This window comes from Ancylobacter dichloromethanicus (assembly GCF_018390645.1).
Classification (GTDB): domain Bacteria; phylum Pseudomonadota; class Alphaproteobacteria; order Rhizobiales; family Xanthobacteraceae; genus Ancylobacter; species Ancylobacter dichloromethanicus.
The window spans coordinates 212,223-323,712 of the sequence record NZ_JAHBGC010000005.1 but is presented as its reverse complement, the minus strand read 5'-3'; the positions used below and the strand labels follow the sequence as shown (position 1 = coordinate 323,712).

Sequence of the window (111,490 nt, the reverse complement as noted above, 5' to 3'; positions counted from 1 at the left end):
TGAACAGCAGGGCTGTGAACCGTCCAACACGCATGGGGTGCCCCTCCCTTACGACTGAATGCAACGCTTCCGAAGTCGCTAGCCCCGTGGATCATCGATGAGAGCCTTTGAAGCCCTGTGCTTTCCGGCAAGAGGTGGCAGCTTCGGCACGTTAAGCTGCCCGTCCGACAGGCCGCAACGATTGACCCTTTCCTCGCCAAGCTACCCGAGCGGCCAAATAGCTAGCGGCGGACACGCTGCGGTGAGCCGAGGGCTTCGAGTCCAATACTGAAAGCGATGCGATGGCTGAACATCCCCTGCGCCGTTCAGCCACCGCATCATGCATCTAGTGCAGCGCCGTTGCGCGACCGTTGCCCGGCAGAGTGCGTACGCCGAACAGGACGATCAGCGCGGCAATCACCAGAAGCAGGCAGGCGGCGGCAAAGGTGCCGGTCACGCCATCGACCGCGAGTATCGCACCGCCACCGGCAGCTCCTACCGAGATCGCCAACTGAACGGACGCGACGAGCAGGCCGCCGGCGGTTTCGGTCTGATCCGGCACAGCGCGGGTGAGCCAGGTTGACCATGCGACCGGAACGCCGCCGAAGGCAAAGCCCCAGAGGGCGAACAGCAGGGTATGTACCGTTGGATCCGCCTGGAGAGTGACGAGGGCGACACCCAGTGCGGCCATCAGCAGCGGCATGCCGAGCAGAGCCGCTTTCAGGCTACGCTCGATCAGCGGGCCGGCCGCCAGCGTGCCGACAAAGTTCGCCAGTCCAAAGCCGAGCAGAATGCCGGAGAGCGCGTTGATGCCGATGCCGGTGACCGTCTCGAGGAACGGCCGGATATAGGTGAAGACCGCAAAATGACCCGCGAAAGCGAGCATTGCCGCCGACATGCCCAACGCGACGCCCGGCCGGCGCAGAACGTCGACCAGCGTGCGGAGCCTCGCCGTGCCGGTCGGTGCCATGCGGGGCAAGGTCACGATCTGGGCGATGATCGTCACGACGCCCATGGCCGCAGCCAGCAGGAATACGGCGCGCCAACCGACGAGATGGCCGAGATAGCTTCCGACCGGAGCGGCGAAGATCGTCGCCGCCGAAACCCCGCTAAACAGGATCGACAGCGCACGCGGTATCATCGCCTCAGGCACGAGCCGCATGGTCAATGCCGCCGACATCGCCCAGAACCCGCCAAGCGCCAACCCCAGCAGCACGCGGCCGAGGATGAGCAGAGGCAGGTTCGGTGCGAACGCCACGATAAGGTTCGAGATCACCAGCATGATTGAGAAGGCGACCATGAGGTTGCGCCGATCGATGCGCTGCGTCACCGCCGAGACCAGCAGGCTGGCAGCCATCGCTACCAGAGCCGTTGCCGTCACGGCCTGACCTGCAGTTCCTTCGGTGATGCCGAGATCAGCTGCCATCGGGGTCAGCAGGCTGGCGGGGAGAAACTCCGCCGTTACCAGACCGAAAACCCCCAGCGTCATCGAGCCGACGGCCGCCCATGCCGGGGAGATGGCGGGCGCTTGTGTCGCGTCCACCGCAAGCGTGTCACTCATTCGTCTGCCTTTCCAGAGAAGGATGTTGCATTGCAACAGGCTAAGCTGGTTTGGCAAGACGAACTATGCCAGAATATCCGTCATGCTTGATCATTCGTCCGAAGATGCGACCTCCGCCGGGCTATCCCCCTTCACTGACGTCGTGAGTGAGTTGCTCGGCGGCATGCGGTTTGTCGGCCTGAAATATCGCCGTATTCAGATATCCCCGCCATTCGGCGTGCATTTCGGCAATGAGGTGGGTCGTGCGCAGTTTCATTTCATTTCGCGTGGCACGGTGTATCTGCGGCGACCCGAGGGCGATGTCGAAAAGCTGGAGGCCGGATCAGCGGTGTTGTTGCCGCATGGCGGGGCGCACGACCTGCTCTCCGCGCCGGACCTGCCATGCCGCACGGTATCAGCCTTTGCAGAGGCTCCGCTCTGCGACACCGTCGCCGCGATCAATGCCTGCGATACCGATCTCTGCCGCAGCACCGATGTCGTGATCTTCAGCGGCTGCATGGAGCTCGAACTCGGTGGCATGACCCCATTGGTCGCCTTGATGCCATCGGTGATGTCGGTCGGCACATTGCTGGATCGCTATCCCGAATTGCTGCCGATGCTGGAGGCTATGGAACGGGAAACCCGCGGCGACCGTGCAGGTTTTGCCGGCATCCTCGCCCGCCTCGCCGAGGTGGTGTCGGTCTTCATCGTCAGGGCATGGGTCGAATGCGGCTGTGGCACCGCCGCCGGATGGGTGGCCGCGCTGCGCGATCCCCGGCTTGCGCGCGTCATTGCGGCCGTGCACCGCGATCCCGGTCGCGAATGGACGGTGGCCGAACTTGCCTCGGTCATGGGCAGTTCCCGCTCCGTGTTCGCCGCACGTTTTCTCGACGTGACGGGGATGACACCGCTGCGCTATCTCACCGAACTGCGGATGCGTCTTGCGGCACAGTGGATCACACGGGACAAGATTCCCATCGAGACAGCCGCCGACCGGCTCGGCTATGGCTCGCACGCTGCGTTCAGCCGCGCCTTCAAGCGGACGATGGGGCATAGGCCGGGGGCTCTGCGGTCGATACAGCTTGCTCCGAGAACGGTCCAGCAGCGCGAGACGCGATAGCACCCAGCTCTTGCGAAAGCACCGCGCTCAAAACGAAAACACAATCCAAATAGGTTATTGGCTACCTCTGCTGAAGCTAACGACCCGCCAGAGCAGAAGTTCGCTAGGATGACGACGATTGGCCGGTTTGGGGGCCGGAGCGGTTGGTCTGCTATCGGATAGCGACAATTTAGCCGCCGTTCCGCTCCAGACTGCGAATCGGCGTGGTGTCCGCGCCCGCGATCCCCAATGTCATCAAAAGTGGGTCCCATCGTCGGGTGGGGATTTGATGGGCGAGCGCATCTCGATATGAATATACTGTGTTGTTAAATATAATAATTCAACATAGTCCCTCTTTAGATTTCCTAAAAACCATTAGGTTTGCTGAATATTTACATGACTGATAATAGCTGTGGCGTATCAGGCGCCGAAGGCACGTCGATTCATGCTTCATTCCTGCTTTGCAATGGTGATTTTTGCGTATGAGTGCAGCGACCTCCGCGGGGGCGCGGCATGATATCCTGGCGGCAACGCCTGGAACGACTGTTCGTGTTCCATGGCCGGCAGCTTGAAGCACTGGTCGCACGGCGGGTGAAGGACCGCGACGTCGCCGCCGAGATCGTGCAGGATGTGTTCTGCCGGGTGCTGCGGGCCGGAAGCCATGGCACGCTCGATGACGACACCAAGGTGCTCTACGCCTCGGCCCGCAACGCCGCGATCGAACATGGCCGGATGGAAACGCGGCGCGGCCGCATATTGGGGGCCCTCCGGCCGGAACAGATGGCGTGCGAACCGGCGATGCCCGATGCCGTGGCCTCCGGGCGGGCCGCGGTCGCGGCGCTGCAGGGGGCATTGAATGAGCTGAGCCCGCGCTGCCGCGAGATATTCCTGCTGCATCGCGTTGAAAACATGCCAAATGCCGAGATCGCGCGCCGCTACGGAATATCCGTCAGCGCCGTGGAGAAGCATCTTGCGCGCGCGCTGCGCCATTGCCAGTCGCGGCTCGCCGCGCATCTTGGCCCGGGTTGAGATTCTTTCTATCCATATGTGAGGAACCGACCATCCCGCCCGTTTCAACGGGCAGGTGCGATTCACGCCGCACGCAGGGGAGCGAGCGACATGCCGGCACTGCCGGATCCCGAGGAGCACATCGAGGCGGACGGCCGGCATGACAGGGCGGCGCTGTGGCTGGCCAAGCGGGCCGGCGGCTCGCTGACGCCCGCCGAGGCGGCCGAGATGGAGGCCTGGTTGAATGCCGAGCCGGCCAACCGTCGCGCCTTCGACGAGATGCGCGTGCTCTGGGCCCGGCTGGACGAGCCGGCGCGCAATCTCGCCGCCCGCCGGCGGCCGGCCCGGCTGATGGGCGCCGCTCTTTTCCGGCCGCGTTCAGCCCTGTCGGCAATGGCCGTGGCCGGCCTCGCCTGCCTTGGCCTGTGGCTCGTCGATCCTCATTTCGTCGAGGACTGGCAGGCCGACGCGGTGTCCGGCGGTGCGCTCGTCTCGACCGTGACCCTGCCCGACGGATCAGTGGCAAGGCTCGCTCCCGACACCGCGCTTTCGTGGACCTTCGACGAGCAGCAACGCCATGTCTGGCTGTTGCGTGGGGAAGCCTTCTTCGACGTGGTGCCGGGCAGCAGCCCCGCCTTCACGGTGACCTCGCGCGGCGACGGCATCCGCGTCGTCGGAACCGCCTTCAATGTCGAGCAGTTCAGCGCGGCCAACGCGGTGACCGTGGCGCATGGCGCGGTGCGCGTGACAGGCGCGCGGGATCTGCCTTCGGTCCTGCTGTCGCCGGGCGAGCAGATACGGATCGAGGATGGCCGGCCGGGCCAGGCCGGCACTGCGGATCTCGATGCCGCCCTGTCCTGGATGTCCGGGCGCCTCGTCGTCCAGCAGCGGCCGGTCGGCGAGGTGACCCAGGAACTGGGCCGCTATCTGCGCGGACGCGTCGTTGTCAGGAGCGGGCTTGGCGGGCGGAGGGTTTCGGGAAGCTTCCCGCTGGACGATCCATCGGGATCGCTGGACACGCTTGCCGCGGCGATCAGCGCGCGCGCGCTTCATTTGCCGCTGATGACGGTCATCTACTGAAAAGCGCGATTTCGTCGAAAGGTGGGGTGAGGACATGAGACCGCCGCCCGTTTGAGAGGCTGAAGGGGCCGGTGAAGGGTCCCGCACTCAGACAGGACCTCGCCTTCTCATGTCGTCCCTCCTGCTTCGCCGCCCGCGCGTCCCCGGCTCCCGCCTCGCCCGCCCCCTCGCCGCGCTGCTTCTCTGCGGAACGGCGCTCGCCATGCTGCCCGTCCCCACCCCGGCAATGGCGCAGGCGGAGAGCCCGGCCAGTTACCGCTTCGACATGCCCTCCCAGCCTCTGGCCAACGCCATCAGCCGGGTCGGCACGATCAGCGGCTGGCGCATCGCCTATTCCGTCGCCCTGCCGGCCGGAGCCGTGAGCGCGCCGCTCGCGGGCACGATGACGCCGGAGGAAGCGCTGGCCCGGCTGACCGCCGGCTCCGGCCTCGTCGTGCGGGCGAGCGGGCCGCGCTCGCTGGTGCTGGAACCACGACCGGCCGACGGCGCCGTCAGGCTGGAGGACGGTTCGGAGCTTCTGGAAACCATCTCCGTGAACAGCACTGCGTCGCCCGTCGATCTTCCGTTCGAGACGGCCGGCTCGTCCAGCCACATTTCGCAGGAGCAGATCGAGCGCCTGCCGCCGCAATCGGCCGGCGATATCTTCATCGGCACCCCCGGCGTCATCTCCTCGATGAACCGCAACGGCGCCGCGATGGACGTCAATATCCGCGGCCTTCAAGGGCAGAACCGGGTGAAGGTGACGGTCGATGGCACCGTGCAGGCGAGTTCGACCTGGCGCGGCTATCAGGGCGTCGACGACCGCGTTTATGTCGACCCTGATCTCATCGGTGGGGTCGACATCTCCAAGGGTCCGGATTCCGGCGCGGAAGGCGCCGGCGTCATCGGCGGCGTCGTCGGCATCCGGACGCTGAACGTCGGCGACATTGTCGAAGAGGGCAAGGAGTATGGGGTGCGTATCCGCGCCAGCGACGCGGATAACGGCATCGCCCCTCCCCCGCGCTTCACGACCGAGCGGCGCGCTGGCGGCCCGGGGCTCGAAGATTTCGAGAACTGGTCCGGCAGCATCGCCGCCGGCGTGCGCCAGGAGAATTTCGATATCGTCGCCGCCTTCGCCAAGCGGAACTCAGGCAATTATTTCTCCGGCACGAACGGGGAGACGCAGTACACGCTGCTCAACAGCCAGGGCCGGCCGGTGACCGGCGACCTCTCGCCCTATCTGCCGGGCACCGAAGTGTTCAACACATCGGAAAACATGGGCTCCGGATTGATAAAGGCGACGCTGCGCCCGGCCGAGGACCACAGTCTTGAACTCGGCTATATGCGCTACGACAATGACTATGGCGAAGTATCTCCCTCGGTTGTGCGCCCGAACAGCACCTCCACGCGCCAGATCGGCCTCAGCAGCACCATCGTCGACACCTACACCGCCCGATATCACTGGGTGCCGGCCGATAACGCGCTGATCGACTTCCGGGCCAATATCTGGGCCACCCATATCGACGAGGTGACCTGGTACGCCTTTCCGGGCGTGATCCTGCCGGAATGGGGCATCTACCCCCATGAGACGCAGCGCCCCAGCACGACGACGACCTATGGTGGCGAGGTCTCGAACGTCTCGCGTTTCGAGACGCGGCTCGGGGCGGCGAAGGTCGACTATGGCGCCTCCTATTCCTGGGAGGATGCGGACGGATCGCTCTATTACGGCGACGCTGGCAGTCTCCTCCAGCAATCCCTCACCGGCACGCGCGGCGTCGGCGGCATCTACGCCAATGCCGAGTTGATCGCGACCGAGTGGCTGACGCTGAATGGCGGCCTGCGCTACGATTTCTACTCGACGCATGACGGCTCCGATCCAGAGTTGATCCCCGACAATTGGGACGTCGAGTTCAAGGACAAGAGCGGCGGACGCCTCAGTCCGACGGCGAGCGTGATCGTCTCGCCCTGGGAGGGCCTGCAGTTCTACGCGCTCTATGCCGAGGGCATGCGCCCGCCGAGCCTGCGCGAGAGTGCCTACAGCGAATCCTTCCTCTTTCCCAATCCGGACCTCGAACCCGAGATCGCGCGCAACTGGGAACTGGGGCTGAACGTGCTCAGGAGCGACCTCCTCGTCGGAGGCGACAAGCTCCGCATGAAAGTGTCCTATTTCAATAACAATTACGAAGACTACATTTCGCGTGTCGACCACACCGAGCAGACAATCGCCTATTACACCACGCGTAACATCGATAAGGCGGTGTTCTCGGGCGTCGAAGTGAGTGGCGGCTACGATGCCGGCTTCATCTTCACGGAATTCTCGCTCAACTACTACACGAACGTCGAATTCTGCGACCTCGGCGAGCCCTGCGTGAATGACGGGCTGAACGGCGACTACGGCATGAACCATATTCCGCCCGAACTGACGGCGACCCTCACCCTGGGCCTGCGCGCCTTCGAGGACCGGCTGGTGCTCGGCGCCCGCCTCAACCATGTGGGCGCGCGCGCCGTGCCGCTCTCGGCCAGCAATCTCAGCTTCACCGCCCCCTGGGTGCCGTACACGGTGTTTGACCTGTTCGGCAGCTACAAGGTCAGCCCGAACCTGATGCTGAATGCGTCCGTCGAGAATGTCGGCGACCTCTATTATATCGACGCGCTTGCCAATACCGCCATGCCTTCCCCCGGCCGCACCGTGCGCCTCGGCCTCACCGGCACGTTCTGAGCGCCCATACCGGTCACGGATGTGAGGTCTTTACTGTGAATCGGCGTGGAATAAGGGCTCTGACTCTGGAGGGTTCTGTGAGGTCGCGCGGCGATGATCGTCGAGGCCGGTCGCCGGCGCCTTACGGCGGACGATCTGCGTGAGCCAGGGCGCGTGCCCGATGCCTACCGGCACGCTGCCATGCTGCGGGATATGCACCAGCAGCACGCTCGGCAGCAGATGCGGGGCCGAGAGACAGGGCCGGTTCTCACACGATAGAGCGGCTATTCGGCCGAGGTCATCCCGGCGTCGTTGTTGAGCGCCAATTTCCCGGTAGCGTCGCCTGGTGCGCAAGACGCCGGCGTTGATGCACGCTTCGCCGCCTCTCTGGAAATCGCGCGATAGCCGCGCTTTCGCTTGCTGCGCAGCAACCCTAGAAACAGCTGGACGGCCTCTTCCTCTCGTTCGAACGACTGGTACTTCTCGCCGTAGGACAGCCCTTGCTGGCGCAAAGCGTGGAGCATGTCGAATATTTCCTGGCGGGATTACCTATGCGCAAGACGGGCGCGCCGGCGATGCGTGGCAGCGTCGACAATTGCGGCTTCCGAAAGAATAGCTCCGCCGGTGGCACGCCCGGAAAGGCTCATCTGTTCTTCGATTGCCGAGCGTAGGTTCTGGACCAGATGAAATCGATCGGCGACCTGCCGGTCCTGCGGGGCGCCTTCACGGGTAGCCTGCGCATAAAGGCCGCAGCGGTCCCTGCTGACGATCTCGACGCAAGGATGGTCACGCAGCCGGGTGGCCGCACTCTCGACGCTTCGAGCGTCCAGGATGTCGATGACCGAGCGGCGCTCGAGGTCGACCATGATGGTTCCGTAGCTCGTCGCCCGCCGCCAACTCCAATCATCGATACCGACTACCGGTATCTCGGAATTGCGTTGAGCAATCCCGGCATCCCGCATCAACTGCCGCAGGATGGTGTCGTCACTGACCGGCATGCCGAGCCGCTGCATTAATCGCTCGCCAGGACGGCCGCCAGCGCTGTGGCCAAGCAGGCCGACAATCTCTCCGACCCTTCTCGTCCGGCGCGCATACGGAGCAGCAACCGTCGGCAGTCGGCCGGTGAATGTTTGTCGCTCGCATTGCGGATGTACACATCGCCAGCGGCTCGGCGGGAGCTTCACTGTCACCGACAGACCCTGGACCGGCAGATCCTGGAGGCTGCGGCGGGACCGGCCATGCCGACTTCGGCTTCGACGTCCACAATCCGGGCAAATGCCGATCGCGGACCCGGCAGCGGAAACAACCCATCCGTCATCAGCAGTGAACGCGACACCCAGTATCTTGACCCCTGGGTCGGGCGACCATTTCGATTTCGTTCGCATGCTCGCCCATAGCGACCCTGTCGCTACCGGCGAATGAACCACACAAAGTGAGGAAGAACCTGGAAGATGCGCGGCCGGTTCAGGGGACGTGGCTCACCACGTGATCTTGAATCCACCCCAGAGCTGGTGGTTGTCGTCGCCGCCGCCGATTTCGGCGTCATAGCTGGCGAAGATCGAACTGCTGTCGTTGAGTTTTGCGGCGGCGGACAGGCCGATCAATGCGCTGTCGCGCGGCAGCGCGGCGCCGTAGACGGTGAAGTCGGCGCCGGGGGCGGAGGCAAAGGCGGCCGTGATCGCCTGCGTGGTGTCGTCGAACTCGTGCACCCAGCCGAGCCGCAGCCCGAGATCGAGCGGCAAGCCGTTGCCGGGATCGAAGCTCGCGGTGAAATCGGCGCCGAAGGTGGTGCGCACCGAGGTGGTCGACTGCGAGGCGACGGCCAAGTTGTAGGGGCTGGAGCCGGTTTCGGTGAAGCCGTCCTGGTCGAGCGAGATCACCTGGAGCCTAGCGAATGGCGTGATGGCGGCTGTGAACGATGTCGCGAGGTCGAATCTGTAGCCGGTCTCGATCTGGCCGATGAACTGCCCGGCATCGGTGTCGCCCCTGGCGATGCCGGACGGCAGGCTGGCGCCTCCGACCAGCCGGTCCATACTGTTGCTGGCATTGGCGTAGCCGGCCAGCCCGTCGGCATAGAACGCGCCGTTCGTGAACGAACCATAGGCGGCGACGCTGATCGTGTCGGCATCGGTGTCGCCGGCAAAGCCGTCGACCGATTGCGAGCCGGTGACATAGCCGCCGGCAATGCCGGCAAGGAAGCCAGGATTGACGCGGTAATCGATGCCGAAGGCGGTGCCGCCCAGGGAATAGTCGAGACCGGAAGCGTTGGCATTTCCCTCGATGCTGCCAGTGCTGCCGATACCGCTCATCCAGGCGGATAAGCCCGCCAGCGTGTCCGAACCGGGTTCAGCAAGAGAAGCCCGCTCGCCCCCCAGGGCACCGCCGCGCGCGACCGACATCTGCCGCCCCACCGTGTTCATGAACAACTGGCTGGCGCGCAGATTGACCGTGGCGAAGTCGGCATAGGGCTGCCCGCTCAGCGTCTGCAGCACGGCGCTGCCTTGGCCGATTTGCGCGCTGGCCACCGTATTGATGAGGTCGGCAGAACCGCCGGCAGCGGCGATGGCATCCAGCGCGCCACCGACCGCCCGCTGGTTGATGGTCGACCCGCCCGCGCGGAAGGCACCGGGCTGCAGCGCCAGCGTGACATAGATGTGCTCGGGATCGATCGAGACCTCAGGCGTGAGGAAGGCCGTGCCACCGGTCACGTCGCCGAAAGTGACCGTGCCGCCGGCTTCGGTGGTGATGATGGTGTAGGTCGTGCCGGGCGTGTAAATGCCCCGCTCCGCGGAAATGTCGAGCGTGCCGGCATTGATCATCACCCTGTGGTCGGGGCCGACGACGCTGATCCGGTCGCTGTCGCCGGCGGCATTGATCTCCATCTCCAGCGTGCCGCTGTTGAGCGTGAAGTTGCCATCCACGGTGAGATGCCCGATCGAATTGCCGGGCTTGATCGTGCCGCCATTATTGGTGATGTCGCCGGTAACGTTGCCGCTGCCGCTCAGCGTGCTGCCCTGGTTGACGATGACATTGCTGGTCAGGTGGCCGTTCACGGCCAAGCCGCCGTCATTGATGGTGGTGCCGCCACCCACGGTGCTGGCGCCCGTGAGAATGAGCTTCCCGCTGCCGTTCTTGGTCAGCGTGCCGGCACCGCTCATGCTGCCGGAATAGGTGCCGTCGAAGGTCTGGTCGAAGATCAGCGCGGCATTGTTGACGATGTCGCCCAGCAGGTTTGCGCTCGTCCCCTGCAGGATACCCTGCTGAACTGTGAATTCGGCCAGGCCCGGAATCTGCGACTGGAACTTGCTGGTGCCTGTGAGAGTCAGTTTTCCGGCGCCGGTTTTGGTGATGGTGCCGAGCCCGAGCGTATTGCCCATGCCGGTAATATCGCCGGCAAAGGTGCCGTCGGTCGCCTGATCGAACACCACCGAACGTGCATTGGTGTTGTCGGCATTATTGTCGAAGCTAAGATTGCCGAGCAGGTTGCTGGTGTTGCCTTGGATGGTACCGCCATAATTGTTGATCCCGCCATAGGTGTCCGCAGCGGCAGCGAGGATAAGCGTGCCCGTGCCGACCAGGCTGAGAGTGCCGGCTCCTGTTCCGCCCGACCCGATTGTGCCGGTCAATGTCAGCGTGGTGCCGGTATCGAGCTGGAAGCCGCCACCAGCATCTATCAATGTAATGGAACGATCCGTGGTGAAGCTCGAACTCGCCCAGAGGTGGCCATTATTGACCATAAGGATATCGGTTCCGGCCGCGCCAAGCTTATCGTCAGACGCGACCTGCAGCGTGCCCTCTTCGATCATGGTACCGCCGGTATAGGTGTTGGTGCCCGTGAGTTGCAGGACGCCGCCACCGTTCTTGCCGAGCCGGCCGCTGCCGCTGATGTCGCCACTCCAAATCAGCGGATTGTTCTGGACGTAGATGGCGCCGAAATCCGTCACCGTGAGATTTCGGTCTATGGCCAGCCCGGCAACCGCATTCGCGGTCGTTCCGACGCCGGCGCTGCTTAACGCGATCCCCGCGCCGGCCGCGCCGAGATTGGCATCGGTCGTGAACCTTACATTGCCGTCCACGATCCGTGTGCCGCCGGTGTAGGTGTTGTTCGCGGCCAGTTCGAGAATGCCCCCGCCCGTGACGATCAGGGCGCCCGTGCCGCCGATCGCGCCGTTCCAGGTGACCTGGGCCTGCGGGGTGCTGCTGTTCGGCCCTACATAGATGCCGCCGGTTCCGGTCAACGTCAGGGCGCGATCCACCGCCTGCCCGTTTGCCGTGCCAATCCCGATCTCGCCGCCAGCGAGGTCGATGGCCATTCCCGTCGGGCCGAGGCTGGCATCGTCGCGGAAGAACAGCACCCCGCTCTCGACCCGCGTGCCGCCTGCCTGCGTGTTGGTTCCTTCGAGCGTGAGGTTGCCGGTGCCGGTCTTGATGAGGGTACCCGTGCCCGTCATGTTGCCGGCATAGATGCCGCTGGCGCTCTGATCGAAAATGACCTGGGCGTTGTTCAGAATGCTGCCCTGGATTCCGAGGCTGTTGCCGCGCAGCACGCCGCTATTGACGGTGGTACCGCCGCTATAGGTGTTCGCCCCGGTCAGAGACAGCGTGCCGGCGCCGTTTTTCACGAGTGACCAACTGCCGGCATCGACTCCTGTACCACCGACACCGGTCTGATCGGCGATGGCGTCGGATATGTTGACGGTCTGGCCATCGGCGGGCGTGATGACGAGCGAACCGTTTCCAGCAAGGAACATACCCGTCCCGCTCGATCCACCAGCCTCGCCCCGGCCGAGACCGCTGCCCCCGGCGCCGCCGGAAACGGCGTTGCCGGAAACGTTGAGAGGGCCATTTACGGCGAGGGTACCGCCGTCCTGAACAAAGATCGCGCCGCCCATACCCCCCCCGCCGCCGCCGCCGCCGCCGGTAGGTCCGCCGGAGCCTCCCTTGCCTGCCAGGAACCCGCCGGAGATCATGGTGCTGCCGTCACCACCGCCACCACCGCCGCCGAAACCACCGCTGCCGCCATAAGCCGAGCCTGACCCGCCGCCGCCGCCGCCGAACCCGCCATTGCCGCCATTGCCGCCGTCAGCGCCGTCGCCACCCCCGCCCGTTCCGCCGCCGCCGCTTGAGAAAGGACCGGCATTGCCGCCATTGGCGCCGGTCGGCCAATAGCCGCCGCCGCCGCCGCTGGTCGCGACAACTCCGCTGCCGGTGCCATCGCCGCCCGCACCACCGCGCGCCGCGCTGCTCTGCAGATTGACATTATCGACTGTCACATGCGCGCCATTGGCGACGAACAGCGCTCCGCCAAGTCCGGCGCCCCCGCCCCCGCCTCCGCCCCGATAGCCGCTACCGCCGCTACCGCCCTGCGCGAGGGCGCCGGTGATGGTGAGATTGCTGATCGCGACTGTCCCGGATTGCACGAACAGACCACGATACTGATTGTCGCCCGAGAGAGTGTGGTCGCCGCCGACGAAGGTGACGTTCGTCGTCACATTCGGCAAATTGCCCGTCAGCGTGATGTTGGCCGTGAAGGTGATGGTGTCGCCATTGCCGGCGCTGCTGATCGCGCTGCGCAAATCAGCATCGCTGCCGACATTGAAGTTTGCGGCGTAGACGGGGCTGGTGAGGATCGTCATCCCCAAGCCAAGGAAGGTCGACAGTGCCGTCGCTCTGAGCAGTCGCACGGCCTGTCGCTGCGTTTTCATCGGGGGAGTCGCAACAGCCGGCATCGTCAGCATCCTCCGGCGTGGCCGAGCGGCCTGGGCCCTTAGCGTCGCACGTAACCTTTAGTTGTTGGAAAAGCATGAGGATCACACGACCCGCAATATCTTTCTCGTCATGCACGGCTCGCTGATACATCACGACCAATGTTGAGACGCCTGAACCATTCGGATCATAAGCCGGCCCGTCACGCCGGCGGCGGCGAGGGCTCAGCTGAACTTGCCGCGCCACGCGCCGGGCGAGACGCCGAACCGGCTGCGAAACAGCTTGCCGAACGACGAAGCGTCCTTGAAGCCGCAATCATAGGCGATAACGGAGATACTTCGCCCCGTGTCAGCCTCGATCAGCCGGCGGGACATGGCGAGCCGGATGTCACGCACCGTGTCCATGATGGTCGTATCATTCTGGGTGAAGGCTCGGTACAGCGTCGCCCGCGAACAGCCGACGGCGAGGGCGATCGCCTCCGGCGACAAGTCGAACACATTGTAATTCGCCCGGATATAACGCTTGGCGGCCAGGAAAAGCGCATTCGGATCCGGCTGTTCCCAGTCGCTCAGTCCGCGCCCGATGCGTTGGAGCAAAAGCAGCGCCAATGTGTGCAGCGCGTCGAGCGCAATGGCCATTTCCTTGAGGTCGAGGTGCTCGGCGTGCCGGTCGAGCGCGGCCATATGGTCACGCACCATCACCCCGAGCGGTATGGTATCGAGCGGCAACACCAGGCCCGGTAGTTCGCCGCCGAAGGCTTCCAGTGCCTTAGCCCGGGGCAGCACGATGTAGATTTCCTTCCCGACGCTCCAGTGATAGCGCATCGCCTTCGTAGCATCGTAAGCGACGAGGCGGCCGGTGGGCGTAATGGGCTGCTCGCCACCGGGGCTCTCAAGCCCAACGCAACCCTCCGCCATGAGCGAGATGATTATGGCGTCGAGCGCACCGCTGAGCCGTGTCGCCCGGGAGACAACGGTACGGTGCAACGACCCCGCATGGCAGGCAAAATTGCCGATCGCCCCGCGTACCGCATATTTGGTGCCGAACAGCTCTGCCTCGTCGTCCGCCGGCACTTCGAGATCGGCGATGCTGTAGGCGGTCTCGCGCCAGGCATCGAACCGGTCGCTAGGGTCAAAATCGGTTGTCGACACCCGCTGCAACCGATAGAGCCCGCTCATCTTGAGGCTAGGCTTGTCTTCGTTTTCCAGAACGGGGCTATCGGTCATGGTATCGGAATTCTGCGACCAGCTGTGAGACGTGCCGACGATTGGATGGTCAAGAGCGGCGCCATAGCCCGCCGCCAAGATATTCATTTACCGATGGTATATCCATTCGCCGGGAGCGACCACAGCTTTGCCGATCCTTATGCAGCCGGTCCGGCCAGGCAATTTCCAGAGACCCGGCCAATGGCGTCCGCTACGCGAGCACTCTTTCGCTGACTAATGGCTGCTATTGCGCTGCTCGTCGGCTCCGTCACAGCCTTGCCGTTGTCGGCGGCGACTCGATGGCGGAGGTCGGACTGCCGCTGTTCTCATAGGTGGCCTGCGCGGCGTGAAGCTCGTCATCTCCGACAGCCATGAAGGCATCAAAGCGGCCGTCTCGAAAGTGCTCACCGCGACATGGCAACGCTGCCGGGTTCACTTCATGCGCAATGCCCTGGCGCATGCCGGCCGCTCGGGACGGCGCGTCGTTTCGGTCTTCATCGCCACCGCCTTCGCCCGGGACGATGCAGCAGCAGCCAGCCAGCAATGGCGCAGGGTTGCCGACCAGCTCAGGCCGACGGCCCCCAAGCTGGCTTCCCTGATGGACACAGCCGAGACCGATGTACTGGCCTACATGACCTGCCCGACCCAGCATCATGCCAAGCCGCACTCAACGAACCCGCTGGAGCGGCTCAACGGCGAGATCAAGCGCAGGACGGAGGTCGTCGGCATCTTCCCCAACGAGGCCGCCATCACCCGCCTCGCCGGCGCCATCCTGCTCGAGCAGAATGACGAATGGGCCGTACAGCGCGCCCGCTACATCACACTGGAAAGCATCGCACCGATCAGCGATGATCCCATCGTTAGCCTGCCAGCTGTGGCGACCTGACCAGCCCGGACAAAGCCGGCATGGTGGTGGCCCTCGGAAGCTACACCACCATCAGGGACATGACCGAGCGCCGCTTCGGCCGTGGATAAGATCCACCGGGGTTGCAGTCCCCCCGTTCTCATAGGTACTTTAGCCGTCCCAACTTCTCCTGTATTGCCAGCGATCTGATTGTTTCGTCGCTACCCAAACCATGCCGAGATTGTTGTCTTGATCCATGAAAACGACCAGCGTTGATGTCCTGATTGTCGGCGCAGGGCCGGTGGGGTTGTTCCTCGCAACAGCACTTTCGCGAGACGGCCTCCAGGTGCTGCTCGTCGATAAAATGCATGAGCGGACCTTCTTCACGAAGGCGTTGGGCATCACAGCGAGGACGCTGGAGCTCTTCGATGATTTTGGCATCGTTCAGGACGCCATCGATGCCGGGACCTGGCTATACGGCGTCACTACCTTCAATGACGGAGCCCCAGGCCCGTCGATGGACATTCCCGACATTTTGCCATTCGGCAGCCTCTCGCTGGCACAGTACGAGGCGGAGCGGATTCTCGAAGCCTGCCTGCACCGCCATGGTGGCACGGTAGACTACGGTTGGACGCTCACCAGCTTCGACGAGACGGCAGACGGCGTGCACGCCGAACTATCCGGGCCGGACGGCGCGACGCGGTCCGTGGAGAGCCGCTTCATCGTTGGCTGCGACGGGGGTCGGAGCGCTGTCCGCTCCGGGCTCGAGCTGAGCCTCGAAGGCGGCCAGTTCCCGCAAACCTTCGTGCTGGCCGATCTCGAAATCGACTGGAACCTGCCGCGCGGGCGCTTCTACCGCTTCAATCTCAGCGCGGGCGGCGAGCGCCCGGCGACCACGCTCGTGGCGGTGCCGGTCGCCGGCTCGGTCAGGCGCTACCGGCTCTCGACTGTCCTACCCGACGCCTTGCTGCATACGGGGGAAGGCGAGCGCCCGACACCGCCGAGCTTCGACGAGATCTGCGCCTTCATGACGCCATTGCTGCCGGAGGGCACGCGGCTGGACACGATGCATTGGTCGTCGGTCTACCGTGTGAACCACCTTATCGTATCGAGCTACGCCAAGGGACGCGGCTTCCTCGCCGGCGATGCCGCGCACATGCATCCTCCGGTCGGCGGGCAAGGGCTGAACACCGGCTTGCAAGACGCCTACAATCTGGCCTGGAAGCTGGCATTGGCGCAGCGGGGCCGCGCTTCCGCCGGCTTGCTCGAGAGCTATTCGAGCGAGCGCCGCGCGGTCGGCCTCGATCTCGTTGAGAACACCAGCCGCGCGCTCAACGAGACGCTGGCGCAGCGTTCTCCTCTGCCTGGCATGCGCGAGACCCAATTGCTGGTCACCTATCGCGGCAGCTCGATCGTCCGAGACGAGCGGGGCGATCCATCTCAAGAGGGGATCGCGGCGGGGGATCGCGTACCCGATGCCGGCGGACTGCGGCGGACCTATGTGGGATTGCCGTTCCGACTTCATGAGCGGCTAGGACGGGGGCGGCACGTACTGTTCTGCTATGCAGCGGACGAGGCGGTGCTTGAGGCACTCGTCGAAATAGGGTGCCTTGCGAAAAAGGCGCTCGGCGAGGCGGTAAGCTGCTTCGCCATCGTCCCGAAGGATTGCGCTTTGGCCGACCGCGAGGACATGCCGCTGCTGCACGATGCGGACGGCGAATTCGCCGCCACCTTCGGAGCGGCGTCAGGAATGACCTGGCTCATACGACCGGACGGCTATATCGGCTGGTTCGGGCCGACCCCTTCGCCTGAGGGGCTTGAAGCCGCACTTGGGCTCATTGCCGAGCCGACCGCGGCGTGAGACCGGTCTCCCGCGTCTGCGCCGCAACTGACAGATTGGCGAAGCGAAAGGAGCGACATGCTCGTCAGCCTGCGGGACAATCCAGCTTAGATCGTTGCCCGTTGCGAGGCGTTCTAGGTGTTTGGTCCCGGAGAGTCGTGACGCCATCCTGAGCCGAGAGGCGAAGGACGCGTTATGGCAGGAGTTCTTCTCGGCAGCGCCCGCACGAGGCCGCGAGTTCGAGCCGAGCTCCAAGCGTCGCAAGAGACGACCGGCGTCCTTACTCGGCGCTATCCCCCTTCGCTCGGTCCGGTGGTCAGCTTCTGTTCCACCTCGTCTGCTGGCTCTACGAGCAGAGCTGGTCATCATCACCACCGACCTCGCCTTCGGCGGATGGCCCTCGGTCTTCGGCGACACCAAGATGACCACGGCGCTGGAGCGGCCCCGCAGGCGGGCCATCTTGGTGGACAGGCCGGTCCCGTCGATGAAGACGAGCCTGGCCGGATCGAGCCCGGGCTGGGCTTCGAACCAGTCCCGGCGCCACTTCAGGACATCCGCACGCTCCTGCTCCCGTGCATGGGCCGACCTTTTTGAACGTCCAGCCGCGGGAGCGCAGCCCGGTGCTCGGCGCGCTGCGTTCGAGGGCGGGAGCCCGTTCGGCCTTCAGCCGGGCGGTGTGACGTGGCTCGCTTCCATTCGCCGGCGGTGGCGCGGTGGCGCGGAAACGCTTGCCAGGTTGACGATCAAGCAATTAACCTGTCATACCAGAACAACTGATCGAGCGGCACACGCAATGTTCGTGGCCGTCGCCGTTCGTGCGGGTGAGTGGGTGGGGCCGTGGCCTCACGCCGAATTGTCAGAGGGTTGAAAGACATGAAGATTGCAATCGTCGGCTGCGGCGTGGTGGGTTCCTCCTGGTCGCTGGTCTTTGCCCGCGCCGGCCACAATCTGGCGATCTACGATCGCACTCCCGCCGCCGCCGAGGCCGCCCTCGCTTTCGTCGCCAACGCCGATGCCGCCCTCGCCACCCGCTGCCGGATCGCATCGAGCCTCGCCGACGCGCTGGAAGGGGCCGACTATGTGCAGGAGAGCGCGCCGGAACGGCTGCCGATCAAGCAGGAGCTTTATCGGGAGATGGACGCACTTCTGTCGGCGACGACCATCGTCGGCAGCTCGACTTCCGGTTTCCCTGCCTCCGTCTTCACCGAAGGGCTGAACAGCGCCGCCCGCTGCCTCGTCGCCCATCCCATCAACCCGCCACACCTCATCCCGCTGGTCGAGCTGATCCCCGCCCCGTGGACCGCGACCGCGACGCTGGACTTCACCCGCGACCTGATGCGCGACCTCGGCCAGAGCCCGATCACCCTGACGCGCGAGATCAACGGCTTCGTGGTCAACCGCCTGCAGAGCGCGCTTCTCGGCGAGGCCTTCCGGCTGGTCGAGGACGGCATCTGCACCCCCGAAGAGGTCGACGCGGCGGTCGCCGACGGGCTGGGCCTGCGCTGGTGCTTCATGGGACCGTTCGCCACCATCGACCTGAACGCCGCCAACGGTGTCGCCGAGTACTGCACCAATCTCGGCCCGATGTATTACGGGCTTGCCAGGGAGCAGGCGGACCCGCGCGAGTGGACGCCCGAACTGGTCGGGTCCATCGAGGCGAAGATGCGCGCGCAGGTCCCCGCGCAGGACCTGCCGGCCCGGCGCCAATGGCGTGACCGTTTTCTGGCCGCCATCGTTGCCGCCAAGCGCGATATCACGGGGAAACTCGGCGCATGAGCGGTTTCGGGACGCCGACCCATCTGCGCCGGGACCGCTTGTCCGACCGGATCGCGAAGGACATCGAGGAGCGGGTGCTGTCGGGCGAGCTGACGGTGGGTGATCGCCTGCCCTCCGAGCGTGACCTGATGGCGCATTATGGCGTCGGCCGTCCCGCCGTGCGCGAGGCACTGCTGTGGCTGAGCAAGACCGGCATGCTGTCGGTGTCGAACGGCGATCGCACGCGCGTCACCGAGCCCGATCCGCGCGACCTGCTGCAGCTTCTGTCGGGGGCGGCCCGGATGCTGGTCGCCCGCCCGGAGGGGATCCGCCAGTTCCAGCACACGCGAATCTTCGTCGAGGTCGCCCTGGTCCGCGAGGCGGTGCGGCTGGCGACCGACAAGGATGTCGCCGATCTTGAAGCGCTGCTGCTGAAGAACGAGAGCTGCACCGACGACATCCTCGGCTTTTCGGCCACCGACGATGCCTTCCATCATCGCATCGGCAGCATCGCGCAGGACCCGCTGCTGGATGCGCTCTACCACGTCGTGCTGGAACTGCTGGAGGAGCAGCGCCGCTTCTCGCTCAGCCATCCCGATGGTCTGCGCAAGGCCATGGCCGCGCACCGCCACATCTTCGAGGCCATCCGCGACCGCGATGCGGACCGCGCCGAGGCGGCGATGCGCGAGCACCTCGCCACCGTGATCCAGACCTACTGGGACATTCGCGAACAGACGCCGGACACGCCCTGACGGGGCGCTCTCCGCGACCGGATATTCTGCAAAGGCTTGAAAAATGCTTCTCGGCTGCATTGGCGACGACTTCACCGGCTCCAGCGATCTGGCCAACACCCTGTCGAAGCAGGGCATGCGCGTCACCCAGTTCTCCGGCGTGCCGACGACCGGCGCCGCCCCATCGGTCGAGGCCGGCGTGGTGGCGCTGAAGTCGCGCAGCATCCCCGCGAAGGAGGCCGTGGCGCAGTCGCTTCAGGCGCTGGAATGGCTGAAGGCGCAGGGCTGCACCCAGTTCCTGTTCAAATACTGCTCCACCTTCGACAGCACGCCCGAGGGCAATATCGGGCCCGTCGCCGAGGCCCTGGCCGAGGCGCTCGATGCCCGCAAGGTGGTGGTGTGTCCGGCCTTTCCCGGCGCCGGCCGCACCATCTACCAGGGCCACCTCTTCGTCCATGACCGGCTTCTGAACGAAAGCGGCATGGAGCACCATCCGCTGAACCCGATGACCGATGCCGATATCGGCCGCTGGCTGGCGCGCCAGACCGCGATGCCGATCGGCCATGTCCGCTTTCCCGAGGTGCGCAGCGGCGCCGCCGCCATCGCCGAGGCGCTGGCGCACGCCGATGCGAAAGGCGCCCGGCTGATCGTGGTGGATGCCCTGTCCGACGCCGACCTGATGGAAATTGGCACGGCGCTGGACGGTGCGACGCTGCTGACCGGGGGATCGGGGATCGCCATGGGGCTGCCCGCCAATTTCCGCCGGCAGGGGCTTCTTTCCGGCGAAGGCAGCACCTGGCAGGGCGTGGAAGGGACCTGCGTCGTGCTCTCGGGCTCCTGCTCCACCGCGACGCGCGGGCAGGTGGGCCGGCATCGCGACGCCGGCCTGCCCGCCCTCGAGATCACGGCCGAGGACGCCGTCTCCGGCCGGCTCGATCCGCAGGCGATCGCCGGCTGGGCCATGGCACAGGCCGGGCGCCCTCTGGTGTTCTCCTCCGCCGATCCCGCTCAGGTCCGGGCCGCGCAGGAAGCCTATGGCCGGGAGAAGGTCGCGGCGGCGATCGAGCACGCCTTCGCCGACATCGCCCGGGCTCTGGTCGCCGCCGGAATCGGGCGTCTGGTCGTCGCCGGCGGCGAGACCTCGGGAGCGGTGGTCGAGGGGCTCGGCCTGACCGCGCTGGAGATCGGGCCGGAAATCGCGCCCGGTGCCCCGGCCCTGCGCAGCACGCCGCCGGGCGGCCGTCCCGTGGCGCTGGCGCTGAAGTCCGGGAATTTCGGCGGGCCGGACTTCTTCGCGGAAGCCGACGCCATCCTGCGCGGCAACTGACGGCGAACGTCGCGGACGGCGAACCGCCGCCCGCGGAATAACAGAACACAAGCTTCAAGGAGGATACAAATGCTGAAATCATTTGCGAAAATTCTTAAGCCGGCGCTTTTTTCTGCCGCCGCAGCGCTGTTGGTCGCCTCCGCGACCTCCCCGGCTTCCGCGCAGGAGGTGCTCAACCTCAAGCTCGGCCATATCCAGTCCGAACAGGATCTGTGGCAGTTCGGGGCCCAGAAGTTCAAGGAGGAGCTGGAGGCCCGCTCGAACGGCACGATCACCCTGACCATCTATCCGAACTCGACGCTCGGCGGCGACCGCGACCTGGTCGAGGGCATGCAGATGGGCACCGTGGACTTCGGCCTGATCGCCGGCGTGCTCGGCAACTTCGCGCCTTCCATCCAGCTTCTGGAACTGCCCTACCTCTTCAAGTCGCAGGAGGAGTTCAACAAGGTCATCCAGGGGCCGATCGGCGAGGAGATCGCCGCCAACGTGCTCAAGAACGCCAATGTCCGCATCCTCGACTGGTGGGAGCGCGGCTCGCGCGAGGTGACCTCGAACAAGCCGATCAACGGCATCGAGGACCTGAAGGGCCTGAAGATCCGCGTTCCCGAGATTCCCGCCATGGTCACCACCTGGCGTGCCATCGGCGCCAACCCGACCCCGATGGCGTGGAGCGAGGTCTATACCGGCCTTGAGCAGCACGTGATCGAGGCGCAGGAGAACCCGATCCCGTTCATCTATGGCGGCCGCATCAACGAGGTGCAGAAGTACCTCGCCATGACCGACCACAAATATGAGTACGTGACCCTGACGATGAGCGAGCTGCGCTGGAACCAGCTTACGCCCGAGCAGCAGAAGATCGTCGTCGAGGCTGCCGCCGCGGCCACCAAGGCGGAGAACGAGGCCGTCCGCACGCAGACCGCCGAGATGCTGAAGAAGATGGTCGACGGAGGGATGCAGGTCACCCATCCCGACACGGCGCCGATCGCGGCCGCTGCCGTCGGCGCGCACGAGGCCTTCGCCACCAAGGTCGACAGCGACCTTTACAACCGCATCCTCAAGGAACTGGGCCGGTAACGCATAAGGGCCTGCCCGCGGCAACGCCGGCGGCGCCACCCGGGAACGGTGCGGGGCGAAAGCTCACGCCGCCCCGGGCGGTGCGCCGCCGGCGATGCCCGCCGCGGCGTGCAGCCTAAGGGAGAGAGCGGCTTGGAAAAGCTTGATCGGCTGTTGCACATAATCCTTCTCTGGGCCATCGCGGCGCTCATCTTCGCCATGATGGGCATCACCTTCACCCAGGTGATTTCCCGCTATGTCCTGGAGAATTCGCTGAGCTGGTCCGAAGAGGTGGGCAGGTACATCTTCGTCTGGATCACCTTCCTCGGCATGGCGGCGGCCTTCCAGTCCAAGGCGCATATCGCCCTCGATCTCCTCGTTTCGCTGCTGCCGGCCAAGCCGTCGCGCGGGCTCACGGTGCTGAACGCCCTGCTTGTCGCCGTGGTCGGCCTGGCGCTGGTCGTGGGCGGCGTGTCGCTGATGACGTTCGGCCTGCATCAGCGCAGCGCCGCGCTCGGCATACCGATGTACTGCGTCTATGTGGTGATCCCCTTTAGCGGGGCCGCCCTGTTTTATTTCGCGCTGCGCGCCGCGTGGCAGAAGATGGCCTCCGGCGGAAAGAGCGCGTCATGATTGCCCTTCTTCTCTTCGGCGGCTTTGCGCTGTTCCTGGTTCTGGGCGTTCCCGTCGCCTTCGGCATCGCCCTCGCCTCCCTCGGCGCGATCGTCTATCAGGGCTACCCGATGGCGCTGTTCGGCCAGCGTCTGTTCACCTCGGTCGATTCCTTCCCGCTGATGGCGATCCCGTTGTTCATGCTGGCGGGGTCGCTGATGGGCCATGGCGGCATCACCCGGCGCATCATCAATTTGGCGCTGGCGCTGGTCGGCAACATTCGCGGCAGTCTCGCCCATGTCGTGGCGACCAGCGGCGTCATCATGGGCGGCGTGTCGGGCTCGGGCGTGGCCGATGTCGCGGCGCTCGGCTCGGTGATGATCCCGGAGATGAAGAAGCGCAATTACGATGCCGGCTTCTCCGCCGCGCTGGTGGCGTCCTCGGGCAGCCTCGCGCTGATCCTGCCACCGAGCATCGCGATCATCATCTACGGCGTTTCCAACCAGGCCTCGATCGGCGATCTGTTCCTGGCCGCCATCGCCCCCGGCATCGTGATCGGCCTCGGTTTCGCGCTCTATTCCTATTTCTTCGCCCTCAGGCATGGCTATCCCACCGAGGGGCGGGTGAGCGGCGCGGAGAAGTGGCGGCGCTTCAAGGAAGCGAGCTGGGCCCTGATGATGCCGGTCATCATCATCGGCGGCATCCGCATGGGCGTGTTCACCCCCACCGAGGGCGGCGCCGTGGTCGCCGTCTATGCCTTCCTGGTGGGGCTGTTCGTCTACAAGGAATTCACCCTCGCCGACATTCCCAAGATCTGCATGGAGGCAGCCATCGCCACCGCGGTGATCGCCGCCATCATCGCCGCCACCTCGCTGTTCGGCTGGCTGCTGACCAATGCAAGGCTGCCCCAGACCATCGCCGGTGCCATTCTCGGCCTGACCGAGAACAAGATCCTGCTGCTGCTGCTCATCAACGTCATGCTGCTGATCGTCGGCATGTTCCTCGACAGCGGCCCGGCGATCCTGCTGATGACGCCGATCCTGGGGCCGGTGGCGGCGCATCTGGGCGTGGACCCGGTGCAGTTCGGCCTCATCATGGTGATCAACCTCACCATCGGCCTGCTGACGCCGCCGGTGGGAACGGCGCTCTATCTCGCCAGCAGTATTTCGGGGGTGCCGGTGATGAAGCTCTCAAGAGCCATGCTGCCCTTCATCGCCATCATGCTGGCCACGCTGGCGCTGGTGACCTACGTGCCCGGCTTCACCAGTTGGGCGATCTCGAAATAGCCGGCAGAACATCCGCAATCGGCATCCGTCCCGGAGCCCTTACATCCAGCGTCGAGGCTTGGAACATGACCGCAACCTCCAAGGCAGAGCAATTGTGCAGCCTGTGCCGCAGCCTGTTCGAGCGCGGCTATTCCGTCGGCGGTGCCGGAAACGTCTCGGTGCGGCTGGACGATGGCGGCTTTCTGGTCACGCCGACCGGGGGCAGCCTGGGGCGGATAACCCCGGCCGATCTGGCGCGGATAGATGCCGCGGGAAAGCCGGTCGCCGGTCCCAAACCCTCGAAGGAATTCACCTTCCATCAGGCGCTGTTCGACTGCCGGCCGGAAGCGGGGGCGATCGTGCATCTGCACTCCACCTATCTCACCGCCCTGTCGTGCCTGGAGGACCTGCCCACCGACAACGCGCTGCGCCCCTTCACGCCCTATTACGTGATGCGGGTCGGCTACCTCCCGGTGATCCCCTATTACCGTCCCGGCGCGCCGGAGATCGGGCGCGACCTCGCGCGCGCGGCAAGCGCGCACCCGGTCAATGCCTTCCTTCTCGCCTCGCATGGCGTGGTGGTGCTGGGCAGGGACCTTGAGGACGCGGTCAACAATGCCGAGGAACTGGAGGAAACCGCCCGCCTCGCCTTCATCCTGCGCGGCGAAAAGATCCGCTATCTGACCGAGGTCGAGATCGCCGAACTCGGCGGGCCCGCCCGCCGCTGAGAGGCGGCCGTGCGCGAAGCCCGCTTGGGAACGCTGCCGGCCCATGCGCGCCCTTCCACGCGGCCGCCGCCACCGCGGGAACGCGGCGGCGGGGACGCTTCCGCCGGATGTGTCCTGGCTTCGTCCTGACTTTTTTCGTTCGCGCCGTCAGGCCGCGCGGCTGATCGCCAGATCGATGTCCCCGCGCACCTCGACCTCGATTTCGAGGATCGACATCGGCGTGCCGCGCTCCAGGCGAACCTTCACGTTGTCCTGCCCGCAGGGAACGTGTTTGGCGACGACGGCCAGAATGTCCTCGCGCAGGCGCGAGAGCAGATCGTCGCCGCCCAGCACCTGGCGTTCGTGGGAAAGCAGAATCTGCAGCCGTTCCCGCGCCTGGGGGGCGCTGCCGCTTGAGAAAAGGCGCTTCCACAGGGTCATGCCGCCCTCCGCAGGAGCTTGCTGAACAGGCCGCCACGCTGGCGCGGCAACTCCATGGCGATGTTCTCGCCCTTGAGGCGCAGCGCCGCGTCCTGATAGGCGCGCGCGGGCGCGCTGTTGGGTTCGTGGATCGAGACCGGCACGCCCATATTGGACGCCTTGAGTACGTCCGCGCTCTCCGGCACGATGCCCAGTAGCGGCAGCGACAGGATTTCCAGAACGTCCTCGGTCTTCAGCATGTCGCCGCGCGCCGCGCGAACCGGGTCGTAGCGCGTCAGCAGCAGGCGTTTGTCCACCGTCTCGCCGCGTTCGGCCTTCAGTGTCTTGGCGTCGAGGATGCCGACGATACGGTCGCTATCGCGCACCGACGAGACTTCCGGGTTCGTCACCACGATGGCGATCTCGGCATGGCGCATGGCCAGCGTCGCCCCGCGCTCGATGCCCGCCGGGCTATCGCAGATCACCCAGTCGAAATGCTGCGCCAGCAGGCCGATCACCCGGTCCACGCCCTCTTCGGTCAGCGCGTCCTTGTCGCGGGTCTGCGAGGCCGGCAGCAGGAACAGCGAATCCAGCCGCTTGTCCTTGATGAGCGCCTGCGGCAGGCGGGCATCGCCCTGGATGACGTTGACGAAGTCGTAGACGACCCGCCGTTCCGCCCCCATGATGAGGTCGAGATTGCGCAGCCCCACGTCGAAATCGACAACGACGACCTTGTCTCCGGTGCGGGCCAGGGCCGCGCCGATGGCGGCGGTGGTCGTCGTCTTGCCGACGCCGCCCTTTCCCGACGTGACTGTGATGATCTTAGCCATGTCTTGCTTCGCTCCTAAAGCGCGGTGAGTCGTAAGGTCTCGTCGTCGGTCGACACGCGGACCGCCTTGCCCCGGAAGGCGTCGTCGATGTCCTCGGCCGTCCGGTAGATGCCGTCCACGGCCAGAAGTTCGGCTTCCAGCTTGCTGCAGAAGATCTGCGCCGAGGCACCGAACGTCGCTCCGGCGATGGCCCGGCCGGCGAGCGTGCCGTAAACATGGATCGATCCGCCGGCGATGATCTCGGCGCCGGCGCCGACCGAGCCGATGATGGTCACGTCGCCCTCGAGGCAGACAATGGACTGGCCGGAGCGCACGCGCCGGTCGACCAGCAGGTTGACCGGCTCGACGGGCTTTCGCGCCTCCGCCGGCGCAACGGCGAATTCGGCGGCGGCCAGCGTGGCGTCGCGCCCTCCGCGCAGGATGGGAGGCATGCCGGCATCGACAAGGCTCGGGCGCACGCCCTCCAGCCCGACCAGCCGGACGCCGCGCGTTGCCAGTTCGCTGATCCAGCGCTCCACCTCCGCCTTGCTCTGCGCCGTGCCGGCGAGATCGAGCACCACGGTCCGGCCGGTGAAGAACCCCGGAGAGCGCTGCAGCCACACATCGAAATCGGCCAGCCATGCCGCCAGCGGCACGTCCGCCACCAGCGTCATCGCCATGAAGGAGCGCCCACGAAAGCGGATGGATGGCCCGGTTTGACTGACAGCGTTCACGGTTCGAATCTCCTCCGATGGAGGATAGATTCGGTTAATCTTGGTTAACGACGCGTTAACCGATCCGGTCTCTCCACGGCTCTATGCTGAACTCCCGCCGGCCGAGGCCAGGCATGGGCGGCATTGCCCGCGTTGCAGGCGGCATTGAACGCGGCGACGCCAGGCGCCGGCGCGATCGGACAGGTCTTCCGGCGCATCGGGGCCTCCTTTCGGTACGCGTCAGACCGATGGAAAATCGGCGGCGTGCGGGGAGCGGCCAAGGCAGCCCATGTCGGCCAGCGTCGCCGCGATGGCGTGGTCGAGCGGGGTATGCGGCTCTGTGCCGAGCAGGTCCACGAGACGGCGATTGTCGAGCCGCATCGGGTGCTTCCAGACCGGCTCAATCTCCAGCGCTTCGCGGGGAAAGCCGCCAAAGGGCGCCGCAAGACGCATCATCCACCAGGGAAAGGCGCGCTCGGGCAGGTCCTCGCCCACGACGCGGCGCACCGCGTCGCGCATCTGCGTGCCGGTCGCATCCCATTGGCCGGCGAACTGGACCCGCTCATGGGGCCGCAACCGCTCGGGAATCGCGAGCAGCCCGGCAAATGCCGCCGCAAGATCGGGCAGATAGGCATAGGCATGCGGAACCCCCGGCGCCATGCTGGTGAACGTCCGCACGGGCTGCCCCGGCTTCACCATCGCCTGGGCGAACCAGCTTGCCCGGGCCGCCGGCCCGAAGAAATCGCCCGCGCGCACGATGAGCGACGGAAGCTGCGGCGCCGCCTCCGCCAGCTTGCGTTCGAGCGCGATGCGGACCCGCCCTTTCCGGGTGCACGCATTTTGCGGCGTGTTTTCGTCGATGACGGCCGTATGCGCGGGGTCATAATTATAGACCGTGCCGGGCAGCACGATCCGCGCCCCACCCGCGGCCCGGGCCGCCGCCAGCGTGTTGTCCATCATCGGCAGCACCAGCGACGACCAGTGGCGATAGCCCCGCGGATTGACCGCGTGCACGATGACCGCAACGCCGTCGCCCAGAGTGGCGGCACGCACGACGGCGGCCTGGTCCATGGCGTCGCCGGCCACGAAGTGTGGAGCCGGGCAAGCGTGCCGCCAGCCCGAAACGGCCGAATCGGCCTCGCGGCAAAGCGCGCGCACCTGCCATCCATCCCGGATGAGCCGGGCGGCGATCGCACCGCCGATCCCGCCCGTTGCACCCAGCACCAATGCCGTCCGTGGGGCGGCGTTCGTCGAAGCGGTCTGAACCATCGGTGATCTCCTTTCGAAACGAAGATCGGCCCGATCGGCTCACATGAAAATTGTCGTTAATCCCCCATCAGCCTATAAGAAATTTATGAACCGGAATGTCGAATGGGACGATCAGCGCGCTTTCCTGGCGGTTGTGGAGACCGGCAGCCTGTCGGCCGCAGCGCGGCGGCTGGGCTTGTCCCAGCCCACGGTGCGCGCGCGCATAGAGGGGCTGGAGGCGGCATTGGGGACGACGCTGTTCACCCGTTCCGTGCATGGCTTGGTCCCGACCCCGACAGCCGAAGCCATGGCCGCGCCGGCGCGCGCCATGGCGCATGCGTCGGAAGCCATGCTGCGGGCGGCATCCGCCGATTCAGGCGCCGTCGCCGGCCGGGTTCGGCTCAGCGTCTCCGACTTCGTGGGTCTGGAGGTCCTGCCGCCGATGCTTCGCAGCCTGCGCGACAGGCATCCCCACCTCACGGTCGAGTTCGAGCTGAGCAATGCCAGTGCCGACCTGCTCGACCAGCAGGTGGATGTGGCGGTGCGGATGCGTCCGCCGGAACAAGCCGCGCTCGTGGCGAAGAAGGTGCCGTCGATCCCGCTCGGCCTGTTCGCGAGTCGCGATTATCTCGAAATCCATGGGCGACCCGCCTCCAGGGCCGAGATCGCCGACCATCTGTTCATCGGGCCGGACCGCAACCGCGGCGATCTGGCCGTCGCCGCGCGGATCGGCGACCCTGCCGGCATCCGCTGGATCGCGCGGACCGACAGCCATCCGGCGCAATTCGCGCTCGCACGCGCCGGCCTCGGCATTGCGGTGGCGCAGGTCCCGGCGGCGCTGCGCTATCCCGATCTCGAGCGCGTCCTGCCCGATATCGCGCTTCCCGAATTGCCGACCTGGATCGTGACGCATGAAAATCTGCGTCGCCTGCCGCGTGTCGGGGCGCTGTTCGATCATCTTGTCGAGGCCTTCGGAGGCAACTCGCTGCCTCAGCCCGGCTGAAGTTATCGTCGCGCTACGGCGTCAACACAGTGCGCATCTTCATCGGGCGCCGCCCCTTGCCACCGGCCGCAACGATTGGACCGATGACTGTGAATTTCTCGTCGTTCCGTCGCCAGCCGTGCGGCCGCACCAACGCGGCCGGCAGACCGCTGTCGGTCATCCAAAGGAAAGTGCTCTGTAATCAATAAGCTGGAGCATTTTCGCGTCGCGAAAGTCTGTCGACTTTCGCGGAAAATGCTCTAGACCCTCATCGTGAATTCCGGACGTTCGATCGGCGCCGGGACAGATCGGTAATGAAAGCCCGCTCGCCGGGCATGGGACCGCCGCCGCGCGGCGCAAACGGTGTCCCCACGCTTCCTTCACCCTCGGTTCCACGTAAATGCGGCGCCAGGGTGGTATCGCGCGGCCGCGGGCCGGAACCGCGCCGCCGACGCCCGTTCAGCGGATGCCGCGCAGCCTCACGCTGCGCCGGCGCAGCAGTTCGGCAGTGAGCAGCAGCCCCGCCGCGAACAGGATCAGCAAGGTCGCGGCGGCGAGGATGGTCGGGCTGATGTTCTCGCGAATGCCGTCGAACATCTGGCGCGGCAGGGTGCGTTGCAGCGGTCCGGTCAGGAACAGCGCCACCACCACCTCGTCGAACGAGGTCACGAAGGCGAACAGCGCGCCGGAGATCACCCCCGGCGCGATGATCGGCAAGGTCACGCGGCGGAACGCGGTCAGCGGCGCCGCGCCGAGGCTCGCCGCGGCACGGGCGAAATTGGGGTCGAAGCCGGTCAGCGTGGCGCTGACGGTGACCAGCACGAAGGGCGCCCCGAGCGCCGCATGGGCAAGGCCGAGGCCCAGCAGCGAGGAGGACAGCCCGAGCGGGGCGTAGAAGAAATAGCTGCCCAGCGCCACGATCACGATCGGCACGATCATCGGCGAGATCAGCACGCCCATCAGCAGCGCCTTGCCGCGGAACGCGTTGCGGTGCAGCCCCAGCGCCGCCAGCGTGCCGAGCGTGACCGCGATGACGGTGGCGATGGCGCCGACGATGAAGCTGTTGAGGATCGCCCGGCCCCACGCCGGGCTGGTCAGCAGCGTCTCGTACCAGCGCAGCGAGACGCCGGGGATCGGCAGACTGAGAAAGCTGGCCGAGGAGAACGAGATCGGCAGGATCACCAGCAGCGGCAGCACCAGGAAGGCGAGCACCAGCGCGCTGAAGCTCCACAGGACGATGGCGCGGATTCGCTCTCCCATGGCGTCAGCCCAGCTTCATGCCGTCGGTGCCGACGACGCGCGTATAGACGAGATAGAGCGCGACGGTGATCACCAGCAGCACCGCGCCCAGCGCCGCCGCCAGCCCCCAGTTGAGCGTCTGCAGCGTCAGGAAGGCGATCAGCGCGCTGACCATCTGGTCGTTCGGCCCGCCGATCAGCAATGGCGTGATGTAGTAGCCGATGGACAGGATGAACACGAGCAGGCAGCCCGCGGTGACCCCCGGCAGCGACAGCGGCAGATACACCCGGCGGAAGGCGGTGAAGAACGGCGCGCCGAGCGAGGTCGCCGCCCGCATGTAGTTGGGCGGAATGCCCTTCATCACCGAATAGATCGGCAGCACCATGAAGGGCAGCAGCACATGGGTCATGGCGATCAGCACGCCGGGGCGGTTGAACACCAGGTCCAGCGGCTGCCCGATCACGCCGAGCCATTGCAGCGCCTCGTTGAGCGGGCCCTCGCGCTGGAGAATCACCAGCCAGCTCGCGGTGCGCACCAATAGCGAGGTCCAGAACGGCAGCAGCACCAGGATCATGAGCAGGTTGGCGGTGGATTCCGGCAGCGTCGCCAGCCGGTAGGCCAGCGGATAGGCCAGCACCAGGCAGAGGAAGGTGACGATGGCGCTGATTTCGAGCGTGCGCGTCAGCGCCGCCACATAGACCGCCCGGCTCGGGTCGATCGGCTGCACATTGTCGTTGTCGTCGCGCCGATGGTCGAGCGCGGCCAGCAGGTAGCCCTCGGTGAGCCGCGGCGAGGCCCGCCCCAGCGCCGCCCAGATCGCCACCTCGCCCCATTGCGGGTTGAGCCCGACCAGCGTGTCCCGCCAGCTGCCCGCCGGCGTCTCGGGAAGCCGGCGCGCGGTCGCCATCAGCAGCGAACGATAGCCGGCATTCTCGAAGTTGAGCCGGCTGGCCAGCTCCGGCAGGGTGCGGTTCCGCGCCGCCGTGCGCAACTCCTCGGCGAAGGCGGCGAACACCGCCTCGTCGGGGAGCGTGCGCGGCTCGGTGGCGCGCCAGGGCTGCAGCAGCGCCGAGGTCTGCGGCAGGATGTCCGGCATCGGCCCGTTCTGCACGCTCTTCACCAGCATGCCGGCGATCGGCAGCAGGAAGAACACGAAGGTGAACAGGATGAGCGGCAGCGCGAGGCCGAGCCCGCGTAGCGTGCGCGCGCGCTCGGCCCGGCGCAGCGATGCGCGCATGTCCCGGGCCTCGCCTGCCATCCTCATCCCCGCCATCGGGCGCCGCCGATCACGCCGCCACCGTCAGTTCACCGCCCAGGCGTTGAAGCGCTCGTTCAGCGCCTCGATATTGTCGACCCAGAAGCTGGTGTCGAAGCTGACGCCGTGCTCGATGACGCCCGGCGCGGTCGGCAGATAGGGCAGGACATTGGGCGCGATCTGGCCGGTGGAGTCCTTCAGCGTCGGGCCATAGGCCAGCACGTTGGCGACGTCCTGCTGGCGGGCCGGCGTCTGGATGAACTTCAGGAACCCCTCCGCCTGGTCCTTGTTCGGTGAATTGGCGAGGATGACCCAGCTGTCGACCTGGTAGATGAAGCCCGCCGGCCAGGCGAGGGCGAAATTAGTCTTCTCGGTATTGTTGGCGGCGAAGACGCGCCCGTTATAGACGCTGGTCATCACCACTTCGCCGGACTGGAGCAGCTGCACCGGCTGCGAGCCGGCTTCCCACCACACGATGTCCTTCTTGATGGTGTCGAGCTTCTTGAAGGCGCGGTCGACACCTTCCTTGGTCGCCAGCAGCTTGTAGATGTCGCCCGGCGCCACGCCGTCAGCCATCAGCGCGAATTCCAGCGACTGGCGCGGGCCGCGGCGCAGCGAGCGCTTGCCGGGGAATTTCTTGGTGTCGAAGAAGTCGGCCCAGCTCTTCGGCCCGTCCTCGCCGAGCTTCGACTTGTCATAGGCGAGCGCGGTCGACCAGACGAAGGTGCCGACGCCGCATTCATCGGCCATGCCCGGCAGGTACTGGTCCTTGTTGCCCAGCTTGGCCCAGTCGAGCCGGGCGTAGAGGCCTTCCTCGCAGCCGAGCACCAGCTCGTCCGCCTCCACCTGCACCACGTCCCAGGTCGAATCGCCCTGCGCCTTGGTGCGCAGCACGCCGATGCCGCCATTCCAGCTGTCCTGCACCAGCGGGTTGCCGGTGTCCTTCACATAGGGCTGGAACATCGCCTTGTTCTGCTCCGCCTGCGCCGCGCCGCCCCATCCCACCACGGTCAGGTCGCGCGCCATCGCGGTGCCGGCCGCGAGCGAGAGGCCGGCGGCGACGCCGGCGGAAAGGATCAGTCGTCCGATAGTGCTGTTCATGCTCGTTCCCTCGTTTGTTGTCTTGCGGCAGTCTCGTCGTCTTGCGGCACGTCTCTTCAGCTCGCACGTCTCGTCGGCTTGCACGCCCCGAAACCGTCAGCCCGGCGCGTCCAGCGCCAGGCAATCGGCGGTGTTGAAGCCGATCCGCAGTTCCTGGCCGGCGGCGAAGCTGTGGCCGCTTTCGGCATTGGGTACCTTGGCGATGAAGTCGTCGACCTTCATGGTCGACAGCCGCAGCCGGAGGTGGTCGCCATGATAGATCACCTCCTCCACCCTGGCCGGCATCACATTCGCATAGGCCGCCCCGTCGGCGACGATGCGCACGCGCTCGGGACGGATCGAGATCAGCTTGCGGGCCCCGGGGCTGCGATCGCCGATCGCCTCGCAGCGCAGCGGCCCGGCCGCCGTCTCCACCTCGCAATCGCCGCCCGCCAGGCGCTTCAGCGTGCCGTCGACCCGGTTGTTCTCGCCGATGAAGCCGGCGACGAAGGCGTTCTGCGGGCGCTCATACAGTTCCTTCGGCGTCGAGAGCTGCTGGATCCGGCCCTCGTTGAACACCGCCACCCGGTCGGACATGGTCAGCGCCTCGCTCTGGTCGTGGGTGACATAGACGATGGTCACGCCCAGCCGCTCATGCAGGTGCTTGATCTCGTACTGCATGGCTTCGCGCAGCTGCTTGTCCAGCGCGCCGAGCGGCTCGTCCATCAGGATCAGCACCGGCTCGAACACCAGCGCGCGGGCCAGCGCCACGCGCTGCTGCTGGCCGCCGGAAAGCTGGCTGGGCCGGCGGTCGGCCAGATGCTGCAGATGCACCATGCCGAGCGCGGCGCGGGCCTTGCGGTCCGCCGCCGCCGCCGACAGCTTCCGCACGCTGAGCGGAAAGGCGACGTTCTCCACCACCGTCATGTGGGGAAACAGGGCGTAGTTCTGGAACACCACGCCGATGTCGCGCTTGTGCGGCGGCACGCCGTCGATCGGCCGGCCGCCGAGCGTGATGCGCCCCGCCGTCGGCCGCTCGAAGCCGGCCAGCATCATCAGGCAGGTGGTCTTGCCCGAGCCCGAGGGGCCGAGCATGGTCAGGAACTCGCCGCGGGCGATGACGAGATCGAGGTCGGAGACGACGAGCGTGCGCCCGTCATAGGTCTTGCGGACTTTCTCGAAGGTCACGAAGGCGTCGTTCATCGGGTCACGCGGTCTGGCAGGTCGGGCGGGCGTCGAGCGATACCGCCCACCCTAGCGGAATCGCATGGCCCCGGGCCAGACCCGATTGACGCCATGGGCATTCTTGCCCTGTCGCGTCGCCTGACCGCCTCAGCCGGCCGCCGCGCCGGACAGGAAGCCCGCGACCCGGGCGGCGAACGGCCCGGCGCGGGTGCGCGGGTAGAAATGCCCGCCCTCGAACGCGGCAAGCGTGGCGCCGGGAATCCCGCGCGCGAGGCGTTCGGACTGCGCGAACAGGATCATCGCGTCGTCGCGCGCCCCCAGCACCAGGGTCGGCGCGCCGATGCGGCCAAGCTCCGCCGCGCGGTCGAAGGCGAGCAGCATGCGGATCCGGGCGGCGGTCACCGCCAGCGGCGCCAGCGCCTGCGCCGCCCGGCCGGTGGCGATCTCCAGCTCGGCCTCATGCGCGGCGAGCCATTCCGCGTCATAGCCCAGCACATGGGTGAAGGCCTGGTAGATGTCCGGCCGACCGGCTTCCAGAAGCGCCAGCCGGGCCTCGAACAGGGCGCGGAAACGCGCATCCGGGCCGGGCCAGCTTCCCGAGACGACGAGGCGATCGACCCGCGCGGCGCTGTCGAGGGCAAGCGTCTGCACCACCGCGCCGCCGGTGGAATGGCCGACCAGATGGGCGCGTTCGCACCCCTCGGCGTCCAGGATCTCCGCGACGTCGCGGGCGATGCGCCCGATCGTGTAGGGCCCCTCCGGCCGGTCGCTGCGCCCGGCGCCGCGATGGTCGACCAGAATCAGCCGGAAGCGCGCCTCCAGCCGCTCGGCCACCGGCTCCCAGAAGCGCCCGTCGCCGCCCAGCCCGGGAACCAGCACCACCGGGGGGCCGCTGCCGCGCGTCTGGTAATGCACGCGGCAGCCGTCGGAGGTGGTCAGCAGCGGCATGGCCCGTCCTCAGATCGGCTGCTCGCCGGTGTAGCCCGGCCAGGTGTCGCCCAGCCGGTAACCGTCCGGGAACGGGTCGGTCGGGTCGAGCACATATTGATGGAAGGCGGTGATCCAGCCCGGCCCGGTGATGGTCGGCAGCACCGCCGGCCGGCCGGCAAGCTCGGTGGTGCCGCGCAGCCTGCCGATGAATTCGGTGCCGATCAGCGAGCGGTGCCGGAAGGTCTCGCCCACCTTCAGCAGCCCGCGCGCGTGCAGCGCCGCCATGCGCGCGCAGGTGCCGGTGCCGCAGGGCGAACGGTCGTGCCGGCCGGGCGAGACGATGACGGTGTTCTTCGAGGTGAGACCGTCGGCGGTGCGCTCCAGCGGCCCGGCGAACAGGGTCTGGTTGATGGTATGGATATCCGGGTTCTCCGGGTGCACGCAGGGCACCTGCTCGGCCGCCGCCTTCTTGATGCGCTCGCCGACCTCGACCAGTTCGCCGGCCTCCTTCAGATCGAGCGCATAGCCCAGGCTCGCCGCGTCGACGATGGCGTAGATCATCCCGCCATAGGCGACATCGACGCGGATGGCGCCGAGGCCCGGCACATCCACCTCGGCGTCGAGCGCGAAGACGAAGCCGGGCACGTTGTCGAAGGTCACGTTCACGCATTTGCCGTCGCGGCACTCGGCCGAGACCTTCACCAGCCCGGCCGGCGCCTCCATCACCAGATGGGTGACCGGCTCCTGCATCGGAATCATGCCGGTCTCCAGCAGCACGGTGACGGTGCAGATGGTGTTGGTGCCGGACATCGGCACGTAATAGTCGGATTCGATGATGACGAAGCCGGCATCGGCCTCCGGCGTGGTCGGCGGCAGCACCAGGTTGACGCATTGCGAGACCCGCCCGCGCGGCTCGTTGAGCAGGAACCGGCGCAGCTCGTCGCGGTGCGCCTGCACATACTGCATCTTCTCGAACATGGTCTTGCCGGGAACGTCGCGCACGCCCCCGGTGATGACCTCGTTGAGTTCGCCGGCGGCATGAGCCCCGACGACATTGATCATCCGGCTGAAGCGCATCGTTCCCCCCCTCAGGCTGCCGACCGCGAGGCGATGGCGAGCGCCCTCGCCGTCGCCTCGAGAACGCCGAGCACCCGCTCGCGCTCGGCGCCGATCAGCGGCAGGCGCGGGGCGCGCACCCATTCCGGCGCGCCATAGGTCACCTTCTCCGCCAGCTTGATGTACTGCACCAGCTTCACATCGGTATCGAGATGGAAGGCCGGGGTGAGGATGCGGTAGAGCGCGCGCGCCTCCTCGAACCGGCCCGCCTTGCATAGATTGAACAGCGCGACGCATTCCGCCGGCCAGGCATTGGTCATGCCCGACACCCAGCCGGTGACGCCGAGCGCGGCGCTTTCCAGCAGCAGGTCGTCGACGCCGCAGAACACCGAGAAGCGGTCGCCGCACTCATTGTAGAGGTCGGTGACGCGGCGGATGTCGCCGGTCTCCTCCTTGATGCAGACGATGGTCTTCACGTCGGCGAGGTCGTTGAGGATGGCCGGGGTGACGTCGACGCCATAGGCGATCGGGTTGTTGTAGACCATGATCGGCAGGCCGCAGCCGGTGCCGAGCGTGCGGTACCAGGCCGCCGTCTCGCGCGGGTCGCTCTTGTAGGCGATGGAGGGGAAGGCCATCAGCCCTTCGGCGCCCAGCTTCTCGTAGTGGCGGGCGGCGGCCAGCGCCTCGGCCATGCCGACATGGGCGAGGCCGGAGAGCAGCGGCACGCGCCCGGCCACGACTTCCTTAGCGGCAAGGATGACGCTCTCGCGCTCGGCGGCGGTGAGCGAGGCGTTCTCGCCCAGCATCGGCAGCACGATGACCCCCGACACGCCGCTGGCGATCAGCCGGTCGAGGCTCGCCTGGGTGGCGGCGAGGTCGAGGCTCTCATCCTCCTTCAGCTTGGTGGTGACGGCGGGGAATACTCCGGTCCAGCGGGTCATGGCGTGTCCTTTGGCGTCTGTTGAGGCGTGCGGGGGGCGGCGGCGCGTTCGGCGAGGAAGCGGGTCAGGTCTTCCGGCGTGTCGCAGGGCAGGATGCCGAGCCGGCTGATGTCGACGCGGACATCGACCGGCAGGCCGGAATTGGACTCGTCCGGCACCTGGTTGAGCCGTCCGCCAATGCACACCGGCAGTTCCGCCCCGGCGCGGGCGAGCGCATCGCGCACCTCGCCGGCATAGCGCAGCGCGACCCCGTTATAGGTGCTGATGGCGATCAGGTCGGCCCGCGCCGCCAGCGCCGTGGCGACCAGGTCGTCGGCATCGACCGAGGTGCCGCCGTCGATGATGGCCACGCCGAGATGGCCGAGCGTGCGGGCGATCAGGTTCTTGCCGTGCTCGTGCACGTCGCTGGAGGCGACGCAGGCGACCAGATCGGCGCCGGCGATGCGCGCCGCCGCCTCGCCCGGCACCCGTGCGGCCCAGTCGCGGGCGGCGTGCTCCAGTTCCTCCACCCATTCCGCCAGCGCCACCGCGCGGCGCCCGCTCCAGGCGGTCGCGTCCGCGGCGCCGGCGCCGAACGCGGCCTCCAGCCGCTTGGGGCCGATGCGGCGCAGGGCGAGCATCATCCGGGCGGGATCGGCGGTGTCGACGCCCGCATCCGCCAGCCCGGCCAGCGTGCGCGCGGCGAACCGCCGGCCGCCCTCGACCAGCTTGTCGGCGAGCGCGTCGACCGCCGCGAAGTCGACCAGCGCCGACGAGCCGGCGGCGTGGTCGGCGAGGCGATGGGCGAAGAGCTGGGCGTCGATGATCTCGTCGATATCGGGGATGCGCTCGTTCTCGGTCACCGGCACCGGGTTGACCGCATGGCCGGTCGGCCGGCGCCCGAGCGCCCAGAGGTCGGCCTGCAGATAGCTGGCGAGGCTGGCGTAATTGCCGGCGGGGGTGGATTTGTAGCTCACCGTGTTGCCGAAGATCATGGTGCCCGGCGTGTCGGTGACCCGCGCCAGCGCGGCATGGAAGGCGAGCCGCACCAGCGGCGCCGTGAAGTGGTGGCCGAAACAGTGCGACAGCCGGGCGCCGATCAGCGTCTCGACGATGTGCTTCTCCACCAGCACCATGCCCAGCGCCGAGCTCATGTCGGCGAACAGGCCGGCAAAGCCGTCATCGAGATTGGAATGCACCAGCACCTCCACCGGCTGCGCGGCGATGAGGCCGAGCGCGGCCACCGTGGCGTGGGTGGTGGCGACATCGTCGTCCCAGTCCGGCAGGCGGAAGGTGAAGTACTGGCCGAGATTGCCGATGGCGGTGGCGCCGGCCGCCAGCGCGCCCTTGGTGTTCTCCAGCGCGCCCGGCAGCCCCAGCATGAAGTCGCCGAAATGCGCGGCGGCGGGCGCGGCATGGGTGATGCGGGCGAAGCTCTCCGCTCCTTCCAGCACGATGCCGGTGCCGCGCCGGCTGCCATGGCGCTGGTCCGGCGGGTAGCCCATCGACATGTCGAGGGTGATGCCGAAGCGGTCCACCCTGGCGCCATGGCGGGCGCAGGCGGCGTGCACCTCAGCGATGGCGGCCACCGTGCGCTCCACGCTGCGGAAGCCGATATGGGCGTGCTGCATCACCCGCCCGGCGAGCGCCTCGCGGCGCTTGTACTCGGCCTCGCTGGCGACGCCATGCGCGTCGAGGAAGGCGTTGCGGCCGACCGTCCACTCCCGCGCCAGCGCCCGCCCCTCGGTGACGAGGTCACCGCCCGGCCGCAGGGTCGGCGGGATCAGCTGGTCGCGGGAGGGCAGCGGCGCGGTCATGGACAGGCTCCGTCAGCGCAGCGGCGAGAGCGCGGTGGGGGCGAGTAGGCGCGTCTGCTGGCTCTGGATCATGCCGCGGATCGCGGCGAGATAATCCTGCCACGGCGCAAAGGCGAGCATCTGCGCCCGGCGCGCCTCGCGGTCGGCCATGCTGTCATAGCGCCAGAGCGCGACGACATGGTTCAATTCGCCGACCTCGGTGACGAAATGGCCGATGAACGTGCCGAGAAAACGCTTCTGGATGTCGAGGCCGAGCGTCTCATAGGCGGTGAGGAAGTCGCCCATGCGGCCGGGCACGATGTGGTAGTCGCGCTCTTCGAGGATCAAGACCGCCTCCGCTGTTCGAGGATCATCGCCGCCTCACGCCAGCTGGAAGCCGAAGGCGAGCGGGTCGCGCTCGTCGACGGTGATGGTGTTGTGGCCGTAGACGTGCGCCCAGCCGCCGACGCTCGGGCGGATCGCCGGGCGGCCGGCGACCTCGGCGGTGCTTTCCACCCGGCCATGGAACAGCGTGCCGATGATGCTTTCATGCACGAAGTCGTCGCCAACCTTGAGCAGCCCCTTCGCCGCGCGCTGCGCCATGCGGGCGGAGGTGCCGGTGCCGCAGGGCGAGCGGTCGATGCCCTTGTCGCCGAAGAACACCGCGTTGCGCCCGTGCGCCTCGGCGTGCTTCGGCCGGTCCGCCCACATCACATGGCTGACGCCATTGATGCGCGGATCCTGCGGATGCACCGGCGCCACCGCCTGCTGCACCGCCGCCCGCACCGCCGGGCTCCATTTCAGGATGTCCTCGGCCTTCATGCCGTCGAGGCCGGCCCAGTTCTTCTGCGGCTCGACGATGGCGTAGTAGTTGCCGCCATAGGACACGTCGACGACGAGTTCGCCGATTCCGGGAACCTCGACCGCCACCGCTTCCGCGTGCAGGTAGCTCGCGATGTTGAACAGCCGCACCTGATCGACGAAGCGGCCATTGCGTGTGTACTCGATGTCCACCTTGCCGGCCGGCACTTCCAGCGCCAGCTTGCCCTCGACCTTCGGCACCACGAAGCCCTGTTCGAGCGCCACCGTGACGGTGCCGATGGTGCCGTGGCCGCACATCGGCAGGCAGCCCGAGACCTCGATGAACAAGACCCCCAGCTCGCAATCCTCGCGCGAGGGCGGGTAGAGGATGGAGCCGGACATCACGTCATGGCCGCGCGGCTCGAACATCAGCGCCTTGCGCACCCAGTCATGGTCGCGCAGGAAGATCTGCCGCCTCTCCGCCATCGACACGTTGGGCAGCAGCGGCGCGCCGCCGGCGACCACCCGCACCGGGTTGCCGCAGGTATGGGCGTCGACGCAGAGAAAGGTGTGCGGGTTCATGATGGGCTCCGCTCTCTAGTTGAAGCGTTGGATGGCGAACGGGGCGACGTCGACGCACGGTGGCCGTCCGCCCACCAGTTCGGCGATCAGGCGGCCGGTGGTCGGGCCGAAGGTGAGGCCGGTATGGCCGTGGCCGAAGGCGTAGAACACGTCGTCGCGCCGGGGCGAGCGGCCGATCACCGGCAGCGAATCCGCCGTGGTCGGGCGATGGCCCATCCAGCGCGTGCCGCCCTCGATGTTCAGCCCCGGCAGGAAGCGGCGACCCAATTGGGCGAGCGCGTCGGAACGGGCGTAGTTCGGCGCGGCCTCCAGCCCGGCGAACTCCGCCGCGCCGCCGATGCGCAGCCCGGCCTCGATCGGGGTGGCGACGAAGGCACGCTCGGCGAAGATCACCTCGCGCGACAGCGCAACCCCGGGTGCGGGCAGCGTGGTGTTGTAGCCGCGCTCGCTCTCGATCAGCGCCCGGTCGCCGATCTGCGCGGCGAGCCGGCCGGACCACGCGCCGGCGGCGACCACCAGCCGCTCGAACGGCACCCGCCGCCCGTCCCGCGTCTCCACCTCGCGTCCGGCGATGCCCGCGACCTCGCCCGCGAGCATCGCGACGCCGCGCGCCTCAAGATGGGTGCGCAGCCGGTCGACGATGCGTTTGGGATCGGAGACATGGGACCATTGCGGGGTCATGATGGCGTGGCGGATGCCCGCCGCCAGCGCCGGCTCCATCCGCCGGGCGTCCTCGCCGCTCATCTCCTCGCAGACGAGGCCGTGCCGCCGGCGCAGATCGTGGAAGCGACGGTCCGCCTCGAAGCCGGCGCGGGTTTCATAGACCCACAGCGCCCCGACGCGATGCAGGTCGGCCATCAGGTCGAGTTCGGTCAGCAGCGGCAGCAGGTCCTCATAGGTGCGGGCCGACAGCGTCGCCAGCGCGGCGGCGATCGCCTCCACCCGGTCCCAGCGCCCTTCTTTCAGGAAGCGCAGCAGCCAGGGCAGCAGCTTGGGAAAATGGCCGAGCCGCAGCGACAGCGGACCCAGCGGATCGGCCAGCCAGCCCGGCACCTTCCAGGCGAGGCCGGGCACCGAGGCGGGGATGATCTCGGTGACGCCGATGCCGGCGGCATTGCCGAAGGAGCACTTGTCGCCCGCCGGGTCGCGGTCCAGCACCATTACCTCGTGCCCGCCGGCGCGCAGCGCATGGGCGCAGGAGAGGCCGACAATGCCGGCGCCGATGACGAGGATGCGCGACATGCCGGACGGCCTTCTCAGATGACCAAAGGAGCGAAATGGCGCCGCACCGCCTGGGCGAGGCTGAGCGCCGTGACGGCGGAGGTCTTGGGGTTGCCGGGCGAGGGCCGATTGGCAAAGCGCAGGCTCGCCGTGCCCGCCGCGCTCTCGACCTCGATCTCATGGGTATTGCCGAGGGCTTCCGGATCGGCGACGACCTCGACGCCCGCCAGCGCCCCGCTGGCGGCCAGCGCCACCGCCAGTCCGGCATTGAGGTTGCGCGGGTAGCGCCGCGCCGCCTCCGCCGCGCTGCCCTCGAAGATCACGACCGGCGCGCCGAGCCTCGACGGATCGTGGCCGAGCGCGCGCAGTTCCTCGCTCCACGCCGCCGGCGGCTTGCGCGAGGTGTAGCGCACCCGGGCGCCCTCGACCCCCGCCACGGCGGCGAGGTAGTCGAGCCCGCCGATGGCGCCGGCCGGCACGATGAGGCGCGCCCCGCCGGCTTCGGCGGCACGCATGAGGCGGGCGAGCAGCGGCGTATCGGCCAGCGCGCCGGTGGAGGCGACGACGAGGCTGATGCCGGCCTCCAGCAGCGCCGGGCCATAGCCCGCGACCGCGCCCTGCCCGGCCGCCTCGACCGCCAGCGCCGGGCGGGCGGCGATCAGCGCGTCGACATCGGGAAGCGCGCGGAGATCCGGCGGCAGGTCGGCCGCATGGCGGGTGAGCACGGCGAGGCGATAGCCGGGATCGCGGCCGAGATCGGCGGCCAGCGCGCGGCCGATGGCGCCGAAGCCGATGAGGGCGATGTCGCGCGCTTCGCCCATCACCTCACCAGGCCGACATGCCGCCATCGACGGTGAACATGGCACCGGTGGCGAAGGAGGCTTCGTCCGAGGCCAGCCAGAGGATGGCGCTGGCGATCTCCACCGGCTGCGCCCAGCGGTTGATCGGCGAGCGCGCCTTGAGCTTGGCCTTGAAGGTTTCCGGGTCGGGATGGCCGGCGACCATCTTGTCGAAATAGCTCGACCAGGTGACGCCCGGCGCGACGCAGTTCACCCGGATATTCTGCTCGGCATGGTCGAGCGCCATCGCCTTGGTCAGCGCCGCCACGCCGCCCTTGGAGGCGACATAGGCGGCGCGGTCGAAGATGCCGACGGTGGCGACATTGGAGGCGGTGTTGACGATGGCGCCGCCGCCCTGCGCGGCCATCACCGGGATCGCGTGCTTGCAGCACAGGAACACGCCCTTGAGATTGACCGCCATCAGCGCATCCCAGTCGGCTTCCTCGGTATTTACAACCGTGCCGGGGATGCCGTAGCCAGCGTTGTTGGCGAGGATGTCGAGGCGGCCGAAGCGCTCCACCGCGCTGTCGACCATGCGCTTGACCTCGTCGCTCCGGCTGACGTCGACCGCCAGGGCGACGGCGTTGGGGCCGAGGCGGTCGGCGACCTGCGCGGCCCCCTCGCCGTTGCGGTCCGCCAGCAGGACGCGGGCACCTTCCCGCACGAACAATTCGGCCGCCGCCTCACCGATGCCGGCGGCGGAACCCGTGATGATGGCGACCTTGTCTTTGAGACGCATGAATTCCTCGATGGTCGGGTTGGGCACGAACGCGCGGGCCGGCGGCGCGCCGGCTCAGGGCTGGCGCGGGTCGGACGGGGGCGCCGCGAACACGGTGTCGCGCTCGATCTGCAGCACGTTCTCCGGCCGCGGGAACGGCTCCGGCGCCGGCTCGCCGGGCTGGCGGGGACGGCCGATCAGGCGGAAGAAGTCCTCCAGCCCGTTCGGCACGATCAGCCAGGTCCACAGGATGTCCTCGGTGCCCTCGTTGATGAACATGTGCCGGCGGTTGCGGCCGATGAAGAAGGCGGAGCCCGGCTGCATGGCGTGGCTCACGCCCTCGACCACGGCACGGCCCTTGCCACGGATCACGAAGATGACTTCCTCGTTGCGGTCATGGGCATGCTCGCGCACATAGCCGCCCGGCGGCACGGTCTGGGTTCCAAAGCCGATGGGAAACTCCATCGGCACCATATCGGGGGAAAAGATCACGTCGATATGGCCGTTGGCCGGCACCGGCTGCCAATAGCTGATGGCCTCGCCCGGCTGCTTCACCAGAACCTCGCCGAGATGGGCGGTGGCGCCCTCCGGGGCCGTCGCGCCCGCTTGATCCGTCATGGGCCTGCTCCGCTCTGCCGTGAGGAATTGAATACAATATTCAGCGTAGGCGCAGAAAAATGGGAATAAAAGATGAAAAAATAGGCAGAATATCGGCCATTATTGCCTAATAAATGGCCTTGTTGATCCACGTCAATTGAATATCGTATTCAATATGGAGCGAATGGAATGGCAGTGAAAATCGGACGCCAGTCGTTGACGGACCAGATCGTCACCGAGCTGCGGCGCCAGATCATCAACGGCCAGCTGCCCGAGGGCGCGCCGCTGCGCCAGGAGAAGCTGGCCGCCGAGCTGGGGGTTTCCCGCGTCCCGCTGCGCGAGGCGATCCGCCAGCTGGAGGCCGAGGGCCTCGTGGTGTCGGAACTGCACAAGGGCACGGTGGTGTCCTCGCTGTCGCTGGAGGAGATCGAGGAACTGTTCGAGATCCGTGCCCGCATGGAGACCTGGCTGTTCGAGACCGCCATTCCGCGCCTGACGGAACAGGATTTCACCCTGGCCGAGGCGGTCACCGACGAGGCCATGGCGAGCGGCAGCGTGGAGAACTGGGGCGAGCTGAACTGGCGCTTCCACGAGGCGCTGTACCGCCCCAGCGGCCACCTGATCGCGCTCAAGCTGCTGCGCACCGTGCACGACAACGCCAACCGCTACGTCAATTTGCAGATCGCGGTGGCCGAAGACGTCGAGCGCGAGCTTTCCGACCACCGCGCGCTGATCGCCTTCGCCCGGCTCGGCGACATCCGCCGGGGCGTCGACACGCTGCGGGCGCACATCCAGCGCGTCTCGCGCAACCTCATCGCGTCGCTGGCCGAAGGCCGGCTCGGGAAGGCGCGTGACATCGCTTGAAGACCAGGCTGCCGGCGCGTGTTGGCACCCTGAAGCAACGGTCCGCAAAGGACCCCAGAGAGAAGGGAACTGACATGCGTATCAAGAGCATACTCTACGCTGCCGTTGCCATGGCCGCGCTGACGGGAGCGGCCCGCGCCGACATCCTGATCGGCACGGCGGGGCCGACCACCAATGCCGAGGCACTGTTCGGCACCACCTGGCAGAACGGCATGGAACTCGCCGTGCGCCAGGCCAATGAGGCGGGCGGCGTTCAGGGCCAGAAGCTGGTGCTGGTGCGCGACGACGATGGCGGCGACCCCAAGCAGGGCACGCTGATCGCCCAGAAGCACTGCGACGACACCGGCATGCTGGCCGTGGTCGCCAATTTCAACAGCGGCGTGACCATCCCGTCCTCGGACGTCTACAACCGCTGCGGCATGCCGCAGGTGACCAACGCCTCCAACCCGAAGGTGACCCAGGCCGGCTACAAGAACCTGTTCCGGCCGATCGCCAACGACCTGTCGCAGGGCGCGGCCCCGGCGGAATACGCGCTCACCAAGCTCGGCGCCAAGAAGGCCGCCGTGGTCCACGACAAGCAGGCCTTCGGCCAGGGCGTCGCCGAGGTGTTCCGCGAGAACTTCACCAAGGGCGGCGGCACCGTCACCTCCTTCTCCGGCATCGCCCAGACCGATGTCGATTTCAGCGCCCTGCTGTCCTCGATCCGCGCCGAAAACCCGGACGTGGTCTATTTCGGCGGCGTCATGCCGGCGGTCGGCCTGTTCGTGAAGCAGGCCCGCGAGCTCGGCATCAAGGCGACCTTCTTCGCCGCCGACAGCGCCTTCACCCCGGACTTCATCGCCGGCGCCGGCCCCGCCTCCGAAGGCACGGTGGTCTCGTTCCAGGCCCCGCCCTACGATTCCTCGCCCGCCCTGCAGAAGTTCGCGGCCGACTACAAGGCCGCGTTCGGCGAGGCCCCCGGCCCCTACTCGGCCTATGGCTATGTCGAGGCCACCATCATCATCGAGGCGATGAAGAAGGCGCCGACCCCGCTCACCCGCGCCGGCATCGCCGCCGAGATCGCCAAGAGCGACTTTGACGGCCTGGTCGGCCACGTCGCCTTCACGCCCGAAGGCGAGCTGAAGAAGCCCTTCCTGTTCCTCTACGCGGTCAAGGACGGCACGTTCGGCCTCGTCCAGTAGGGCGCGCCGGCCTCCCGCATGGCGTTTGCTTCATTGCACGGTCCCCTCCCGTGGTGAAGCCGCCTGGTCCGGCGCCGCCGCGCCCCCGCGCGCCGCGCCGGACCCCTTTCCACGAACCTCTTCCCGCCCGCCACCGCAGGCATCGGAGCGAAAGGCTGACATGGGCGCGCTCATTCTCCAGCAGGCGATCAATGCGCTTACCGTCGGGTCGATCTACGCGCTCATCGCGCTCGGCTACACGATGGTCTACGGCGTGCTGCGCCTCATCAACTTCGCCCATAGCGAGCTGTTCACCGCCGGCGCCTTCATCGGCCTCGGCCTCGCCGGCGCGCTGGGCATTGCCGGCCACCCCACCGGCGGGCTGCTGGTGGGGCTGATCACCTTCGTGCTGGTCGGCCTCGCCGGCGTCAGCGTCGAGATCGTCGCCTACCGCCCGCTGCGCGGCACCTCCCGCCTCGCGCCGATGCTCTCCGCCCTCGGCATGGCGGTGGTGATCCAGAACGCGGTGATGCTGATCGGCGGCCGCCGGCCGATGATCTACCCCTCCTTCCTGCCCTCGGGAGTGATCGACCTCTACGGCGCCATCGTCAGCTACAAGCAGATCACCATCTTCGTGGTCGCCGTGGTGCTGATGGTCGGGCTCGAACTGTTCGTGAACCGCACCAATCTGGGCGTGCGCATCCGCGCCGTGGCCGAGAACGCCGAGACCGCCTCGCTGGTCGGCATCAACCCGAACATGGCGATCTCGCTGATCTTCTTCATCGGCCCCGGCCTCGGCGCCGTCGCCGGCATCCTCTATTCCTCCTTCTACGGCGTGGCGACCTTCACCATGGGCTTCGTCATCGGCATGAAGGCGTTCACCGCCGCCATTCTCGGCGGCATCGGCTCGATCCCCGGGGCGGTGCTCGGCGGCTTCCTGCTCGGTGCCATCGAGACCTTCGGCACCGCCTGGATGCCGGTGCTGACCGGCGGCGTCATCGGCACCGAATATCGCGACATCTTCGCCTTCTCCGTCCTCGTCCTGATCCTGCTGTTCCGTCCCGCCGGCCTGCTCGGCGAGCATGTCAGCGAAGAAACCAGGGTGTACAAGAGTGACTTCTGACCCTCCGCAGACAGGCGGAGCGGCGGCGGGCGCGCAGGCCCTCGCCCCTCCCCGCACGACCAGGGTCTGGCCGGGCGCGCTGGCGATGGCGCTGGTACCGGTGCTGGCGCTGGTTGCCGGCCAGTTCCTGCCAGCCTATCCGCTGCGCATCCTCGACATGATCCTGCTCTACGCCATCCTGGGACTGGGGCTGAATATCATCGTCGGCTATGCCGGGCTGCTCGACCTCGGCTATGTCGCCTTCTACGCCATCGGCGCCTATTCCTGGGCGCTGCTGGCCTCCGGCCAGTTCGACATCCACCTGCCCTTCGCGCTGGTGCTGCTGATCGGCGCCAGCCTCGCGGGCGTCGCCGGCATCCTGCTCGGCATTCCGGTGCTGCGGCTGCGCGGCGACTACCTCGCCATCGTCACGCTCGGCTTCGGCGAGATCATCCGCGTCTTGATGAACAATCTCGACGGGGTGACCAACGGCCCGCAGGGCATCGCCCGCATCGACGAGGCGCATCTGTTCGGCTGGACGCTGAGCACCCCGCAGGACTTCCTCTACCTGCTGGTGGCGATGCTGGTGGTGGTGTTCCTGTTCGTCTGGCGCATCCAGGAGAGCGCGCTCGGCACCGCGCTGTCCGCCGTGCGCGAGGACCAGGACGCGGCGCGCGGCTGCGGCATCGACACCACGCGGGTCAAGCTGGTCGCCTTCGCGCTCAGCGCCTTCGTGGGCGGGGGCTGCGGCGTGGTGTTCGCCGCCATGCAGCGTTTCGTCAGCCCGGAGAGCTTCACCTTCTGGGAATCGCTCATCATCGTGCTGGTGATCGTGATCGGCGGCCTCGGCAACCCGTTCGGGGCGCTGCTCGGCGCGACGCTGCTGATCCTGATCCCGGAACTCTTGCGCGCCTATGCCGACTACCGGCTGCTGCTCTACGGGATGGCGCTGGTCATCATCATCCTCGCCCGCCCGCGCGGCATCATCAGCCGTCCGTTCGGCCCGAGCTGGCTGATGCGCCGGCTGGGAGGCGGCAAATGCTGACCTTCGAGCACGTCACCAAGCAGTTCGGGGCACTGAAGGCGATCGACGACGTCTCGTTCGAGGTCCGGCCCGGCATCATCACCGCGGTGATCGGGCCGAACGGGGCCGGCAAGTCGACCCTCGTCAACATGGCGGCCGGCTCCTACGGCGTCAGTTCCGGGCGCATCCTGGTCGACGGGGTCGAACTGCAAAGGCTGCCCAAGCACCGCATCGCCCATGCCGGGCTGGCGCGGACCTACCAGAACATCCGCCTGTTCGACGGCATGAGCGTCGTCAAGAACCTCGAAGTGGCGCTGGTGCCGCCCAGGGTCGGCCGGCTGGTCGCCGACACGTTCGGCCTCACCCCCCGCGCGGCGGCGGAAGAGCGGCGCGCGCGCTGCCACGACGTGCTCGCCCGCCTCGGCCTCGCCCCCTATGCCGAGCGGCAGGCGGGCAGCCTCGCCTATGGCCAGCAGAAGCTGGTGGAGCTGGCCCGCGCCATCGTCGGCGGCCCGCGCGTGCTGCTGCTCGACGAGCCGGCCGCCGGGCTCAACCATGGCGAGACCGAACTGCTCAAGCAGCACATCCTCGCCCTGCGCGCGCCCGACCTCGCCATGGTGCTGATCGAGCACGACATGAAGCTAATCATGTCGATCTCCGACACCATCGTGGTGATGAATCGCGGGCAGGTGCTGGCGCAGGGCACCGCCGCCGACATCCGGGCCAACATCGAAGTGCAGGAGGCGTATCTTGGCCAGCCAGGAGCCATCAAGGACATCGAGGCCGCTGCTCGCGGTCGACGCAATCGAGTCCGGATACGGGAGGGTGAAGGTCTTACATGGCATCAGCCTTGAGGTGCTGCCGGGCGAGATCGTCTGCCTCATCGGCCCCAATGGCGCCGGCAAGACCACACTGCTGCGCACCATCAGCGGGCTGAACCGCGCCACGCGCGGCACCATCCGCTTCCGGGGCGAGGACGTCGCCGGGCTCAAGCCGCACCAGATGGTCCGGCGCGGCATCGGCCATTGCCCGGAAGGGCGGCGGGTGTTCCAGCTCTCGGTGGAGGAAAACCTCATCACCGGCTACATCGCCGGCCGCGGCAAGAGTTTCGCCGAGCTACGCGATGAGGTCTACGCGCTGTTCCCGATCCTCGGCGAGCGGCGCCACCAGTCGGCCGGGCGGCTCTCCGGCGGCCAGCAGCAGATGGTCGCCATCGGCCGCGCGCTGATGGGCAGCCCGGAGCTGCTGCTGCTCGACGAACCCTCGCTCGGCCTCGCCCCGATCATCATCCACCAGATCTTCGAGATCGTGCTCAAGCTCGCCGAGAGCGGGGTGTCGATCATCCTGGTCGAGCAGAACATCGACCTGTCCTTCGAGGTCGCCGATTTCGTCTACGCGCTGGAACACGGCGCGCTGCAATGCTCGGGACCGGCGGCGAAGATGGCGGCCGATCCGCGCATCAAGGACATCTATCTGCCGGGCCTCGACAGCCACGGCGCGCAATGAGGCGGGAAGCACCATGTACAATCTCGACGGGCGCATCGCCCTCGTCACCGGCGGAGCGGTCGGCATCGGCCGCGGCATCGCCGCCCGCCTCGCGCAGGAAGGCTGCGACGTCGCCATTCTCGACCTCGACCTCGCCGGCGCGCAGGAGACCGCGGCGATGGTGGAAGCCGCCGGCCGCCGGGCGCTGGCGCTCGCGGTCGACGTCGCCGACGGCGCGGCGGTGGCGGCGGCGGCGGATCGGATAAGGGCCGCGCTCGGGCCAATCGACATCGCCGTCAACAACGCCGCCATCACCGCCGTCGGCAAGGTGCTGGACATCGACGCGGAAGCCTGGCGGCGGGTATTCGCCATCAACACCGACAGCGTGTTCCATGTCGCCAAGGCGGTGCTGCCGGACATGGTGGCGCGCCGCGCCGGGCGCATCGTCAACGTCGCCTCGTGGTTCGGCAAGATCGGCAAGCCGAACTACGCCGCCTATTCCGCCTCCAAGGCGGCGGTGATCGCGTTCACCCAGGCGCTGGCCGCCGAGGTCGCGCCGCTCGGCATCAATGTCAACGCGGTGTGCCCGGGCTCGATCGTCGGCACCCGGATGCGCGACGATGCCGACCGGCTGTCGCGCGAGCAGGGCCTGCCCACCGCCAAGGAGCGCGAGCACCTCATCCCGCTCGGCCGCGTCGGCGGGCCGGACGACATCGCCCGCGTCGTCGCCTTCCTCGCCTCGGAGGAATCCGCCTACATGACCGGGCAGGCGATCAACGTCACCGGCGGGCTGTGGATGAACTGAGCCTCCCGCGTGCAGAGCATTTTCGAGCGAAGCGGGTGCCGGTTCGCGTGAAGAAAATGCGCAGGAACAAACACCCGGAGCCCGTCCGGTAACCCGGCTTCCGCCGGACGGGCTCCAGAAGCGGCCAAACTTCGCCATTCGGCCGATGGCCGGCGGCGGGTATAAGGAAGGCGCCACTGTCCAAGGAAGAGGAAAGCCCCATGCGCGCCACCATCATGGCAATGCCGCTGCTGGCGATACCGCTGCTCATGACCCTCGCCGCCGGTAGCCCGGCCAAGGCCCAGGAAAGCGACCTCGCCAAATACTGCAAGGCGGACGTCGCGCGGCTCTGCCCCGCCGTCCAGCCGGGGGGCGGGCGTATCATCAAATGCCTGAAGGCCCATACCAAGGAAATGTCGGTCGGCTGCGCGCAGGCGCTGCAGAAAATGAAGGGCTGACCGCCCTTCTGCCGGATACCGCGCGGCCGGTCGCGGGCGGGCGGTGCCTCGCCGGCGACCGGCCGGACACAGTTCGGCCGGCGGGCCCGTCTATGCCCATGCGCGTCGCCGGCTCGGGCGGCGCACCGATGGGCGATGACACCGATGGGCGATGGCATGGCGGCACGTTTTCTCCTCGCACTTCCGGCGGTGCTGCTGGCGATATCGCCCGCTCCGGCGGCCGAGCCAGACTGCTGCGATCCCGCCGGGCCGTTCCGGCCGGGCGAGGCCTATGCGGAGACGCTGGCCACCTGCGAGACCCTGCCCCATTGGGCCGACCGGGCGCCGAACACCGGCAACCGGATCACGCTCGGCATCGAGGGAACCCTGACCGGCGTGCACACCGACGGGGTGATGGCCTATCTGCTGATGTGCGAGCCCGCGCAGGTGCAGGTGATGTGCATCACCTACAGCGCCAACGACCTCAAGCCCGGCGATGTCGTGGTGTTCGGCGGCGGCTATGGCCGGCTCGACGCGCATCACGTCGCGCTGGACCCTTGCCTGGCCTCGATCCGGTAGCGCCCCGTCGACGATACCGCCGCCCGCCGCTACAGCCCGGCCGCCTTGCGCAGCGCCGCGTTGATGCGGTCCTGCCAGCCGGGCCCACCCTCCTGGAAATGCTCCAGCAGGTCGCGATCCAGCCGGATCGACACCAGTTCCCTGGCGTTCGGCAGCGCCGGGGCCTTCGCGGCCGGCGTTTCCCGAATGGCGGGGGCTGGCGCGGTGGCGCTCTTGAAGGCGGCTTCGGCCACGTCGCGGGCGGAGCCGAAGGTGCGGCGGGTGGGTGTGGTTGCCATGAGATCCTCGAATCACCCCACCTTAGCGCGCGAGCCGGCCCTTCCGCCACCCGGCCTGGACGTCGGAACCCGGCAATGAAAGGCCCCAGTGAAAGGCCCCGTGCGTGGCGGATTCCGGCGGCGAAAGCGAGGCGCCGTTCGCCCGCGACAAAAGCCGCTTTCCATGCGCGGCAGATATTGGAACAATCGCGCTAGTATGCCGCTTCTGTGGGGCAGCATCGCGACACCGTCAAATCCGGGGAGTTTCCACGATGATCGTCATCAGCCGGCGCCGCTTGCTGGGTTCAATCGCCGTCGCCGCGCTTGTGCCGGGCGCCCTGGCCCGTGCCGCCGAGAGCGTGGTGGTCAGCTCCAAGATCGACACCGAGGGCGCCGTGCTCGGCAACATCGTCGCGCTGGTGCTGGAGCATGCCGGCATCCCGGTGACGCGCCGGCTGCAGCTCGGCCCGACCAAGATCGTGCGCACGGCGCTGCTGGCCGGCGAGATCGACCTCTATCCCGAATATACCGGCAATGCCGGCTTCTTCTTCAACATGGCGGACGACCCGGTGTGGAAGAACGCCGGCGAGGCCTATGCGAAGGCGAAGGAACTCGACGCCGCCAACGGCCTCGTCTGGCTGGCGCCGGCCCCAGCCGACAACACCTGGGGCATCGCCGTGCGCGGCGACGTGGCCGCCGAGGCCGAGCTGGCGACGCTGGAGGATTTCGCCCGCTGGGCCAATGCGGACGACGCGGTGAAGCTCGCCGCCTCGGCTGAGTTCGTGGAAAGCGCGGCGGCGCTGCCGGCGTTCCAGAGCGCCTATGGCTTCACGCTTTCCGGCGACGAGCTGCTGGTGCTCTCCGGCGGCGACACCGCCGCCACCATCAAGGCGGCGGCCGAAGGCACGTCCGGGGTCAATTCCGCCATGGTCTACGGCACGGACGGCGCCATCTCGGCGGTCGGCCTGAAGGTGATGGAAGACACCAAGCACGTGCAGCCGGTCTACCAGCCGGCGCCGGTGATCCGCAAAGCGGTGCTCGACACCTATCCGCAGATCGCCGGCCTGCTGGCCCCCGCCTTCGCCGGCCTCACGCTGGAGACGCTCCAGCGGCTGAACGCGCAGGTCCAGCTCGAAGGCCTCGACGCCCGCTCGGTGGCGGAGGGCTATCTGCGGGCGCAGGGGCTGCTCGGGTGAGGGCTTCCGCCGGCCTCGGGCCGGCAGCGCCCCGGGCCGGCGGGACGGCGCGCATGGCCGCCGCGCGGCCCGGCGGGCGGGTTGATGCACTGCCGCTGCTGCTCGCCGCCATCGCCCTCGCCGCCGTGGCCTTCGGCGGCTTCATCGTTGTGGCGCCCAACCGGCTGCTCTCGGGCGCGCCGCTCACCCTGTGGCAGGCGCAGGGCGCGGGCGCGCCGGCGGCCGTGCTGACGCTTCTCGCGCTCATCGCCACGCTCGCCGGGCTGCGCGATTTCCGCTTTCGCTGGGCGCTGATCGGCCTTGCCGCCGGCGCCCTCGTCATCGCCGCGATGGCGCTGGCCGGGCTCGCCGCCGCCGCCCATGCCGAGGATGCCGGCCGGCTGACCCGGGTCTCGCTCGGGGCCGGCTTCTGGACGCTGCTGGCGGCGGGGCTGCTGATCCTGGCCGACGCGGTCGGGCGGGAGCGCAGCCTCCCCGGCAAGGTGGTTCCGGTGCTCGCGACCGGGCTCGGCATGGCGCTGCTGATGGCCGGCGGGACGCTGTCCCAGCTCTCCCTCGCCCGCGAATATGCGGTGCGCCACCAGGCCTATCTGCACGAATTGCTGCGCCATCTCGAACTCACCGGCGCCGGCCTCGCGCTCGCCCTGCTCATCGGCGGGGCGATCGGGCTGATGGCCTATCGCCGGCCGCGCCGGGCCGGATCGGTGTTCGCCGTGCTCGACATCGTGCAGACCATTCCCTCGCTGGCGCTGTTCGCGCTGCTGATCGGGCCGCTGACCGCGCTGACCGCGTTGCTGCCCGGACTGCGGCAGCTCGGCATTTCCGGCATCGGGCCGTTTCCGGCGATCCTGGCGCTGGGGCTGTACGGCCTGCTGCCGGTCGCGCGCGGCGTGCATGCCGGCCTGTCCTCGGTGCCCAACGCGGTGGTGGAGGCGGCGCGCGGCATGGGCCTGACCGAGGCGCAGATCGTGCGGCACACGCTGGTGCCGCTGGCGCTGCCCACCCTGTTCCAGACGCTGCGGATCACGCTGGTGCAGCTCATCGGCCTCGCCGTGCTGGCGGCGCTGATCGGCGCCGGGGGGCTGGGCACCTTCATCTTCCAGGGGCTCGGCCAGACCGCGGTGGACCTCGTCCTGCTCGGCGCGCTGTCCGCCATCGTGCTGGCGCTGCTCGCCGATATCGGCCTGCGCGGGCTGGCCTTCCTGCTGTTCCGGAGGCCGGCGCGTTGATCGAGTTCGAGAGCGTCACCCGCAGCTTCGGCGGTACCAGGGCGGTCGACGAGGTGACGCTTGCGGTGGAGCGCGGCACCATCTGCGCGCTGGTCGGCACCTCCGGCTCGGGCAAGTCGACCCTGCTGCGGCTGGTCAACCGGCTGCTCGATCCGGATGGCGGCCGCATCCGGCTCGACGGCGTCGACATTGCCGGTATCGCCCCGGTCGAGCTGCGCCGGCGCATGGGCTACGTCATCCAGTCGGTCGGCCTGTTCCCGCACTGGACGGTGGAGCGCAACGTCGCCACCGTGCCGCTGCTGCTCGGCTGGCCGGCGGCGCGGATCGCCGCGCGGGTGGCGGAACTGCTCGACCTGGTCGGGCTGGCGCCGGACGTGCACGCGCGGCGCTACCCGGACGAACTCTCCGGCGGCCAGCAGCAGCGCGTCGGGGTGGCGCGGGCGCTGGCGGCCGATCCGGAACTGCTGCTGATGGACGAGCCGTTCGGCGCGGTGGACCCGCCGACCCGCCGCAGCCTGCAGGACAGCCTGGCCGCGATCCAGAAGCGCACCGGCACCACCATCATCATCGTCACCCATGATGTGGAGGAGGCGATCCGCCTCGGCGGCACGCTCGCCGTGCTCGAACATGGCAGGCTGGTGCAGACCGGCACGCCGGCCGCGGTGCTGGCGCATCCCGCCAACGAGCAGGTGGCGCGCTTCTTCGGCGGGCCTCTGCTCGGCCTGCACCTGCTGCAGGCGCTGAATGTCGGCAACCGGGCGAACTTCACCGACCCCTCGCAGGTCGGCGGCGAGCCGATCGATGCCGACGCCTCGCTGGAGACCGCGCTGGCGCGGATGATCGCGGAAGGCACCTCGCGCCTGCCGGTGGTGAACCCCGCCAATGGCCGGCGCGGCGTGCTGGAACTGGCCGAGCTGGTCGGGCTATGAACGCCGGTCCGGCCGCAGATGGCGCATCCCGGCTGTTGCGCCGCCCGGTTTTCTGGGTCGGCGCGGTGTTCCTGGCGCTGACCTTCGGCATGCACGCGCTGGCGCCGCATCTCGGCTTCCTGTTCCCGGAGGGCGCGCGCCTCGTCTACACCAGGGCGAGCTTTCCCGAGCTGGTCGCCTCGCATGCGCTGCTGACCGGGGCGGCCAGCCTCGTGGCCATCGCGATCGGGCTTTCCGCCGCCGTCTTCGCCACCCGCCCGGCGGGGCGCGACTATGCGGCGACGCTGGAGATGCTGTCCGCCGTCGCCCAGACCTTTCCCCCGGTGGCGGTGCTCGCCCTCGCCGTGCCGAGCCTCGGCTATGGCGCGCTGCCGACCGTGTTCGCCCTGGTGCTCTATGGCGTGCTGCCGGTGATGGGGGGCGCGCTTGCCGGGCTGGGCAGCGTGCCCGGCGCGGTGCTCGACGCGGCGGACGGCGCCGGCTTCACCCCCGGCGGCAGACTGTGGCGGATCGAGCTGCCGCTCGCCGCCCCCATCATCCTCGCCGGCATCCGTACCTCGGTGACCATCGGCATCGGCACCGCCACCATCGGCTCCACCGTCGGCGCGCTCACCCTCGGCTCGCCGATCATCGACGGGCTGTCCGGCGACAACCCGGCCTTCGTGCTGCAGGGCACGGTGCTGGTGGCGCTGTTCGCCGTCACCGTCGATCTCGGCTTCGGCGAGGTGGAGCGGGCGCTGGTGCGGCAGCCGTCCGGGGCCTCTTCCCGGACCCGGTGAGGCTCACTCCGCCGGCTTCATCTCCGCCAGCAGGGTCGGGATCAGCTCGGACACGGTGGGGTGGATCGGCACGGCGCGCTGGAACACGGTGTAGGGCACGTCGGCGTTCATGATGTCGAGCAGGCCATGAATGGCCTCGTCGCCACCGGTCCCCAAAATGGCGGCGCCGAGAATGCGTTTGGTCTGCGCGTCCACCACCGCCTTCATGAAGCCCTGGGTCTCGCCCTTCTCCACCGCGCGCCCCACCCGCGTCATCGGCCGCAGGCCGATCAGCAGCGGGCGGCCGGTAGCGCGGGCCTGCGCCTCGGTCATGCCGACCCGGCCGAGCGGCGGGTCGGTATAGAGGGCGTAGCCGGCAATGCGCTCGCTCACCTTCCAGTCCTGCCCGTCGAGCAGATTGGCGGCGACGATCTCGAAATCATTATAGGCGGTGTGGGTGAAGGCGCCCCGGCCGTTGCAGTCACCCAGCGCATAGACCCCGGGAACGCTGGTCTGCAGGTGATCGTCGACGCCGATATAGCCGCGCGGATCGGTTTCGATGCCGGCCGCCTCCAGCCCGAGATCGTCGGTGTTCGGCCGCCGGCCGATGGCCAGCAACACGTGCGAGCCGACGATTTCCGGCGCCCCCTCGGCGCAGCCGACCCGCACCGCCACGCCCGCGCCCTGCCGGGCGAAGCTCAGGCATTCGGCGCCGGTGCGCACCTCCACGCCCTCGGCTTCGAGGATTTCCCGCACGGCGGCCGAGACGTCCTCATCCTCGCGGGCGATCAGCCGCGGGTTCTTCTCGACAACGGTGACGCGGGCGCCGAAGCGGCGGAACATCTGCCCGAATTCGAGCCCGATATAGGAGCCGCCGATCACCACCAGATGCGCCGGCAGCGTGGCCATCTCCACCATGTCGCTATTGGTGAGGTACGGAACCTCGGCGAGGCCGGGGATGTCGGGCACGGCGGCGCGCCCGCCGACATTGATGAAGATGCGCGGCGCGGTGAGCGTCTCGCCCTCCACCTCCACCGTGTGCGGGCCGGTGAAGCGGGCATGGCCGCGCAGCACGGTGCAGCCCTCCATGCCGCCGAGCCAGCTCTCGATGCCGGCCCGCCCGTCCTGGATGATCTTCTCCGCGCGCGCCTGCACGGTCTTCATGTCGATGCCCGGCGCCCCGTTCAGCACCACACCGTATTCCGCCGCGCGCCGGGCCATGCGGGCGGCATAGGCGCTGGCGACCAGCGTCTTGGTCGGCTTGCAGCCGGTATTGACGCAGGTGCCGCCGAAATGCTGGCGCTCGATCACCGCGACGCTGAGGCCCGCGCCGACCAGCCGGCCGGCCATGGACGGGCCGGCCTGCCCGGCGCCGATGACGATGGCGTCGAAGGAGCGGGCCATCACGGCACCGCCACGATGAGCAGCGCGCCGCCAATGGCGACCACGTCCTCGATCAGCGCTGCGGGCCGGTCGTGGCCGAACGACCCGGCGAGGCGACCCCGCGCCCGGCTTCCGCCGAGCGTGCCGATGACGGCGCCGATGGCGCCCAGCACGGCACCGGCCAGAAGGACGCCCCCGCCCGCACCGAGGCAGGCGCCGCACAGCGCGCCGCTGACAATGCGGGCGCCGAACTGCATCGGCACGGTGCGCGAGGGCGTGGAGGGAAGCTGGTCGGTCACCAGTTCGACGAGGGCGAGCGCGGTGAATATCCACGGCGTCCAGGCATGGCCCATGAAGGCCAGCGGCGAGCCGGAAATGTCGATCCAGCCGAGATGGGCGGCCCAGGCGATGGCGGCCGGCGCCGTCATGGCGCGCAGGCCGGCGATCACGCCGATAAGCACTGCGAGAAGATAGAGCATGACACTCCCCGGTCGGCGGTTCGAGAGGGTGGGCGTGCGGCCCGTGCCGCGCGCGAAGATCGGAAGCTGCTGCCTGAAGTCGCGGGGCGGACGCCCCGTCGTCGTGCCTGACCCCGCGCCCGGCGCGTGCCAGCGCGAACATGGTGCTGAAGCCATCATTCCCCATCCGGGCGGGGCTTTCCAGTGCTCTGTCGCGGGCGTGGCCTGTATCGTCGCGGGCGCGGCTTGCATCGTGCCGGCCGGGCCAGCAGTCTGCGCCCGACGCGGCGGCCTCCCCGGCGGCTCGTCTTCAACCCACCGAGTGCGTGACCGATGGACACCCGCCATCTCGAAGCCTTCCGCGCCGTCTATGAGAACGGCTCGATGAGCGCCGCCGCGGTGCTGCTGGGCAAGTCGCAGCCGGCGATCAGCAACCTCATCGCCCGGCTGGAGGACGAGATCGGGCTGAAGCTGTTCCACCGCGCCCATGGCCGGCTGGAGGCGACGCCGGAGGCGGAGACCTTCTTCGCCGCCATCGTGCGCACGCTGGACGCGATGGAGCGCACCCTGGCGGTCTCGCGCAACCTCAAGGGCCTGTCCTCGGCGACGCTGCTGATCGCCAGCCCGCCGGGGCTCGCCACCTATCTGCTGCCGCCGATCATCGCCGACGTGCTGAAGGAGAATGCCGGCGCCACCGCCCGCTTCATCACCCGCTCCTCCTATGCGGTGCGCGATCTCGGCACCATCGGCGCCTTCGACGTGGGCTTCGCCGAACTGCCGATCGACATCCATGTCGCCTCGCTGGAGCTGTTCGAGGTGGCCTGCATGTGCGTGATGCGGGCCGACCATCCGCTGGCGGGAGAGCGCTGCGTCGGGCCGGAGCAGCTCGATTCCGTTCCCTTCGTCACCCTGTTCCCCGAGCACATCACCCACATCGCCGCCGCCGAGGCGTTCTTCGAGGCGCAGGCGCACTGGAACGTGGTGGCGGAGGTGGAGTTCTTCGGCACCGCCTGCGTGCTGGTGCAGCAGCTCGGCGCGGTGACGCTGGTCGATCCCGCCACCGCCCGCTTCTTCCAGGCGATGGGGCTGGTGGCGATCCCGTTCCGCCCGCTCGTGCCGTATCGCTTCGGCATGTTCCGCCCCAGCACCCGCCCGCCGGCGCGCATCTCCGTCGCCTTCATGGAGCGCTTCCGCCGCACGGTGGCGCCGGACCTTGTGCCCACGCGGTGAGGGCGGCGCGGCAGGGCGGGACGGTGAAGCGGGCGCCATCCGCCCCGCGCGGCGCTCAAAGTTCGGGCAGCGCCTTCCCGTTCGGCAGGTTTTCCCGCCCCGGCGGCAGGGGCGCGGCGCGCAACCCGCCCGGCGGGGAGGGGCGATCGCCAGGACTATAACTTTGCCTTATGGATTCACGCCGTTTTCCTGTTTGACGTCGGCGCGAAACCGAAGGGAAATCAGGCGGTGAGATCGGCCGGCGGGAAGGAGCCCTTGATGACGCATTCGGCGACACGGCGCGCGGCGGAACTCGGCCTCGTCCTCCCCAGCGCGGGGGGCGGCGCGGGCTATTACGGCACGCTCTACGGCAAGATGAAGCCGCATTATCTCAGCGACAAGCTGCTCTTCCTTTCCGGCCAGACCGCCGGCGTCGACGCCGCCGGCAAGGCGCTTTACCCCGGCCGCCTCGGCCGCGACCTCACGGTGGAGCAGGGCTATGAGGCGGCGCGGCTCACCGCGCTCAATTGCCTCGGCTGCATCAGGGACGCGGTCGGCGACCTCGACCGGGTGAAGGGGCTGGTGCGCTCGCTCAACTTCATCGCCTGCGACCCCTCCTTTACCCAGCCGCATCTGGTGGCCAGCGGGCTTTCCGACCTGTTCGAACAGGTGTTCGGCCCCGAGATCGGGGTGGGCGGGCGCGCCTCCATCGGCGTGATGTCGCTGGCCGACGATTACTGCTTCGAGACCTGGGTGACGGTGGAACTTCACTGACCGCCGCCTGCCCGGCATACGACACGACAAGGCCAAAGGCCGCACCACAAGGCAGCGTGCTGAACGCACGATCTTCTTCCAGAGGAGACTTCGCATGACGATCCATCGCCTTGCCGCTGCCGTGCTCGGCATCGGCCTTCTCGCCGCCCCCACGCTGGTGCGGGCGGAGGAGATCACCATCGGCTTCACCGCCGCGCTTTCCGGCGATTTCGCCGCCTTCGGCCTCAACATGCGCAAGGGCCTCGACCTTGCGGTGGAGGAACTGAACAAGAAGGGCGGCACCACCTACACGATCGACGCGGTGGATGACCGCGGCGAGGCCCGCGAGGGCGTGCTGATCGCCCAGCGCTTCTGCTCCGACACGAATGTCGACGTGGTGATGGGCTATTCGTTCTCCTCCATCGCGCTGGCCGCCATTCCGGTGTTCAACGAGTGCAAGCTCCCCGTTCTGGCCTCCGCCGTCACCAGCCCGGCGCTGTCCGATGTCAGCCCCTATTTCCGCCGCAACGTGCTGACCGATGCGGTGCAGGGCGCCATGATGGGCGCCTATGCCGCCAAGACGCTGGGGCTGAAGCAGATCTATGTGCTGAACCAGCAGGACGATTACGGCATCGGCGTCGCCAAGGCGTTCTCCGACGCCGCCGCCAAGGACGGCGCCACCATTCTCGGCACCGAATCCTACCTGCTCGGCACCAAGGATTTCCGCACCCTCCTGACCAAGGTGCGCGCCGCCCGGCCGGACGCCATCTTCATCGGCGGCTTCTACACCGAAGCGGCGAAGATCGCCGAGCAGGCGAGAGCCCTCGGCATCAAGGCGCAGCTCCTGTCGACCGACGGCGCGCTCAATGTCGAACTGATGAAGCTCGGCCGCGGCGCGGTGGAAGGCATGATCGTCTACGGCATGTTCGACCCGGCGGTCGCCACCCCGGCGACGGAGGCGTTCCTGTCGGCCTACAAGGCCGCGCACAAGGAAGACCCGAGCGCCTGGGCAGCGCTGGGCTATGACGCCGGCATGGCGCTCGGCGCGGCGGTCGATCTCGCCGCCAAGGACGGCCCGGTCACCCGCGAGAGCCTCAATGCCGCCTTCGGCAGGCTCAAGGACGTGCCCGGCGTCACCGGCCCCACCACCTTCGACGCCTCGGGCGACCGCGCCGGCGCGCTGTATTTCCTTGAGGTCAAGGACGGCAAGTTCGGCCTCGCCCCCAAGCAGCCCTGAGCGGGCGACCGCGCGGCCCGGCGCAGGACGTCTCCCTCTCCCCGCCGGGGAGAGGGCTGGGGTGAGGGGCAAGCCCGGCTGCCGCCCTGCCCCCTCACCGACCCCGTTCGCGGCGCCCGTCCTCGCACGGGACGACCGGAAGCAAACGCAGGCAGGCGATGGACTATTTCGGACAGCTGCTGGCGAACGGACTGGTGCTCGGGGCGATCTACGCCCTCACCGCGGTGGCGTTCACCCTGGTCTATGGCGTGGTGCGGCTGGTGAATTTCGCCTTCGGCGAACTGTTCATGCTCGGTGCCTTCCTCACCGCCTCGCTGATGCTGCCCGAAGTCCGGCTCATCGGCGTCGCCGTGCCGATGCCCGGCTTCTCGCTCCCGGTCGCGGCGGCGGGGGCGATCGCGCTCACCGCCCTGCTCGGCGTGCTGGTCGACCGCATCGCCTACCGCCCGCTGCGCAACGCTCCGCGCCTCGCCCCGCTCATCACCTCGATCGCCGTCTCGGTGGTGCTGCAAAGCCTCGCCCAGACCATCTGGGGCGCGGAGGAACTGCGCTTTCCCGAATTCCACCTCGCCACCCTGCCGCCGGTGGTGCTGTTCGATTCGATCTATCTCTCGGTGATGGACCTGGTGGTGATGGCGACCGCGCTCGCCGCCATGCTCGGCCTCTCCGCGTTCATCGCCCGCTCCTCGCTCGGCCGGGCGATGCGGGCCAGCGCGGAAGACCAGATGGCGGCGACGCTGGTCGGCATCCCGGTCAACCGCGTGGTGGCCGCCGCCTTCGCCATCGGCTCGGGCTTCGCCGCATTGGCCGGGCTGCTCTATGCCCAGACCTATGGCTTCGCCCATTCCGGCATGGGCTTCCTGCCCGGGCTGAAGGCGCTCACCGCCGCCGTGCTGGGCGGCATCGGCTCGATTCCCGGCGCCGCGCTCGGCGGGCTCATCCTCGGCCTGGTCGAGGCGCTCGGCGCGGGCTACCTGCCCAACGGCACGGCGTGGAAGGACGCGATCAGCTTCGTGCTGCTGGTCGGGCTGCTCTATCTGCGGCCGCAGGGCCTGCTCGGCAAGCCGGAGCTGAATTCCGCCGGGCGCGGCAGCCTGCTCGGCGGCGCCTCCGACTTCGGCGCCGTGTGGCTGCGCGCGGCCTTTGCGACGTTCGACGGGTGGCTGGCGCGGGCGGCCGCCGGGGGCCCGCGCGCGGCGCTCGCCTTGCTGGCGTTCGCGCTTCTCCTCGGCGCGCTGGTGCCGTCCGACTACTGGCTGCGCATCCTCACCATGGTGGTGGTCTACGGCATGCTGGCGAGCGGGCTCAACGTCATCGTCGGCTTTGCCGGCCTGCTCGACCTCGGCTTCGTCGCCTTCTGGGCGGTCGGCTCCTACCTCACCTCGATCCTGTTCGTACTGCTGCTGAAGGACCAGTTCGGCGTCGCCCCGGCCGATATCTGGTGGCTGCTCTATCTCAATTTGCCGCTCGCCGGCCTCGTCGCCGCCGGCTTCGCGGTGATCCTCGGCACCCCCACATTGCGGCTGCGCGGCGACTATCTCGCCATCATGACGCTGGGCTTCGGCGAGATCGTGCGCGTGGTCGCCATCAACTGGATGGACCTGACCAACGGGCCGATGGGCATTCGCGGCATTCCGGCGCCGAACCTGTTCGGCATCGCGCTCGGTTCGCCCCGCGCCCAGTTCTTCTTCGCGCTGGCGCTGGCGGTGCTGGTCGTCTTCGCCATCGCCCGGCTGGTGCGCTCCTATGTCGGGCGCGCCTGGGTGGCGATCCGCGAGGATGAGGAGGCGGCGGAAGCGATGGGCGTGCCCACCGCCCGCTACAAGCTCTACGCCTATGCCGCCAGCGGCTTCGTCGGCGGCTTTGTCGGCGTGTTCTACGCCCATAGCCAGCAATATATCAGCCCGCTGAACTTCTCGCTGTTCGAGAACATCCTCCTGCTGATGCTGGTGGTGCTGGGCGGGCTCGGCACCTTTGTCGGGCCGTTCGTCGGCGCGCTGATCTGGATCGTGTTCCTGCAACTGGCGCTCGATCTGCCCTTCGTGCAGGCCTATCCGGAAACCCGCTTCGCCCTGCTCGGCGTCGTGCTCGTCGTGCTCATGGTGTTCCGCCCGCAGGGCCTCGCCGCCAGCGCCCGCGTCGCCCTCACCATGTCCGGCGCGCGCTCGAAGGAGGCCGCATGAGAGCACCCTCCCCAACGCCATTGTTGGAAGCGCGCGCCATCACGGTGCGCTTCGGCGGGCTGGAGGCGGTCGGCGGGCTCGACATGGCCATCGGCCGCAACGCCATCCACGGGCTGATCGGCCCCAACGGCGCCGGCAAGACCACGGTGCTGAACGTGCTCACCGGTTTCATCCGCCCCAGCGAAGGCGAACTCGTGTTCGACGGCGAGGCGATCGGCGGACTCGGCGTCAACCGCTTCGCCCGGCGCGGCCTCGCCCGCACCTTCCAGAACATCCGCCTGTTTGGCGCCATGACGGTGCTGGAGAGCGTGCTGGTCGGCGCCCATCAGCGCTTTTCCGCCAATGCGCTCTCCCTCGTCTTCGGCCGGCGCGCCGCGCGCGAGGCGGAGCGGGCGATGATCGTGCGCGCCTATGAGCTGCTCGACTTCGTCGGGCTGGGGGCGGAGGTGGCCGACCGGGTCGCCACCACCCTCTCCTATGGCCACCAGCGCCGGGTCGAGATCGCCCGCGCGCTGATTTCCGCGCCCAAGCTGCTGCTGCTCGACGAGCCGCTGGCCGGCATGAACGCGGTGGAGAAAAGCGAGATCGCCGATCTGGTGCGGCAGGTCCGCGCGCAGGGCATCGCCGTGCTGCTGATCGAGCACGACATGCAGATTGTGCGCCGGCTCTGCGACCATCTCACCGTGCTGGATTATGGCCGGCGCCTCGCCGACGGCCCGCCGGACGAGGTGCTGGCCGACCCGGCGGTGCAGGCCGCCTATCTCGGCCGGGCGAGGTGACCCCCATGAGCCCCAAGAGCCCCATCGCACCGATCGTCCACCCAACCGGCCTCATCGGTCACCCGGATAAGGCCGCGCCGCCGCTGCTCAAGGTTGAAAATCTGGCCGTCTCCTATGGCCGCATCCGCGCCGTCGACGGCATCGGCCTCCATGTGGAGCCGGGCCGCATCGTCTCGCTGGTCGGCTCCAACGGGGCCGGGAAAACCACCACGCTGATGGCGCTGTCCGGCCTGCTGCCGCTCACGGCGGGAAAGGTCGCCTTCGCCGGCGAGGACATCACCACGCTGGCGCCGGAGCTGCGGGTGGCGCGCGGCATCGCCCATGTGCCGGAGCGCCGCCGCGTCTTCGCCGGCATGAGCGTGCGCGAGAACCTGGTGCTCGGCGCCTATGCGCGCGGCGACGCCGTCGATGTCGCCAGCGATGTCGAGCGCATGGTGGCGCTGTTCCCCAGGCTCGGCGAGCGCATGGGGCAGATGGCCGGCACGCTGTCGGGCGGCGAGCAGCAGATGCTGGCGATCGCACGGGGGCTGATGTCGCGCCCGTCCCTCCTCATCATGGACGAGCCGACCATGGGCCTCGCCCCGCAGATGATCGACCTCATCCTCGATACGGTGCTTGAAATCCGCAGGCAGGGCATGACGGTGCTGCTGGTCGAGCAGAATGCGGTCGAGGCGATGCGCCTGTCCGACCATGTCTACATCATGCGCCTCGGCCGCATCGTCCACGAGGACAGCGGCGCGAATATCGACCCGGAGCGCGTGAAGTCTTTCTATCTTGGAGCCGATGCATGACGGACTACTTGGAATCTGCCCCGCGAATGCGGCTGGGAACCTTCCTCGGCGTGCCCCAGGCCACTTCGGCCAGCGCCGGGCAGATCGCCGTCATCGGCCTGCCTTTCGATTGCGGCACCCACGCCACCCGCATCGGTTCGCGCCAGGGACCGGCGGCGTTTCGGGCGATGTCGAGCGAGGTGCGCCCGTTCTACCCGCCGCTGGCCGATGTCGACCCGCGCGCCGGCGGAAGGGTGGTCGATCTCGGCGATGTCGACGTGGTCGCCTCCGATCTCGGCCCCTCGCTCGCCGCCATGGAGGCGGCCATCCACGAGGTGGTGAAGGCGGACGCGGTGCCGCTCTGCGTCGGCGGCGACGGCACGGTGACGCTGCCGGTTTTGCGCGCCTTGGCAAAGCGATATCCCGAGCTGGTGCTCATCCATATCGACGCCCACACCGACGCCTATCCCGGCGAGGACGTGAACACCGGCACCACCTTCACCCGCGCGGCGCAGGAAGGGTTGATCGACACCCGGCGCTCCTTCCACATCGGCGCGCGCGGCACCATGCTGGTGGCCGGCGCCTATGACCACACCCGCGCGCTCGGCTACCGGCTGATCCCCGGCGAGGAGGTGCGCAAGCGCGGGCCGGAGGCGATCGCCGCCGAGGTGCGCGAGGTGGTCGGCACGCGGCCGGTGCACCTGTCCTTCGACATGGATTATTTCGACCCCTCCGCCGCGCCGGGCGTCGCCACCCCGACCTGGGGCGGGCCGCCGGTGGCGGAAGTGTTCGACCTGCTGCACGGGCTCAAGGGGCTGGACCTCGTCGGCGTCGACATCAACACGCTCAGCCCGCCGCACGACGTGCAGGGCATGTCGGCCATGCTGGCCGGCCATGTCGCCGTCATCGCCCTTCATCTCATCCAGCTCGGCCAGGCGGAACACCGCCTCAATGCCGGGCATCGCTGAACGGAGGCCGTCATGAGTCTCGAAACGACGCTGGTTCCCGAACCCTATGTCTGGTCCGAGCCGCCGCTCGGCGACGCCAGGAGCGCGCCGACGCGCTTCTACACCGACCCGGAAGTGTTCAAGGCCGAGGTCGAGCACATCCACATGAAGAACTGGTTCTTCGCCGGGCGGCTGGAGGAGGTGCCGAACCCCGGCGACTTCAAGGCGCTGGACAGCGTCGGCGGCCCGGCGCTGCTGGTGCGCGGCGAGGATGGCGTGCTGCGCGCCTTCGCCAATGTCTGCCGGCACCGCGCGTCGATTCTGATGGAAGGCTGCGGCAACGCCAAAAACCTTACCTGCCCCTACCATGCCTGGAACTACCGGCTCGACGGCACGCTGGCCGGCGCGCCCGGCATGCGCGAGGTGCCCAAATTCGAGAAGCCGCCGCACGGCCTCATCCCCATCCGCATGGAGGTGTGGGAAGGCTCGGTGTTCCTCAACTATGACGACGACGCGCCCGGCCTGATGACCCATCTCGGCAACATGCCGGAGCTGATCGGCAGCCACCGGCTCGGCGACATGGTCAAGACCTGGCACATGGAGATCGAGACCCGCTGCAACTGGAAGCTGCTGCTCGAAAACGCCATGGAAACCTACCACACCGGCATCGTCCACGCCGCGACGGTGGGCGCCCAGCGCTCGGTCAGCTTCCCCACCCAGGGCAACTGGCACGTCATCCAGGTGCAGTCGAACCGCTCCATCGCCGTGCTCGGGCAGGAGCCGCCCTTCCCGCCGATCGAGGGCCTTTCCGAGCAGGCGCGCAAGGGCACGTTCTTCACCGTGATCGAGCCGACCGTGCAGTTCGTGTTCGCGCAGGACTGCGCCTGGTGGCTGGCGGTGCGGCCGGTTTCGGTCGACAGATCCGTGCTTTCGGTCGGTGGCTGCTTCCCCGAGGCCTGCACCGGGCTGCCCGATTTCGAGGAGCGCGCGGCGCCCTATTACAAGCGCTGGGAAGCGGTGGCGATGGAGGATGTCGACATCCTCCAGAAGCAGCAGATCGGCCTCTCCTCCAGCCTCGCCCGCCCCGGCCCGCTGTCTTGGCGGGACGACATGGTGCTGGCGATGAACCGCTGGGTGATGGCGCGGCTGCCGGCGGACATCGTCGCCGGCATGGCCGGGGGGAGCGAATGAAACCCATGCGTGTGCTGCTCACCCACAATCGTGACCTGCTCAAGCACTTCTACGGCTACAGGGCGGTCGACGCCCTGAAGGCGCTGCCGATCGAGCTGGTGATGAACGACAGTCATGAGCCCCTGTCGGGAGACACCCTCGTGAAGGCGGCGGAAGGCTGCGAGGTGGTCATTTCCGACCGCCTCGCAGCCGGCCCGCGCGAGGTGATGGAGCGGTTGGCGGATGTGAGGCTGTTCACCCGCTGCGCCGTCGACATGCGCAATATCGACGTCGACGCCGCCTCCGATGCCGGCATCCTGGTGTGCAACTGCTCCTCGGGCTATGCCGACGCGGTGGCCGAACACGCGCTCGCGCTGATGCTCGACCTCGCCCGCAACATCACAAGCGACGCCGAGCGCTACCACGCCGGCGATGACTCCCATGCCATGGTGTTCGGCCGGCAGATGGCCGGCGCCCATGTCGGGGTCATCGGCTATGGCTCGATCGGAAGGCGCATCGTCGAACTGGCGCTGGCCTTCAAGATGAAGGTCTCGGTCTATGATCCCTATGCGCGGATCGACCATGGCGCGGTCAATCCCGTGGGGCTGGACGCGGTGCTCTCCGAGCCGGACTTCGTCGTCTGCGCCGCCTATGCGACGCCGGAGACCGAGCGGATGATGAATGCGGACGCCTTCGCCAAGATGCGGCGCGACGCCTTCTTCATCAACATCTCGCGCGGCATTCTGGTGGATGAGGACGCGCTGGAGGCGGCTCTCACCTCGGGCACCATCGCCGGCGCCGGGCTCGATGTCGGCGACGGGCGCGACCAGCAGCCCTCGCTGCGCCTTGCCCGCCTGCCCAACGTCATCGCCACCCCGCATTCGGCGGCGCTGATGATTGAACCGTCGGAATTTCAGGCGATGGAGACGGTGGAGCAGGTCAAGGCGATGCTGGAGGGGCGGCTGCCGATCCATGCCCGGAATCCGCACCGCCTTCCCAACTGGCTGTCGCGATGAGCGCCCTCATTCCCGCGCGGCCCCCCGCCTTTCGCCCCCCGCCCGGGGCGTGCGACTGCCACATGCACATTTACGGCCCGGCGGAGACCTATCCGCCGGCGCCGGATTCGCCCTTTCCGCCCGTCGCCGGCGGCGACATCGCCGCCTATATGAAGGTGCGCGCGAGGCTCGGCCTCTCCCGCGCCGTGGTGGTGCAACCCTCGGTCTACGGCTTCGACAACCGGGCGACGCTCGACGCCATGTCGGTGCTGGGCGAGGAGGCGCGCGGCGTCGCCGTGGTACCGCCGGATGTCAGCGAGGACGAACTCGACCGCCTCACCGGCCTCGGCATACGCGGCATCCGCTTCTTCATGATCGGCGGCGGCGCGCTCGGCTGGGCCGACCTGGAGACACTGGCGGCGAAGACAGCCGCCTTCGGCTGGCATGTGCAGATGCAGATGGACGGACGCCTTCTGCATGATGAGGCGGAGCGCCTGTCGCGCCTGCCCGGCCGGCTGGTCATCGACCACAATGGCAAGTTCCTGGAGCCGGTCGGCCTCGATCATCCCGGCTTTGCCGCGCTGCGCCGCCTGCTCGATGGCGGGCGCACCTATGTCAAGACCTCCGGGGTCTACGAGACCTCGCGCACCGGCGCGCCCGACTACGCCGATGTCGCGGCGCTGGCCCGTGCGCTGATCGCCCACGCCCCCGAGCGGTGCCTGTTCGCCACCAACTGGCCGCACCCCTCCAGGCCCGGCAACCCGCCGGACGATGCCCGATTGGTCGATCTGTTCCGCGAGTGGTGCGGCAGCGATGCGCTCGCGGCAGGAATCATGACAGACAATGCGGCGGAGCTGTATGGCTTCACGCCCCTTGAGCCCGAGCAGGAACGCCTCCCGTGATCACGACCCAGCGCACCGATTTCTTCGGCCCGGCCCGTCCGACCCTGTTCGCCCGCGACGCCGCCATCGCCACCTCGCACCCGCTGGCCACGGCGGCGGGACTGGAGGTGCTGCAGGCCGGCGGCAACGCCATGGATGCGGCGCTGGCGGCGGTGGCGACGCAATGCGTGGTCGAGCCGGCGATGACCGGCATCGGCGGCGACTGCTTCGTGCTCTACGCCCCGGCGGGCCGGCCGACCGTGGCGCTCAACGGCAGCGGCCGCGCGCCGATGGCCGCCACCATCGAGGCGCTGAAGGCGGCCAGGCTGACCACCGAGATTCCCCGCACCAGCCCCCATGCGGTGACCGTGCCGGGCGCGATTTCCGCCTGGACGCGGCTGCACGCCGACTATGCGAGCCTGCCGCTGGACCGGCTGTTCGCCCGCGCCATCGACTATGCCGAGAACGGCTACCCCATCGCCCAGCGCGTCGCCTTCGACTGGGCCGACGACGCCCCGCTGCTGGCGCAGGACGAAAACGCCACCGCCTTCTTCCTGAAGGACGGCAAACCGCTCGTGGCCGGCGACCGCCACGCCCAGCCTTTGCTCGGCCAGCGCCTGCGCGACATCGCCGCCGGGGGCGCTGGCGCGTTCTATGAGGGCGAGACCGCGCAGTCTCTCGTTCGCTATCTCAACAGCCTGGGCGGGCTGCACACCGAGGACGACTTCGCGGCGATGAAGGACGGCGCCTTCTACACCACGCCGATCGCCTCGGATTATCGCGGCTACACGGTGGAGGAGTGCCCGCCCAACGGGCAGGGCCTCGCCGCGCTGATGATCCTCAACATCCTCCGGGAATTCGACCTCGGCGAGGGCCTGTCGGTCGCCGACCGGGTGCATCTGCACGCCGAGGCCGGCAAGCTCGCTTACTTCAACCGCGACGCGCTGCTCGCCGATCCCTCAGCGATGACGGTGCCGGTCGAAACCCTGCTCTCCGCCGAGACCGCCCGGCGCCTCGCGGCTCGCATCGACATGAGCCGCGCCCTGCCGCCGGCGCTGTGGGACGAGCCCGCGCACGAGGACACGGTCTATATCAGCGTGGTCGACCGCGACGGCAACATGGTGTCGTTCATCAACTCGCTGTTCCACGGCTATGGCTCGACCCGCATCGACCCGGCGACCGGCGTGCTGCTGCATTCGCGCGGCGCCTCGTTCCGGCTGATCGAGGGCCACCCCAACGCCATCGCGCCGGGCAAGCGGCCGATGCACACCATCATCCCCGGCCTGTTGCGCAAGGACGGCGCGGCGGTAGGCGTGTTCGGCGTGATGGGCGGGCAGTACCAGGCCTCCGGCCAGGCGGCGCTGCTGTCGGGCCTGCTGGACCGCGGGCTCGACCTGCAGGCGGCGGTGGACGCGCCGCGCGCCTTCGCCCATGACGGCGTGCTGGAGATCGAGGCCGGCTGGCCGGAAAGCCTGCCCGCCGAGCTGGAAGCGCGCGGCCACAAGGTGACTTTCGCCGTCGAGCCCTTCGGCGGGGCGCAGATCATCCTGCGCGATCCCGTCAGCGGCTTCCTGATGGCCGGCTCCGACCCGCGCAAGGATGGCTGCGCGCTGGGTTTCTGAAGCCGCGCCGGCGGCGCCACGGCGCCCGGCTTCACCACCGGGCGCGGCTCCGCCTTAGCCGCCCGGCTTCACCGGCGATGCGCACGCCGCCAGGCGGCCGGGGTCGAGCCGGTGAGGCGGCGGAAGGTGCGCGTCAGGTGCGCCTGGTCGGTGAAGCCGGCGGCGGAGGCGATCTCGGTCAGCGGCAGGTCGCGCCCGGCGAGCAGGTCCTGCACCTTCCGCAGCCGCGCCTTCATGTGCCACTGATGGGGCGGCACCCCGGTCGCCGCCTTGAAGGCGTGGCTGAAATAGGACTGCGACAGGCCGGCCAGTTCCGCCAGCTCGTGCAGCCGGATGTTGCGCGAGCAGTTGGCCTCGATGAAATCGGTCACCCGCTTCAACTGGCGGGCGGAAAGCATGGCGCCACGCGACGCCGCGCCCGCCGGCGCCTCCCGGCCGAGCTTCAGCAGGTCGATGAACAGGGCGAGGGTCAGGCTGTCGCCATAGAGATCGTGATGGCCGTCCGGCCCGACGCATTCATGGGCGATCATCTGCGCCAGCGTGAAGATCCGTGCGTCGAGAAAATCCAGCCGCGGCCTCGCCAGCCGCTCGCCGGCGAGGTCCTCGCCGAGCCGCTCGCTGAGGGTGGGGGCGTGGAAGTGAAGGTCGAGATGGCGCACCCGCACCGGCTCGTCGATGCGCGACCAGATCGGCATGTCGGCCGGCACGAAGCTCATGCGGTGCGGGGCGCGCTGCACGGCGCGGGTCGTCCCGTCGGCCGAGAGCTGGACGTCCGAGCGGGCGCCCTCGCGCTCCAGCACCACGAACAGCCGGGCGTCCCGCGAGACATAGTGGCCGCGCGCGCCGGCCGCGCAGGCGACATGCCAGACATCGGCGATGACGCCGTTCCAGCGCCGCCAGCGCAGCTCGTCCAGAAGGGTTATGCCCTCCACCGCCGAGGTCATGCGTGGTTGGAAAGTCATCCTGCTTGCCGCTCGCCAAGATCAACGCGGGGCTTCATAGATTTGAATTACTATGAAGTAGCAAACCGCCTTATTCTCGTGCCAAATTCATTCGATCAGACGCCAATAGAAAACACGATCGTCCAAAATACAAGAGGATGCGACAAGATCGGCCTAATGTTCATTGATATGAAGCGACGTTTCCCTCAGATCGAGGGGAACGCATCTTTATAATTCATCTCAACTGTTTACAAGACGGGTACCGCGATGCGCGAACGGCTGGGCCTCACGATGATGTCGCTGCTGATGGGCGGCACGGCGGCGTTTCACCCGGCGGCTGCCCGGGCGCAGGACGCCGCGGCGCCGATCGAGCTTGAGCAGATCGACATCCAGGGCCAGCGCACCGACGGCACGGACGGCTATGTCGCCCGCAGCAGCACCGCCGGCACCAAGACCGACACCCCGCTCATCGAGGTTCCGCAGTCGATTTCCGTCGTCACCCGCGACCAGATGGAGGCGCGCGCGGTGCAGAGCGTCGGGCAGGCGCTCGACTATACGGCGGGTGTGCTCTCGCAGCCCTTCGGCACCGATCCGCGCTTCGATTCGCCGATCATCCGCGGCTTCTCGGCCGACAACAGCATGTATCTCAACGGCCTGAAGCTGATGCGCGAGGCCGGCACCCCCGCCATCGACCCGTATGGCCTGGAACGCATCGACGTGGTGCGCGGCCCCGCCTCGGTGCTCTACGGCCAGGGCAACCCCGGCGGCCTGCTCGACTTCATCTCCAAGCGCCCGACCTTCACCACTTTCGGCGAGGTGCAGGCGGAAGCGGGCAGCTTCGACCGCTACACCGGCCGCTTCGACATTGGTGGCGTGCTGCCGGACAATGCCGACATCGCCTACCGTTTCACCGGCGTCGCCCGCGACGGCGGCACCCAGACCGACCATGTCGACGACAACCGCCTGTTCTTCGCCCCGGCGCTGACCTGGCAGCCCTCGACCGACACCTCGCTCACCGTGCTGGCCAACATCCAGTACGACCAGTCCGGCACCCCGGTGGGGCTGCCGGTGCAGTACACGGTGGACGCCGATGGCGGCCTGCGGCTGCCGCGCAGCCTGTTCCTCGGCGATCCCGACTACGACAATTCCAACCGCACCTTCGGCAGCGTCGGCTACGAATTCAAGCACCGCTTCAACGAGACCTGGGAGTTCCGCCAGAACGCGCGCTACGCGGTGCTCGACTGGGACTATAACAGCCTCTACTATAGCGCGCTGAGCACCACCGACCCGCTGGTCGCCGAGCGCGGCTCCTCGGACAATTCGGAGGACCAGCAGACCTTCAACCTCGACAGCCAGCTGCTCGGCAAATTCGACACCGGGGCGTTCAGCCACGAGGTGCTGATCGGCGTCGACTACCGCCGCTACAGCGAATCCAATTCCACCGCCTTCGGCACGGCGTCGCCGATCAACATCCTGTTCCCGATCTACAACCAGCCGGTCGGCGGCACGCCCTGGTACACGGCGGATGTCGACGGCACCATCGCCCAGACCGGCATCTATGCGCAGGACCAGATCCGGCTGCAGAACTGGCTGCTCACCGTCGGCCTGCGCCATGACTGGGCCAACACCGATTCGACCAGCCTGACCAATTTCGGCGACACCGAGCAGGACCAGGACGACAGCGCCTTCACCGGCCGCGTCGGCCTGACCTATCTGTTCGACAACGGCATCGCGCCCTATTTCAACTACTCCACCTCGTTCGAGCCGGTGATCGGCAACATGCCGACCCAGCTCGGCGGCGGCGCGTTCCAGCCGATGGAGGGCGAGCAGGTCGAGGTCGGCGTGAAGTACCAGCCGGTGGGCTGGAACGGCTTCTTCACCCTCGCCGCCTATGACCTCACCCAGTCCAACGTGCTGTCCTCGCAGCTCATCGACGGCGTCAGCTACGAGACCCAGCTCGGCGAAATCCGCGTCCGGGGCTTCGAGTTCACCGCCGTGGCGGGGCTGGCGGACGGGCTCAACCTGATCGCCAACTACACCTATATGAACGCCGAGATCACCGAAGGCGAATATGCCGGCAACCGCCCGGCCAACGTGCCGGAGAACATGGCCAATCTCTGGCTCGACTACACCATTCCCTCGGGCCAGCTGGCCGGCTTCGGCTTCGGCGGCGGCGTGCGCTTCGTCGGCGACCGCTACGCGCTCGACGACAACAGCATCTTCCTCTCCTCCAACACCCTGTTCGACGCCGCCATCCATTACGAGAAGGGCCCGTTCAAGGCCCAGCTCAACGTGAACAACATCGCCGACGAGACCTATGTCGCCGGTTGCGGCTTCTTCGGCTGCTTCTATGGCGATGGCCGCACCGTGATCGGAACCCTCTCCTACAAATGGTAGACGACGCCCACCCAGAGTGTTTTCGAGCGAAGTGGATACCGGTTCGCGGCAGGAAAACGCATGAACTCAACACGCCGGAGCCTTTCCCCGATTCCGTGAATCAGGGAAAGGCTCCGACGCCTTCCGGCGCGCTCTGGTCCCTGGGCGAGGCCGCCTTTGCGGTCGGCGAGCGGTCGATCCTCGGCCCGCTGACGCTCGACCTTCCGGCCGGCCGTGTCTATGGCCTGATCGGGCCGAACGGCTCCGGCAAGAGCACGCTGCTGAAGATGCTGGCGCGCCAGCTTTCCCCCAGCTCCGGCGAGGTCCGCTTCGAGGGTCGCCCGCTCGGCGCGTGGGCCGGACGCGCCTTCGCCCGCGAAGTCGCCTACATGCCGCAATTCACGCCGCCTTCCGATGGCATGAGCGTCCGCGAGTTGGTCCGCCTCGGCCGCTATCCCTGGCACGGCGCGCTGGGCCGCTTCACGGACGAGGACGAGGCGCGGGTGGAAGCGGCGATCCAGCGCACCGGGCTCGCCGCCTTCCGCGAGCGGGCGGTGGACAGCCTGTCCGGCGGCGAGCGCCAGCGCGCCTGGCTGGCGCTGATGCTCGCCCAGGGCGCGCGCTGCCTGCTGCTCGACGAGCCGACCTCGGCGCTCGACATCGCCCACCAGATGGAAGTGCTCGCCCTGTTGCGCACGCTTGGCGGCGACGCCGGCGGCGAAGACCGGCCGGGGCCGGAGGCCGAAGCCGCCGCCGCAATGACCGTCATCGTGATCCTGCACGACATCAACCTCGCCGCCCGCACCTGCGACACGCTGCTGGCCCTGCGCGCCGGCCGGATGGTCGCCCATGGGCCGTCGCACGAGATCATGCAGCCCGACAGGCTGCGCGAGATCTACGGACTCGCCATGGGCGTCATGGACCACCCGGTCAGCGGCAAGCCGATGAGCTACGTGCTGTGAGCGCCGGCGCCGTGAGCGGAAGGTCCGGCCCCAGTCGCCGCGCCCTGCTGGCGGCCGGGCTGGCGCTCGCGGCGGGGCGCGCACGGGCACAGGGCGCGCAGGCAGGCGCGGCGCTGCGGGTGGCGACCGTCGACTGGGCGCTGCTGGAGACCCTGCTCGGCATGGGCATCACCCCGGTGGCGGCGGCCGAGCTGGTGCTGTTCCGCGAGGTCGCGGTGGAGCCTCCGGTCCCCGCCTCGGTGATCGACATCGGCCTGCGCGGCGCGCCCAATTTCGAGGCGCTGAAGCTCGCCCGGCCGAACCTGATCTTCAGTTCGAACTACTATGCCGAGTTCGAGCCTAGGCTGCGCCTCATCGCGCCGGTCGAGACCATCTCCGTGTACCGGACCGGCGAGCCACCTTACCAGCGCGCCGAGAAGGCGGCGGAGCGGATCGGCGTGCTGACCGGGCGCGAGGACGCGGCCCGGGCGCTGATCGCCGGGGTGAGCGACGAACTCGACGCCTGCCGCGCCCGGCTCGCGCGCCGGGCCGGCCAGCCGCTCATGGTGCTCAACCTCGGCGACGCCCGCCATTTCCGCGTGTTCGGCCGCGACAGCCTGTTCGGCGAGGTGCTGGCGCGCCTCGGCTTCGCCAATGCGTGGCGCGAGGGCACGTCCTACGCCGCCTCCGCCCCGATCGGGCTGGAGGCGCTGGCGCGCTTTCCCGATGCCTTCCTCATCGTCCTGCGGCCGGTGCCGCCGGACGCGGCGCGGGTGCTGTCGACCAGCGCGCTGTGGAACGCCCTGCCCAACATCCGCGCCCGCCGCATCGCCGTGCTCGACAGCGTCGACCCGTTCGGCGGGCTGCCGACCGCCGCCCGCTTCGCCCGGCTGCTGACCGCGGCGCTGCTGAGGGACGGCGGCGCGGGACGACAGGGGGGCGATCTTGGCTGAGCTGGCGCTCGCACGCCCTGCCGGCCTGCGGCCGGTCCATCTCTGGCTCGCCCTCGGCGCGCTGGGCACCGGCCTGTTCGCGCTGGTATTGGCGCGGCAGATGGCGGCGAGCGGCGACGCGATGCCCCAGCCGCTGCGGGAACTGCTGCTCTGGCACAGCCTGCTGCCGCGCGCCGCGACCGCGCTGCTGGCGGGGGCGGCGCTGGGGCTTTCCGGCGCCCTGCTGCAGCGGGTGCTGCGCAACCCGATCGCCGATCCCTCGACGCTGGGCATCGCGGCCGGCGCGCAGCTCGCCCTCACCCTGTCGCTCGCTTTCGCGCCGGCGCTGCTCGCCTTCTCGCGCGAGGGCACCGCCTTCGCCGGCGGCGTTCTCGCGGTGGCGTTCGTCCTCGCGCTGAGCTGGCGGCGGGGCTTCGAGCCGGTCACCGTCGTCATTGCCGGCATGACCCTGTCGCTGATGGCCGGGGCGATGAGCGCGGCGCTGATCCTCGCGCGCGGCGACTATGTGTTCTCGCTGTTCATCTGGGGCGCCGGCTCGCTGCACCAGCAGAACTGGCAGCCGGCGCTGCTGATCGGCACGCGGCTGGCGCTCGGCGCCGGCGCCGCCTTCCTGCTGCTGCGCCCGCTCGAACTGATGACGCTGGACGATGCCGGCGCGCGCAGCCTTGGCGTCGCGGTGCAGGCGATGCGCCTCGCGATCATCGCGCTCGCGGTCTGGCTGGCGGCGAGCGTGGTCTCGCAGGTGGGCGTGATCGGCTTTGTCGGCCTCGCCGCCCCCGCCTTCGCCCGCCTCAGCGGCGCCCGGCGGCCGGCCGCCCTGCTGCTGCTGTCGCCGCTGGTCGGCGCCCTGCTGCTCTGGATCACCGACAGCGTGGTGCAGCTCACGGCCGGCGCCGGCGGCGGCCTCATCCCCACCGGCGCGGCGGTCGGCCTGCTCGGCGGGCCGCTGCTGCTGTGGCTGCTGCCGCGACTTCGAACCTCCGCGCCGGCCCTGCCGGAGGCCGCCGCGCCGCGACGCCGGCTGCGCCGGCCGGGACGCGCCTTCGCCGTGCTGGCGGGCGGGGTGGTGCTGATCGCGGTCTTCTCCCTACTGGCCGGGCGCGACCTCGGCGGCTGGACCATCGCCACCGGGCCGCTGCTGGACGAGCTTCTGGTGTTCCGGGCGCCCAGGGTCGTGGCCGCCGCCGCCGCGGGCGGGCTGCTCGGCGCCGCCGGAGCGATCATGCAGCGGCTCACCGGCAACCCGCTGGCCGGGCCGGAAGTGCTGGGGGTGAGCGCCGGCGCCGGTGTCGGGCTGGCCGCCGCGCTCATGCTGGTTCCCGATCCGGGAACCGGCCTTCTCCTCGCCGCCAGCGCCGGCGGGGCGCTCGGGGCGCTGCTGCTGGTGCTGCTGATGGCGGCGGTGAGCGGGTTCGGGGCGGAGAAGCTGCTGCTGTCCGGCATCGCGCTCGGCTGCATGGGGCTCGCCATCCTCTCCGCCGTGTTCGCTGCCGGCGGTCCCGGCAGCTTCCGGCTGCTGGCCTGGATGTCCGGCTCGACCAACAAGATCGGCGCCACCGAGGCATGGATTCTGGCGGCGTGCGCGCTGGTGCTCCTGCTCCCGATCGGCCTCACGCACCGCTGGCTGAACCTACTGCCGCTCGGCCCGGCGGTGAGCGGGGCGCTCGGCGTGCCGGTGGCCGCGAGCCAGCTGGTGCTCACTTTGCTGGCCGCGCTGATGACCGGCGTCGCCGCCTTCTTCGTCGGGCCGCTGAGCCTGGTCGGCCTGATCGCCCCCCACCTCGCCCGCCTGACCGGACTAACTCACGGGAATATATTCGTTTTCTCTTCGGCGCTGATCGGTGCCCTCGTGCTGCTGCTCGCCGATTGGCTCGCCCGCATGATCGCCTTTCCCTATCAGCTCCCGACCGGTCTGCTCGCGGCGCTGGTCGGCGGTCCCTACCTGATCTGGCTGCTGCAACGCGGAGGACGCCGGCATGGCTGATCACTTCACGGCCCGCGCCGTCATCGCCCATGCCGCCCCGGGGCAACTGCTTGCCCGTCTGTGCGACCGGTGCGACCGGCAGACGATCCGCGAGCGCACGGCGTCGACGGCGCACCTTGTGAACTGGTGCGGCGAGGTCGATCTCGCCGTGGAGCCGGCGGGCCATCTCGCCCTCCACGCACGCAGCGCGAGCGAGAACGGCCTGTCGGTGCTGAAGATGCAGTTGGCCGAGCACATTCACGCGGCAGCATCCCCCCGCGCACCCGCCTTCGCGTGGGAAGGCGATGGCGCCTGCAACCCGGCGCTCCCCTATTTCCGCGAGATGGAGGTGGTCTCGGCCCGCCCGCTCACGCCGCTGATGCGCCGGGTGGTGCTGGCCGGCGATGCCGCGCACTACGCTTCCGGCGGGCTGCATGTGCGGGTGCTCATTCCCCCCGCCGGCCGCGATCCGGTCTGGCCGCACGCCGCGCCGGACGGGCGCACCCTCTGGCCGACCGGCGCCGACGCCCTGACGCCCCGCGTCTATACGGTGCGCGAGGTCGACATCGCCCGCGGCGAGATTGTCATCGACGTGGTGCAGCATGCCGGTGCCGCCACGCCGGGGGCGGACTGGGCACGCCGCGCCCGGCCCGGCGACCGGGTGGGGTTGCTCGGGCCCGGCGGCGCCGGGCTGCCGCCCGCCCGCCGCTACCTGCTCGCCGGCGACGAGACGGCGCTGCCGGCCATCGCCCGCATGGTGGCGGCGCTGCCGGCCGAGGCGCAGGCGGTGGTCCGGCTGGAAGTGGCGGATGCGCGGGAGCAGCAGAAGCTGCCTTCCGCCGCCCGGCTCGATGTGCAATGGCTGCACCGCGACGGTGCCGGGCCCGGCACCGTCGATCTGCTGGAGCGGAGCGTGCGCGCGATCGACATCCCCTCCGGCGCGGACGACCTGCATGTCTGGGCCGGCTGCGAGCAGAAGACCGCGCGGGCGCTTCGCCGGCACCTGACCCGGGAGCGCGGCCTCGCCAAGTGCCGGTGCGCCATCGCCGCCTATTGGCGGCTTGGCCATCCGGGTATCGATCTGGCCGAATGAGGCCGTTATAAGCAGTCCATCATGAAGCTCATCCGGCCGTTCCTGACCTACTATGCCCCCTATAAGGGGCTGTTCATGCTCGATTTTTCCTGCGCGGTGCTGTCCGGCCTGCTGGAGCTGGGCTTCCCCGTCGCGGTGAAGCTGTTCATCGACCACCTGCTGCCGGGTCAGGACTGGCACCTCATCGTCTGGGCGGCCATCGGCCTGCTGGTGATCTACCTGCTGAATGCCGGGCTGATGGCGATCGTCACCTATTGGGGGCACATGCTCGGCATCAATATCGAGACCGAGATGCGCAAGCGCGCCTTCGATCATGTGCAGAAGCTGTCCTTCTCGTTCTTCGACAACCACAAGACCGGGCATCTGGTGGCCCGCCTCACCAAGGATCTCGAAGAGATCGGCGAGGTCGCCCATCACGGCCCGGAGGACGTGTTCATCGCGGTGATGACCTTCATCGGCGCCTTCGCCGTGATGCTCAGCGTGAATATCCACCTCGCCATCCTCACCGCCGTCATCGTTCCCGCCAGCGCCCTGATCACCACCCGCTACGGGCGGCGGATGACGCAGAACTTCCGCGCGCTGTTCGGCCGGGTCGGCGCCTTCAACGCCCGCATCGAGGAAAACATCGGCGGCATCCGCGTCGTGCAGTCCTTCGCCAACGAAGAGCATGAGAGCCGGCTGTTCGCGGTGGAGAACGACAGCTATCGCACCACCAAGCTGGAGGCCTACCGGTTGCTGGCGGCCAATGCCTCGCTCAGCTATCTCGGCATGCGCCTGACCCAGGTCGTGATCATGCTGGCCGGCACCTGGTTCGTGCTGCGCGGCGAACTCAGCAATGGCGGCTTCGTCGGCTTCCTGCTCCTCGTCGGGGTGTTCTTCCGGCCGCTGGAGAAGATCGCCGCGGTGATGGAAGTCTACCCGAAGGGCATTGCCGGCCTGCGCTCCTATCTCGATTTCCTCGCCACGAGGCCCGACGTGGCCGATCGCCCGGGCGCGGTCGAGCTGACGGACGTCAAGGGCGCCATCCGCTATGAGGGCGTGCGCTTCGCCTATGGCAACGCGCCGCCGGTGCTGGGCGGCATCGACCTCGATATCCGCGCCGGCGAGAGCGTCGCCTTTGTCGGGCCGTCCGGTTCGGGCAAGACCACCCTCTGCTCGCTGCTGCCCCGCTTCTACGAGGTCGGCGGGGGCCGCATCACCATCGACGGCCACGACATTCGCGACGTGACCCTCGAGTCGCTGCGCCGGAACATCGGCATCGTGCAGCAGGACGTGTTCCTGTTCAGCGGCACCATCCGCGAGAACATCGCCTATGGGCGGCTGGACGCGGACGAGGCCGCCATCAATGAGGCCGCGCACCGCGCCCAGCTCGACGAGGTGATCGCCGGCCTGCCGCTCGGGCTCGACACCGTGATCGGCGAGCGCGGCGTGAAGCTCTCGGGCGGCCAGAAGCAGCGCCTCGCCATCGCCCGCATGTTCCTGAAGGACCCGCCGATCCTCATCCTCGACGAGGCCACCTCGGCGCTCGACAGCGAGACCGAGTGGGAGATCCAGCGCGCGCTGGCGGCGTTGTCGGAAGGGCGGACCACGCTGGTCATCGCCCACCGCCTGTCGACGGTGCGCAGCACCGACCGCATCGTCGTGGTCACCCGCGAAGGCGTGGCCGAACAGGGCAATCACGCGGAACTGCTGGACACGGGCGGCCTTTATGCCCGGATGGTCCGCACCCAGTTCGCCGAGGCGCACCGCATCCCGGCCTAGCGCGTTTTCGAGCGAAGTGGATACCGGTTCGCGGCAGGAAGACGGGTGAACTCAACAAGCCGGAGCATTTCCCCGATTCATGAATCGGGAAAACGCTCTAGCGGCCCACGCACCGGCCTTACCCGGCGATCCGCCCCGCCTCCATGTGCACGATCCGCTCGGCGAAAAGCCGCGCCGCCGCCGGATCGTGGGTGATCAGCACGGTGGTGCGCCCCTCCCTCTCCCGCGCCAGCGCGGCGAGCAGCCGGCGGCTGGTGGTGGCGTCGAGATTCTCGGTCGGCTCGTCGAGGACCAGGATCAGCGGCGCGCGCAGCAGGGTGCGCGCGATGACCAGCCGGCGCGCCTGCCCGGCGGAGAGCCGCGCCCCGCCCTCGCCGATCCAGGTGTCGAGCCCCTCCGGCAGTTCGCCCAGCACCTCGTCCAGTCCCGCCAGAGCGAGGCAACGACGCAGCGCCTCCTCCTCCGCCTCCGGCGCGGCGACGCGCAGGTTCTCGCGCAGGGTGGCGTTGAACAGATGCGCCTCCTGTGCCGCCAGGCCGACGAGCCGGCGCAGATCCTCCGGCGTGTACTCTCGCAGGTCGTGCCCGCCGAGCGTGACGCTTCCCTCGTAATCCCAGAACCGCAGCAGCAGCCGGGCAATGGAGCTCTTGCCGGCCCCGCTCGGCCCGAGGATCGCCATGTGGCACCCCGGCGCGATCGTGAGATCGAGGCCGTCGAGGGCCGGCGCCCCATCCGGCGCGTAGCGCAGCCGCACGGCGCGAAAGTCGAGACCGTCGTCGCATGGGGCCGGCGAGCGCGCCGGGAAGGGGCCGATCGGCGGCGGGCGGTCGGCCAGGGCGAACAGCCGCCGCGCCGCCGCCATCACCTCGCCCCAGCGCTGCATCGCGCCGGGCAGCGGCGCCACCGCCTCGAAGCTGGCAAGGGCGGCAAGGGCGAGGGCCGGCACCAATGGCGGCGCCAGCGTGCCCGCCGTGACCGCGCCGGCCGCCAGCAGCGCCGCGCCCCACACCGCCAGCCAGGCGCACAGGCCGACCGCCGCCTCGGCGAAGGCGCCGTGAAGCGCCGCCCGGCGCTGGGCGTCGGCGAACCGGTCGCCGAGCGCGTCCAGTGCCGCGAGCCGCCGCCCGACCGCGCCGGCGGCCCGCAGGTCGGTGCCGCCCTGAAGGAAATCGGCCACCGCCACACGCAGCGCCGCACGATGCGCCACCGCCTCCGAACCCGGCCTCTCCGCGGCCCGACGCGCCAGGCCGGGCACCACGCCGCCGGCGGCGATGAGCAGCGCGCCGACGACGAGTCCGGTCGGCGGGTGCAGCGCGGTGAGCAGCGCCACCACCAGCACCCCGCAGGCCAGCGCCACCACGATGGGGGCGCCAAGGCGCAGATAGGCGTGCTGCAGCGTCTCCACATCGGCCTGCAGGCCGGCGGCCAGATCGGCGCCGCGCCGGTCGGCGAGGCCCGCCGGGGCCAGTGGCGCGAGCCGACGGAACAGCCAGAGCCGCAGTTCCGCCAGCAGCCGGAAGGTCGCCTCATGGCTCACCAGCCGCTCGAAATAGCGCCCGCCGGTCCGCAGGATGGCGAAAAGCCGGATCGCCGCCGCCGGCAGGAAATAGTTCATCATGCCGGTGGTGACGCCGGCGATCGCCATGGCGGCGATGAACCAGCCGGCCACCGCCATCAGCGCGACGCTGGCGAGGATGGTGAGGCACGCGATGCCGCCGGCCAGCAGCATCCAGCCGCGATAGGGACGCGCCAGCGAGAGAAGTCGGCTGATCACCGGTCCCGCGTCGCTCATGCGGCAAGGCTCCCCTCGCCCAGCAGCGCGGCGAACCGGCCGCCCTTTTCCAGCAGTTCGGCCCGCGTGCCCTCCTCGACGATGCGGCCTGCCTCCATCAGCAGGATTCGGTCGGCGAGGTGCAGGGTGGCGAGGCGGTGGGTGACGATGAGCGCGGTGCGCCCGCGCGCCAGCTCCCGCACCGCAGCGGTCACCCGCGCCTCGGTGGCGCGGTCGAGCCCGGCCGTGCCCTCGTCCATGATGAGCAGCGGCGCCGTCTGCTTGAGGAAGGCGCGGGCCAGCGCGAGGCGCTGCACCTGCCCGCCCGACAGCGTCTGCCCGAACTCGCCGAGCGGGGTGTCGTAGCCCTGCGGCAACGCCGCGATGAAGCCGTCGGCGGCGGCGAGGCGCGCGGCGGCGCGCACCCGCTCCCTGCGGGGCGCCGGGTTCCCGGTCGCCGGCTCGCCGTCCGCCGGGGCGCCGAGGCTGATATTGTCGGCCACCGTGCCCTCGAACATGTGCGGGCGCTGCGGCACCAGCGCCACCTGCCGCATCCAGTGGTCGGGGGCGAGGGCGGACAGGTCATGGACCGACGTGCCCGCTCCGCCCACCTCGATGGTACCTTGCTGCGGCGAGACGAAGCCGAGCAGCAGGCTGAGCAGCGTGCTCTTGCCGGCGCCGCTCGGCCCAACCAGGACGGTGATCTCGCCCGGCCGCAGATCGAGGTCGACCCCGTCCACCGCCGGCGCCCCCTCGCCCCAGCCGAAGCGCAGCCCGCGGCAGCGCAGGCTGATCGCGCGGCCGAGTTCCGGCGTCGCCGCGCCCGGCGCATCGCCCGGCTCGCCGAGCAGCGCGGCGATGCGCTCGGCGGCGGCCAGAGCCTCCATGCGGGCATGGTAGTCGACGCCGAGCTGGCGCAGCGGCGCATAGAATTCGGGCGCCAGCAGCAGCACGAAGAAGGCCGCCTCGAAGCCGAGCGCGCCGTCGAGCAGGCGAAAGCCGATCAGCACCGCCACCATCGCGATGGCCACCGTGGCGAAGAATTCCAGCGCCAGCGAGGAGAGGAAGGCCACCCGCAGCACCGCCATGGTGCTGGTCCGGTAGGCCTCGGCGGCGGCGGCGAGGCGGCTCTCCTCGCCCGCCTCGGCGTTCAGCATCTTCAGGGTGGTGAGGCGTTGCAGCCCGTCGAGCAGCCGGCCCGACAGCCGGGCGAGCCGGCGCCACTGGCGCCGGTTCAGGCGTTCCGCGCCCTGCCCGAGCAACACCATGAAAAGCGGGATCACCGGCGCGGTGAACAGCAGCACCAGCCCCGAGATCCAGTCGCGCGACAGCACCACGGCGAGGATCAGCAGCGGCAGGCCCGCCAGCGTGCCGAGATGGGCGAGATAGCGCGCCACATAGGGTTCCAGCGCGTCGACCCCCTCGATCACCGTGGTGGCGAGATCGCCGGTCGCTCGTCCCCCGAGGCGGGCGGGGCCGAGCGCGGCGAGGTGGCGCAGCAGCGCGGCGCGCACGTCGCCCTTCAGCCGCAGGGCGGCGCCGAGCGCCGCCCGGTCGGCGGCGTGGGCGAGGGCGAGGCGCGCCAGCAGCAGCGGCAGCACCGGGGTCAGCCAGACGAGCGCACGGCCGATCGGCGCGCCCTCCATCACCACCGGGGCGATGGCGTGGGCGAGCAGCCAGGCCTGCGGCACCACCAGCGCCGAGGCGAGCGCGCCCAGCCACATGGCGCGCCGGAGCGCGGAGCCGGTCGCGGCGGCGATGCGGCCCTTCAGCCAGCGCTCCGCCTCCGCTCCGGGCCGTGCCCGCTCCTCGGTCTCGGCGTCAATCATCTAGGAACAGTCGGCATCATCGACCCGGCCCGATCCGGCCCGGCGCGGTGGGCGGCGTCACGCTCAATGGGGCGTGCCCCGCGCGGGCGCACCGGAGACGACCCTGGCCATTTCCGACACGGTGTCGGCAGAGCTGCGCGCCGCCTCCTCCTGCGCCTCGAACAGCACGCCGGCCGAGACCGCGACCAGGATCATGAAGCCGGTTCCCAGGAACCAGGAGAAATACCAGGCGCCATAGCCGCCGATGATGACGCCGAGCAGGAGAGCGATGCCGGCAATGACCAGGGCAATGATGAAGCGCAGAAGCATGCCAACCTCCCCTCAGTACGAATGCTCGGACGATTCGACGTGCTGCACGCTCACCTCGCCCCGCATCATCCAGAACGCCCAGCTCGTGTACCAGACGATCAACGGTATGAAGATCAGCGTGAAGCCCAGCATCCAGCCCAGCGTCCTGAGGCTCGACCCCGAATTCCATATCGTCAGGCTGTGCGACGGGTCGGTCACCGACGGCATCAGGAAAGGGAACATGGAGGCGCCGACCGAGCCCATCACCCCGATCCAGGCCAGCGCGCCGAGCCACCAGGCCAGAAACGGGCGACGCGCCAGATGCAGCACCAGCCCCAGCGCAAGCGCGAGATAGGCCAGGCCCGGGAACGCCCACAGCAGGGGCTGGCCGGCATAATTGGCGAGCAGGGCCCCCGGCACCTGAACCACCTGCTGATGCAGGGGAGTCTGCTGCATGCCGGGCGCGGGGCCCGACACCAGCTGGAAGCCGTCCAGCCCCGCCAGCCAGAAGCCGCCGATGGTGAACAGCGCGATGGCGATGATCGCGGCGGCCATCGCGGCCGTGCGCGCGCGGCCGGCCACCGGTTGCGCCGCCTGGCTAGCCAGGGCGCTGCCGCCCATATAGACGGCGAGGCTCACCGACATCAGGCCGCACAGGATGGCGAAGGGATTGAACAGCGCGATGAAGCTGCCGGTGTAGTAGGAGCGCAGCAGCCAGTCGAAATGGAACGGCACGCCCTGGAGCACATTGCCCATCGCCGCGCCGAACACCAGCATGGGCAGGAAGCCGCTGACGAACAGCGCGCTGTCCCACACCGCGCGCCAGCGCTCCGATGGCATCTTGGAGCGGTACTCGAAGCCGAGCGGGCGCACGATCATGCTCCACAGCAGCAGCAGCATCACGATGTAGAAGCCGGAAAAGGCGGTGGCGTAGACCAGCGGCCACGCGGCGAAGATGGCGCCGCCGCCCAGGACGAACCACACCTGGTTGCCGTCCCAATGCGGGCCGATGACGTTGAGCGCCACCCGGCGCTCGCCATCGGTCCGGCCCACATAGCGCAGGATGGTGCCGACACCCATGTCCATGCCGACCATCACGCCGATGCCCGTCAGCAACACGCCGAGCAGGACCCACCACACGATTTCGAGCGCCATATACGCCTCGACAGCCGCGCTTTCCATGTCAGTAGCCTCCCGCCGTCTGGACAGCGCCATGGGGCGCCGGCTCCTCGGGTCCCTTGCGGACGAAATGCACCATGAGGAACATCTCGACGATCGCGAAGATGGTGTAGAGCAGCACGAATCCGGTGATCGAGAAGATCATGTAGCTTTCGCTGTGGGTGGACGCCGACAGCCAGGTCGGAAGCTTCTCGAACACCGTCCAGGGCTGGCGTCCCACCTCCGCCACCAGCCAGCCGACCTCCGAGGAGATGAAGGGCGCGGCCAGCATTACCAGGCCCAGCCGCAGGAACCAGCGGCGCTTTTCGATCTCATTGGCCAGCGAGACCAGCGTGCCGAACAGCATGTAGACCATCATCAGCAGCGCCAGCCCCACCATGATGCGGAACGACCAGAACACGATCCACACCTCCGGTATGGTGTCGCGGGCGGCCCGCGCGACCTGCTCGTCGGTGATCTGCGTAAGGTCGGGGGCGTAGCGCTGCGCCAGCAGGGCGTAGCCGACATCGGCCTTGTGAGCCTCGAACTGGCTCCGCGCATCGGCGTCGTTCGGGCTGGAGCTCAGCTTCTCCATCGCCAGAACGGCGGGAATGCCGTTGCGGATTCGCGCGCGCGCCAGTGCCTCAAGCTCGTCCACCGCCGGCACGGTCCCGTCCAGCGAGTGGGTGACGAGCAGCGAGAGCATGTACGGGACCTGGATCTCGAACGCGTTGCGTTGCTCATCCTGCAGCGGGAAGGCGATGGCGTTGAACGGCATGGGCGCCTTCTCCGCCGTCCACAGCCCTTCCATGGCGGCGAGCTTGGTGGGCTGCACCTTGGCGTCGACATAGCCCAGCGCATCGCCGAGCGTGATGACCCCGACGGAGCTCAGCAGGCCGAACACCACCGCGACCCGGAAGGAGCGCTTGGCGAATGCCACGTGCCGCCCGCGCAGGAGGTACCAGGAACTGATGCCGCAGACGAACACCGACGCCGTCAGATAGCCGGCGAGCACGGTGTGCACGAACTTGGACTGCGCGTCGTCATTGAAGAACAGGGCGCCGAAGCTCTCCAGTTCCATGCGCATGGTCACCGGGTTGAACTCGGCGCCGACGGGATGCTGCATGAAGGCATTGGCCACCAGGATCCAGAGCGCGGAAAGATTCGACCCCACCGCCACGAGATAGGTGACGGTGAGATGCTGCGCCTTGGTCAGGCGATCCCAGCCGAACACCATCAGTCCGATCATGGTGGATTCGAGGAAGAACGCCATCAGCCCTTCGATGGCCAGCGGCGCGCCGAAAGTGTCGCCGACAAAGCTGGAGTAGAACGACCAGTTGGTGCCGAACTCGAACTCCATGGTCAGGCCGGTGGCCACGCCGAGGGCGAAATTGATCAGCAGCAGCTTGGACCAGAACTGAGTCATCTGCTTGTAGATGTCCCGCCCGGTGGTGACGTAGATCGTCTCCATCACCACCAGCAGGACAGTAAGCCCCAGCGTCAGCGGCACGAACAGGAAGTGGTAGAGCGCCGTGGCCGCAAACTGCGCACGCGACAGATCCACGACGAAATCGTTGACCATGGACAGATCCCTCGACTTTCCCAGCACCGGCCACCGACGCGCGCGGCGGACCGCCAACCCGAATTGGCGCGTTCATTCGAGGCGTCGCCGCTCCGGCCGGCGGCGCCTCGCGAAGGCCGAGGCGACACGCCTCACCACCCGACACCGGTGGCCGGCAAGCTTCTGCTTTGCCGGCATACTGGGCGTGGCGCATCGGCGATTTCGGCGGCCATTCCCGGCGGCCGCCCGGAGCCTCGACACCGGGCGGCGGCGATCATGGCTGATCGGGGCGCCCTCTGACAGGTGCGATAGGACCAGAGCCGACCGAGGATGTCGACTCCGTAGTTGACCCGATCAGGTGGACATTTCGACCGTGCCGAAGCGTCAGGGCCGTGTCGCCGCGGCCGCCAGAGGCCGGCGGGAAGGCCCGGCGCGCGCCGGCATCGGCAACAGGCGGGAGGGGGGAGCGCAACGCGGATCGCGGCGGCGGCAAGCGGCGCGGTCCGGGACGAGGCGCGAACATCCGGCGGTCGTGCGGCCGGAACGGTTCGGCGTTCCGGCCGATCGGCTACGAAGCTAGCCGGCAAACTGAGCGAGCAGTTCCTTGTCGACCTTGCAGATATAGGTGTATTTTGGGTTCACCACCTGGGTGCAGCGCGCCTCGGCGATCTGGCCGAGCAGCATGTAGCCCTCCGCCGCCGGAATGGCGTACTCGTCCTCCAGCCAGCAGATCATCTCCTGGAAGGCGATCCGCATGGCGTCCTCCAGCGGGCGGGCGCAGCCGAGCGTGCAGATATGCGTCGGCGTCTCGATGCGCGGGTGGTTGAGCCGGGCCGGCGCCTCCTCCAGCGCGACCCGCACGGTGAGCGTGGCGCCGATCTCGATCGCGCCCATGCCGTTGGCCTCGCCATCGCCCTGCAGCGCGTGGCAGTCGCCGAGAAAGAGGTGGGCACCGTCATGGTTCACCCGGAACATCACCGTGTTGCCGGGGGTGATCTCCTGCACGTCGAGATTGCCGCCATGGGTGCCGTTGTCGACGGTGAGCACGCCGCCATGAACGGGGGCGACGCCGGCGACGCCGATCATCGGGCGCACCGGCAGCTTCACCTTGTCGCTCCAGTGCACGAGGCCGTCCTTCACCTCGACCACGCGGGTGAGGTGGCCGAATTCCTTCTGCCGCACCCAGTCCGGGAACATGCCGATGCCCGGCCACAGCGCGGTGAAGCCGAGCGTGTCCAGCTCCATGCCGAGGATCTCCAGCTTCAGCATGTCGCCGGCCTTCGCGCCCCTCACCTCGATCGGCCCGGTCGCGCCATTGACGAAGGGAAACGAGACATCGGTCTCGGTCAGTTGCTGGCCGAGATGGCGGATGGTGCCGTCATTGGCGTTGATCGCGCATTCGACGACGAAGGTCTCGCCGGGCGCGACGGCGGCGACGAAGGCATCCTTGGCCGACAGCGCATATTTGATGTTGCCGGCCTTGCTGACACGCGGGTTCATGGTCACTCCATTGGGCACTGAAACGCAAAGCGGCGCCGCTCAGCCGAGGCGGCGCCAGGGCATGAGCAGCTTTTCCACCTTGCCGACGATGAAGGTGAGGACGAGGGCGAGCGCGATGGTGGCGACCAGCGCGGCGAATACCTTAGGGATGATGTAGAGCGAGCCGGCCTTGAAGATGGCATGGCCGAGCCCCTCCGAGGACGACATGAACTCGCCGACGATGGCGCCGATCAGCGCGAAGCCGACGGTAAGCTTGAAGCCGGCGAAGATGTCGGCCAGCGAGGCCGGCACCACCAGCTTGCGGAAGATCTGGAACTTCGAGGCGCCCAGTGTGCGCATCAGGTTGATCTGGTCCTCGTCGACCCCGACGGCGCCCTTGTAGGAGGTCACCAGCGCGACGATGACCACGGACAGCGTCGACATGGCGATCTTCGAGGTCAGCCCGGTGCCGAACCAGATGATGATGATCGGCGCCAGCGCGATGATCGGGATCGACCCCAGCGCGATGACGAAGGGCTCGATGACCCGCGAGACGAAGCGCGAATACCACAGCGACAGCCCGATCAGCGTGCCGATGACATTGCCGACCAGGAAGCCGAGCAGGGTCTCCACGCCGGTCACATAGGTGTCGCGCCAGAGGCTGCCGTCGCGCGCCATCGTCATGAGGAAGCCGGCAATGGCGGAGGGCGAGCCGAACATGAAGGCCGCCTGCTTGTCGAACGCCGTCATGTACTCCCAGAGCGCCAGGAAGGCCGCCAGCAGCGCGATCTGGGACAGGATGACGAGCAGGGTCGCGCGCAGGCGGGCGCGCCGGTGCGCGGCCAGGCGCCGGGCGGCGGCGGCCTGGGTCGCCGCGTCGACGCCGCCGGGAGCGGTGGCGCGGAGCGGGAGGGGGGAACCGTTCATCGCGCTCCTCCTATTGCCGCGTCACGTCGAGATCGGCCCAGATGCGCCGGACATAATCGACGAATCCCGCGCTCTCGCGGGCGGCGATCATGTCGGTGCGCTCGGTGCCCAAAGCGATGTCGTAGACCGCCTTCACCCGTGTCGGGCGCTTGGTCAGCACGATGACGCGGTCGGCGACCGACACCGCCTCCTCGATGTCGTGGGTGATCAGCAGCACCGAGCGCCGGCTCTCGCGCACCAGCCGGGCGGTATCGCTCTCGATCAGCAGCTTGGTCTGGAAGTCGAGCGCGGCGAAGGGCTCGTCGAGCAGCAGCACGTCCGGCTCGTTCACCAGCGTGCGGGCCAGCGCCACGCGCTGGCGCATGCCGCCCGACAGCGTGGTCGGGTAGTGATCGGCGAAGCCGTGCAGGCCGAGCTGGTCGAGCATCACATGGGCGCGCTCCTCGGCCTCGGAAAGGCCGACGCCGCGTATCTCCAGCCCGAGCATCACGTTGCGCAGCGCCGTGCGCCAGGGCAGCAGCAGGTCCTTCTGCAGCATGTAGCCAACGCCGGCGGGCTGGCCGGACATCTCCTTGCCGAACCAGCCGATGCGCCCGGCATCGGGGGCGATGAGGCCGCACAGCGTGTTGAGCAGCGTGGTCTTGCCGCAGCCCGAGGGGCCGACGATGGCGACGATCTCGCCCTCGTTCAGCGTCAGCGACAGGTCGCCGATGACCGGCACGACGCGCCCGTCGGCATCGAAGCTCTTGGCCACATGCGCGACCACGAGGGGCGGCGCGCCGGCCGCCGCCGGTGCGCCCGCCCGTGCCGCGAGGGCGGGGGAGACCACCGCGCTCACCCGAGCTGCTTGACGGCCTTGTCGGCGAAGGAATTGTCGATGATCTCGTCGAAGCTCACCGTGCCCTTGATGTTGCCGAGGTAGAGCTGCATGTCCATCAGGTTCTTCCACTGGTCGGGCTTGGTGACCACCGACTGCGCCGGAATGAGATATTTCAGCTCGGCGTCGATCGCCTTGTCGACCACCTCGCCCGGCAGGTCGGGGAATTCGAGCCGCGCCACCTTCTTGGCGAAGGCCGGGTCGGCATAGGTCTTGCGCGAGGCTTCCTCGAAGGCGGTGACCAGCGCCTGCACCATCTCCGGGTCCTTCTCGATGGTCGAGGGCAGCACCATGATGCCGGTGTTGCAGAACGGGCCGATATAGTTCGAGAAGTCGAACACCACCTTGGAGCCCTGCGCCTCGGCGGCGGCGACGCTCGGCTGGTAGGCCACCGCCATGTCGGCCTGGCCCGCCAGCATGGCGCCGATCTCGGTGCCGGGATTGACCGGCACGATGGTCACATCGGTGCCGAGCTTGAGGCCGGCCTGCTCGACCATGCGCTTGGTGACGGAATAATTGGTGTTGGGCTCGGGCGAGGTGACGACCTTCTTGCCCTTGAGGTCCTTCGGGTCGGTGAAGGGCTCCATGGTCTTCGACACGCCGAAATAATGCGCCCGCTGCACCACCGTGCCGACGACGACGCCGGGGCCGCCATTCTCGCGCGAGATCTGCGCCATGGTGGCGTCGCCGATGGCGAAATCGGCGGAGCCGCCAAGCACGGCGGCGAAGGTCTGGGTGTCGCCGCCGGCGGCGGAGACCTTCATGTCGAGGCCGTGCTTCTCGAAGATGCCGTCATGCATGCCGACATAGAGGTTGATGTAACCGAGATTGTGCACCGCCTCGCTGAAATTCACCGTCTTCAGCGTCGCCGCACGGGCGCGGGAGGAGATGTAAGGCATCGCGACGAGGCCGCCGGCCGCCACCGCCGTGACCTTGAGAAAATTGCGGCGATCGACGCCCTTTGGGAAGAAATTGGACATGTGCGCTCTCCGGTTCCCGAAATATTCGAGATGTTGGCACCATGAGAAATCTCCCCCCGCAGTGAGACAAGGCGAAATAGAACGCAGGAATCTCCCCTTCCACGCCGCTGGAGAAACGCAACCTCCATAATGACGCTTTTGACACCACGCCTGATCAATCCGTGACACCCCCGCGCCCATGCCGACGGCTTGGCGATGATGATTTTGGCGCGGTTCCCGGCTTAATGTCAGTTTTGCCAGAATGGGCGCCCGATAAATCAGCAGCCCGCCGCCTCGTCGACCCGCGCGGCGGCGCACTTGACCTGCCGCGTGCGCGCGCGCCAAAAACGGGCCGGGCCGGGTTCACGCGGAACGTCGGACCGGCGCACGGCGCATGGCGCGCCGGGTGGCAATGGGCAGATGGGCAGGCGCCGGTGGCGAATTTCGGCAACGCAGAACAGGGTTCCGGCGCGGCGGGCGCGCTCTGGCGGGTCGGCGTGCTGTTTTCCCGCAAGGGGCACATGCGCGAGCCGGAGACCGAGCATTTCCGCGGCACGGCGCTCGCCATCGAGGAGATCAACCTGGCGGGCGGCGTGCTCGGCCGGCCGATCGAACCGGTCTGCTACGACCCGGAATCGAGCCCGGAACTGTATCGCCGCTATGCCGAGCGCCTGCTCACCGAGGACGGCATCAGCACCATTTTCGGCTGCTGCACCTCCTCCTGCCGCAAGGCCATCCTCGCCACGGTGGAGCGCCGCAACGCGCTGCTCTGGTACCCCTCGCTCTATGAGGGCTTCGAGTACTCGCCGAACGTGATCTACACCGGCGCGGCGCCGAACCAGAACAGCCTCCAGCTCGCCCGCCATCTGCTCGCCGCCTATGGCCCGCGCTTCCATCTCGTCGGCTCGGACTACATCTATCCCCGCGAATCGAACCGCATCATGCGCGACCTGGTCTCGCGCGAGGGTGGCGAGGTGGTGGCGGAAACCTATGTGCCGGAACAGCCGCACGAGGACCAGATCCGCCGCGTGGTGGAGGATATCCGCCGTCGCGCGCCCTCGGTGGTGTTCTCCACCGTGGTCGGCCAGGGGGCGCACCTGCTCTACCGCATCTTCCGCGAGGCCGGGCTCGACCCGCGCACCATGCCGATCGCCAGCCTCACCATGGCGGAGGGCGAAATCCGCGCCATCGGGCCGGAGCTGTGCGTCGGCCATATCACCTCGGCGCCCTATTTCTCCACCGTCGACACCCCGGCCAACCGCCGCTTCGTCGAGGCCTACCGCGCCCGCTTCGGCCGCGACGCGGCGGTGACGATGTATGCCGAGGCGGCCTATTTCCAGATCCACCTGTTCGCCGACGCCCTCAAGCGGGCGAAGTCGCTCGACACCCAGCGCCTCGTCGACGCCGCGCTCGGCACCGAGTTCGACGCCCCCCAGGGCCGCATCCGCGTCGACCCCGACAACAACCACACCTATCTTCTGCCGCGCATCGGCCTGGTCAACGAGCACGGCGAATTCGACGTGGTGTGGCAGGCCAGGGCGCCGGTGAAGCCGGACCCCTATCTCGTCGACCACATTTACGACCATGCGTGAGGGCCGGCCAAACCCGCGGAGGCGCCGCGCATGAGCGCCTCGCAGCTCATCCAGAACCTGCGCAACACCCGCGTCGCCGTGGTGCACCCGCGCGACCAGGACGGCGACGATCTGGTGCGCCAGCTCCAGCGCATCGGCTGCCAGGTGCAGGTGGTCTGGCCGCCTCCCCCGCAGCTTCCGCTGCCGCTCGACGCGGTGTTCTTCCTGCTCGACCGCGACACCCGGATTTCCATGCCGTGGCGCATGGCCGACCTTGCCATCGCCCATATCGCCATCGTCGATTACGAGAACCCGACCGTGCTGAAGGCCCTGCTGGATTCCAGCGCCCATGGCGTGCTGGTGCGCCCGATCCGCGCCTCCGGCGTGCTCTCCAGCCTGGTGCTGGCGCTGTCGCAGCGCGGCTATGAGGGGCGGCTGCTGGCCAAGATCGGCAAGCTGGAGGACACGCTGCGCACCCGCCGCGACGTCGAGAAGGCGACGCGGCTGCTGATGGGGCTGCGCAACCTTTCCGAGGACGAGGCCTACCAGTTCCTGCGCAAGCAGGCCACCGCCAAGCGGGTGCCGATCGGCACCATTGCCGGCTCCATCATCAACGCCCACGCCATGCTGGCGGAACTCGACCGCGACGGCGAGGCCGAAAAGTAAGGCATGCTGCCCAACACCTAGGCAAACAATCGGCTGCCTCGTTACCGGGCATTTGCGCTTGACATACCTCTGGCGCTGCGCTTCCATGCCGTCAGCGTTCATTGAGCGCGGCGGCAGCGTTGCCGTTCCACATCCAGGCTATGCAGCCCTCGATGGTGCCGGAAGGCACTGCCGGGGGCTTTTTGTTTTCACGCCGCGGGGCACCGCGGCGATCGAAGAGGTGCGCCCCTATGCCGAGTTCGAGCCTTGTCCGCGTGGCCTGCCTGCAGATGGAGCCGCGCTTCGGCGACACAAGCGCCAATGTCGAGCATTCGCTCGCCCTCATCGCCCGCGCCGCCGATGCGGGCGCCACGCTGCTGGTGCTGCCGGAACTCGCCAATACCGGCTATGTGTTCGAAACCCGCGAGGAGGCCTTCGCGCTGGCCGAGACCATTCCGGACGGGCCGACCTGCCTCGCCTGGGCCAAGATCGCCAATGAGCGCGGCCTGCACATCGTCGCCGGCATCACCGAGCGCGAGGGCACCTCGCTCTACAACAGCGCGGTGGTGATCGGGCCGCAGGGCCATGTCGGCACCTATCGGAAGATGCATCTATGGGGCAACGAGAACCTGTTCTTCGAGCCCGGCAATAACGGCTTCCCGGTGTTCCACACCGCCATCGGCCGGATCGGCGTCGCCATCTGCTACGATGGCTGGTTCCCCGAGACCTACCGGCTGCAGGCGCTGCAGGGCGCGGACATCGTCTGCGTGCCCACCAACTGGGTGCCGATCCCCGGCCAGGCCGAGGGCCGCGAGGCGATGGCCAACATCCTCACAATGGGCGCCGCCCATTCCAACTCGCTCTACATCGCCTGCGCCGACCGCATCGGCACCGAGCGCGGCCAGCCCTTCGAGGGCCAGAGCCTGATCGTCAGCTACACCGGCTGGCCCGTCGCCGGCCCGGCCAGCCGCGACGGCGAGGAGATCGTCTCCGCCGAGATCGACCTCGGCGCCGCCCGCCGCGCCCGCAACTGGAACGACTTCAACCAGGTACTGCGCGACCGGCGCACCGATGTCTATGCCGAGATGCTCGGCTCGCAGATTTCCCGGGGCTGGTACTGAGCCCTTCGCCGCCTACCGCTGAAAAACAACCCATAACCTTCCGGAGAAAGCCTATGTCCCGCATTTCCCTGCTGATGGCCGGCGTGTTCGCCGCCGGCCTGCTCGCCGGCCCCGCGCTGGCCGCCGACGACACCATCACCATCGGCATCCCCGTCGGCCTGTCCGGCGCCAATTCGGTCGTCGCCCCCTCGGTGGTGCAGTCGGCCGAACTGGCGGTCGAGGAGATCAACGCCAAGGGCGGCATCCTCGGCAAGAAGGTGGTGCTGGAAGTCGCCGATGACGCCTCGGGCGCCGCCGGCGCGCAGAAGGCCTTCGATTCGCTGATCTTCCAGAAGAAGGTCGACGCGCTGATCTCGATGGAGACCTCAGCGGCGCGCAATGCCGGCCTGCCGATCGTCAATCGCGGCAAGGTGCCCTACATCTACACCTCGTTCTATGAGGGCCGCTCCTGCAGCCCGTTCATGTATGTCAACGCCTGGGTGCCGGACCAGCAGGTCGCCCCGATCGTCGACTTCTTCAACAAGGAAGGCGCCAAGACCTATTTCCTGATCGGCTCGGACTACGCCTTCGGGCGCGGCATGCTGGCCTTCACCAAGGACTATATCGAGAAGACCGGCGGCAAGATCGTCGGCGACGAATACGCCCCGATGGACGCCACCGACTGGACCGCCATCCTGTCCAAGGTGAAGGCCGCCAACCCGGACGCCATCGTCACCTCCACCGCCGGCGGCGCGCCGAACGTGACGCTGACCAAGCAGCTGCGCGCGGCGGGCATCAAGGCGCTCTACGGCAACCTCGCCGTCGATGAGGGTACCGCCAAGTCCATGGGCCCGGACGCCGAGGGCATCTACATCGCCGGCTCCTACTTCACCAATATCGACACCCCCGCCAACAAGGCCTTCCTCGCCGCGATGGAGAAGAAGTTCGGCGCCGACCTCAAGACCCCGAACGACCTCTCGGTGCCGGAATACGAGGCCGTCTACGCCTACAAGGCGGCGGTGGAGAAGGCCGGCACGACGGACGCCGCCAAGGTGATCCCGGCGCTGGCCGAAGTGGCGGTGGAAGGCCCGCGCGGCACCATCGTCATGAACAAGCAGCGCCACGCGCCGCTCACCATGTATCTCGGCCAGGTGAAGGCCGACGGCTCGGTCTCCATCATGTCGACCTTCGAGAATGTCGATCCCGGCGAGCAGTGCCCCAAGCTGAAGTGAGCGGGCGCACTCTTATCTCTCCCCGCCGGGGAGAGGTCGGCGCATAGCGCCGGGGGGGGTCTGCGGCGCGCTGGCCGCGCCGACCGGCCCTCACCCCAGCCCTCTCTCCGACCGGGAGAGGGGGCACCGCGCACCGCACCCACCGGTGGGCTGGCCCGATCCTTGCGGCCTGCTCTGGAACCGACCCGCCCTCGAACCGACCCGCCTTGCGACGTCATCCTGAGGTGCGGGCGCCGCGAGCCTCGAAGGATGCTCAAGCAGGATGCCACCGCTCCCCCTGGCATCCTTCGAGGCCCGGCATCGCCGGGCACCTCGGGATGACGTGGTTCCGATGCGGCCCTTCTCGACCCAACGTGCCTCAAACCCAAGGACCTTCGCATGATCGCCCAGTCGCTGGACATCGTGACGACCGCCGCCATCCTCTATGCGGTGGCGACCGGGCTGCTGCTCGTGTTCGGCGTCATGAAGATCATCAATTTCGCCCATGGGGGGCTGATGACGCTCGGCGGCTATGCCGCGCTCGTCACCACCCAGGCCGGCCTCAACCCCTGGCTCGCCATTCCCATCGCCGCACTGTTCGGCGGGGTCGCCGGCATGGCGATCGAGCGCTTCGTGGTGCGCCCGCTCTATTCGCGCCCGCTCGACGCCATCCTCGCCACCTGGGGCCTGTCGATCATCATCGGCCAGCTCATCACCCTCGCCTTCGGCCGCGGCGTGCAGTTCACCCAGTCGCCGCTGAACGGCACGCTGGACCTGTTCGGCGAGAGCTATTCCGCCTACCGCCTCGCCCTGGTCGGCATCGCCGCCGTGCTCGGCCTCGCCCTCACCGCCCTGCTGCAGGGCACGCGGCTGGGGCTGGAGACCCGCGCGGTGATCATGAACGAGGACCTCGCCCGCGGCCTCGGCATCAACAGCGGGCTGGTGCGCTTCCTCACCTTCACCCTCGGCTCGGCGCTGGCGGGGGTGGCGGGCGCGCTCATCACCCCGTTGTCCAGCGTCGATCCGTCGATGGGCGTGCCGTGGCTGGTCAACGCCTTCATGCTGGTGCTGGTGTCGGGCGCCTCGCTCCTCAGCCTGCTGTTCGCCTGCGTGGTGCTGGGCGGGGCGCAGGTGCTGGTCGCCACCCATTTCAGCCCGGTCCTGGGAGGGCTCACCATCGCCGTGCTTGCCGCCATCATCCTGCGCGTCCGTCCGAAGGGGTTCGCCCGTGACTGAAGCGCGCCGCCTCTCGCTCATCCTTGCCGTCGCCCTCGCCGCGCTGGCGGCGATCTTCGCCGGCCCCTATGTGCTCGACACCTATTCGGTCAACGTGCTCACCCGTTCGCTGCTTTATGCGGCGGTGGCGCTGACGGTCGATCTGCTGTGGGGGTTCCTCGGCGTCCTCACCTTCGGGCAATCGGTGTTCTTCGCCTGCGGCGCCTATGCGGCGGGCCTCGTTTTCACCCATATGGACTTCTCGCCGTCCAACGCCCTGCTGGCGCTCGGGCTCGGCGTCGGCGGCGCGCTGCTGGTCGCCGCCATTGTCGGCTGGCTAGCCTTCTGGCACGGCGCCTCGGCGCTGTATGCCTCCGTCATCACGCTGGTGCTGCCGATCGTGGCGACGCAGCTGCTCTATTCCGGCGGCACCTTCACCGGCTCGTCGAGCGGGCTGTCGGGCTTCATGAGCTTCGACCTGTCGATGGAAGCCTGGTTCTGGCTGTCCGGCAGCTTCCTCGTCGCGGTGACCACGCTCGCCTACATCTTCGTCAAGAGCGACGCTGGAAGGCTGCTGGTCGCCGTACGCGAGAACGAGCAGCGCTGCAAATATCTCGGCCTCGACACCTCGCGGCTGAAGATCCTGGTCTTTCTCGCCTGCGCCGCCATCGGTGCCATCGCCGGCTACATCTATGCCGGCTACGCCATGGTGGTGGCGCCGGAACTCGCCGGCTTCGTGTTCGGCACCGAGCTGGTGATCTGGACCGCGCTGGGCGGCCGCGGCACGCTGCTCGGCCCGGTATTCGGGGCGCTGATCGTTGACTACGAGAGCGCCCAGCTCGCCGGCGACTACCCCTTCGTCTGGCAGCTCATCATCGGCACGCTGTTCGTGCTGGTCATCGTCGCCTTTCCGCGCGGCCTGCTGCCGGTGGTGTTCGACGCGCCGCGCAAGCTGCTCGGCCTCCTCCGCCCGCGCGCCGCGACGCCGGCGGCCTCCGTGACGCTCTCGACCCTCGACCCCGCCGACACCCAGGGCGTCGAGCCCGGCGAGGGGCCGGCGCTGGCGGTGGCCGATGTGGTCAAGCGCTTCGGCAGCCTCACCGTGCTGGAAGGCATCGACTTCGAGGCGCGGGCCGGCGAACTCGTCAGCCTGGTCGGCCCCAATGGCGCCGGCAAGACCACGCTGATGCGCTGCATCGCCGACGGTGCCGAGCGCTCGGCCGGCTCCATCATGGTCAATGGCTACGACATCGGGCGCAAGCCGCCGGAAGCCTGCGTCGCGCTCGGTGTCGGCCGCAAATTCCAGATGGCCAATGTGTTCGAGACGCTCACCGTCGCCCAATGCCTGCAGATCGCCCGCGTGCGCCACGCCCGGCCCTCGCTCTGGCGCCGCGCCGCCGACCTGAAGCTGCCGGAAGCGGCGATGCACGTCCTCGCCACCACCGGGCTCGACCGGCAGCTTTCCACCCCCGCGCACCTGCTCTCGCACGGCATGAAGCAGGCGCTGGAACTCTCCATGGTGCTGGCGCTGGAGCCGCGCGTGCTGCTGCTCGACGAGCCCACCGCCGGCCTCACCAAGACCGAGCGCATGCAGATCGGCGCCATCCTGATCGAGCTGGCCAGGAAACAGGGCCTGTGCGTGCTGCTGGTCGAGCACGATCTCGACTTCGTGCGCGAGATCTCCTCGCGCGTCATCGTGCTGCACCAGGGCCGCATCGTGCTCGACGGCTCGGTGGAGGACGTGGTCGCCTCCGAGCTGGTCAAGCAGGTCTATGCCGGCTCCGGCCATGCCGGCATCGCCCATGAGACCGCCCCCTCCGCGCCCAAGGAGATGCCGGCATGAGCGTTCTCGCTGTCGACAACCTCTCCAGCGGCTATGCCGGCGCGGTGGTGCTGCGCGAGGTGAGCCTGGCCCTGGCGCCGGGCGAAATCCTCGCCGTGCTCGGCAAGAACGGCATGGGCAAGTCCACCCTGCTGAAATCCGTGATGGGCTTCCTGCCGAAGATGGCCGGCACGGTGGCGATCGCCGGAAGCGAGGCGACCCGCCTCTCCCCGCACCGTGTGGCGCGGCTCGGGGTCGGCTATGTCGCGCAGGAAAAGGCGCTGTTCCAGGACATGAGCGTGGAGGAGAATCTGCGCCTCGCCGTGCGCCGTCCCGATTTCGAGGCGGCATTGGCCGAGGTGGAGGCCTCCTTCCCGTTCCTGCTGCAACGGCTGAAGCAGCGCGCCGGCACCTTGTCCGGCGGCGAACAGAAGATGCTGCTGATGGCCCGCTCGCTGGCGACCGGGGCGAAGCTGCTGCTCATCGACGAGATCACCGAGGGGTTGCAGCCTTCGGTGATCGACCGGCTGGCCGGCGTCATCCGCAGCGCCCGCGAGCGCCACGGCACCACCATGCTGCTGGTCGAGCAGCACCTGCCGTTCGCCCTTGCCGTCGCCGACCGCTGGGCGGTGCTCGATCGCGGCGAGATCGCCGAAACCGGCGCCTCCACCGAGCCGGATGCGCGCATGCGCGTCCTCAGGCATCTCAGCGTCTAGGAAATCCGCCGTGACCTTCTCCATCGTCGCCCGTTGCCCGTCCACCGGCCTTCTCGGCGTCGCCGTGGCGACGGCGGTGCCGGCGGTCGGCTCCATGTGCCCGTTCACCCGGGCGAAGGTCGGTGCCGTCTCCACCCAGTCCTGGGTCAACCCCTATCTCGCGCTGGGCGTGCTCGACGCCGTGGCCGGCGGCCGCTCCGCCCGGGCGGCGCTCGATACCGCCCTCGCCGGCGACGGCGCCCGCGAGTTGCGGCAGATCGGCGTGGTGGATCGCGCGGGGGAGGCCGCCGCCTTCACCGGCTCCGGCTGCACGCCCTGGTGCGGGCAGCAGGTGGGCGAGGGCGTCGCCGTGCAGGGCAACATGCTGACGGGGCCGGACGTGATCGACGCCATGGCCGCCGCCTTCCGCGCCGGCGAAGGCGCGCCGCTGGACGAGCGGCTGATGCGGGCGCTGGAGGCCGGCGACGCCGCCGGCGGCGACAGGCGCGGGCGGCAATCGGCGAGTCTCAGGGTGCAGGGCGAGGAAGACTATTGCGCGCTCGACCTGAGGGTCGACGACCATCCCCAGCCGGTGACGGAACTGCGCCGGGTGCTGGAGATCGCCCGGCTGCAGCTGGTGCCGTTCGTGGAAGGCATGCCGAGGCGCGGCGTCCCGCCCGGGCCGGCGCCGGAGGCGGTCACCGCGATGCTGGCGCTCTCCCCGCCGCGGCGGCCCGGCGGCGGGGGTAGCGGCCCGGGCTGAACCGGTGCCGCACGCACGAAAACGGCGGCCCCTTTCGGGACCGCCGCTCGCATGCAGGGCGCCGCTGAAGCGCGGCGCCTAAAGAGCGCGCACTCAGTTGGTGCTGCGCGCGTTCTGCTCGATCTGGTTGGCGATATAGGGCTCCACGCCCTGGGTGTTGGGGCCATGCATCCCGCCCGCATTGCGGCCGTCATACATATAGCGGCCGTCATACATGGTGGCGGCGTTGCGGCCCTCGTAAACGGTGCCGTAGCCCGGCTGCGACCAGCCGCCCTGATGCGTCGCACCGTAGTTCTGCGACTGGCTGGTCTGCGGCGACCAGCCGGAATTATCGCCGATCACCGGACGGTTGGTATCGGCAAGAGCGGGGCCGACAAACGCAGCCGCAAGCACGGCACCCAGCATCGGAATGGAAACGGTCTTCTTCATAATGCAAACCCTTTGAAGAAAGCGGCCCTTTGACACAATATCCTACGGCGGAACGCGTCGAGGTCGCTTGTTTCAACTCATGTTCATCAGACAGGAACAGCGGCTGTTCCCTCTGTGAACCTGTGGGGTCAACGTGCCCCGCCGCCCATTGTTTCAGGACGTCGGGGACATTCTGGATCGCAATAGCGTGAGCAGCCGCAACTCATCTCCGCGGCAGTGCAGCAGGGAAGCGTCCGACCCTCGCCGGCGCCCAAGGGCCGGGAGGGTTAGTCGCCGCGCGGGAAGCGCTGGCTGTCCTCCAGCACGTTCAGGTCCATGTGGTTGCGCATGTAGCGCTCCGAGGCCTTCTGCAGCGGCTGGAAGTCCCAGGGGTAATAGGCGCCATTGCGCAGCGCCTCATACACGACATGCCGGCGCGCCTGGCTGGCACGCACCTCGGCATCGAAGCGGGCGAGGTCCCAGCGCGCTTCCATCGCCGCGCGCATCCGCGCGATGATGTCGGCGCAGGCCGGGTCGTCCGCCCGGTTCACCAACTCATGCGGGTCCTCGTCGAGATGGGTCAGCATCGGCGGGTCGAGGTCGCAAAGCACCAGCTTCCACGGCCCGTCGCGCAGCGCCACCAGCGGCGCCTGCGAGCCCTCGGCGGCATATTCCATCGGCACCGGGCCGCGCGCGCCGATCCCCTTCGCCGGCCCCGCCAGGCTCTCGCCATCGGTCCAGGGCATTACCCCGCGCAGGTCGAGCCCGACCAGCTCGGCCAGCGTCGGCAGCACGTCGAGCGTGGAGGCGGCACGGTCGATCCGGCCCGCCGGCAGGCCGGGGGCGGCGATCATCAGCGGCACCCGCGCCGAGCCTTCGAAGAAGCTCATCTTGAACCACAGCCCCCGTTCGCCGAGCATGTCGCCATGGTCGGAGACGAAGACGACGATGGTGTCGTCGCTCATCCGGCAGCGCTCGAGCACGTCGAGCAATTCGCCGATCTTCTCGTCGAGATAGGAGATGTTGGCGAAATAGGCCCGGCGGGAGCGGCGCACATCCTCGGCGGTCGCGGGACTGGCCGCATGGTCGCTCGCCCGCATCAGCCGCTGCGCGTGCGGGTCCTGCTGCTCGAACGGAATCGGCGGCACCACCGGGTCCAGCGCCGGGCAGTCCTCATAGAGGTCCCAGAACCGCGGGCGCGCCACATAGGGGTCGTGCGGGTGGGTGAAACTGACGGTGAGGCACCAGGGCCGGGCCTCGTGCCCGCGCGCCAGGTCGTAGAGCTTGCGCGTGGCGTGATAGGCGACCTCGTCGTCATATTCGAGCTGGTTGGTGATCTCGGCGACCCCCGCGCCGGTGACCGAGCCAAGATTATGGTACCACCAGTCGATCCGTTCGCCCGGCTTGGTGTAGTCCGGCGTCCAGCCGAAATCGGCGGGGTAGATGTCGGTGGTCAGCCGCTCCTCGAAGCCGTGAAGCTGGTCCGGCCCGACGAAATGCATCTTGCCCGACAGCGCGGTGTGGTAGCCGGCGCGGCGCAGATGATGGGCGAAGGTCGGGATGTCGGAGGTGAATTCGGCGGCGTTGTCGTAGACCCGCGTCCGGCTCGGCAACTGGCCGGACATGAACGAGGCCCGCGCCGGCGCGCAGAGCGGGCTCGCCGTATAGGTGTTGGCGAAGCGCGTGGAGCGGGCGGCCAGCGCCTTCAGGTTCGGCACGTGGAGGAAGTCGGCCGGACCGTCCGGAAACAGCGTTCCGTTGAGCTGGTCGACCATCAGGATGAGGATGTTCGGGCGGGCAGTCGGGCGGGCAGTCGGGCGGGCGGTCGGGCGGGTCATTGGCACGTTCCACGCGGCAGGCGGAAGGGAGGCCGGCGACCGGTCGCCGTCGGCCTCCGGGATCGTCACAGGCCGAGCGAGGCCTTCACCGCCGGCAGGCCCGGCTTGCCGTCGAGGGTGGTGACGCCCTCCAGCCACGGGCCGAGCACGTCGGGCTTGGCCTTCAGCAGCGCCTTGGCGGCGGCCTTGGGGTCCTGCCCGTCATCGAGGATCTTGCCCATCATGGTGTTTTCCATGGCGAGGTCGAATTTCAGGTTCTTGAACAGGGTGGCCGCGTTCGGGCAATCGGCGGGCCAGCCGGCGCGGGCCAGCGTGCGCACGTCGGCGCCGCCGAAATTGGCGCCGAAATAGGCGTCGCCACCGGAGAGATAGGTGATGTCGAAGGTCTCGTTCATCGGGTGCGGCGCCCAGGCGAGGAAGACGATCCAGTCCTTGCCGTTTTGCGAGCGCTTCACCTGCGCCAGCATCGCCTGCTCGCCCGATTCCACCACCTTCCAGTCCTTGAGACCGAAATCATTGGCGTCGATCATCTTCAGGATGTTCTGGTTGGCCGGCGCGCCGGGCTCGATGCCGTAGATCTTGCTGTCGAACTTATCGGCGTTGGCGGCGAGGTCCTTGAAGTCCTTCACCCCGCCCTCGGCGACATAGCTCGGCACGGCGAGGGTGAACTTGGCGCCCTGGAGATTGGTGCCCAGCACCTCGATGGCCTTGGCCTCGTTCAGCGCGTCGATGAACTTCTGCTGCGCCGGCATCCAGTTGCCGAGGAACACGTCGATATTGCCGTTCTTCATCGATTCGTAGCCGATCGGCACCGAAAGCGTCTTCACGTCCTGCTCGTAGCCGAGGCCGTCGAGCAGCACGCCGGCAAGCGCATTGGTGGAGGTGATGTCGGTCCAGCCGGGGTCCGACATGCGGATGGTCTTGCAGGCGGGCGCGTCCGCCGCCGCAACCGGGCCGGCGGCGAGGAGAAGGAAGGAGACGGCCGTGGCGGCCAGCGTGGTACGGGTCATCGGGAAGCACCTCTGGGAGGGGTGAGACGCGTGAAACGTTCAGGCAGCCGCCGTGTCGGGCCTGCGGCTTTCCTTGCGTGGGCGATATCAGGCAGTTAAATGTTGCAGGGTGTGAAGTCCCATATTTTCGATGAATGACATAAGCCTAACCTATGTCTGAACGTCCTCTCGACCTCGGCTGGGTGCGCGTGTTCGAGGCGGTGGGTCGGCTCGGCTCGATCACCGCCGCCGCGCGGGCGCTCGGGCTGTCGCAGCCTGCGGTGAGCTATGTCGTGCGTGAGCTGGAAACGCAGCTCGGCACGCCGCTTCTCGTGCGCGGCCATCGCGGCAGCACGCTTTCGCCGGCGGGCGAGGTGCTGCACCGCGCCGCCGTGGCGGCGGTGGCCGAGGTCGACGGCGCCGCCCGCGCGGTGCGGCGGCTCAGCCGGCGGCCGGTGGTGCGGCTGTTCACCGATTACGGCTTCGCCTCGTTCTGGATGATGCCGCGCGTCGCCGCCTTCCGCCGGGTACGGCCGGAGACCGACGTGCACATCATCGCCTCCGCCGGCGCCGATCCCGGGCTCGACGGGGCGGAGGACGTGGCGGTGCTGTTCGGCGCCGGCCGGGACTTCCCGCCCGACAGCGTGCAGTTGTTCGAAGAGTGCATCCGTCCGGTCTGCAGCCCGGGCTTCGCCGCCCGCCACGGTCTCGGCGGCGCCCCCGCGCGGATCGGCAACCTGCCGCTGCTGCATCTGGAGAGCACGCCGCAGCCGCGCTGGTTCGGCTGGAGCGACTGGTTCGCCGCGACGGGGCTCGCGCGCGGCCCCGCCGCCAGCGATCTCAGCCTCAACACCTACGGTCTCGTGGTGCAGGCGGCCATCGCCGACCAGGGCGTCGCGCTCGGCTGGGCGGGGCTGATCGACGGCGCGCTCGCCGACGGCACGCTGGTGGCCATCGGCCCGCCGCTGTCGCGCGCCGAGACCGGCTATTGGCTGGCGCCGGGCAGCACGCTGTCGGAAGCCGCCCGCGACCTCATCGCGTGGATTCTCGCCGAGGCGCGCGGCAGCGTGCCGACCTGACGGCATGGAGGCCACTCCTTTGAGGGGATGGCGCAAAAAAGATTCTTGACATTGAGGTAACTTCACGCGAGCCTAATTAAAGAGCGGCGGGCAAGGATGCCCATTGTCGCGGCACTTTCGGTGAACATTTCCAACGACGGCGTGGTTTACGCTGCTGGTTGGTGGCAACGACGCCCACGGCCTGACGGCCGGCGGGCGTTTTTTGTTTTGGGGCTTCGGCCCGGCTCGGAGCGACGCGTGTCGAAGCACTTCCGCATAGGGGTCATGTTCTCGACCACCGGACCCTACAGCGTCGTTCCCCGCTCCATGCTGAACGGGGCGCTGCTGGCGGTTGCCGAGCGCCCCGCGCCCGGAATCACCATCGAGCCGGTGATCGTCAATCCCGGCGGCGACCTCGCCCGCTATGCCGCGCTGAGCCGGGAGATGCTGCGCGACGGCATCCGCCATGTAGTGGGGTGCTACACCTCGTCGAGCCGCAAGGAAGTGATCCCCTGCTTCGAGAAGCACGACGCGCTGCTCTGGTATCCCTCGCATTATGAGGGCTTCGAGAGTTCCAACAACGTCATCTACACCGGCGCCTCGCCGAACCAGCACGTGCTGCCGCTGGTCGACCACGCGCTCGCCACGCTCGGATCAAGCGCCTTCTGCGTCGGCTCCAACTACATCTGGGCGTGGGAGAACACCCGCATCTTCCGCGAGGCGATGACCGCCCGCGGTGCCCGGGTGCTGGCCGAGCGCTATGTGGCGGTCGGCGACACCGAGATCGACCAGGTCGTCGAGGCGATCCTGGAGGCCCGGCCGGACTTCGTGTTCAATAATCTGATCGGCACCAGCAACTCCGCCTTCTTCCGCGCCTTCCGGGCCGCCTGCGTGGCGCGCGGCATCGACCAGCCGCGCGCGATCCCGGTGCTGAGCTGCACCCTCTCCGAGCCGGAGCTGGAGGAGATCGGCACCGAGGCGGTGGACGGGCATCTCAGCTCGTCGGTCTATTTCTCCTCCCTCACCTCGCCGGCCAACGACGCCTTCACCCGCTTCTATGCCGAGACCTTCCCCGACGGCCCGGCCACCTCGGCCGACGCGGAAGCCTCCTACATCGCGATGAAACTGCTCATCCTGTCGCTGGCCGAGACCGGCACCGACGATGTCGAGGCGGTGAAGGAAGCCGCCACCCGCCAGCACCTGCTGGCCCCGCAGGGCGAGGTGCGGATCGACCCGCAGACCCTGCATGCCTATCTGACGCCGCGAATCGGAATTTCGAACGCGCAGTCGCGCTTCGACCTTCTCGTCGAGGCGCCCGGCCCGGTACGGCCGGACCCCTATCTCGTCCAGTCGTCGCCGCGCTATGCGGTCGCTGCCCGCAACTCCTCACTGAGAGTGGTAAAGTGATGGCACCTCGACTGCTCCAGAACTTCAATGGCGGGCGGGCGCATATCGTCACGTCCAGCCTCACGGCGGTGGAGGCGCTCGACAAGACGCTGGGCAAGCTCGGCGTCGGCGTTGTCTATCCCGCGCTGGAGGACGGGCGCGCCAAGATCGACCTCGGCGCGCTGCAGCCCGAGCGCGACATCCTGTTCATCGACGGCGATCTCGACAACCCGGTCGCGCTCGATATCGACGCCGGCGCGCACCAGCCGCCGGTGCCGGTGATCGGCCTGGTCGGCGTGGAGGCGCCGAGCCGGCTGAAGCACCTCATCAACCTCGGCGCCTCGGCGTTCCTGCGCAAGCCGGTGCAGGGCGGCGCGGTCTATACCGCGCTGTTCCTCGGCATCAACCAGTTCCTGTTGCGCGGCGACCTTCGGGCGCGGCTCGACGACATGGATCGCCGCCGGCGCGGTCGCCGCGCGGTGGTGAAGGCCATCATCGCCCGCATGAATGAGGCGGGCGTCGATGACGACGAGGCCTATGAATGGCTTCGGCGCGAAAGCATGCGCTCGCGGCAGACCCTCGAGGCCTATTGCGAGGCGTTCATGACGGCGAGGGCGGGCCCCCTCGATGAACCGGTGCAGCTCCGTCCGGCGGAGACACGCGCGGAAAGAAGATAACCTTTCACAGGAGAAGAAAATGAACGGGAAGACCATGCGGGGGCTGCGCGCCGCAGCCCTCACGGGGACGCTTTTGCTCAGCGCCGCCCACGCTTTCGCCGCCGATCCGATCAAGCTCGGCGTGCTCGAAGACCAGTCCGGCGACTTCGCCGCCGCGACCATCGGCAAGGTGCACGCCATCCAGCTCGCCGCCGAGGAGATCAACAAGGCCGGCGGCATCGATGGCCGCCCGCTCGAACTGGTGATCTACGACACCCAGTCCGACAACACCCGCTACCAGGAATTCATGCGCCGCGTGCTGCAGCGCGACAAGGTCGACGCGGTGTTCGCCGGCTTCTCCTCCGCCTCCCGCGAGGCCTACCGGCCGATCGTCAACCAGTTCGACGGCCTCGCCTTCTACAACAACCAGTATGAGGGCGGCGTCTGCGACGCCAACATGATCGTCACCGGCGCGGTGCCCGAGCAGCAGTTCTCGACCCTCATCCCGTGGATGATGGAAAAGTACGGCAAGAAGGTCTACACCCTCGCCGCCGACTATAATTTCGGCCAGATCTCGGCCGAATGGGTGCGCAACATCGTCAAGGAGAATGGCGGCGAGATGGTCGGCGAGGACTTCATCCCGCTCGGCGTGTCGCAGTTCTCGCAGAACATCCAGAACATCCAGAAGGCCAAGCCGGACTTCGTGGTGACGCTGCTGGTCGGCACCGCGCAGGCCTCCTATTACGAGCAGGCCGCTTCCGCCAATGTCGACCTGCCGATGGCCTCCTCCGTCAATGTCGGCCAGGGCTATGAGCACAAGCGCTTCAAGCCGCCATCGCTCAAGGACATGTACGTCACCACCAACTACATCGAGGAAATCGACACCCCGAAGTCGAAGGAATTCGTCGCCAAGTTCAAGGCCAAGTTCCCGGACGAGCCCTATGTGAACCAGGAGGCCGAGAACTCCTATCTCGCGGTCTATCTCTACAAGCAGATGGTGGAGCGGGCGAAGTCGACCAAGCGCGACGACCTGCGCAAGGAGATCGCCAAGGGCGACGTCTGCATGGACGCCCCCGAGGGCAAGGTCTGCCTCGACCCCAAGAGCCAGCACATGTCGCACACCATCTATCTCGCCAAGGTCGGCGCCGATCACTCCATCACCTTCCCCAAGGTGTGGGAGGACATCAAGCCGTACTGGCTGGGCGAGGCCGGCTGCGACCTGACCAAGAGCGACCCGAGCGCGCAGTACACGCCCTCCAACCCGCCGCCGAAGAACTGATCCATCCTGACGCTCTCCGCGCCACGTCATCCTGAGGTGCCCGGCCCATGGGCCGGGCCTCGAAGGATGGTGAAGCAGAAGACCCTCGGCGGGATCATCCATCGAGGCTCGCTTCGCTCGCACCTCAGGATGACGGCCCGATCAAACGCGGGCGGCCATCCTTCACTCCACCGGCTGCCGCCTCTTCCCCTCGGCGGCAGCCGAAGGCATTGCCCCGGCCCGACCCCCCAGCTTGGCCGGGGCGATCGCCTGATCTGTTCGCCTGCCGTCCCCTCATCCCCGGGCTTGACCCGGGGAACCCAGCTGTCCCGCTGGATGAGGGGCCCCGGGATGCCATGAACGGCGTCGTTCTGAGGTGCCGGCCGACAGGCCGGCCTCGAAGGAGGCTCAACCGGACGACCCTCCCTCACCGCGCGGTTCCCACGCGCCTCGGGATGAGGTCGTTCCCTCTGAAGCGAAAGATTAAGGGCCCCACCGCACATGGATGTCGGAACTCTCGCCTTCTCCGCGCTCTACCAGTTCGGCGACGCCTTCGCCTTCCTGGTGCTGTCCGCCTGCGGCCTCGCCGTCATCTTCGGCATGATGGGCGTGATCAATCTGGCGCATGGCGAATTCATCATGTGCGGGGCCTATGTCACCGTCTCCGCCGCCCATGCCGGGGTGCCGCTGCCGCTCGCCATCGTGCTCGGCGCGCTGGTCGCGGGGCTGGTCGGCGCACTGGTGGAGATACTGGTCATCCGCCATCTCTATGACCGTCCGCTCGACACCATCGTCGCCACCTGGGGCCTCAGCCTCATCGGCACGCAGGGCACGCTGATCCTGCTCGGTTCCACCATGGCGGGGGTGGGCACGCCGTTCGGCAGCTTCACCGTCGGCGACTATTCCTATTCGTTGTACCGTCTCGTGCTGTGCGGCATGGCGGTGCTGGTGATCGCCGCGCTCTATGCGCTGTTCAACTGGACCCGCTTCGGCGTCATGGCCCGCGCCACCATCCAGGTGCCGCACATGGCCGCCGCGCTCGGCATCGACACCCGCCTCGTCTACAGCCTCACCTTCGCGCTGGGCGCGGGCCTCGCGGGCCTCGCCGGCGGGCTCTACGCCCCGACCATGACGCTGGTGCCGACCATGGGCACCACCTTCATCATGGAAGCCTTCGTCACCGTGGTGGTCGGCGGCGCCGACGTGTTCCTGGGCACCGCCCCGGCGGCGGCGGTGCTCGCCGTGGTCAAGGCCACCATGACCTCCTGGTACGGCCAGCTCGCCGGACAGATCGGCCTGCTCATGGCCGTCATCATCGTCATCCGGGTGCTGCCGCGCGGCATCTCCGGCTTCCTCCTGCGCGAGCGGGCCTGATCCCGGACACGGAAACGAACACATGAACGCGCTCTCCCGCTTCTTCCGCCGCCTCGAAGGCCCGCAGACGCTGGGCCGCGGGCCCGGCTTCTGGATCGGCTTCCTCGTCGTGTTGGCCGGCGCCTGCGCCTACCCGCTGTTCTCGGACGGCTACACGGTCGGCAACACGGTGTATTTCTTCACCTGGATCTTCATGGCGCTGGGTCTCTCGCTCATCTGGGGCTATGGCGGCGCGCTGAGCTTCGGCCAGACGGCATTCTTCGGCATCGCCGGCTACAGCTACGGCATCCTCACCATCAATTTCGGCGCCGCCTATGGCTTCACCTTCGTGGCGCTGCTGTTCGCGGTGGCGATCGCCGCGCTGTTCGCGGCGCTGCTCGGCTATTTCCTGTTCTTCGGCCGCATCTCCGGCGTGTTCCTCGGCATCGTCACCCTGTCGGTGACGCTGGTGCTGGAGCGCTTCATGGCGCAGACGGCGGGGCCGGAATGGAAGATCGGCGCCGCCCGGCTGAACGGCTTCAACGGCATGAGCAACATGCCGCCACTCACCCTGCCCTGGCCCGGCGGCGACATCGTGCTGTTCCCGGACGTGCAGCTCTATTACGTCGTGCTCGGCATGCTGGTGCTGGTCTATCTCGGCCTGCGCATCCTGGTGAACTCGTCCTTCGGCAATGTCCTCGTGGCCATCCGCGAGAACCCGGAGCGGGCGGAGATGCTGGGCTACGACATCCGCAAGTACCAGCTCGGCACCTTCGTCATCGGCGCGGCGCTGGCGGGGCTTTCGGGCGTGCTCTACACCAGCTGGGGCCAGTACATCACGCCCTCCTCCATGGGCATGACCGCCGCCGCCCTGCCCATCGTCTGGGTCGCGGTCGGCGGGCGCTCGGACCTCACCACCACGCTGGTCGGCACTATCACCGTGCTCGCCGTGTTCCAGGCGCTCACCATCCATGGCAGCCAGTACGCGCTGGTGGTGATGGGCGTCCTGCTGGTGCTCACCGTGCTGCTGGCGCCGCGCGGCCTCATCTACGCGCTGGCGCGGCTGATCGCCCGGCCCTTCTCCAGCCGTGCCTCCAACGGCCAGCCGGGAGACGCCTGATGCCGATGCTCGAAACCAAGGGCCTCAACAAGCGCTTCGGCGGGCTCCACGTCACCAACAATGTCGACCTGACGCTTCAGGCCGGCGAGGTGCATTGCCTCATCGGGCCGAACGGCGCCGGCAAGTCGACCCTGTTCCGGCTGATCCTCGGCGAGCATCTGCCGAGCAGCGGCGCCATCCTGTTCGGCGGCGAGGACATCACCAGCCTCAAGCCGTTCCAGCGCATCCGCCGCGGCATGAGCGTGAAGTTCCAGGTGCCCGGCATCTTCAAGGCGCTGAGCGTGCGGCAGAATCTCGAAATCGCGATGCAGCACCATTACGACCCGGCGGTGCTGGGCGAGGAGATCGACAGGCTGCTCGCCTTCCTCAACCTCACCGCCGACGCCGGCCGCCTCGCCGGCAATCTTTCCCACGGCCAGAAGCAGTGGCTGGAAATCGGCATGGCGATCAGCCTCAAGCCGCGCCTGCTGCTGCTCGACGAGCCCACCGCCGGCATGTCGCCGGAGGAGACCCACGCCACCGGCGAGATGGTCAAGCGCCTCAATGCGCAGGGCATGACGGTGCTGGCGGTCGAGCACGACATGGCCTTCGTGCGGCAGGTGGCGCAGCAGGTCACGGTGCTGCATCTCGGCAAGGTGTTCGCTCAAGGCTCGATCGACGAGATCGTCGCCAATGAGGAGGTCGCCGCCATCTATCTCGGCCAGACCACGGCACACGAAACCGCGCACGAGGCGGGGCATCAGCAGCCGGGAGGCGCGCATGCGTAAGGAAGTCATGCTCTCCACTCTCGGCCTGCGCGCCGGCTATGGCGGCAAGCCGGTGCTGCAAGGGCTCGACATCGAGGTGCGGCAGGGCGAGATCGTCGCCGTCATCGGCCGCAACGGCGTGGGCAAGTCGACGCTGATGAAAAGCCTGATCGGCCTCGTGCCGGCGATGGAAGGCTCCATCGTCTATGGCGACAAGCCGGTCGAGCACCTCTCCGCCTTCAGGCGGGCGCGGCTCGGCATCGGCTATGTCCCGCAGGGCCGCGACGTGTTCCCACGCCTCACCGTGGGCGAGAACATCGCGGTGGGCGGCATGCGCGCCGGCCGGGTCACCGAGACCGACCGCGCGCGCGTGCTGGACTACTTCCCGATCCTGCGCGAGCGCTGGAGCCAGCGCGCCGGCACCATGTCGGGCGGCCAGCAGCAGCAGCTCGCCATCGGCCGGGTGCTGGTGGCCAATCCGCAGCTCATCCTGCTCGACGAGCCGTCCGAGGGCATCCAGCCCAACATCGTGCAGGACATCGCCCGCATCATGGTGCAGCTCAACGCCGACACCGGCGTCACCATCGTGCTGGTCGAACAGAATATCGACATGATCCGGGCGATGGCGCAGCGCTGCTACGTCATGGACAAGGGCCGCGTCGTCGCCGAACTCACGCGCGAGGCGCTCGCCGACGGCGAAGCCATGCGCCGTCACCTCGCCGTCTGAACGGCCAGCCAGCAATCCAAGGAGAACATCATGTCCTGGCTCGAAAACTCCCTCATGGCACGCAAAGGCCTCGCCAAGGGCCAGGCGGGCGCCACCCACTCCCTCACCGAGGCCGAGCAGGGCACGTACCACTATGTCTACGGCCCCTATGTCGAGCCGGTCTTGAGGGTCGATCCCGGCGCGGTGGTGGTGGCGGAAACCCATGACGCCTTCGAGGGCGCGATCAAGAGCGAGAGCGACAACCCGCTGGAGATCCTGAACTTCCCCTATCTCAACCCGCAGAACGGCCCGATCTTCGTCAATGGCGCGGAGAAGGGCGACACGCTCGCGGTGTACATCAAGAACATCGTGCCGCGCGGCCCGCAGCCGGTCGGCACCACGCTGATCATGCCCGATTTCGGCGGGCTGGTGCCGACCAAGGACACGGCGATGCTCAACGCGCCGCTGCCGGTCAAGGTGAAGAAGCTGCATGTCGATGCCGAGACCGGCACCAAGTGGAGCGACAAGATCACCCTGCCCTATGTGCCCTTCATCGGCACCATCGGCACCTCGCCGGAGATCGAGGCGATCACCTCGCTGCAGCCGGACTACTACGGCGGCAACATGGACCTGCCCGATGTCGGCATCGGCGCGGTCATCTATCTCCCGGTGAACATCAAGGGCGGGCTGCTCTATCTCGGCGACTGCCACGCCACCCAGGGCGACGGCGAACTGTGCGGCGTAGCGCTCGAGCACCCGACCGTGACCACCATCCAGATCGACCTGATCAAGGGCTGGACGATTCCCACGCCGCGGTTGGAGACGGAAGAGTTCATCATGTCCATCGGCTCGACCCGGCCGATGGAGGACGCCACCCGCATGGCCTATCGCGACCTCATCCGCTGGATGGCGGCCGATTACGGCTTCGACGAGATCGAGGCCTATATGCTGCTGACCCAGTGCGGGCGCGTCCGCCTCGGCAACATGGTGGACCCGAAATACACGATGGGCGCCTCGATCCTGAAGTCCTATCTAACGCCCTGAGCCAAGCCCCACGGTCATG

98 protein-coding genes and 5 pseudogenes are annotated in these 111,490 nt (G+C 68.4%); 63 read left to right on the top strand and 40 right to left on the bottom strand.

The window, feature by feature from the left end; translation table 11 throughout:
- Positions 1–325: 325 nt before the first annotated feature.
- The gene (locus KHC23_RS03975) at positions 326–1,540 is read right to left on the bottom strand and encodes an MFS transporter (protein WP_213369739.1); all 1,215 of its coding nucleotides are present in this window, start codon (positions 1,538–1,540) and stop codon (positions 326–328) included.
- An 82-nt stretch (positions 1,541–1,622) separates the two neighbouring features.
- On the opposite strand from KHC23_RS03975, the gene KHC23_RS03970 reads away from it, so the two are divergent.
- From KHC23_RS03970 to KHC23_RS03955, 4 genes are all read left to right on the top strand, one after another.
- Positions 1,623–2,639 carry an AraC family transcriptional regulator gene (locus KHC23_RS03970; RefSeq protein WP_213369737.1) on the top strand — a complete coding sequence of 339 codons (1,017 nt, stop codon included), beginning with the start codon at positions 1,623–1,625 and terminating at the stop codon, positions 2,637–2,639.
- A 492-nt stretch (positions 2,640–3,131) separates the two neighbouring features.
- Positions 3,132–3,647: an RNA polymerase sigma factor gene (locus KHC23_RS03965; protein WP_213369735.1), complete on the top strand. Its 516-nt coding sequence runs from the start codon at positions 3,132–3,134 to the stop codon at positions 3,645–3,647.
- A gap of 90 nt (positions 3,648–3,737) precedes the next feature.
- Positions 3,738–4,706: a FecR family protein gene (locus KHC23_RS03960; RefSeq protein WP_213369733.1), complete on the top strand. Its 969-nt coding sequence runs from the start codon at positions 3,738–3,740 to the stop codon at positions 4,704–4,706.
- A 109-nt stretch (positions 4,707–4,815) separates the two neighbouring features.
- Positions 4,816–7,404, top strand: coding sequence for a TonB-dependent receptor (locus KHC23_RS03955; protein WP_213369731.1), 2,589 nt, complete (start codon positions 4,816–4,818; stop codon positions 7,402–7,404).
- 263 nt (positions 7,405–7,667) lie between these two features.
- Here the strand turns inward: KHC23_RS03955 and KHC23_RS03950 are convergent, their stop codons facing one another.
- The 4 genes and pseudogenes from KHC23_RS03950 to KHC23_RS03935 form a co-directional block, all read right to left on the bottom strand.
- Positions 7,668–7,880 carry a WGR domain-containing protein gene (locus KHC23_RS03950; RefSeq protein WP_373878513.1) on the bottom strand — a complete coding sequence of 71 codons (213 nt, stop codon included), beginning with the start codon at positions 7,878–7,880 and terminating at the stop codon, positions 7,668–7,670.
- Positions 7,866–8,768: pseudogene (locus KHC23_RS03945) on the bottom strand (ISL3 family transposase); the annotation flags it as partial. The pseudogene KHC23_RS03945 and the gene KHC23_RS03950, both read right to left, overlap by 15 nt.
- 93 nt (positions 8,769–8,861) lie before the next feature.
- Positions 8,862–13,088: an autotransporter domain-containing protein gene (locus KHC23_RS03940; protein WP_213369729.1), complete on the bottom strand. Its 4,227-nt coding sequence runs from the start codon at positions 13,086–13,088 to the stop codon at positions 8,862–8,864.
- Between the two features lie 225 nt (positions 13,089–13,313).
- On the bottom strand, positions 13,314–14,402 hold the full coding sequence (locus tag KHC23_RS03935) for a helix-turn-helix transcriptional regulator (protein WP_213369720.1): 1,089 nt from the start codon (positions 14,400–14,402) through the stop codon (positions 13,314–13,316).
- Between the two features lie 226 nt (positions 14,403–14,628).
- On the opposite strand from KHC23_RS03935, the pseudogene KHC23_RS03930 reads away from it, so the two are divergent.
- The 4 genes and pseudogenes from KHC23_RS03930 to KHC23_RS03920 form a co-directional block, all read left to right on the top strand.
- A pseudogene (locus KHC23_RS03930) lies at positions 14,629–15,180 on the top strand (transposase); the annotation flags it as partial.
- Positions 15,181–15,394: 214 nt separating this feature from the next.
- Positions 15,395–16,999, top strand: coding sequence for an FAD-dependent monooxygenase (locus KHC23_RS03925; protein ID WP_213369718.1), 1,605 nt, complete (start codon positions 15,395–15,397; stop codon positions 16,997–16,999).
- A 174-nt stretch (positions 17,000–17,173) separates the two neighbouring features.
- A pseudogene (locus KHC23_RS24840) lies at positions 17,174–17,272 on the top strand (IS481 family transposase); the annotation flags it as partial.
- A gap of 2 nt (positions 17,273–17,274) precedes the next feature.
- Positions 17,275–17,414: pseudogene (locus KHC23_RS03920) on the top strand (ATP-binding protein); the annotation flags it as partial.
- Here KHC23_RS03920 and KHC23_RS03915 read toward each other — a convergent pair.
- Positions 17,414–17,648 (bottom strand): annotated as a pseudogene (locus tag KHC23_RS03915) (IS630 family transposase); the annotation flags it as partial. The pseudogenes KHC23_RS03920 and KHC23_RS03915 overlap by 1 nt on opposite strands.
- A 203-nt stretch (positions 17,649–17,851) precedes the next feature.
- On the opposite strand from KHC23_RS03915, the gene KHC23_RS03910 reads away from it, so the two are divergent.
- From KHC23_RS03910 to otnC, 7 genes are all read left to right on the top strand, one after another.
- Positions 17,852–18,754: a 3-hydroxyacyl-CoA dehydrogenase gene (locus KHC23_RS03910; protein ID WP_213369716.1), complete on the top strand. Its 903-nt coding sequence runs from the start codon at positions 17,852–17,854 to the stop codon at positions 18,752–18,754.
- The gene (locus tag KHC23_RS03905) at positions 18,751–19,485 is read left to right on the top strand and encodes an FCD domain-containing protein (RefSeq protein WP_213369715.1); all 735 of its coding nucleotides are present in this window, start codon (positions 18,751–18,753) and stop codon (positions 19,483–19,485) included. The genes KHC23_RS03910 and KHC23_RS03905 overlap by 4 nt, the downstream gene beginning before the upstream one ends.
- A gap of 43 nt (positions 19,486–19,528) precedes the next feature.
- Complete coding sequence (gene otnK / locus KHC23_RS03900) at positions 19,529–20,791, top strand: 3-oxo-tetronate kinase (RefSeq protein ID WP_213369713.1); 1,263 nt, start codon at positions 19,529–19,531, stop codon at positions 20,789–20,791.
- 69 nt (positions 20,792–20,860) lie between these two features.
- Positions 20,861–21,865 (top strand): TRAP transporter substrate-binding protein, encoded by a 1,005-nt coding sequence (locus tag KHC23_RS03895; protein WP_213369711.1) that lies wholly within the window; start codon positions 20,861–20,863, stop codon positions 21,863–21,865.
- A gap of 132 nt (positions 21,866–21,997) precedes the next feature.
- Positions 21,998–22,477, top strand: a complete 480-nt coding sequence (locus KHC23_RS03890; RefSeq protein WP_213369709.1) for a TRAP transporter small permease — start codon at positions 21,998–22,000, stop codon at positions 22,475–22,477.
- Positions 22,474–23,742, top strand: a complete 1,269-nt coding sequence (locus KHC23_RS03885) for a TRAP transporter large permease (RefSeq protein WP_213369707.1) — start codon at positions 22,474–22,476, stop codon at positions 23,740–23,742. The genes KHC23_RS03890 and KHC23_RS03885 overlap by 4 nt, the downstream gene beginning before the upstream one ends.
- Before the next feature lie 65 nt (positions 23,743–23,807).
- Positions 23,808–24,449: a 3-oxo-tetronate 4-phosphate decarboxylase gene (otnC, locus tag KHC23_RS03880; RefSeq protein ID WP_213369705.1), complete on the top strand. Its 642-nt coding sequence runs from the start codon at positions 23,808–23,810 to the stop codon at positions 24,447–24,449.
- 147 nt (positions 24,450–24,596) lie between these two features.
- On the opposite strand, the gene minE is transcribed toward otnC, so the two are convergent.
- The 4 genes from minE to KHC23_RS03860 form a co-directional block, all read right to left on the bottom strand.
- Positions 24,597–24,869 carry a cell division topological specificity factor MinE gene (minE, locus tag KHC23_RS03875; protein ID WP_213369703.1) on the bottom strand — a complete coding sequence of 91 codons (273 nt, stop codon included), beginning with the start codon at positions 24,867–24,869 and terminating at the stop codon, positions 24,597–24,599.
- The gene (gene minD / locus KHC23_RS03870; protein WP_213369701.1) at positions 24,866–25,678 is read right to left on the bottom strand and encodes a septum site-determining protein MinD; all 813 of its coding nucleotides are present in this window, start codon (positions 25,676–25,678) and stop codon (positions 24,866–24,868) included. The genes minE and minD overlap by 4 nt, the downstream gene beginning before the upstream one ends.
- A gap of 14 nt (positions 25,679–25,692) precedes the next feature.
- Positions 25,693–26,391 (bottom strand): septum site-determining protein MinC, encoded by a 699-nt coding sequence (gene minC, locus KHC23_RS03865; protein ID WP_271188645.1) that lies wholly within the window; start codon positions 26,389–26,391, stop codon positions 25,693–25,695.
- A gap of 219 nt (positions 26,392–26,610) precedes the next feature.
- A complete protein-coding gene (locus KHC23_RS03860; RefSeq protein WP_213369699.1) occupies positions 26,611–27,639 on the bottom strand; it encodes an NAD-dependent epimerase/dehydratase family protein in 1,029 nt (342 codons plus the stop codon).
- Between the two features lie 85 nt (positions 27,640–27,724).
- Between KHC23_RS03860 and KHC23_RS03855 the strand changes: the two genes are divergently transcribed.
- Entirely contained in the window at positions 27,725–28,621 is an 897-nt protein-coding gene (locus tag KHC23_RS03855; RefSeq protein WP_213369697.1) for a LysR family transcriptional regulator, read from the top strand.
- Between the two features lie 438 nt (positions 28,622–29,059).
- On the opposite strand, the gene KHC23_RS03850 is transcribed toward KHC23_RS03855, so the two are convergent.
- The 14 genes from KHC23_RS03850 to KHC23_RS03785 all read right to left on the bottom strand — a co-directional run bounded on the left by KHC23_RS03850 (position 29,060) and on the right by KHC23_RS03785 (position 42,840).
- A complete protein-coding gene (locus KHC23_RS03850; protein ID WP_213369695.1) occupies positions 29,060–29,860 on the bottom strand; it encodes an ABC transporter permease in 801 nt (266 codons plus the stop codon).
- Positions 29,861–29,864: 4 nt separating this feature from the next.
- A complete protein-coding gene (locus KHC23_RS03845; protein ID WP_246544118.1) occupies positions 29,865–31,076 on the bottom strand; it encodes an ABC transporter permease in 1,212 nt (403 codons plus the stop codon).
- Between the two features lie 63 nt (positions 31,077–31,139).
- A complete protein-coding gene (locus KHC23_RS03840) occupies positions 31,140–32,195 on the bottom strand; it encodes an ABC transporter substrate-binding protein (RefSeq protein ID WP_213369692.1) in 1,056 nt (351 codons plus the stop codon).
- 96 nt (positions 32,196–32,291) lie between these two features.
- Positions 32,292–33,377: an ABC transporter ATP-binding protein gene (locus tag KHC23_RS03835; protein WP_213369690.1), complete on the bottom strand. Its 1,086-nt coding sequence runs from the start codon at positions 33,375–33,377 to the stop codon at positions 32,292–32,294.
- A 129-nt stretch (positions 33,378–33,506) separates the two neighbouring features.
- Positions 33,507–34,307, bottom strand: a complete 801-nt coding sequence (locus KHC23_RS03830; RefSeq protein ID WP_213369688.1) for an alpha/beta fold hydrolase — start codon at positions 34,305–34,307, stop codon at positions 33,507–33,509.
- Positions 34,308–34,316: 9 nt separating this feature from the next.
- The gene (locus tag KHC23_RS03825; RefSeq protein WP_213369686.1) at positions 34,317–35,366 is read right to left on the bottom strand and encodes a proline racemase family protein; all 1,050 of its coding nucleotides are present in this window, start codon (positions 35,364–35,366) and stop codon (positions 34,317–34,319) included.
- 11 nt (positions 35,367–35,377) lie between these two features.
- A complete protein-coding gene (locus tag KHC23_RS03820; RefSeq protein WP_213369684.1) occupies positions 35,378–36,286 on the bottom strand; it encodes a dihydrodipicolinate synthase family protein in 909 nt (302 codons plus the stop codon).
- Positions 36,283–38,082 (bottom strand): cobalamin-dependent protein, encoded by a 1,800-nt coding sequence (locus KHC23_RS03815; RefSeq protein ID WP_213369682.1) that lies wholly within the window; start codon positions 38,080–38,082, stop codon positions 36,283–36,285. The genes KHC23_RS03820 and KHC23_RS03815 overlap by 4 nt, the downstream gene beginning before the upstream one ends.
- 12 nt (positions 38,083–38,094) lie before the next feature.
- On the bottom strand, positions 38,095–38,409 hold the full coding sequence (locus tag KHC23_RS03810; RefSeq protein ID WP_213369675.1) for an NIPSNAP family protein: 315 nt from the start codon (positions 38,407–38,409) through the stop codon (positions 38,095–38,097).
- 33 nt (positions 38,410–38,442) lie between these two features.
- Positions 38,443–39,444 (bottom strand): 4-hydroxyproline epimerase, encoded by a 1,002-nt coding sequence (locus KHC23_RS03805; protein ID WP_213369674.1) that lies wholly within the window; start codon positions 39,442–39,444, stop codon positions 38,443–38,445.
- 15 nt (positions 39,445–39,459) lie between these two features.
- Positions 39,460–40,686, bottom strand: coding sequence for an NAD(P)/FAD-dependent oxidoreductase (locus KHC23_RS03800; protein WP_213369672.1), 1,227 nt, complete (start codon positions 40,684–40,686; stop codon positions 39,460–39,462).
- A gap of 14 nt (positions 40,687–40,700) precedes the next feature.
- Positions 40,701–41,486 (bottom strand): aspartate dehydrogenase, encoded by a 786-nt coding sequence (locus KHC23_RS03795; protein WP_213369670.1) that lies wholly within the window; start codon positions 41,484–41,486, stop codon positions 40,701–40,703.
- A 4-nt stretch (positions 41,487–41,490) separates the two neighbouring features.
- Complete coding sequence (locus KHC23_RS03790; RefSeq protein WP_213369668.1) at positions 41,491–42,243, bottom strand: SDR family oxidoreductase; 753 nt, start codon at positions 42,241–42,243, stop codon at positions 41,491–41,493.
- Between the two features lie 54 nt (positions 42,244–42,297).
- Entirely contained in the window at positions 42,298–42,840 is a 543-nt protein-coding gene (locus tag KHC23_RS03785; protein ID WP_213369666.1) for a cupin domain-containing protein, read from the bottom strand.
- A gap of 168 nt (positions 42,841–43,008) precedes the next feature.
- On the opposite strand from KHC23_RS03785, the gene KHC23_RS03780 reads away from it, so the two are divergent.
- The 9 genes from KHC23_RS03780 (at position 43,009) to KHC23_RS03740 (ending at position 50,254) form a co-directional block, all read left to right on the top strand.
- Positions 43,009–43,683, top strand: a complete 675-nt coding sequence (locus KHC23_RS03780) for a GntR family transcriptional regulator (protein ID WP_213369665.1) — start codon at positions 43,009–43,011, stop codon at positions 43,681–43,683.
- A gap of 74 nt (positions 43,684–43,757) precedes the next feature.
- A complete protein-coding gene (locus KHC23_RS03775) occupies positions 43,758–44,864 on the top strand; it encodes a branched-chain amino acid ABC transporter substrate-binding protein (protein WP_213369663.1) in 1,107 nt (368 codons plus the stop codon).
- A gap of 160 nt (positions 44,865–45,024) precedes the next feature.
- Positions 45,025–45,966, top strand: a complete 942-nt coding sequence (locus tag KHC23_RS03770; RefSeq protein ID WP_213369661.1) for a branched-chain amino acid ABC transporter permease — start codon at positions 45,025–45,027, stop codon at positions 45,964–45,966.
- A complete protein-coding gene (locus tag KHC23_RS03765) occupies positions 45,956–46,990 on the top strand; it encodes a branched-chain amino acid ABC transporter permease (protein WP_271188644.1) in 1,035 nt (344 codons plus the stop codon). Before KHC23_RS03770 ends, KHC23_RS03765 begins: the two co-directional genes overlap by 11 nt.
- Positions 46,984–47,823, top strand: coding sequence for an ABC transporter ATP-binding protein (locus KHC23_RS03760; protein ID WP_213369659.1), 840 nt, complete (start codon positions 46,984–46,986; stop codon positions 47,821–47,823). The genes KHC23_RS03765 and KHC23_RS03760 overlap by 7 nt, the downstream gene beginning before the upstream one ends.
- Positions 47,795–48,475 carry an ABC transporter ATP-binding protein gene (locus tag KHC23_RS03755; RefSeq protein WP_271188643.1) on the top strand — a complete coding sequence of 227 codons (681 nt, stop codon included), beginning with the start codon at positions 47,795–47,797 and terminating at the stop codon, positions 48,473–48,475. The genes KHC23_RS03760 and KHC23_RS03755 overlap by 29 nt, the downstream gene beginning before the upstream one ends.
- 13 nt (positions 48,476–48,488) lie before the next feature.
- Positions 48,489–49,259 (top strand): SDR family NAD(P)-dependent oxidoreductase, encoded by a 771-nt coding sequence (locus KHC23_RS03750; RefSeq protein WP_213369657.1) that lies wholly within the window; start codon positions 48,489–48,491, stop codon positions 49,257–49,259.
- A 200-nt stretch (positions 49,260–49,459) separates the two neighbouring features.
- Positions 49,460–49,696, top strand: coding sequence for a cysteine rich repeat-containing protein (locus tag KHC23_RS03745; RefSeq protein ID WP_213369655.1), 237 nt, complete (start codon positions 49,460–49,462; stop codon positions 49,694–49,696).
- Between the two features lie 156 nt (positions 49,697–49,852).
- Entirely contained in the window at positions 49,853–50,254 is a 402-nt protein-coding gene (locus tag KHC23_RS03740) for a hypothetical protein (protein ID WP_213369653.1), read from the top strand.
- A gap of 29 nt (positions 50,255–50,283) precedes the next feature.
- Here the strand turns inward: KHC23_RS03740 and KHC23_RS03735 are convergent, their stop codons facing one another.
- Entirely contained in the window at positions 50,284–50,532 is a 249-nt protein-coding gene (locus KHC23_RS03735; protein ID WP_213369651.1) for a BrnA antitoxin family protein, read from the bottom strand.
- 251 nt (positions 50,533–50,783) lie between these two features.
- Here KHC23_RS03735 and osmF point away from each other — a divergent pair, with 251 nt between their 5' ends.
- From osmF to KHC23_RS03715, 4 genes are read left to right on the top strand one after another with little or no spacing between them, the layout of a single operon-like run.
- Positions 50,784–51,707 (top strand): glycine betaine ABC transporter substrate-binding protein OsmF, encoded by a 924-nt coding sequence (gene osmF, locus KHC23_RS03730; RefSeq protein ID WP_213369649.1) that lies wholly within the window; start codon positions 50,784–50,786, stop codon positions 51,705–51,707.
- Between the two features lie 53 nt (positions 51,708–51,760).
- Positions 51,761–52,936, top strand: a complete 1,176-nt coding sequence (locus tag KHC23_RS03725) for an ABC transporter permease (RefSeq protein WP_213369647.1) — start codon at positions 51,761–51,763, stop codon at positions 52,934–52,936.
- Positions 52,933–53,865: an ABC transporter ATP-binding protein gene (locus KHC23_RS03720; protein ID WP_213369645.1), complete on the top strand. Its 933-nt coding sequence runs from the start codon at positions 52,933–52,935 to the stop codon at positions 53,863–53,865. The genes KHC23_RS03725 and KHC23_RS03720 overlap by 4 nt, the downstream gene beginning before the upstream one ends.
- Positions 53,866–53,900: 35 nt before the next feature.
- A complete protein-coding gene (locus tag KHC23_RS03715) occupies positions 53,901–54,644 on the top strand; it encodes an ABC transporter permease (protein WP_246544117.1) in 744 nt (247 codons plus the stop codon).
- Positions 54,645–54,647: 3 nt separating this feature from the next.
- Here KHC23_RS03715 and KHC23_RS03710 read toward each other — a convergent pair whose 3' ends face one another.
- Together KHC23_RS03710 and KHC23_RS03705 are read right to left on the bottom strand one after the other, a co-directional pair.
- Positions 54,648–56,027: an FAD-containing oxidoreductase gene (locus KHC23_RS03710; RefSeq protein ID WP_213369641.1), complete on the bottom strand. Its 1,380-nt coding sequence runs from the start codon at positions 56,025–56,027 to the stop codon at positions 54,648–54,650.
- Positions 56,027–56,485 (bottom strand): DUF4126 family protein, encoded by a 459-nt coding sequence (locus tag KHC23_RS03705; RefSeq protein WP_213369639.1) that lies wholly within the window; start codon positions 56,483–56,485, stop codon positions 56,027–56,029. Before KHC23_RS03705 ends, KHC23_RS03710 begins: the two co-directional genes overlap by 1 nt.
- A 312-nt stretch (positions 56,486–56,797) precedes the next feature.
- Here KHC23_RS03705 and KHC23_RS03700 point away from each other — a divergent pair, with 312 nt between their 5' ends.
- The 11 genes from KHC23_RS03700 (at position 56,798) to KHC23_RS03650 (ending at position 69,010) form a co-directional block, all read left to right on the top strand.
- Positions 56,798–57,694, top strand: coding sequence for a LysR family transcriptional regulator (locus KHC23_RS03700; protein ID WP_213369637.1), 897 nt, complete (start codon positions 56,798–56,800; stop codon positions 57,692–57,694).
- Positions 57,695–57,952: 258 nt separating this feature from the next.
- Positions 57,953–58,447 carry a RidA family protein gene (locus KHC23_RS03695; protein WP_213369635.1) on the top strand — a complete coding sequence of 165 codons (495 nt, stop codon included), beginning with the start codon at positions 57,953–57,955 and terminating at the stop codon, positions 58,445–58,447.
- 94 nt (positions 58,448–58,541) lie between these two features.
- Positions 58,542–59,663, top strand: coding sequence for an ABC transporter substrate-binding protein (locus tag KHC23_RS03690; protein WP_213369633.1), 1,122 nt, complete (start codon positions 58,542–58,544; stop codon positions 59,661–59,663).
- Between the two features lie 158 nt (positions 59,664–59,821).
- Positions 59,822–61,846, top strand: coding sequence for an ABC transporter permease (locus KHC23_RS03685; protein WP_213369631.1), 2,025 nt, complete (start codon positions 59,822–59,824; stop codon positions 61,844–61,846).
- Positions 61,843–62,625, top strand: coding sequence for an ABC transporter ATP-binding protein (locus KHC23_RS03680; RefSeq protein WP_213369629.1), 783 nt, complete (start codon positions 61,843–61,845; stop codon positions 62,623–62,625). The genes KHC23_RS03685 and KHC23_RS03680 overlap by 4 nt, the downstream gene beginning before the upstream one ends.
- A gap of 83 nt (positions 62,626–62,708) precedes the next feature.
- Positions 62,709–63,416: an ABC transporter ATP-binding protein gene (locus KHC23_RS03675; RefSeq protein WP_213369776.1), complete on the top strand. Its 708-nt coding sequence runs from the start codon at positions 62,709–62,711 to the stop codon at positions 63,414–63,416.
- 26 nt (positions 63,417–63,442) lie between these two features.
- Entirely contained in the window at positions 63,443–64,363 is a 921-nt protein-coding gene (locus tag KHC23_RS03670; RefSeq protein WP_213369628.1) for an arginase family protein, read from the top strand.
- 12 nt (positions 64,364–64,375) lie between these two features.
- Entirely contained in the window at positions 64,376–65,533 is a 1,158-nt protein-coding gene (locus KHC23_RS03665; protein ID WP_213369627.1) for an aromatic ring-hydroxylating oxygenase subunit alpha, read from the top strand.
- Complete coding sequence (locus KHC23_RS03660; RefSeq protein ID WP_213369626.1) at positions 65,530–66,528, top strand: NAD(P)-dependent oxidoreductase; 999 nt, start codon at positions 65,530–65,532, stop codon at positions 66,526–66,528. Before KHC23_RS03665 ends, KHC23_RS03660 begins: the two co-directional genes overlap by 4 nt.
- A gap of 62 nt (positions 66,529–66,590) precedes the next feature.
- On the top strand, positions 66,591–67,409 hold the full coding sequence (locus KHC23_RS03655; protein ID WP_246544116.1) for an amidohydrolase family protein: 819 nt from the start codon (positions 66,591–66,593) through the stop codon (positions 67,407–67,409).
- A complete protein-coding gene (locus KHC23_RS03650) occupies positions 67,406–69,010 on the top strand; it encodes a gamma-glutamyltransferase family protein (RefSeq protein ID WP_213369624.1) in 1,605 nt (534 codons plus the stop codon). The genes KHC23_RS03655 and KHC23_RS03650 overlap by 4 nt, the downstream gene beginning before the upstream one ends.
- Positions 69,011–69,078: 68 nt before the next feature.
- Here the strand turns inward: KHC23_RS03650 and KHC23_RS03645 are convergent, their stop codons facing one another.
- Entirely contained in the window at positions 69,079–69,972 is an 894-nt protein-coding gene (locus KHC23_RS03645) for an AraC family transcriptional regulator (RefSeq protein ID WP_213369623.1), read from the bottom strand.
- A 246-nt stretch (positions 69,973–70,218) separates the two neighbouring features.
- On the opposite strand from KHC23_RS03645, the gene KHC23_RS03640 reads away from it, so the two are divergent.
- The 6 genes from KHC23_RS03640 to KHC23_RS03615 all read left to right on the top strand — a co-directional run bounded on the left by KHC23_RS03640 (position 70,219) and on the right by KHC23_RS03615 (position 79,038).
- Positions 70,219–72,348 carry a TonB-dependent siderophore receptor gene (locus KHC23_RS03640; protein WP_213369622.1) on the top strand — a complete coding sequence of 710 codons (2,130 nt, stop codon included), beginning with the start codon at positions 70,219–70,221 and terminating at the stop codon, positions 72,346–72,348.
- A gap of 95 nt (positions 72,349–72,443) precedes the next feature.
- On the top strand, positions 72,444–73,289 hold the full coding sequence (locus KHC23_RS03635; RefSeq protein WP_271188642.1) for an ABC transporter ATP-binding protein: 846 nt from the start codon (positions 72,444–72,446) through the stop codon (positions 73,287–73,289).
- A gap of 11 nt (positions 73,290–73,300) precedes the next feature.
- Complete coding sequence (locus KHC23_RS03630) at positions 73,301–74,221, top strand: iron-siderophore ABC transporter substrate-binding protein (RefSeq protein ID WP_271188641.1); 921 nt, start codon at positions 73,301–73,303, stop codon at positions 74,219–74,221.
- On the top strand, positions 74,214–76,205 hold the full coding sequence (gene fhuB, locus KHC23_RS03625; protein WP_213369619.1) for a Fe(3+)-hydroxamate ABC transporter permease FhuB: 1,992 nt from the start codon (positions 74,214–74,216) through the stop codon (positions 76,203–76,205). Before KHC23_RS03630 ends, fhuB begins: the two co-directional genes overlap by 8 nt.
- Entirely contained in the window at positions 76,198–77,277 is a 1,080-nt protein-coding gene (locus KHC23_RS03620; RefSeq protein WP_213369618.1) for a siderophore-interacting protein, read from the top strand. Before fhuB ends, KHC23_RS03620 begins: the two co-directional genes overlap by 8 nt.
- A gap of 21 nt (positions 77,278–77,298) precedes the next feature.
- Positions 77,299–79,038, top strand: a complete 1,740-nt coding sequence (locus KHC23_RS03615) for an ABC transporter ATP-binding protein (protein ID WP_213369617.1) — start codon at positions 77,299–77,301, stop codon at positions 79,036–79,038.
- 118 nt (positions 79,039–79,156) lie between these two features.
- Here KHC23_RS03615 and cydC read toward each other — a convergent pair whose 3' ends face one another.
- The 9 genes from cydC to KHC23_RS03570 form a co-directional block, all read right to left on the bottom strand.
- Complete coding sequence (cydC, locus tag KHC23_RS03610; RefSeq protein ID WP_213369616.1) at positions 79,157–80,830, bottom strand: thiol reductant ABC exporter subunit CydC; 1,674 nt, start codon at positions 80,828–80,830, stop codon at positions 79,157–79,159.
- Positions 80,827–82,638: a thiol reductant ABC exporter subunit CydD gene (gene cydD / locus KHC23_RS03605; protein ID WP_213369614.1), complete on the bottom strand. Its 1,812-nt coding sequence runs from the start codon at positions 82,636–82,638 to the stop codon at positions 80,827–80,829. Before cydD ends, cydC begins: the two co-directional genes overlap by 4 nt.
- A gap of 63 nt (positions 82,639–82,701) precedes the next feature.
- Positions 82,702–82,947: a cytochrome bd oxidase small subunit, CydX/CbdX family gene (locus KHC23_RS03600; protein WP_213369612.1), complete on the bottom strand. Its 246-nt coding sequence runs from the start codon at positions 82,945–82,947 to the stop codon at positions 82,702–82,704.
- 12 nt (positions 82,948–82,959) lie between these two features.
- Entirely contained in the window at positions 82,960–84,108 is a 1,149-nt protein-coding gene (gene cydB, locus KHC23_RS03595) for a cytochrome d ubiquinol oxidase subunit II (protein WP_213369610.1), read from the bottom strand.
- A 1-nt stretch (position 84,109) separates the two neighbouring features.
- Positions 84,110–85,666 carry a cytochrome ubiquinol oxidase subunit I gene (locus KHC23_RS03590; protein WP_213369608.1) on the bottom strand — a complete coding sequence of 519 codons (1,557 nt, stop codon included), beginning with the start codon at positions 85,664–85,666 and terminating at the stop codon, positions 84,110–84,112.
- Positions 85,667–86,221: 555 nt separating this feature from the next.
- Positions 86,222–87,145: an acetamidase/formamidase family protein gene (locus KHC23_RS03585; protein ID WP_213369606.1), complete on the bottom strand. Its 924-nt coding sequence runs from the start codon at positions 87,143–87,145 to the stop codon at positions 86,222–86,224.
- Positions 87,146–87,184: 39 nt separating this feature from the next.
- Entirely contained in the window at positions 87,185–88,051 is an 867-nt protein-coding gene (locus KHC23_RS03580; protein ID WP_213369604.1) for an ABC transporter permease, read from the bottom strand.
- Between the two features lie 10 nt (positions 88,052–88,061).
- Positions 88,062–88,889, bottom strand: a complete 828-nt coding sequence (locus KHC23_RS03575; RefSeq protein ID WP_213369602.1) for an ABC transporter ATP-binding protein — start codon at positions 88,887–88,889, stop codon at positions 88,062–88,064.
- Positions 88,886–89,908 (bottom strand): ABC transporter substrate-binding protein, encoded by a 1,023-nt coding sequence (locus tag KHC23_RS03570; RefSeq protein WP_213369600.1) that lies wholly within the window; start codon positions 89,906–89,908, stop codon positions 88,886–88,888. Before KHC23_RS03570 ends, KHC23_RS03575 begins: the two co-directional genes overlap by 4 nt.
- A 413-nt stretch (positions 89,909–90,321) precedes the next feature.
- On the opposite strand from KHC23_RS03570, the gene KHC23_RS03565 reads away from it, so the two are divergent.
- From KHC23_RS03565 to KHC23_RS03530, 8 genes are all read left to right on the top strand, one after another.
- Positions 90,322–91,479: a transporter substrate-binding domain-containing protein gene (locus KHC23_RS03565; protein WP_213369598.1), complete on the top strand. Its 1,158-nt coding sequence runs from the start codon at positions 90,322–90,324 to the stop codon at positions 91,477–91,479.
- Positions 91,480–91,509: 30 nt separating this feature from the next.
- Entirely contained in the window at positions 91,510–92,124 is a 615-nt protein-coding gene (locus tag KHC23_RS03560) for an ANTAR domain-containing response regulator (protein ID WP_213369597.1), read from the top strand.
- A gap of 269 nt (positions 92,125–92,393) precedes the next feature.
- On the top strand, positions 92,394–93,224 hold the full coding sequence (locus KHC23_RS03555; RefSeq protein WP_246544175.1) for a nitrilase family protein: 831 nt from the start codon (positions 92,394–92,396) through the stop codon (positions 93,222–93,224).
- Positions 93,225–93,277: 53 nt separating this feature from the next.
- On the top strand, positions 93,278–94,435 hold the full coding sequence (locus KHC23_RS03550) for a substrate-binding protein (protein ID WP_213369595.1): 1,158 nt from the start codon (positions 93,278–93,280) through the stop codon (positions 94,433–94,435).
- A 378-nt stretch (positions 94,436–94,813) separates the two neighbouring features.
- On the top strand, positions 94,814–95,650 hold the full coding sequence (locus tag KHC23_RS03545) for a branched-chain amino acid ABC transporter permease (protein ID WP_213369594.1): 837 nt from the start codon (positions 94,814–94,816) through the stop codon (positions 95,648–95,650).
- A complete protein-coding gene (locus tag KHC23_RS03540) occupies positions 95,643–97,472 on the top strand; it encodes a branched-chain amino acid ABC transporter ATP-binding protein/permease (protein WP_213369592.1) in 1,830 nt (609 codons plus the stop codon). The genes KHC23_RS03545 and KHC23_RS03540 overlap by 8 nt, the downstream gene beginning before the upstream one ends.
- The gene (locus tag KHC23_RS03535) at positions 97,469–98,167 is read left to right on the top strand and encodes an ABC transporter ATP-binding protein (RefSeq protein ID WP_213369585.1); all 699 of its coding nucleotides are present in this window, start codon (positions 97,469–97,471) and stop codon (positions 98,165–98,167) included. Before KHC23_RS03540 ends, KHC23_RS03535 begins: the two co-directional genes overlap by 4 nt.
- A 10-nt stretch (positions 98,168–98,177) precedes the next feature.
- A complete protein-coding gene (locus KHC23_RS03530) occupies positions 98,178–98,909 on the top strand; it encodes a DUF1028 domain-containing protein (protein ID WP_213369583.1) in 732 nt (243 codons plus the stop codon).
- Between the two features lie 93 nt (positions 98,910–99,002).
- Here the strand turns inward: KHC23_RS03530 and KHC23_RS03525 are convergent, their stop codons facing one another.
- The 3 genes from KHC23_RS03525 to choX all read right to left on the bottom strand — a co-directional run bounded on the left by KHC23_RS03525 (position 99,003) and on the right by choX (position 102,165).
- Positions 99,003–99,338, bottom strand: a complete 336-nt coding sequence (locus tag KHC23_RS03525; RefSeq protein ID WP_213369581.1) for a hypothetical protein — start codon at positions 99,336–99,338, stop codon at positions 99,003–99,005.
- A gap of 266 nt (positions 99,339–99,604) precedes the next feature.
- Positions 99,605–101,155: a choline-sulfatase gene (gene betC / locus KHC23_RS03520; protein WP_213369579.1), complete on the bottom strand. Its 1,551-nt coding sequence runs from the start codon at positions 101,153–101,155 to the stop codon at positions 99,605–99,607.
- A 65-nt stretch (positions 101,156–101,220) separates the two neighbouring features.
- On the bottom strand, positions 101,221–102,165 hold the full coding sequence (gene choX / locus KHC23_RS03515) for a choline ABC transporter substrate-binding protein (RefSeq protein ID WP_213369577.1): 945 nt from the start codon (positions 102,163–102,165) through the stop codon (positions 101,221–101,223).
- A gap of 152 nt (positions 102,166–102,317) precedes the next feature.
- Here choX and KHC23_RS03510 point away from each other — a divergent pair, with 152 nt between their 5' ends.
- The 9 genes from KHC23_RS03510 (at position 102,318) to KHC23_RS03470 (ending at position 111,471) form a co-directional block, all read left to right on the top strand.
- Complete coding sequence (locus KHC23_RS03510) at positions 102,318–103,223, top strand: LysR family transcriptional regulator (protein ID WP_213369575.1); 906 nt, start codon at positions 102,318–102,320, stop codon at positions 103,221–103,223.
- Positions 103,224–103,487: 264 nt separating this feature from the next.
- The gene (locus KHC23_RS03505; RefSeq protein ID WP_213369774.1) at positions 103,488–104,609 is read left to right on the top strand and encodes a transporter substrate-binding domain-containing protein; all 1,122 of its coding nucleotides are present in this window, start codon (positions 103,488–103,490) and stop codon (positions 104,607–104,609) included.
- Complete coding sequence (locus KHC23_RS03500; RefSeq protein WP_213369573.1) at positions 104,609–105,265, top strand: ANTAR domain-containing response regulator; 657 nt, start codon at positions 104,609–104,611, stop codon at positions 105,263–105,265. Before KHC23_RS03505 ends, KHC23_RS03500 begins: the two co-directional genes overlap by 1 nt.
- 19 nt (positions 105,266–105,284) lie before the next feature.
- Positions 105,285–106,523, top strand: a complete 1,239-nt coding sequence (locus KHC23_RS03495) for an urea ABC transporter substrate-binding protein (protein ID WP_213369571.1) — start codon at positions 105,285–105,287, stop codon at positions 106,521–106,523.
- Between the two features lie 480 nt (positions 106,524–107,003).
- Positions 107,004–107,876 (top strand): ABC transporter permease subunit, encoded by an 873-nt coding sequence (locus tag KHC23_RS03490; protein ID WP_213369569.1) that lies wholly within the window; start codon positions 107,004–107,006, stop codon positions 107,874–107,876.
- Between the two features lie 22 nt (positions 107,877–107,898).
- On the top strand, positions 107,899–108,975 hold the full coding sequence (locus KHC23_RS03485; protein WP_213369568.1) for a branched-chain amino acid ABC transporter permease: 1,077 nt from the start codon (positions 107,899–107,901) through the stop codon (positions 108,973–108,975).
- Positions 108,975–109,742, top strand: coding sequence for an ABC transporter ATP-binding protein (locus tag KHC23_RS03480; RefSeq protein WP_213369566.1), 768 nt, complete (start codon positions 108,975–108,977; stop codon positions 109,740–109,742). The genes KHC23_RS03485 and KHC23_RS03480 overlap by 1 nt, the downstream gene beginning before the upstream one ends.
- Positions 109,735–110,448 carry an ABC transporter ATP-binding protein gene (locus tag KHC23_RS03475; RefSeq protein WP_213369564.1) on the top strand — a complete coding sequence of 238 codons (714 nt, stop codon included), beginning with the start codon at positions 109,735–109,737 and terminating at the stop codon, positions 110,446–110,448. Before KHC23_RS03480 ends, KHC23_RS03475 begins: the two co-directional genes overlap by 8 nt.
- A 30-nt stretch (positions 110,449–110,478) precedes the next feature.
- Positions 110,479–111,471 (top strand): acetamidase/formamidase family protein, encoded by a 993-nt coding sequence (locus KHC23_RS03470; RefSeq protein WP_213369562.1) that lies wholly within the window; start codon positions 110,479–110,481, stop codon positions 111,469–111,471.
- The last annotated feature ends 19 nt before the right edge of the window (positions 111,472–111,490 follow it).

Coding starts and splice junctions, on each gene's coding strand:
- KHC23_RS03535 (WP_213369585.1), top strand. CDS start 97,469: ATGAGCGTTCTCGCTGTCGACAACCTCTCCAGCGGCTATGCCGGCGCG.
- KHC23_RS03660 (WP_213369626.1), top strand. CDS start 65,530: ATGAAACCCATGCGTGTGCTGCTCACCCACAATCGTGACCTGCTCAAG.
- KHC23_RS03710 (WP_213369641.1), bottom strand. CDS start 56,027: ATGGCCCGCTCCTTCGACGCCATCGTCATCGGCGCCGGGCAGGCCGGC.
- KHC23_RS03740 (WP_213369653.1), top strand. CDS start 49,853: ATGGCGGCACGTTTTCTCCTCGCACTTCCGGCGGTGCTGCTGGCGATA.
- KHC23_RS03620 (WP_213369618.1), top strand. CDS start 76,198: ATGGCTGATCACTTCACGGCCCGCGCCGTCATCGCCCATGCCGCCCCG.
- KHC23_RS03855 (WP_213369697.1), top strand. CDS start 27,725: ATGAACCGGAATGTCGAATGGGACGATCAGCGCGCTTTCCTGGCGGTT.
- KHC23_RS03970 (WP_213369737.1), top strand. CDS start 1,623: ATGCTTGATCATTCGTCCGAAGATGCGACCTCCGCCGGGCTATCCCCC.
- KHC23_RS03510 (WP_213369575.1), top strand. CDS start 102,318: ATGTCTGAACGTCCTCTCGACCTCGGCTGGGTGCGCGTGTTCGAGGCG.
- KHC23_RS03745 (WP_213369655.1), top strand. CDS start 49,460: ATGCGCGCCACCATCATGGCAATGCCGCTGCTGGCGATACCGCTGCTC.
- KHC23_RS03490 (WP_213369569.1), top strand. CDS start 107,004: ATGGATGTCGGAACTCTCGCCTTCTCCGCGCTCTACCAGTTCGGCGAC.
- KHC23_RS03805 (WP_213369674.1), bottom strand. CDS start 39,444: ATGAACCCGCACACCTTTCTCTGCGTCGACGCCCATACCTGCGGCAAC.
- otnK (WP_213369713.1), top strand. CDS start 19,529: ATGCTTCTCGGCTGCATTGGCGACGACTTCACCGGCTCCAGCGATCTG.
- KHC23_RS03750 (WP_213369657.1), top strand. CDS start 48,489: ATGTACAATCTCGACGGGCGCATCGCCCTCGTCACCGGCGGAGCGGTC.
- KHC23_RS03585 (WP_213369606.1), bottom strand. CDS start 87,145: ATGAACCCGCGTGTCAGCAAGGCCGGCAACATCAAATATGCGCTGTCG.
- osmF (WP_213369649.1), top strand. CDS start 50,784: ATGATCGTCATCAGCCGGCGCCGCTTGCTGGGTTCAATCGCCGTCGCC.
- KHC23_RS03640 (WP_213369622.1), top strand. CDS start 70,219: ATGCGCGAACGGCTGGGCCTCACGATGATGTCGCTGCTGATGGGCGGC.
- KHC23_RS03700 (WP_213369637.1), top strand. CDS start 56,798: ATGGACACCCGCCATCTCGAAGCCTTCCGCGCCGTCTATGAGAACGGC.
- KHC23_RS03525 (WP_213369581.1), bottom strand. CDS start 99,338: ATGAAGAAGACCGTTTCCATTCCGATGCTGGGTGCCGTGCTTGCGGCT.
- KHC23_RS03925 (WP_213369718.1), top strand. CDS start 15,395: ATGAAAACGACCAGCGTTGATGTCCTGATTGTCGGCGCAGGGCCGGTG.
- otnC (WP_213369705.1), top strand. CDS start 23,808: ATGACCGCAACCTCCAAGGCAGAGCAATTGTGCAGCCTGTGCCGCAGC.
- KHC23_RS03760 (WP_213369659.1), top strand. CDS start 46,984: ATGCTGACCTTCGAGCACGTCACCAAGCAGTTCGGGGCACTGAAGGCG.
- KHC23_RS03670 (WP_213369628.1), top strand. CDS start 63,443: ATGCGGCTGGGAACCTTCCTCGGCGTGCCCCAGGCCACTTCGGCCAGC.
- KHC23_RS03835 (WP_213369690.1), bottom strand. CDS start 33,377: ATGAACGACGCCTTCGTGACCTTCGAGAAAGTCCGCAAGACCTATGAC.
- KHC23_RS03825 (WP_213369686.1), bottom strand. CDS start 35,366: ATGCGCTTCAGCCGGATGATCAATGTCGTCGGGGCTCATGCCGCCGGC.
- KHC23_RS03790 (WP_213369668.1), bottom strand. CDS start 42,243: ATGCGTCTCAAAGACAAGGTCGCCATCATCACGGGTTCCGCCGCCGGC.
- KHC23_RS03780 (WP_213369665.1), top strand. CDS start 43,009: ATGGCAGTGAAAATCGGACGCCAGTCGTTGACGGACCAGATCGTCACC.
- cydC (WP_213369616.1), bottom strand. CDS start 80,830: ATGAGCGACGCGGGACCGGTGATCAGCCGACTTCTCTCGCTGGCGCGT.
- KHC23_RS03690 (WP_213369633.1), top strand. CDS start 58,542: ATGACGATCCATCGCCTTGCCGCTGCCGTGCTCGGCATCGGCCTTCTC.
- KHC23_RS03725 (WP_213369647.1), top strand. CDS start 51,761: ATGGCCGCCGCGCGGCCCGGCGGGCGGGTTGATGCACTGCCGCTGCTG.
- KHC23_RS03600 (WP_213369612.1), bottom strand. CDS start 82,947: ATGCTTCTGCGCTTCATCATTGCCCTGGTCATTGCCGGCATCGCTCTC.
- KHC23_RS03550 (WP_213369595.1), top strand. CDS start 93,278: ATGTCCCGCATTTCCCTGCTGATGGCCGGCGTGTTCGCCGCCGGCCTG.
- KHC23_RS03560 (WP_213369597.1), top strand. CDS start 91,510: ATGAGCGCCTCGCAGCTCATCCAGAACCTGCGCAACACCCGCGTCGCC.
- KHC23_RS03470 (WP_213369562.1), top strand. CDS start 110,479: ATGTCCTGGCTCGAAAACTCCCTCATGGCACGCAAAGGCCTCGCCAAG.
- choX (WP_213369577.1), bottom strand. CDS start 102,165: ATGACCCGTACCACGCTGGCCGCCACGGCCGTCTCCTTCCTTCTCCTC.
- KHC23_RS03555 (WP_246544175.1), top strand. CDS start 92,394: ATGGAGCCGCGCTTCGGCGACACAAGCGCCAATGTCGAGCATTCGCTC.
- KHC23_RS03910 (WP_213369716.1), top strand. CDS start 17,852: ATGAAGATTGCAATCGTCGGCTGCGGCGTGGTGGGTTCCTCCTGGTCG.
- KHC23_RS03680 (WP_213369629.1), top strand. CDS start 61,843: ATGAGAGCACCCTCCCCAACGCCATTGTTGGAAGCGCGCGCCATCACG.
- KHC23_RS03860 (WP_213369699.1), bottom strand. CDS start 27,639: ATGGTTCAGACCGCTTCGACGAACGCCGCCCCACGGACGGCATTGGTG.
- KHC23_RS03975 (WP_213369739.1), bottom strand. CDS start 1,540: ATGAGTGACACGCTTGCGGTGGACGCGACACAAGCGCCCGCCATCTCC.
- KHC23_RS03505 (WP_213369774.1), top strand. CDS start 103,488: ATGTTCTCGACCACCGGACCCTACAGCGTCGTTCCCCGCTCCATGCTG.
- KHC23_RS03905 (WP_213369715.1), top strand. CDS start 18,751: ATGAGCGGTTTCGGGACGCCGACCCATCTGCGCCGGGACCGCTTGTCC.
- KHC23_RS03955 (WP_213369731.1), top strand. CDS start 4,816: ATGTCGTCCCTCCTGCTTCGCCGCCCGCGCGTCCCCGGCTCCCGCCTC.
- KHC23_RS03775 (WP_213369663.1), top strand. CDS start 43,758: ATGCGTATCAAGAGCATACTCTACGCTGCCGTTGCCATGGCCGCGCTG.
- KHC23_RS03590 (WP_213369608.1), bottom strand. CDS start 85,666: ATGGTCAACGATTTCGTCGTGGATCTGTCGCGTGCGCAGTTTGCGGCC.
- KHC23_RS03800 (WP_213369672.1), bottom strand. CDS start 40,686: ATGTCGCGCATCCTCGTCATCGGCGCCGGCATTGTCGGCCTCTCCTGC.
- KHC23_RS03480 (WP_213369566.1), top strand. CDS start 108,975: ATGCCGATGCTCGAAACCAAGGGCCTCAACAAGCGCTTCGGCGGGCTC.
- KHC23_RS03885 (WP_213369707.1), top strand. CDS start 22,474: ATGATTGCCCTTCTTCTCTTCGGCGGCTTTGCGCTGTTCCTGGTTCTG.
- KHC23_RS03935 (WP_213369720.1), bottom strand. CDS start 14,402: ATGAATATCTTGGCGGCGGGCTATGGCGCCGCTCTTGACCATCCAATC.
- KHC23_RS03785 (WP_213369666.1), bottom strand. CDS start 42,840: ATGACGGATCAAGCGGGCGCGACGGCCCCGGAGGGCGCCACCGCCCAT.
- KHC23_RS03965 (WP_213369735.1), top strand. CDS start 3,132: ATGATATCCTGGCGGCAACGCCTGGAACGACTGTTCGTGTTCCATGGC.
- minE (WP_213369703.1), bottom strand. CDS start 24,869: ATGACCCTGTGGAAGCGCCTTTTCTCAAGCGGCAGCGCCCCCCAGGCG.
- KHC23_RS03645 (WP_213369623.1), bottom strand. CDS start 69,972: ATGACTTTCCAACCACGCATGACCTCGGCGGTGGAGGGCATAACCCTT.
- KHC23_RS03830 (WP_213369688.1), bottom strand. CDS start 34,307: ATGCCGCTGCTGACCACCTCCGACGGCTGCCGCGTGCATTACCAGACG.
- KHC23_RS03895 (WP_213369711.1), top strand. CDS start 20,861: ATGCTGAAATCATTTGCGAAAATTCTTAAGCCGGCGCTTTTTTCTGCC.
- KHC23_RS03685 (WP_213369631.1), top strand. CDS start 59,822: ATGGACTATTTCGGACAGCTGCTGGCGAACGGACTGGTGCTCGGGGCG.
- KHC23_RS03695 (WP_213369635.1), top strand. CDS start 57,953: ATGACGCATTCGGCGACACGGCGCGCGGCGGAACTCGGCCTCGTCCTC.
- KHC23_RS03820 (WP_213369684.1), bottom strand. CDS start 36,286: ATGACCCGCTGGACCGGAGTATTCCCCGCCGTCACCACCAAGCTGAAG.
- KHC23_RS03665 (WP_213369627.1), top strand. CDS start 64,376: ATGAGTCTCGAAACGACGCTGGTTCCCGAACCCTATGTCTGGTCCGAG.
- cydD (WP_213369614.1), bottom strand. CDS start 82,638: ATGATTGACGCCGAGACCGAGGAGCGGGCACGGCCCGGAGCGGAGGCG.
- KHC23_RS03580 (WP_213369604.1), bottom strand. CDS start 88,051: ATGAACGGTTCCCCCCTCCCGCTCCGCGCCACCGCTCCCGGCGGCGTC.
- minD (WP_213369701.1), bottom strand. CDS start 25,678: ATGGCTAAGATCATCACAGTCACGTCGGGAAAGGGCGGCGTCGGCAAG.
- KHC23_RS03795 (WP_213369670.1), bottom strand. CDS start 41,486: ATGGGCGAAGCGCGCGACATCGCCCTCATCGGCTTCGGCGCCATCGGC.
- KHC23_RS03495 (WP_213369571.1), top strand. CDS start 105,285: ATGAACGGGAAGACCATGCGGGGGCTGCGCGCCGCAGCCCTCACGGGG.
- KHC23_RS03850 (WP_213369695.1), bottom strand. CDS start 29,860: ATGGGAGAGCGAATCCGCGCCATCGTCCTGTGGAGCTTCAGCGCGCTG.
- KHC23_RS03840 (WP_213369692.1), bottom strand. CDS start 32,195: ATGAACAGCACTATCGGACGACTGATCCTTTCCGCCGGCGTCGCCGCC.
- KHC23_RS03615 (WP_213369617.1), top strand. CDS start 77,299: ATGAAGCTCATCCGGCCGTTCCTGACCTACTATGCCCCCTATAAGGGG.
- KHC23_RS03705 (WP_213369639.1), bottom strand. CDS start 56,485: ATGCTCTATCTTCTCGCAGTGCTTATCGGCGTGATCGCCGGCCTGCGC.
- KHC23_RS03815 (WP_213369682.1), bottom strand. CDS start 38,082: ATGACCGCGCCGCTGCCCTCCCGCGACCAGCTGATCCCGCCGACCCTG.
- KHC23_RS03545 (WP_213369594.1), top strand. CDS start 94,814: ATGATCGCCCAGTCGCTGGACATCGTGACGACCGCCGCCATCCTCTAT.
- KHC23_RS03500 (WP_213369573.1), top strand. CDS start 104,609: ATGGCACCTCGACTGCTCCAGAACTTCAATGGCGGGCGGGCGCATATC.
- cydB (WP_213369610.1), bottom strand. CDS start 84,108: ATGGAAAGCGCGGCTGTCGAGGCGTATATGGCGCTCGAAATCGTGTGG.
- KHC23_RS03485 (WP_213369568.1), top strand. CDS start 107,899: ATGAACGCGCTCTCCCGCTTCTTCCGCCGCCTCGAAGGCCCGCAGACG.
- betC (WP_213369579.1), bottom strand. CDS start 101,155: ATGACCCGCCCGACCGCCCGCCCGACTGCCCGCCCGACTGCCCGCCCG.
- KHC23_RS03655 (WP_246544116.1), top strand. CDS start 66,591: ATGCACATTTACGGCCCGGCGGAGACCTATCCGCCGGCGCCGGATTCG.
- KHC23_RS03570 (WP_213369600.1), bottom strand. CDS start 89,908: ATGTCCAATTTCTTCCCAAAGGGCGTCGATCGCCGCAATTTTCTCAAG.
- KHC23_RS03845 (WP_246544118.1), bottom strand. CDS start 31,076: ATGCGCGCATCGCTGCGCCGGGCCGAGCGCGCGCGCACGCTACGCGGG.
- KHC23_RS03940 (WP_213369729.1), bottom strand. CDS start 13,088: ATGAAAACGCAGCGACAGGCCGTGCGACTGCTCAGAGCGACGGCACTG.
- KHC23_RS03770 (WP_213369661.1), top strand. CDS start 45,025: ATGGGCGCGCTCATTCTCCAGCAGGCGATCAATGCGCTTACCGTCGGG.
- KHC23_RS03960 (WP_213369733.1), top strand. CDS start 3,738: ATGCCGGCACTGCCGGATCCCGAGGAGCACATCGAGGCGGACGGCCGG.
- KHC23_RS03475 (WP_213369564.1), top strand. CDS start 109,735: ATGCGTAAGGAAGTCATGCTCTCCACTCTCGGCCTGCGCGCCGGCTAT.
- KHC23_RS03735 (WP_213369651.1), bottom strand. CDS start 50,532: ATGGCAACCACACCCACCCGCCGCACCTTCGGCTCCGCCCGCGACGTG.